This is a genomic window from Stenotrophomonas sp. SMYL89 (assembly GCF_036319985.1).
GTDB classification, from domain to species: domain Bacteria; phylum Pseudomonadota; class Gammaproteobacteria; order Xanthomonadales; family Xanthomonadaceae; genus Stenotrophomonas; species Stenotrophomonas maltophilia_Q.
This window is the reverse complement of record NZ_JAWIRW010000001.1, coordinates 112,369-227,711: the sequence shown is the minus strand read 5'-3', so window position 1 is coordinate 227,711 and position 115,343 is coordinate 112,369. Positions and strand designations below refer to the sequence as shown.

Below are 115,343 nucleotides of genomic sequence, written 5' to 3'. Positions count from 1 at the left end.
CATGTTTTCCAGGATCTTGGACAACGCCAGCAGCAGCGTGCCGGTGATCGCGGCCGGCCACAGCAGCGGCATCCAGAACAGCGGCGAGAACGCCGCCAGGAACAGCAGGCCACGGCCACCCACGCCGAACCAGCGCACGGCGGCGGCCACGCGGCGGATGTAACGGGTATCGGAGGCGCCAAGGCTGCCGATCACACGGTCGCGGATCGCGTCGAGCTCCTCGCCGAAGGCATGCATCTCGGCAGTACTCAAGGCACGGTCGGTAGCGCGGGTCATGGCAGGCGTCCTCAGAGATCCAGGGTCAGGTCGGTGGTCGGTGCGCTCACGCATATCCGCACCGGCTGTGCCGAGTCGGACTGCAGGTCGCCGGTGCGCAGGTGGCGGGTAGCGCCACTGACGCGATCACAGGTGCAGGTGTTGCAGATGCCCATGCGGCAACCGTGCCTGGGCTTGATGCCATGCGCTTCCAGGCTTTCCAGCAGCGAGCGGCCACGCGGCACGCTCAACTGGCGGCCACTGCGCGCAAGCGTCAGCGACACCTCGCCTTCGCTGCTGGCATCGCCCAGCGGCGCCGGCGGGGTGAAGGCTTCGGCCTGGAAGCCGGCGACCTGCTGCGCCAGCCGCGAACGTGCAGCGGCGACGAACCCATCCGGGCCGCAGGCCAGCACGTGGCGCTGCGCCAGCGGCGTGTCATCGCCCGCGACCTGCAGATCGTGGGTATCGATGCGCGCGGCCGGCACCTCGCCGTCGCGGGTGGTCAGCAGATGCACGCGCAGGTTCGGCTGCGCCGCGGCCAGCGCCTGCAGTTCATCACGGAACTGCAGATGGGCCGCGGTGCGCTCCCAGTAGAACACGTCCACCGGCGCCGCCAGCGGGCGCTGGCAGGCCTCACGCAGCAGGCTGCGCATCGGCGTGATGCCACTGCCGGCGGCCAGCAGCAGCACTGGGGCGGCGGCCGGCATATGGAACTCGCCGAAGGCGGCATCGAGGCGGAACAGTTCGCCCGGCCGCGCATGGTGGACCAGATGCTGGCTGACCCGGCCGCCGTCTACCGCCTTGACGGTGATGGCCAGCTCGCGCGGCCCCAACGCGGTGGGGCTGTAGCTGCGCTGCCACAGGCGTCCTTCCATCTCGACGCCCAGGGTGACGTGCTGGCCGGCGCGCATGCCGGCCCAGTGCCGGTTGGTGCGCAGGACCAGGGTCGCCGCGCCCTCGCCGGCCGGCTCGCGCCGGACCAGGCGGGCCATTGGCTCGCGCAGTGTCCACAGGGGATTGAGCTGGCCCGCCCAGAAATCGAACAGCGACGGCGAGACCCAGCGGTACGGAGAGAACAGGGACGGACGGACGACAGCGCTCATGGGCGCACTATACGGGCGCACATACACCTGTGTATACATGTGTATATTGAACCGGATTGGGTATGATTCAGCCTCGCCCCACCGGAACCCCCATGGCCGCCGCCACCGCCTTGTCGACGCCCGAAGATGCCAACAGCCCGGCCCGCCGTACGGTGAGCCGCGAGGATCTGCTTGCCGCCGCCCTGAAACTGATCGGGCCGCACCGCAGCCTGTCCACGCTCAGCCTGCGCGAAGTGGCACGTGAGGCCGGCATCGCGCCCAACAGCTTCTACCGGCAGTTCCGCGACATGGACGAACTGGCCGTGGCGCTGATCGATGCGGCCGGCCGCTCGCTGCGCACCATCATCGGCGAGGCCCGCCAGCGCGCCACCTCCACCGCCACCAGCGTGGTGCGCGTTTCCGTGGAGACCTTCATGGAGCAGCTGCGCGCCGACGACAAGCTGCTGCACGTGCTGCTGCGCGAAGGCGCGGTCGGCTCGGACGACTTCAAGCACGCCGTCGAACGCGAGCTGCACTATTTCGAAGAAGAACTGCAGCACGACCTGGTGCGCCTGGCCGCGCTGGATGGCGCGGTGCTGCACGCCCCGGAACTGGTGGCCAAGGCCATCACCCGGCTGGTGTTCGCGATGGGCGCCACCGCCATGGACCTGCCGCCGGAGAAGGATCCGGAACTGGTCGAACAGATCTCCACGATGATCCGCATGATCATCGTCGGCGCCCGAAGCCCCGCCGCCTTCCGCCGCGGCTGATCGAGGCCGGCGCCCGGGGTCGGATCCCTTTCCGCAGGAACGGGCTCTGACCCCCACCCTCTGCAGCGCCCCAGAACGACATGACCACCGGCAGGGTTGTCGCTGCTTTGTGTAATGTTATAACACCCCCATGATCTGACTCGACCGCCGCCCCACACGGAATGGCTACGGCTTCGTTATATAGCAATTGCTATGTTGATAAGCTACTGCTTTCATATGCGTCAGCCAGGTCGCCCTCGCCGCATTTCTTCCCCCAAGGACGACGCCCCCATGCCCGTTGCCAATCCCCTCTTCCGTCGGCTGCCCTTGGCCGCCGCCATCGCCCTGACCCTGCCTCTGCCCGCGCTGGCTGCTACACCCAAGCCGACCGAGCTGGACCGCGTGCAGGTCAAGGTCAGCACCGCCACCCGCAGCGAACGCCTGCTCTCCGATGTCCCGATCCGCACCGAAGTGCTGCGCAAGGAAGACATCGCGCTGCGCGCGGCCACCGACTTCTCGCGTGCCGCCGAGCTGATCAACGGCCTGCGCGTGGAGAGCAACTGCCAGAACTGCAACACCAGCGAAGTTCAGCTGCTGGGCCTGCCCGGCGCCTACAACCAGCTGCTGTTCGATGGCATTCCGCTGCTGTCCACGCTGGGCAGCGTCTATGGCCTGGAACAGATTCCGGCCGGCTTCGTCGACCGCATCGAAGTGGTCAAGGGCGGTGGCTCGGCGCTGTACGGCCCGGGCGCGGTCGCCGGTGTGATCAACCTGATTCCGCCGCTGCCTGCACGCAGCGGCGGCCATGTGCAGGCCGGTGTGGACGTGCTGAAGGGCACGCCGCAGAAGAATGCCGACGTGCGCCTGGACCTGGTGGCGAAGGACGCCGACGCCGGGCTTTCAGTGATTGCCCAGCGCAACTGGAACAACGGCATCGACTACAACGGCGACGGCTATACCGAGATCACCCGCAAGAACCTCAAGGTGGGCGGGCTGCAGGCCTGGTATGCACCCAGTCCCGGCGCGCGGCTGCGCCTGGACCTGCAGGTGACCGATGAAACCCGCCGCGGCGGCAACCGACTGGATCAACCGGAATACCTGGCCAACATCGCCGAGTCGCTGGATACGAAGTACCGGCACGGCAGCGTGTCATGGGACCAGCAAATCAATGCCGACGTTGATTTCCGCCTGGCCTACGCCTTCGCCGACATCGATCGCGACAGCTTCTACGGCGGCCTGGGTGACGTGGCCACCGATCCGTCCACGCCCGGCTATGACCCTTCGCAACTGGACCGCAACGTGGCCGGCAGCGCGGCCTCGCGTTCGTGGCGCCAGTACGGCCGCACGCACAACCCGCTGCACTACATCGACAGCCAGTTGAACTGGCGGTTGGGTGCGCACGCGCTGGCCTTCGGCGTGCAGTACAAGCACGAGGCGCTGCGCGACGACAATCGCACCGGTGACGGCCAGCGTCTTGCCGTGCTGGAGGATGCCACCTTCCACAACCTGGGCGCCTTCATCCAGGACGAGTGGAGCCTGCGCGACAACGTCGACGTGGTGCTGGGTGCACGCGTGGACAAGAGCTCGGAGTTGGACAACGCGGTGTTCTCGCCGCGCATCGCGCTGGCCTGGCAGGCCACGCCAAACCTGAAATGGCGGGCGGGCATTGCCACCGGCTTCCGTGCACCGGAGATCTTCGTCGAGGATGTGCACGTCGATACGCTCGGCGGCGAACAGGTGCGCGTGCGCAATACCGATGGTCTGAAGGAAGAGCGCGCGTTGACCACCCTGTTCGGCTTCGATTGGCGGTCGGACCCGGCCAATCCGGTGTGGAGCTGGGATGCCACTGCGTCCTATGCACGCATCCGCGATACCTTCGCGCTGGGCGAGATCCAGCGCGGCGATGACGGCCAGCTGAGCCAGCTGCGCTACAACGCCTCCGGCTCGAACGTGCTGGGCGCGGAAACCAACCTGGGCTGGCAACCCTCGCCGCAGTGGCGCCTGACCGCCGGTGCTTCGTGGTATCGCTCGCGCTTCCGCGAACCGCAACGCATCTTCGACGATACCGGCGATGGTGGCGACACCGTCATCGAAAGCCGCGATTACCTGAAGACCCCGCGCTGGACCGGCCTGGCCCAGCTCAGCTGGATGCCGGCCGAGCCGTGGGAGACCTTCGTCGCGCTGCGCCATACCGGCCCGATGTCGGTACTGAACAACCGGCTGGGCGAGCTGCACCGTACGCGTTCGTTCCTGGTCACTGATCTTGGTGCGCGCTGGCACCGCCATCTGGGCGCGCAGGCGCAGCAGGAAGTGTCGGTGGCCGCGGGCGTCAAGAACGTGTTCGATCAGCGCCAGAAGGATCTGGAGGTAGGCGCGCTGCGTGACAGCGACTATGTCTACGGGCCGCGTTTCGCGCGCTCGTGGTACGTCAACCTGCGTTATGCGTTCTGAGCCACTACGAGCGTTGTTGCTGGCCTGTGCCCTGCTGCTGGGCGCGCCGGCGATGTCTGCGGACCTGCACGCGCAGGTCTCGGCCTCGCTGATGCGGCCGGAACAGCGCTCGCTGCGGCCGATGCAGTGGACGCCGCCGCCGAAGCTGGTGGCGCTGTACTTCGGCGCCGACTGGTGTGCGCCGTGCCATGCCTTCGTACCCACACTGCGCAGCGTACGCGACGCGTTGCGCGAGGCCGGCGCCGATACCGAAGTGGTGTACGTCAGCCTGGATGAGAGCGAGAGCGCGCTGCGCCGCTACATGCACGCGCAGGACATGCCGTGGCCGGTGCTGGACCCGCGCCGCGCCGCGCGCATGCCGGCGCTGCAGGCCCTGGCTGGGCTGGCACCGCCGAATCTGGTGCTGATCGATGCCGACGGCAAGGTGCTGGCCAACGGCTGGCAGGGGCGGCGTTACGAAGGGTTGCAGCCGGTGTTGAAGGAATGGGCGAAACGGGCGTGCGCGCAGGTACAGGCCCGCTGCCCGCCTGACCTGTAGCGTCGAGCCATGCTCGACGCATTCCATCACCGTGCAAACGGCAGCCGAGCATGGCTCGGCTCTACAAAAACCGGGATCGCGCGAACGGCCGCCGGGCATGGCCCGGCGCTACCGTTACGGCGCCTCACCCTCGGCCTTGCGCACGAACGCCTCGAACAGCGCCAGCGTCTGCTCGCTCACATGGTGCTCGATACCCTCCGCATCACGCCGTGCCGTATCAGGGTCCACGCCCAGTGCCAGCAGGAAACGCTCCACGGTCTGGTGCCGCTGGCGGCTGGCATGCGCCAGCGCCTCGCCTTCCGGGGTCAGGAACACGCCGCGGTACGGCCGCTGCACCACCCAGCCATCACGAGCCAACCGCCGCAGCATCTTCGCCACGGTGGGCTGGGCCACGCCCAGGCGGGTGGCGATATCGACCTGGCGGGCCTCGCCACCGTCGGCCAGCAGGTCCGAGATCAGCTCGACATAGTCCTCCACCAGCTCCATCCGGTGCGCCTCGCGCACTTGGCGGAAGCTCTCGACCTGGCGCTCGGCCTCGATCAAGGGGGTGCTTTTCAGCGATGTCGAATCGTCGGTCTTGCCCACGCCTGCGCCTGTTCTTCCGGTCTACTCCGGGTTTGAAACTGAATTCTGGACCAGTAACGCGATAAAGACGATTGTTTCACATTGCTAATGACTATAGCAGGAGCTATATTCGGACCCATGAACACCCTGGCGCCCCGCGACCCTTCGGCCCCACCCCGGCCAGCCTGGGCGCGCTCAATGCCTCGGTGGCGGTACCCGACAAGGGGCACTGGTGGTTCCGCCTGCTGGCCTTCCTCGGCCCGGGCTACATGATTTCGGTCGGCTACATGGACCCGGGCAACTGGGCCACCGATCTGGCCGGCGGCTCGCGCTTCGGCTACCTGCTGCTGTCTGTCATCCTCATTTCCAACCTGATGGCGGTGATCCTGCAGGCGCTGTCGGCGCGGCTGGGCATCGCCACCGGCATGGACCTGGCGCAGGCCTGCCGCGCGCGTTACCCCAAGCCGGTGAACCTGGCACTGTGGGCGCTGTGCGAGGCGGCCATCATCGCCTGCGACCTGGCCGAGGTGATCGGCACTGCGATCGCGCTGAAGCTGCTGTTCGACCTGCCCCTGCTCTGGGGCGCAGTGATCACCGCGCTGGACACGCTTCTGGTACTGCTGTTGATGAACCGCGGCTTCCGCGCACTGGAAGCGTTCGTAATCGCGCTGCTGATGGTGATCTTCGGCTGCTTCATGGTGCAGATCGCATTGGCCGCACCACCGGTGATGGCGGTGCTGGGCGGGTTCATTCCGCGCGCCCAGGTGGTGACCGATCCGCACGCGCTGTACATCGCCATCGGCATCATCGGCGCCACGGTGATGCCGCATAACCTGTACCTGCATTCGTCCATCGTGCAGACCCGCGCCTACCCGCGCACCGATGAGGGCCGTCGCAGCGCGCTGCGCTGGGCGGTGACCGACAGCACCCTCGCGCTGACCCTGGCACTGTTCATCAACGCCAGCATCCTGATCCTGGCGGCGGCGGTGTTCCATGCCAATGGCCGCTTCGATGTGGAAGACATCGAGCAGGCGCACCAGCTGCTGGCGCCTATGCTGGGGGTGGGCGCGGCGGCGACGTTGTTCGCGGTGGCGCTGCTGGCGTCGGGCCTGAATTCAACGGTGACCGCTACGCTGGCCGGGCAGATCGTGATGGAAGGCTTCCTGCACCTGCGCCTGCCGCCGTGGCTGCGGCGGCTGATCACGCGGGCGCTGGCGATCATTCCGGTGGTGGTGGTGATCATGCTGTTCGGCGACCAGGGCGCGGTGAAGCTGCTGGTGCTGAGCCAGGTGGTGCTGTCGATGCAGCTGCCGTTTGCGATCATCCCGCTGGTGCGGATCGTGACCGACAAGGTGACGATGGGTGCGCTGGTGGCGCCGCGCTGGCTGGGTGCGATTGCCTGGGTGATCGCGCTGGTGATCGTGGTGCTGAACGTGAAGCTGCTGGTGGATACCTTCAGCGGCGGGTGACGCCAAATGGACGGCCCCTGCCCCGGTAGATCCACGCCATGCGTGGATGCGCTTGTAGAGTCGAGCCATGCTCGACTCATCGCGCACCGCGCGAACAGCAGCCGAGCATGGCTCGGCTCTACAGAGATCAGGATCCCGCGAAAGGCTGCCGGGCATGGCCCGGCGCTACCGATGCAACCACCCGGGCCTCACAGATACAACGCGATCGCGACCTCGATCTGCTGCGGCGACTGGAACCCGGCCAGTCGCGTGCGTTCGTCACCATCACGGAACAGCGATAGCGTCGGTGTCTGCCGCAGCCCCAGCTCACGGAAGAACGCCTCGCCGAGCACCTCCAGCTGCACGCGCAGCAGGGTGGTACCCTGGCCTGCACTGCTGGTGGCTACCCGGTGCAGGGACATTTCCAGCATCCGGCAGCCCGGGCACTGGTCCTTGTGGAAATCCACCAGCACCCGCGGGTGCTCGGCCAGCAGCTGCTGGAACTGCTCAGGCGTGGTGGCGTCGATGATCTGCATCGGTGTTGCTCCAGTAGTGGGCCAGGACCGCATCGGTCCAGGCACTGATGGCCTCGGCGTGGCGAACGCCATGCGGCATCTGTTCGATCTCCAGCGGCGGGTAGTCGCTGCGGAAATAGTGGATCAGCCGGTGCACGGCACCGCAGTAGTATTCCTGCCCCCACTGCGTTTCGCCGGTGCCGAACACCGCCAGCTGCCGTGGCCGCTCGCCGCGCTCGACAATACCGGCCACCCACGCCTTCATCTCCGCTGGCGTACGCCCGGCGTTGTCGGTCCAGCAGCCCAGCAGCACCAGGTCGGCCTCATCGGCCGCCAGCGGCGGTGCCTGGCGCAGGTCGTCGGCCTCCTGCCAGTGCACCGTATGGCCGGCAGCGCGGCAGCGTTTGGCAATCAGCCGGCCGAGTTCGCGGGTGTTGCCGCTCAACGAGGCAACCACCACCAGGATGCTCAGCGCGGCGCTGGGCTCAGAGGTCGTCGAACCCGTTGTCGACGTTGGTCTTCTTGTAGCTTGCATTGCGCATCTCGAAGAAGTCGGTCTTGGTCTCGGTGAAGTTGTCGGCGTAGGCCTTGATCCAGGGCATCACGTTGTCGGTGGTGTCGCTATACAGGCGCTCGATGCCCAGCATGCCGGCCATCTTGTTGGCCCGGTACTTCACGTAGCGCGTCATCTCCTCGACATCGATGCCGTCGATGCCGTCCAGTACTTCCGAGGACCACTGCGTCTCCAGTTCGATCGCATGCTCGAACGCCTGGTGCACGTACGCGGTCAGTTCATTGGTCTGCAGCTCCGGGTTCTCGCCGATGATGGCGCGGATCAGCTCGCTGATGAACTTGGTGTGGGCCAGCTCGTCACGGTTGATGAAGCTGATGATCTTGCCGGTGCCGGTCATGCGGTTCTGCCGCACCATGTTGTAGAAGTAGGCAAACCCGGAATAGAAGTTGATGCCCTCCAGGATCGACGACTGGATCAGCGACTTCAGCAGGGTCTCGGCGGTCTTTTCGCGCATGAAATCGTCATACGCCCCCATGATCGGCGCGTTGCGCTTGATGATGGTCGGGTGCGTGCGGGCGATCTCGAAGATGCGGTTCTGGTTCGGCAGGTCGGTGATCGAGGCCAGCACGTAGCTGTAGCTCTCGTTGTGGATCACCTCCTGCTGGCCGATGATCGCCGCGTTGGCATGCGCCGCCGGGTCGGTGATGTACTCGGCCACGTTGTAGATGAAGCGCGTCTGTGGCGAATCCAGCGTGGCCAGCAGGCCGATGATCGAGTCGTAAGCGTTCTTCTCGCGCCCGGACAGCTCGCCGTACTGGCGCGCATCCAGCTTCATGTCCACCTCGTCGGGAATCCAGAAGTTGGTCGACAACTCCTTGTAGGCCCGATAGAACGAGGGGTACGGAATGTCGTTCCAGTTCAGGATGCCGCTGGTGCGGCCATTGATGATGCCGGTGCTGCGGTTCGGGTGGCGCGGTTCGAGGATCTTGATGCGGTCGAGCGGGGTTGCCATGGTCGTTTGCCTTCGCATTACGTGCATTGCGGATGTAGAGCCGAGCCCATCCTCGGCTGCTCTTCGCGTCTGAGCCGAGCGTGGGCTCGGCTCTACAGGGCGGCCGCGATCAGCTGGCGCACCACTCGCATTCGCTGATGTCGATGTCGTTGGAGCGCACGTAGTAGGTGGTCTTCAGACCCTCACGCCATGCCGTCAGATGCAGCTCCAACAACGTGCTGGCGCGAATGGTGCTGGGCACGTACAGGTTGAAGCTGATCGACTGGTCGACATGGCGCTGGCGGCGCGCGTTCTGGCGCACGCTGGCGAACTGGTCGACCTTGTAGGCGCCCTTCTCGTAGTACGGCCAGGTTTCCAGCGACAGGCCCGGTGCGGCCACCGGCCGCCGGAAGTCCTTCTTTTCCTCGTAGTAGAACGCGCTGTAGATCGGGTCGATCGAAGCCGTGGAACCCGCAATCTGCGCGGTGCTCATGTTCGGCGCCACCGCCAGCAGCCAGCCATTGCGCAGGCCGTGTGTAGCCACCTCGCGGGCGAGGCCGTCCCAGGCGGCACCGCTATAGTCGCGGTCACGGAAATAGCGGCCGTTGTGCCAGTCGCTGCCGGCGAACATCGGGTAGCTGCCCTTTTCTTTGGCCAGCTGTGCGCTGGCCTGGATGGTCAGGAAGTTGATGCGCTCGTACAGGCGGTCGGCCAACGCCTCGGCGTCCGGCGATTCCCACTGGATCGCCTGCTGCGCCAGCAGGTGGTGCCAGCCGAACGTGCCCAGGCCGATGGCGCGGTACTTGCGGTTGGTGATCGTGGCCTGCGGCACCGGCAGCGCGTTGAGGTCGATCACGTTGTCGAGCATGCGCACCTGGATCGGGATCAGCCGCTCCAGCACATCGGAGGCCAGCAGGTCATCCGGCGCACTGATCGCACGACCGAGATTGATCGAGGACAGGTTGCAGACCACGAAGTCACCGGCACGCCGGGTGGTGACGATCTGATCGCCGCTGACGATCTCCTGGATCATCCGCGTCGGGCTCATGTTCTGCAGGATCTCGGTGCACAGGTTGCTGGAATAGATCATGCCCGCGTGCTTGTTCGGATTCCTGCGATTGACCTCGTCGCGGTAGAACAGGAACGGGTTGCCGGTCTCCAGCTGGCTGAGCATGATCCGCTTGAACAGGTCGATCGCCTTCACCGTGCGGCGGCTGATGCGCTCGTCGGCCACCAGTTCCGCATAGCGGTCACGGAAGCTGCCCGATCCGCGCTTCTCATCGTAGAAGTCCTGCAGGTACCAGCCCTTGGCGCTCTTCACTTCGTGCGGATCGAACAGGTACCAGTCGGCACGGCGCTCGACCGCCTCCATGAACAGGTCCGGCACGCACACCGAGGTGAACACATCGTGCGCACGCAGGCGCTGGTCGCCATTGTTCAGGCGCAGATCGAGGAAGGCTTCGATATCGCGGTGCCAGATATCCAGGTACACCGCCACCGCGCCCTTGCGCTGGCCGAGCTGGTCCACCGATACGGCGGTGTTGTTGAGCTGCTTGATCCACGGCACCACGCCCCCGGACGAATTGGGCACGCCACGGATCGGCGCACCGCTGCTGCGCACGTAGCCGAGGTACGCACCCACTCCGCCGCCATGCTTCGAAACACGGGCGATATCGGTATTGGAGTCATAGATGCCCTGCAGGCTGTCATCCACCGTGTCGATGAAGCAGCTGGACAGCTGGCCGCCCACCTTGCCGGCGTTGGCCAGGGTCGGCGTGGCCACCGTCATGTACAGGTTGGACAGCGCCCAGTACGCCTCGCCGACCAGCTGCATGCGGCGTACGCGGCCGCTCTCACCAGCCCCGCCCTCTTCCTGCATCAGGTACAGCGCAATGGTCAGCCAGCGCTCCTGCGGCAGTTCGTAGACCTCACGGCTGCGATCGCTGGCCAGGTAGCGCGTGGCCAGCAGGTACAGGCCGTTGTAGGCGAACAGGCGGTCGCGCTCCGGGTCGATCATCTCGCCGGCCTGCTGCAGTTCTTCCTTGGAATAGCAGCGCAGGATGTCGTTGCTGTAGATGCCGCGGTCAGCCAGGCTCTCCTGCAGGCCCACGTAGGAGCCGTACTTCAGGCTGACATCGTAGAAGCGGTTGCGGCTGGCGCGCTTGTACAGCCGCCGCAGGTAGATGCGCGCGGCAAACTGTTCCCACTCCGGCGCGACCAGGTCCACGCGCGACTCGGCCTCGCGGATCAGCAGGTCGACCAGGTCATCAGCACTGAGGCTGGGCTTGCGCTCGACCATCGCCTGCACCACGCGGCGGTAGTCGCTCACATCCAGCTGCGGGAACTCGGCGTGCACGGTATCGATGCTGCGTTGCAGGCGCTCGGCGTCGAACGGCAGGCGGCGGTTGCCGGCCTCCTTGGTGATCCAGGTCGGCACACGCTCGCCACCGGCGCGCAAGGCGTCGCCAGCGCCGGCCAGATCGGCCACGCGGAAGGTACTGTCGGTCATGGTGGTGGAACTCCAGGCTCGCACGCGCGTTGGCGGTCGATGCCGTGGCGGCCCTGCACGCGATACCGGCGCACGGGGCGGTCGGGGTGGGATGCCATAGCGCGGGAACACCAGGTCGTCGGCAATGGCCTGCGCCTGCGGCCGGTATCCGGGCCGTGGGGGCGATCTGGGTCCGCGCGATAGCGGCCGCGTCGACACGGCAAGCCTTCAGGGGCGGGCCGCGGGACGTTTGCTGCATGTCCGGCGGCGGCGGCTGACCGGGAGTGACGGCCACAACATAGTGGGGATATCCCGAGCCGTCAACACAATATGCGGTAATCAACACATGTCGCGACGATCAGTCGCAGGATGCCGTGTTGCAGCGGCGACGCCTTGTCGACATCCCCTGCGTCCCCAGTTCGGTACAACATCAACTTTCACCGGAACACCGCCCATGCGCGCCGCCCAGTACTCCTCCTTCGGCAACCCGGCCGACGTCCTCGCCATTGCCAATGCCGCCCTGCCCGAGCCCGGCCCCGGCGAGGTGCGTATCCGCACCGTGCTGGCCTCGATCCACAACCACGACCTGCTGACCGTGCGTGGCCTGTATGGCTACAAGCCGACGCTGCCGGCGATCGGTGGCAGTGAAGCACTGGGCGTGGTCGATGCACTCGGCGATGGCGTCGACGGCCTGCAGATCGGCCAGCGGGTTGCCGCCGCCTCGGTACACGGCACCTGGGCCGAGGCGTTCATTGCACCGGCACGCATGGTGATTCCGATGCCGGAGGCGATCCCCGACGAAATGGCCGCGCAGCTGATCGCGATGCCGCTGAGTGCGCTGATGCTGCTGGAATTCCTGCATGTCGAAGCGGGGCAATGGGTCGTGCAGAACACCGCCAACGGCGCGGTCGGCAAGTCGCTGGCGATGTTGGCAAAGGCGCGTGGCGTGCATGTGGCCAACCTGGTGCGCAACGCCGCCGCCGTGGTGCAGTTGCAGGCGCTCGGCATCGATCATGTATTCGACACCTCGGTAGAAGGCTGGAAGGATCGCGTTCGTGAAGCCACTGGCGAAACGCAGGCCGCAGCCGCGGTGGATTCCATCGGCGGCGACGCCAGCGGTGACCTGGTCGACCTGCTCGGGCACCACGGCACGCTGGTGTCGTTCGGTGTGATGAGCGGCGAACCCATGCGCATTCCCGCTGGCGGCCTGATCTACAAGGAAGCCACGGTGAAGGGCTTCTGGGGCAGCAAGGTCAGTCAGGCGATGGCGGTGGAGGACAAGCGCCGGCTGGTTGGCGAACTGCTGAAGCGTGCGGCGCAGGGTGAATTGACCCTGCCGGTGGAGCAGATCTTCGCGCTGGACGATATCGCCCAGGCAGCGAAGGCCGGTGCTGGGTCGGGACGCAATGGCAAGGTGCTGCTGCGGCCGTGATCGTCTGACATTGCGTTCTGTAGAGCCGAGCCATGCTCGGCTGCTTTCCGGCCAGTGTGTGGAGCCGAGCGTAGGCTCGGCTCTACAGGGGCGTGCGGACCAACGGTCCGCACCCACCGAGCTGGTTCGTTAAGAACCTGTGATGTATAACTGAATGCGCTTTCGTCATTGGAAGGTGCATGTACCTGCATGCGGTACTGACGGCTCCTCCCCCGTTCGGCGTTGTCGCTTCCATGTACCGCACCACCCTGAACCTGCTTGCCGGCGCCATCGCGCTGGGCCTTACCGCCGGCGCTGCCGGCGCCGCTGAAACCGCCGACACCGGCAAGGACAGCACCACCCTCGGCACCGTGCTGGTGACCGGCTCCAACATCAAGCGCAGCGATACCGCCGGGCCGAACCCGGTGCAGATCGTCAGCCGCGAACAGATCGAGCAGACCGGCCGCTCCACCCTTACCGACGTGCTGCGCAACCTGTCGGCCAATGCCGGCAACAGCTTCGACGAGCAGTACACCGGCAGCTTCGCCGCCGGCTCGGCCTCGATCGGCCTGCGTGGCCTGTCGCCGAAGAACACACTGGTGCTGGTCAACGGCTACCGCGTGTCCAACTTCGGCTTCGCGCTCAATACCCAGGATACCTTCGTCGACCTCAACGCGCTGCCGATCAGCGCGGTGGAACGCATCGAAGTGCTGAAGGACGGCGCCTCGGCGGTGTATGGCTCCGACGCCATCGCCGGTGTCATCAACATCATCCTGCGCAGGAACTTCCAGGGCGTGGAAGTGGGCGGCGGCTTCGGTACCGCCACCCAGGGCGGCCTGGACGAACGCAAGGCCAACCTGCTGGCCGGCTTCGGCGACCTGGAACAGCAGGGCTGGAACGTGCTGTTCGGGCTGGACCTGCTCAAGCGCGACCGCCTCGACGCCGATCAGCGCGCCTACACCCGCAGCGGCGATTTCCGAGACAAGCCCGGCGGCCGCCTGGCCGGCTGGTCCACCGCCGGTGGCAACTGGCTGTCCAACCCGCGCGCGCCGCAACCGTTCGGCAACTGCCCTGATGGCAGCCAGCTGCGCCCGTACAGCGACTTCGGCAGCACCCTGCCCGGCCAGGCCTGCGCCTTCAACGCGCAGCCGTTCAAGACCCTGCAGCCCGGCGCCGAGCGCCTGCAGGCGTCGTTGAGTGCGACCTACCGCTTCAATGACAGTGTCGAAGCGTTCGCCGACGTGCTGTACAGCCACAACAAGGCCGACCAGATCTTCAGTGCGCCGCTGACCGTTGGCCCTGGCCTGCGTGCCTACAACCCGGCTACCGGCACGCTCATCGACGTGCCGGCGGTGCTGCCGGTCGGCCATCCCAACAACCCGGGCAGCACGCCACTGCCGTTCGAGTACACCTTCTTCGACCTCGGCCCGCGCCTGAAGGACAACACGCAGGTGTTCTACCGTGCCCTGGCGGGCGTGCGCGGCAGCGGCGAACGCTGGGACTGGGAAGTGGCAGCGCTGACCTCGCAGAGTGCACAGCGCGAGTACGTCGACAACTTCGTCAATCGCTATGCGTTCGAGCAGATCCTGCGCGATGGCAGCTACAACTTCCTCAACCCGTCCAGCACGCCGGGCGCGCTGGATGCACTGCGCCTGCAGACCAAGCGTCCGGGCTGGTACAAGCTGCACGCGTTGAACGTGAAGGCCTCGACCTCGCTGTGGGAGATGCCCGCCGGTACGGTCGGCTTCGCCTGGGGCGCGGAGTTCCGCAAAGAATCATTGGATGCGCGCACCAGCGCCCAGGTGCTGTCGGGCACCGAACTGCGCCCGGCGATCAACGTGGTCAACGGCGAGCGCCAGGTCAGTGCTGCCTACGCCGAGCTGAGCGTGCCGCTGCACCGCACGCTGGAACTGCAGGTGGCCGGCCGTGGCGACCACTACGACGACTTCGGCAAGGCGTTCTCGCCGAAGGTGGCGCTGCGCTGGCAGCCGTTGGACAGCCTGCTGCTGCGTGGTTCGTTCTCGCGCGGGTTCCGCGCACCTTCGTTGCCGGAGATCGCGCCCGGCCAGACCGTCAGCTATGGCTCGGTGATCGATCCGCTGGATCCGCTGCAGCCCGGCGGCAGCCGTGGCGTAACCAACATCCGCACCGGCAACCCGGACCTGAAGGCCGAGCGCTCGCGCAACTTCAATGTGGGGGCGGTGTGGTCGCCGGATGGCGATACCAGCATCGGCCTGGACTGGTACCGCATCGAGCAGGACAACCTGGTCAAGCCTGACAGTGCGCAGTTCATCGTCGACAACCCGACGCTGTTCCCCGGTCGTGTACAACGTGATGCGCAGGGGCGCATCCAGTTCATCACCAACCAGTACGCCAACCAGGGGGAACTGACCACTTCGGGGCTGGACCTGGACGCCAACCACACCTTCCGCACCGAGGGCTGGGGCAACTTCACCGTGGCCGGCAGCTGGACCCACCTGCTCAGCTTCAAGCAGCCGCTGGTGGCCGGGCAGGCACCGTATGACGGCGCCGGCAATAACCGTCACGGTGCGCTACCCCGTACCCGCGGCACCACATCGCTGAACTGGGCGGTCGGTGACTGGAGCAGCACGCTGAGCCTGCAGTACGTGAGCGGCTACGACCAGCGCGTGGCGACCGCGACCAGCAATCCGGGCCTGCGCGACCGCGTCAAGCCCTATCACCAGCTGGACCTGTACGTGGCGTACGAAGGGATTCCCAACACCACGCTGTCGCTGTCGGTGCTGAACCTGACCGACAAGGACCCGCCGTTCGACCCGGCTGGCGGTTCCAACGGCTTCGACATCAGCCAGTACAACCTGCGCGGGCAGTTCGTCTCGCTGGGGGCGCGTTACCGGTTCTGATTGCCACCGTAGAGCCGAGCCATGCTCGGCTGCTCTTCGGCACCACGCAGCCGAGCATGGGCTCGGCTCTACAGGTCGGTGCGGACCAACGGTCCGCCCCCCCCCCCGGGCGGGGGTGCGGCTCCTCCTGGGGGGGGCGCCCCACGCCCCCCCCCCCACCGCATCACCGGCTCAGGTGCAGGAACTGCAGGTGCCGTTCGTACTGGCTGATGATGTCGTTGATGATCTGCTTGCGGCTGTAGCCCACCAGGTCGTAGTCCTGGCTGCCTTCGAACAGGTGCACCTCGGCGCGGTAGTAGCGCTGGTTGCGCAGCTGCTGTGCGGCGAACGACGGGGTCAGGTAACCGCTCAGGATCACCCGGTACAGGAAGTCCTGCTGCTCGCCATGGTTGACCGTCAACTCCATGTCGCCCGCCTCGAAGCGCGTGGCCACGTCCCAGCCCTGCCCGCGCAGCTGCTCGGCCACCGCCTCCATCGCCGGCTTCACCGTGTCATCCATGAAGCGGTAGACCTGGTCGCGCACCGGGAAGTGCATGGCCTGGCTCAGGCGCTGGCGCCAGCCCTGATGATGGCGATCGTCTCCGATCAACGGTGACGGCCGGTACTGCAGCGCGCGCTTACGGTGCGATTCGTCACTGAAGGCGCGGGTCAGCCCCCACATCATCAGCAGCAGCACCGCCGAGAACGGCAGCGACGCCAGCACCACCGCCGATTTGAGCGCATCGATGCTGCCAGCCAGCAGCAACCCGGCGGTCAGCACCGCGATCACCGTGCCCCAGAACACGCGCAGCCAACGCGGACCATCATCCTCCGGCGCACCGCCGTGCGAGGACAGCGTAGACAACACCACCGCCCCCGAGTCGGCCGAGGTCACGAAGAAGATGAAGCTGACCAGCACCGTCACCGCGATCACCGTACGGCTCCACGGGTAACCATCCAACAATGCATACAGCACCGTCGGTGGATCATCCACCGCCAGCTGCGCCAACTGCTGCTGACCGTGGTGCAGGACCTGGTCCAGCGCGCTGTTGCCGAAGATCGACAGCCAGGCAAGGGTGAAGCCCAGCGGAATCAGCAGCACGCCGAACACGAATTCGCGGATGGTGCGGCCACGCGAGATGCGCGCGATGAACAGGCCGACGAACGGCGCCCAGCCGATCCACCAGGCCCAGTAGAACACCGTCCAGCCACCCAGCCATTCGGGGCGGCCGCCGTAGGCATACACATCGAAACTCTTGCCGACCACGCTGCCCAGGTAGTCGCCCAGGTTCTGCATCAAGGTGCTGAACAGGTACTGCGTCGGCCCGGCGAACAGCATGAACAGCACCAGCGCGATCGCCAGCAGCATGTTGATGTTGGCCATCCAGCGCACGCCCTTCTCCACGCCGGAGACGGCCACGGCCACCGCCGCGCCCATCATCGCCACCACCAGGATGATCTGCACCAGGTTGGAATGCGGGATGTTGAACAGGTGCGCCAGCCCGGCATTGAGGTGCAGCACCCCGAAGCCCATGTCGGCGCCGATGCCGAACACGGTGGCGACGATGCCCAGCGCATCCACGGTGTAGCCGATCGGGCCGTTGATGCGCTTGCCGATCAGCGGGTACAGCGCCGAGCGCAGCGCCAGTGGCAGGTTGTGGCGATAGGCGAAATAGGCCATCGCCATCGCTGCCAGTGCGAACACGCCCCAGCCGTGCAGGCCCCAATGCAGGAACAACAGCTGCATGGCCTGCCGTGCACCGGCCTCGCCCGCAGCCGGATCGCCCTGCGGCGGCTGCAGGTAGTGGGTCAGCGGTTCGGAGACGCAGAAGAAGAACAGGGTGATGCTGATGCCGGCCGCGAACAGCATGCCGGCCCAGGAGAGGTAGCTGAACTCCGGCTCGTCATGGTCGGCGCCGAGTTTGATGCCACCATACTTGGACAGCGCCACACCGACCACGAACACCAGGTACAGGGTCATTGCCAGCAGGTAGTACCAGCCGACATTCAGTGCGGCCCAGTCCTGCGCCTTCAGCAGAAGGCGGCCCGCACCGAGTGGAAACAGGCTGACGAACAGCGCGAACGCCACGACAACGATCGCCGCGAAGGCGAACACAGGCCGAAGGGTGCGCACCGGGGATTGTTGCGGCTCCAGTACATCCATGGGGCGGCGTTCTCCGGTAGATCAGGGAATTAGCCGACCGATTCTGGCTGAACCGCAGTGGACAGAGCATGAAGTTGCGGCCTGCGGTCGCAGGCCCGTCCGCTCATTCCGTGGTATCACGCGCGCGCGGCCCGCGCACCCTTGGCTTGCGCAGGCCGCGCGCACCGCCTGCGGCGCGGCCACGCGCATCCTGTCCGATCACGACATTACATGCACCGCACACAGCTTGTTGCCACCCGGGTCACGCAGATAGGCCAGGAACACCTGCCGACCGGACATGTTGCGGATGCCGGGCGGATCTTCGATGGCGGTACCACCGTGAGCCACTCCAGCTTCCTGCCAGGCACGCACGGCCTCTGCACTGCCCAGACTGAAACCGATGGTGCCACCGTTGGCATGGCACGCTGGCTGCCCATCGATCGGCGCGGTTACACCGAACATCCGCCCATCCTTGAAGTACAGCAGCCGTCCCTTCTCGTCGAATACGCCCGCACGCGCGTCCATCGCAGCGAACAGGGCGTCGTAGAAGCGACGTGCGGCATCCATGTCGTTCGTTCCTACGGTGATGTGGCTGAACATGCGGGCACTCCATGTGGAAAACCGCAGTGTCGATGAGCACGGGCGACTTCGCAAATCGCTGCATCATCGCCGCCCCGCTCGCGACCGGGCATGCTGCTACTTGGCGGTGCTGAGGAGCAGTACCGCCGCCGTGACCAGGGCGATGCCAACCCAGCCGATCGGGCGCAGGCGGTTGCCGAACAGCAGGCGGCCGCAGGTGGCGGTACCGATCACGCCGATTGCACCCCACATCGCATAGGCGGTGGCCAGGTCCATGTAGCGCACCGCCTGGCCCAGCAGTGCGAAGGCGACCCAGACCATGACGATCGCGCCGACACCCCAGCGCCAGCGGCGGAAGCCTTCCGACCTGGCCACCATCATGTTGGCGGCGACGTCGATCAAGGCCGAACAGATCACGAAAAACAGGGCCAGGGTATTCATCAGTGCGCCTCCCCGAGGGTGACACAGACGATGCCGACCACCGCCAGCACCAGACCGGCCAGCTGCTGAAGCGACAGGCTCTCGCCGAACACGGTGAGGCCGACCACGGTCAGCAGAGTCAGGCCCAGGCCTTCCCACACCGCGTAGGCGACACCGACCGCGATGCGGCGCACCGACAGCGCCAGGAAGTAGTAGGACAGCGCCAGCGCGCCGGCCATGATCAGGTAGCCGGTCCAGCCACCGTCGCGGGCGGCATGGGCCATGAACGAGGTGCCGACCACTTCGGCAACGATCGCCACGGTCAGGCAGGCCCAGGCGACCAGCGCGCCACGGGCGGGAACAGTACGGGACATGTGAAACTCCTTGCGGGACGGGGACAGCGCCCCGCCCTCATTGGACCCACGCCATGCGTGGATGATCCGGAACACCCCGCAGACAGGGGCGACGGCGGCCAGTATCATCGCCTTTTACGGTCGATTCAAAATGGATTCCATCGACAGGAGCGATGGATCAATGCCCTACTCCCCTGAATCCCTGCAGGCGTTCGTCGAAGCGGCCGCACTGGGCTCGTTCTCGGCAGCCGCGCGCCGCCTGCGCAAGACCCAATCGACGGTCAGCACCGCCATCGCCCACCTGGAGGCCGACCTGGGCGTGAGCCTGTTTGATCGCAGCGGGCGCTACCCGCAGCTGACCGAGGCCGGGCGCCAGGTACTGGGCCACGCACAGGAGATCCTTGCCGCCGATGCGCGCCTGCAGCAGTTGAGCGTTCGCCTGGCCGCCCCGGTCGAAGCGCGGCTGACCGTGGTGTTCTCCGACGTCTACCAGCTCGATCCGGAGCAGCGCGTGTTGCAGCGCTTTGCCGAAGCGTTCCCCGAGATCGAACTGGAATGGCTGGATGCCGAAGGCGATGACGTGCTGGAACTGGTCGGCAGTGGTCGCGCCGCGCTGGGCCTGCTGCCACGCCAGGAAAGCTATCCGGACGGACTGGTGGCGCGACCGTTGGCGCACCACAGCGAACTGTCGGTGTATGTGGCGCGCGGCCATCTGCTGGCCGACGCCGGCCGGCGCGCGGCTTCCCAGCTGGCACGGCACCGGCAGGTGCGGTTGAGCGCGGAGGTCGACCACACCCGCGCGGCCACGGGCCTGGCATGGACCGCCACCGACTACCTGATGGTGATGGAGATGGCCGAGGACGGCATCGGCTGGGCCGAGCTGCCACGCGCGCTGGTACGGCGCTACGACCGCGGGCAGCTGGTGGAACTGACCCTGCCCGGCTGGCCACGGCGCATCCACAGCGATCTGTTGTGGCGTCGCGATACGCCGCCGGGGCCAGCCGCCCTGTGGTGGGCCGACGCGCTTGGATGAGGTAGTGCCGGGGGGGGGGGGGGGCCGCCCGGGGGGGGGCGGGGGGGGGCGGCGGGCCGGCGCGCCCGCGCCCACTGCGGGGGGGGTGGTGGCGGGCCGGGCGCGGCCCCCCCCCCCGCGGGGGGGGGGGGGGGGGCCCCCCCCCCCCCCCGCCACTACCGATCAACGATGGGCGAGCGCGTAATCCAGCGCCGAGCACACCGCTGCCACCTGGGCGTCGTTGCACTGCTGCGGGGTGGCGCGCGGGCTGTCCGGGTAGACCTCGGTGGTGGTGGTGTACTTCGCACCGGTGATGCCAGCGCACAGGCCCAGCTTCACCAGCGGGTATTCGATCACGCCGTGGGCCACCACCGGCGAACCGATGATCTCGCCCTTGTCGTCGGCCGGGGCGATATGGGTCACCTTTTCCACCGCGGCGATCACCGCCTGCTGGAACGCCGCCTGCGGGTTCTCGCTGTCATCCACCAGATAGAAGCCATCGGGAATCAGGCCCGGCTCGAACGGCTTGCCGTCACGTGCGGCCAGCGCCGGGCGGAACTCGCTCTCGTCGCTGTCGGTGGTTTCGTGCAGGTCGATATGCAGCACGAACTGGCCTTTGTAAGGCGCGATCAGCTCGATGACAGCGGTCGATTCGCGGGCCGGGCCATCGGCGCGGAAATTGCGGTTCGGATCGATCGCATCGAAGTTCCAGCGGTTGATGCGCTCGAAGCCCCACGGGTTCACGCACGGCGCCACCAGCAGGTTGGCCTTGCCTGCATAGTCGGTGCCATGCTTCTCAAGGAACTCCAGCGCGCCCATCACGCCGCTGGTTTCATACCCATGCACGCCACCTGTAACCAGCGCGGCCGGCAACGCCGGGTTCCAGTCGCGGCTGCGCAGGGCGAACAGGGTGTAGGTCTCGCCAGCGTAGTCGAGCTGGCCATAGGCCACCTTCTCGAAGCGGGAGGCCAGCGCCTCGATGCGCGGCAGCACCTCCTCGTCGTAGCGGCGCAGGCGCTGCTGGCGGCCACGCCACGCCTCCCGTTCCGCCGCTCCCCACGGCTGGCCAGGGATTCCGACGGGGTAGAAGGCGGCTTGGGACATGGCGGATCTCAGCGAGTCAGGAAGCAATCGCCCACTCTACCACCGGGGGAACAGCGTGAACCGGCGGCGCATTCCAATAGCGAATGGAATCAGCAATAATTCTCATTTACGACCTTCCACAGCCTGCACCGATGCCCATCCTCGCCCTGCAACCGGTTCCCCTGCCCCTGGCCGCCGCCCTCGCCCTGTGCCTGCTCCCGACCACCCGTGCCTCCGCCCAGGACAGCGCCACCACGCTGGACAGCATCCAGGTCTCCGGCAACTGGCTGGGCACCGGCCTGCATGACAGCGTCAAGAGCTTCGCCGGCGCACGCACCGTAGTCGACCGCCAGCGCATCGAGGCCAGCGGCGCGGCGAGCATCGGTGATGCGATGCGACGCATCCCCGGCGTGCAGGTCACCGACAACGCCGGCACCGCCGGCAGCTCGGTGTCGCTGAACATCGGCGTGCGTGGCCTCACCGGCCGCTACTCGCCGCGCTCGACCGTACTGCTGGACGGCGTGCCGCTTGCGGTAGCGCCGTATGGCCAACCGCAGCTGTCGTTCGCACCGACCAGCCTGTCCAACATCGAGTCGATCGACGTGGTGCGTGGCGGCGGCGCGGTGCGCTACGGGCCGCAGAACGTGGGCGGCATCATCAACTTCAGCACCCGCGCCATTCCCACCGGGACCGGCCTGCACGGCGAAGCCGGGGTGCGTTACACCGCCTACGACCACGGCGGCGGTGACAGCACCCAGTACAACGCCTTCCTCGGCGGCACCGGCGACAACGGGCTGGGCGCCGCCCTGCTCTACTCCGGCCAGGATGGCCGCGGCTGGCGCCAGGGCAGCGATGACCGCTTCAACGATCTCGCGCTGAAGTTCGCCTATGCCATCGACGGACAGCAGGAGCTGCGAGCCAAGCTGTCCTACTACGACGTTCGCTCACTGACGCCGGGCGGCCTGACCCGCGCGCAGTACGAGACCGACCCGTTCCAGAACACCCGGCCGACCGATTTCTGGAAGGGCCATCGCACCGGCATCGACCTGGGCTACACCAACACGCTGTCGGCCAACAGCGAGTTCGAGGTGCTGGCCTATTACAACGAGAGCACCCGTGCCAGCTCGCTGATCAATGCCGCCAATACCCAGTTGACCGTGCAGCCGCGCGACTACCGCGTGCTTGGCATCGAGCCGCGCTATACCCAGCGCCTGCACTGGGGCAGCACGGTGCACGACATCACCGCTGGCTACCGCTTCCTGCGCGAGCGCGGCAACGACCGCAGCTACACCGTCGCCCGCCGCACCGGCGCGGCCAGTGCCAACACCCGCTTCGACAACGCCACCGACGCCCACGCGTTCTACATCGACGACCGCATTGCGATCGGCCAGTGGCGGATCACCCCGGGCGTGCGCATGGAATGGATCGACATGGACCGCCGCCAGGCCGGTGGCACGGCGATCTTCAGCAGCCGCAACGACAAGGCCCTGCCCTCGCTCAACATCGCCTACCTGCTGACCCCGCAGCTGACCGTGTTCGGCAACTACACCACCTCGTTCGGGCCGGTGCAGAACATCCAGCTGAACTCGCAGACCGCCAGCAATCCGCTGAACCCGGAGGTGGCAAAGACCACCGAACTGGGCGCACGCTGGCAGGACGGTGCACTTCGCGCGGAAGTGACCGTGTTCAAGATGCGCTTCGACAACCAGATCCTGCAGGTGCCGGGGATCACCCCGCCCACCTTCCAGAACATTGGTGCCACCGACCACAAGGGCGTGGAGAGCGCACTGGAGTACCACTTCGCCGAGGACAGCGCGCTGGCCGGTCTGGAGCTGTACGCCAACTACACCTGGACCAAGGCGATCCAGCAGTCGGGCGACAACCGTGGCCTGGACGTGCCGTTCTACTCGCGCGACACCGACAGCGTGGGCGCCCGCTACGCGCTGGCCGGCTGGACCTTCAATGTCTCCAGCACCCACCAGAGCGGCCAGTTCTCCGATGCCGCCAACACCTGGGAAGAAACCGCTGATGCGCGCGTGGGCCGCGTGCCGGGCGTGCGCCTGTGGAACGCGCAGGTGGCCTGGCAGGTGCCGGGCCTGGGTGACAGCGAGATCGCACTGGGCGTGAACAACCTGGCCGACAAGCGCTGGTACACCCGCAACGTCGATGGCAACGCCGGCCGCATGGTGGCCGCGCCGCGCACCTTCTACGTGCAGGGCCGCTACCGCTTCTGAGCCGGTAGCCGCCCGATGCGGTGACGGTGGCGCTCACGGTGGCGGCGTATCATGCCGCCACCATGTCTTCGCCTGTTTCGCCATCGCGCCTGCATCTGGCCTTCCAGGGCCTGCGCCTGCGGCTGCGCGGTAGCGACCTGTGGTTCATCGCGCTGGCGCTGCTGGTCGGCCTGATCGCCGGCTACCTGACCCTGCTGCAGTCCGGCATTGCACGTTGGTTGCAAGGCTCCCTGTACGGGCTGGATGAAGGGATGCGCCTGAGCTCCCTGCCCGCGCTGACCTGGACAGCGCTGCTGGTGCTGCCGCTGGGTGGCCTGCTGGTCGGCCTGGTCAGCCTGGCGGCGACGCGGCTGAAACGGCCCCTGCTCGACGCGGTCGAAGCCAATGCCCTGCACGGTGGCCGCATGTCGATGCGCGACAACCTGATCGTGCTGACCCAGACCCTGCTGTCCAACGGCTGCGGCGCGTCGGTCGGCCTGGAGGCTTCGTATACGCAGATGGGCGCAGGCAGCGGCTCTCAGTTGGGCCGGGTGATGCGCCTGCGCCGGAACGACGTGCGCATCCTGGTCGGTGCCGGTGCCGCCGGCGCCATCGCCGCTGCGTTTGGTGCGCCGCTGGCCGGTGCGTTCTATGCGTTCGAGATCGTCATCGGCGCCTACACCCCGGCCGCGTTGGCGCCGGTGGCGGTGGCCGCACTGGCCGGCGCGTTCGTGGCCGACCAGGCCGGGATCGAGGCCTATCTGCTGCCCGCTGCCTCGACCATCGACGTGCGCGCCGCCGACTACGCCATCTACGGCCTGCTCGGCTGCTGCTGCGCGATGGTCGGCATTGCCATCATGCGCCTGATCGCTTCGATCGAAGGCACGGTCAAGCGCAGCCCGCTGCCCGCGTGGGGCCGGCCGGTGGTCGGCGGCCTGCTGCTGATTCCATTGGCACTGGCCAGCCCGCAGGTGCTGTCGTCCGGCCACGGCGCGCTGCACCTGGACCTGACCACGCATCTCCCGCTGATCTGGATCGGCGGCCTGCTGACCCTGAAGTGCCTGGCCTCTGGCATCTCGCTGGGCTTCGGCTTCCGTGGCGGCCTGTTCTTCGCTTCGCTGTTCATGGGCACCCTGGTCGGCGCGTTGTTCGCCGGCCTGCTGGGCATGGCCACCGGCGTGCCGGTGATCGATGCCACCTCCGCCGCGCTGGCCGGCATGGCCGCACTGGCCGCCGCCGTCGTTGGTGCGCCAATGACCATGGCCATGCTGGTGCTGGAAGGTACTCACGACTTCCTGCTGACCAGCGTGGTGATGAGCGCCGTGCTGGTGTCCAGCACACTGGTGCGGCAATGGTTCGGCTACTCGTTCTCGACCTGGCGCATGCACCTGCGCGGCGAGACCATCAAGAGCGCCCGCGACGTCGGCTGGGTGCAGAACCTCAATGCCGGGCGCCTGATGCGCAAGGGCGTGGCCACCGCCCCGGCCGATCTCGATGTGGCCTCCTTCCGCCAACGCTTTCCACTGGGCTCGGGCACCCGGGTGATCCTGATCGACAGCGAGGGCCACTATGCCGGCATCGTGCAGATTCCACGGGTCTACGGCGATGGCGTGAAGCCGGAAGCCCTGATCGGCGAACTGGCCGAGAACCGTGACGTCTCGCTGGCACCGTCCTCCGACGTGGTCAGCGTGATGCAGCGCTTCGACCAGACCCAGGCCGACGAGCTGGCGGTGGTCGGCGCCGACGGCCAGGTGCTGGGCGTCGTCTCCGAAGCCTTCGTGCGCAAGCGCTACGCCGAAGAACTGGACAAGCGCCAGCGCGAGCTGATGGGCGAGCGGGTGGAGGACACCGACTGACCCCGCAAAGAAGGGGACGGAGGGGATCAAGTCGTTTCTGGCACTTTCGAAATCCAGGCATGGCGTGGATCTACTGTCACCTCGACCGGGTAGACTCCGGCCATGCGCTTCATTGAAACCTTCCAGGCCGGTCCCTTCGCCGACACCGTGGTCAGCCTGCTGGCCGCCTTCGTCCTGGGCACGTTGATCGGTGCCGAGCGCCAATACCGGCAGCGCACCGCCGGCCTGCGCACCAACGTACTGGTGGCCGTAGGCGCGGCCGCCTTCGTCGACCTGGGCATGCGCATCGCCGGCAGCGCCGAAGCCGTGCGGGTGATCTCCTACGTGGTCTCCGGCGTCGGCTTCCTCGGCGCTGGCGTGATCATGAAGGAAGGCATGAACGTGCGCGGCCTCAACACCGCCGCCACCCTGTGGTGCTCGGCGGCGGTGGGCAGCTGCACCGGTGCGGACATGCTGGCCGAAGGCGTGCTGCTGACCGTACTGATCATCGCCGGCAATACCCTGCTGCGGCCGCTGGTAAACGCGATCAACCGCATTCCGATCAACGAGGCCGCCACCGAAGCCACCTATGAAGTGCGACTGAGCGTGGATGCCGAAGCCGTGCCGCGGGTGCGCGAACGGCTGGTCGACGCGCTGGAAGCGGCACAGTACCCGGTAGGCGACGTGCAGGTGGTCGAGCATGCCGACGCGCCCTCCGATGTGATCGCCGTGCTGGTCAGTACCGCTGTGAGTGCCGACGAGCTGGATGTGGTGCTGGCGCGGATGGAGCACGTACCGGGCGTGCTGCATGCCACGTGGGAAGTCAGCACCCGCGATTGATTCATACACGCATGGCGTGGATCTGCCGAAGCCGTGGTGCAGTAGATCCACGCCATGCGTGGATGCCCTCCTCTCACCCACCCATTCGCTGCTGCGCGCGCAACAGTTTCCGGAACGAACCGCACTTCCGGGCATCCTCTGCCTGCGGGCATGCCGCAGCCCGCTGCAGATGCCGCCGTACCCGCTGCAGCTGCGTGATCTGCCGTTGCAGCACCTCGGCCTGCGCCAGCAGCGCCTCGCGATCCAGGGTGATACAGCCCTGCCGTGGCAATGACAGCCCGATCTGCTGCAACGACAGCCCAGCGGCCTGGCCCAGCCCTATCAGTGCCAGCCGTTCCAGCACCTGCTCGTCATACTGCCGTCGCAGGCCACGGCGCCCCAGCGCCTGCAACAGCCCCAGCTGCTCGTAGTAGCGCAGGGTCGAGGCCGGCACCCCGCTGCGCTTCACCACCTCGCCGATATCCAGTTCACGCATGGGCTTGACCTCAAGTCGTCTTCAAGCAGCAACCTATGGGCCACTTCCGGACAAGGCAAGGCCATGGCCAGCACATCCCCCGTTGATCAGAACACCCTCTGGAATGGCCCCAGCGGCCAGATCTGGGTCGCCCAGCAGGCCATCCTCGATGGCCTGTTCCAGCCGATGGCCGACCTGCTGGTCGCCGAGTTGCCAGAAACCGTCACGCAACTGCTCGACATCGGATGCGGCACGGGCGCGAGCCTGCTTGCCGCCGGCGCGGCACGTCCGGCCGCCCACTGCACCGGCGTGGACATCTCCGCACCGATGCTGGCAATGGCGCGCAAGCGCGCGGAAACGGCGGGGCTGGACGCTGACTTCATCGTCGCAGACGCGCAACAGCACCCTCTGCCCTCTGGGCACTTCGACTGGATCCAGTCGCGGTTGGGGGTGATGTTCTTCGAGGATACCGGGGCCGCGTTCGCCAACCAGCATCGTGCAGCCAGGCCGAATTCGGGCCTGCGCTTCATCGCCTGGCGCAGCGCAGAGGAAAACCCGTTCATGACGACCGCCGAGCGGGCCATCGGTGATGAGCTGGATCTGCCACCGCGGAGACCTGGCGCACCCGGGCAGTTCGCCTTCGCCGACGATGAACGCATCCACCACCTGCTGCAGGCCGCCGGCTGGAAGGACGTCGAAGTGACTGCGGTGGCCCTGCCCTGCTCCCTCGCCCGCAATGAACTGCCGACCTATGTGGGGCAGCTCGGTGCACTGGGTCTTGCCCTGCGAGACCTGCCCGGAGAACGCGCCGCTGCACTCCGCGACAAGGCGCTGGCAGCATTCACGCCATTCATCGAGGGCGATCGGGTCCGCGTGGACGCTGCCTGCTGGTTGATCCGCGCACGCGCATGACACAGAAAAGGGGACGGAGGGGATTAAGTCGTCAATGCCCCAGCCGTGCCGGAAACGACTTAATCCCCTCCGTCCCCTTTTTCTTCTACAGCGCCTCGCCGGCGTCGGCCAGGCGCGATTCGATCAGCGCATACCACTGCTGCAACACGTCGATAAGCATGTCCAGCTCGGCGTCGGTGCGCTGTGCGCGCCCGCTGCGCAGGCATGCCTGGGCCTCTTGCAACTGCGCCAGGAACCCGGCCACGGTATCGGCCTGCAGGATCAGCCCTGGCAGGCGCCGCCCGGGAATGCGCACCACGGCATGGTTGCCGAGCTGGCCATACACACTCAGTGTGGCTTCCGTCTTCATGGAAAGAGGCAGGAATTGGGCATTCATCGCGTGCACCATGGAGAAAACCTGAGCCGCCGGCAGGCGTGGTCGACGGGGGAGACGTAACCACGTCCTGCCGGCGGTCAGGGGGGACTCGGTATACCGGGACACTCCCCGGCGCGGGACTGTCAGCGCGGCTGGGCCATCCCGGCGATCTGCACGCGCCGGTTCGGGGCCAGGCACGCGATCAGCTCGCGACGGTTGCGTTGCTCGCACTGCACGATCGGCTCGGCCGCACCCCGCCCTTCGGCACTGATCGCGGTGGCGGGCACCCCGCCCTGCACCAGGGCATTCCGTACGGCCTCGGCGCGGCGCTGCGACAGCGTCTGGTTGTAACTGGCGCTGCCGATGCGATCGGTGTACCCGGTCACCCGGATCGACTGCACCTGCGCGGCCTCGCGCACCTGCGCCAACACCACCTGCACCGCCTGCTGGCCTTCTGCGCTGAGCACGGCGCTGTCAAACCCGAACAGCGCATCGGCAGACAGTCGTAGCGGCTGTTCCGGTAACGGTGCCGGCGGCGGCGGTGCTGGCGGCCGCGGCGGCTCGAGCACGGCCGCGCACGATTCCGGCTTCCAGTAGCCGCCCTGGGCGATGCCCTTGCTGTCGAATCGCACCTGGAACTGGCAGGTGAAGTATTCGGCACCCTGCGCCGTCCGGAAGTTGAACAGGTAGTTCCACTCGCGCACGCCCCACATGCCTTCGTTGAAATGCGGCGTGCCCAACAAGGTGTAGAGCTGGCGCTTGCTCATGCCCGGCGCGAAGCGGCGCAGGTCGGCGACATCGGGATAGATGCCCTCCTTCAGCGAGGCCTTGGAGGCGTCCGGGAAGTGGACGGCGGTGGCTTCGGCCGGACCGTCGGCGGCCGGCGCATGGCTGCGGCACGCGGCCAGCAGCCCCATTCCCAGGATCAGGCCCAGCGTAGCGGCCAGCTGGCCGGTGCGGGCGATGCGATGCTGTTTCATGTCGTTCCCCCTGTAGACGTTTCCGCGATGCCGGGCCGCACCTGCGACCCGGCGGCGGGGATCACCACTGGATGCCGGCACCGACGGCCACGCCGGCCTCGCCACGGCTGTTGGTGGAGCCGCTGAACTTGTAGATCCAGCGACCACCTTCGGAGACTCCGGAGATACCGATCGCCACGCCCGACTCACCGTTGTAGCTGCCGGCTGCGACCGAGGCCATGCTGCGGCCCGCTTCGCTGGGCTGCGGCAGGGCTGCGGTGGCCATCGCCGAAGCGATACCGGCCGAGGCGCGGTTGTCGGTCTTGCGCAGGTCGCGCTCGAAGCCACCCATGCGCTCGTCGGTGTAGGCCTTCGACCAATCCAGGGTCTGTGCCATGCCCGACTTCAACTGGTCCACGTTGACCGCGTCGGTGCCGGCGGTGCCGGCGGCGACATTGCGCACCGTGGTCGGGCCACTGGTGGTGCTGCCAAGGGTCACGCTGTTGAAGTTGGTGGCACCGTTGGTGGTGGTGTCATAGCGGAGGGTGCCCTGCTGCGACGCCTGCAGCTGCCGTACATTGACCGCATCGGTCGCTTGCGTGCCATCGGCCACGTTGACCACCTGGCGTTCCGCACCGCTGGCACCCACCGACACCGTATTGGCACGGTTCGCCACCGAGCCCGCACCCAGCGCCACCGAGTTGTCGGCCTGTGCCTGCGAGCCATTGCCCAGCGCGGTCGAGTTGGCACCCGCCGCGGCGGAACCCGCGCCACCGGCGGCCGAGTTGGCACCACTGGCCGACGGATCGGCCAGGTTGTTGGTGTTGTTGGCGCGGAAGCTGCCGGCCACATTGGTGATGTTCTGGATCTTCTGGTCGGTGTAGGACTTGGACTGGTCGATGGCGTAGTTCACGCCGTTCTTCAGCTGCCCGACATTGGTCGCATCGTGGTCGTCGGAGCCATCAGCAACATGGGTGATCTTGCGCTCGCTGCCGGTGCTGCCCACCGACACCTCACCTGCCGAGTTGCTGGCACCGGTCTGCCCATAGGCGCCGGTGTAGCCTGCCTGCGCACCGACGCTGGCCACCGAACCGGCACCCAGCGCCACGCTGTTGCCCGCGCTGGCACTGGCGCCATTGCCGACCGCCACGCTGTTGGCACCTGCGGCACTCGCCTGCGGGCCGACCGCCACCGCCTCCGCGCCGGCCGCCGTTGCAGCCGCTGCCGTCGAGTTCACCGCCAGGTAGGCACTGCCACCGCCACCATTGGTGATGCGCTGGTTGAGGACCTTCAGCGAGCCATCCACGGCGGTGAATGCGGCGGTGACGTTGTTGTAATCACCGCTGGTGAAGGTGCCATCGGTGGCGATGCTGGAGATGCTGAACTTCGGTGCGGTCCACACGTTGGTGGTGCCGTTGTAGGCGGTGGTGCCACCGAAGTAGTTGGCGATGGTGCTGTTCGTGCTGAACAGCTGGTCGCCGGTGATGGCATCACTGCTGCCGGCCAGGATGCTGCCCGCGGCCACGTTGGTCACCTTCACCGCACCGGTGCCGGTGCCCTTCAGCGAGACACTGTTGATCACGTTGCCACTGCCATCGACGTCGTACTTTACCGCCAGCTTGTCGATCTCGCCGGTCTGGTCGGCGACGTTGGCCAGCGAATTGCTGACCGCGTCGAAGGCGGTGCCGACGTCGTTGTAGTTGCCCTTGGTGATCGTGCCGTTGGCGGCCACGTTGTTGATCGAGTAGGTCGGTGCGGTCAGCACGCCGCTGGCGTTGACCGCTGCACCACCACCGAGGTGGGTGGCCACGGCCTGGTTGGCGGCGAACAGCTGTGCACCGTTGATGGCTTCACTGCTGGTGGCACTGACCTGGCCCGGGCCGAGGTTGCGCAGCGTGGTCGCGGTGCCGGTCTGGCCCAGCGTGGCGCTGGCGTAGTTGACGCTGCCGTCGCCGTTGAGGTCGTAGCGCAGGGCGCCCTGCTCGGAAGCCTGCAACTGGCCCACGTTGACCGCATCGGTCGCCGCTGTACCGGCGGCCATGTTGGTGACCTGGCGCTCGGCACCGGCCGCGCCGATGGAGACACTGTTGGCACGATCGGCCAGGCTGCCGGCACCGACCGCGATGCTGTTGGCGGCGGTGGCGCGGGCATTGGTGCCGACTGCAATCGAGTCGGTGCCACTGGCCAGGGCCTCGATACCGGTCGAGTTCACCCGCAGGTACTTGGTGCCACCGTTACGGATGTCGGTGATCTGCGTGTTGAGGTTGACCAGCGAGCCATCGACAGCGGCGAAGGCATCGGTGGCGTTCTCATACAGGCCCTTGGCGATGGCACCACCGGTGGAGATGCTGCTGATCTCGAACAGCGGTGCGGTGAAGACACCACTGGCCGGGTCGAACGCCGCGCGGCCACCGAAGAAGCTGGCGATGGCTGCATTGGTACCAGCCAGCTGGCCACCGTTGACCGCCTCCAGGCTGCCTGCGGTGATCGCGCCGCCGGCCAGGTTGCCGATGGTGGTGGTGCCGGTACCGGCGCCGAGGGTGACCCGGCGGTAGTTCGGATTGCCACCGGCATCCAGGTCGTAGGTCACCGCGGCATCGGCCACGCCGTTGATCAGGCTGATCGCACCCTTCAACTGGGCCACGTTGACCGCATCGGTGTTGACACTGCCGGCAGCCACGTTGGTGATCTGGCGCTCGCCGCCACCGGCGGTGCCCACTGACACTTCACCGGCCGAGACCTGCGGCGCAGTGAGGCCATACGCGGTGTAGCTGGCCTGCGCGCCGCGCAGTGCGGCCGAACGGTAGCCCAGTGCCACCGAGTTGGCCTGGTTGGAGGTGGCCTCAGCACCCAGCAGGGTCTGGCCGTTGGCGGTACCCACGGCACTGTCACCCACGATCACCGAATGGCCCATGCGTGCAGCGTAGTCGGCGGTCGGCACACCGGTCGGGTTGCTCGGGTCGTTGACCCCATCACCCGGGAAGGCAACGTTGGCATCAACCTTCGGCAGCTCGTGACGTGCGTTGGCACCGATCACCACTTCCTTCGAACCGTTGGCGAACGCACCGTCGCCCATCAGCACCTGGTAGTCCTGCGCGGCGTTGACCGCCCAGCACGAGATGTCGGCCAGGGCGACGTCCAGGCACTTGGCGGCCCAGGCAGGCGAATCCTTCGGCAGCAGCAGGCCCAGCAGGCCGCCCGGATTGCCGTTGTTGATGTTGTAGATGTAGCTGTCGGAGGTCACGCCACCGATCAGGGTCAGGTGCGAGCTGCCACCGGTAACGGCACCACCCAGCCCGTTGAGGGTGCTGCCGACCGGCGACAGGTTCACTACCGGCAGGCCCAGCACGTTGACCGTCGAGTAGGTCTGCATCACGTTGGCATTGCTGAGCTTGAGGTTGCCGTTGCTCAGGTAGCCGTTGCCGCCGAACAGGCTGGTGGTGGTCGGCCCGATCAGCTGGCCGACATTGCCGACCAGGCCACCGGTGCCGATGATCAGGCCCGCATTCGGATCCGCCGCGGCAGGGGCCTTCGGGCTGGTGGGGGGAATCGCGGAGGGCTTGGTCAGGCCCAGGCCGCTCAGCGTGCCACCGACCAGGCCACCGACCGCGCTGCCCAGATTGCCAAGGGTGCCATTGAGGTTGCCGTTGAGCAGGTTGCCCACGGCGCTGCCGACGTTGCCGAGCGTATTGCCCAGCAGGCCCCCCAGGCCCGTGCCGGAACCGGTGGCGCCATTAAGCAGGCCGCCGACGGAACCGACCGTGTTGTTGAGCGTGCCGCCCACTGCGCCGCCCACACTGCCGACGGTGCCATTGAGAGCTCCGCCAACAGCGCCTCCGACCGCGCCGACAGTGCCTGCCGCACCATTCAATGCGCCACCTACGGCGCCCACAGTGTTGTTGAGCGTGCCGCCTACGCTGCCGACAGTGCCGTTGAGGGCTCCACCCACCGCACCGCCGACGGTGCCTACGGCGCCATTCAGTGCGCCACCCACGGCGCCTACAGTGTTGTTGAGCGTGCCGCCTACGGCACCACCCACACTGCCGACGGTGCCGTTGAGGGCTCCGCCCACCGCGCTGCCAACCGTGCCCACAGCGCCATTCAGTGCGCCACCCACGGCGCCCACCGTGTTGTTGAGCGTGCCGCCCACGGCGCCACCCACGCTGCCGACGGTGCCATTGAGCGCTCCGCCAACTGCACCACCGACGGTGCCGACGGCGCCGTTCAGTGCGCCGCCGACGGCGCCTACGGTGTTATTGAGCGTGCCACCCACCGCACCGCCCACACTGCCGACGGTGCCATTGAGCGCTCCGCCAACTGCACCACCGACGCTACCGACCGTGCCGACGGCGCCATTCAGTGCGCCACCCACGGCGCCTACCGTGTTGTTGAGCGTGCCGCCTACGGCGCCGCCCACACTGCCGACGGTGCCGTTGAGGGCTCCCCCCACCGCACCGCCGACGGTGCCTACGGCGCCATTCAGTGCGCCACCCACGGCGCCTACAGTGTTGTTGAGCGTGCCGCCTACGGCACCACCCACACTGCCGACGGTGCCGTTCAGGGCTCCGCCCACCGCGCTGCCGACCGTGCCCACAGCTCCATTCAGTGCGCCACCCACGGCGCCCACAGTGTTGTTGAGCGTGCCGCCCACGGCGCCGCCCACACTGCCAACGGTGCCGTTGAGGGCTCCGCCGACCGCGCCACCGACCGTACCGACCGTGCCGTTGAGCGCGCCACCGACGGCGTTGCCCGCGGCGCCGACCACGCCGCCCACCAGCCCCCCGACACCCAATGCGCTGTTCTGCGCCGCAACCATTGCCTGGCCCGCCAGCTTCAGATTGCGATCGGCAACCACTTCCTGGCCATCCGGCGCCTGCACGCGCACCTTGCCGGCTGCACCGGCATCGAATGCGGCAGTGATCGCCCGATCGTGGGTTTCTCCCGGCAGTTCCTCCTTGGCGGGCAGCGTGATCGCCGCCGTCGCCTTCGCCTGGCCCTGGGCGTCGATCTGATGGCCCGCCACTTTCAGCTTCGAATCCAGCGCGCCATCTACAGAAGCCTTCAGGCCCCGCAGTGCACCAGCCGGCGCGCCGCTGATGCCGGCGGCCGCTTTTGCACCGGTATCGATGGATGCCACCTGCGCACCGCCGAGGCCGATGTTGGCTTTCGCGTGGACATCCGCAGCAAGCCCCGGGACGGCGACCTGCTTCGGCGCCGTGTTCGCGGCCAGCTTCACCTGCACGGTGGCCGGCAGCACGTCACGCACCACCGGCAGCGCCGCGGTGCTCAACTGCAGGCCGACGCGCGCATCCGCGCTGATTGCCGGGCTGCTCTGGGCCTGGCTTGCGGCAGCCGCAAGGGCCACCTCGGCATCGACCTTGACCGGCATGGGCTGGGTGTACTTGGCTGCAAGTGCCTGCAGATCACGCAGCGACTGATTGGATTCGGAGGCCCCTGCGTGGCCACTGGCCAGTGCACACAGCAGGGCCAGGGCGAGCGTGGTGGGCATCAGCAGGAAGGCGCGCGGATCCCGCGCGGCACTGCCACCGCTGTCGCCGGTGGCCAGTTCGGAGGCCACGACCAGAGCATTGAGCTGGCGGTTCCATACACGCCGGTAGATGCGATTCATGAGCACTTCCCCCGTAGGCGAACAACTGGAATGTCAGTGGACTTGCCGTTTGGCAGGTGATTGACATTTCAGCGCTCGCGGCGGCGGCTGCGCACTTCATTCCGGCACGGCAATCGCGCATTCCGGCAAATCCACGGCCGGAATCGGCAGCGGGTTATGCAGAAGCGGCAACGATATCGGCAAGCGCATGGGCAATTCCGGCAGAAACCACCCCGAAACCCTTGCGGCGCTTGATTCAGGCCGGCTGGCCGATCTGCGCGGGAGCGCGCATCAGCGTATCGCGCGGCAGTTCGCCGAAGACCTTGCGGTAATTGTCGGCAAAGCGGGAGAGATCCCAGAGGCCGCAGCTGAGGGCGATCGCCTTCACCGAACGGCGGCTGGAATCGGCCATCGACAGGCTGCGACAGGCAGCACAGAGGCGCAGCATGGACAGATAGCGGTTGGGCGAGGTTCCGAACAGATCCTCGAAGGCATAGCGCAGGCCGCGTTCGCTGACACCCGCCGCGTCGCATATCTCGTTCATGTAGATATTGCGGCGCAGGTTGAGCCGCATGAAGTTCTCCGCCCGCTGCGCGATCAGATAATGCGTGCGCCGCGCGCGGCTGCAACCAGGGCGATCGGCGGCGCCTGCACCGAGCAGGGCCTGCACGTGCTCGTGCAGCAATCGTTCGGTTTCTTCCGGCTGCAGGCCAGCACCCTGGCCGAGCTGAAGATGCAGCTGCTGATAATGATGGGCAAGTGGTGCCGAATCGTTCGCCAGATTGAACAGTGAAAGCGCCTGGCCCGCGGGCGGCGTGCTGCGCAGGCTCAGTTCGGTCAACTTGCGTTGCACCCGTGCGACCGGCACCAGCATCAGGGTCATGTGCGTACCTGGGCTCAGCGTGAACTCGCTGATGCCTTCGGGCATCACCGTCAGCGCCATCCCCGGTGTAAGCGGCACCCCGTGGCACCAACTCAGTGTTTCATCGGTCGCGTGCAGATACCCCAGCATCGCCCAGTCAGGTGGCAGCATGAAGCGGCCACGGCAATGGAAGCCGCAACTGATGCTGCAGAACAGGGCTTCCTCATGCACGCGCGAAACAAAGGCCGCCCGCGGCCCGTTGCCATCGAGCAGCAGCAGTTCGACATCGCATACACGAAGCACGCCGCTCAGCGTCGCCAGATCAATCGATCGCAGGCCGCTGTCGTCGCTGTCTTCTACCCCACCATCGACCATGACAGTGTCGTCCCCCCGTTGATCCGCAACACGCTGCGGCCCCCACTGCCTGACAGGGCCACACCATTCCTCCAGGAACCTTCGCCATTGCCGGGATCGCTGCGGCCGGTGCCGCACGACCAACCCGATTGAAAGCAGCAACCTGGAACCGAGTATGCCCGATAATCATCGAAGGTAAACCCGAACCCTGCATTGAAGAAAATAGATACACAGATGAAGAAAATGTGGTCGCCAGTGGCACGATTTTCGCATGCGCCATTTGCGACATCACATTATCTGCACGTCGATGAATCGTTTTGCCAGCGAACGGATATACGTCACAGAAACAGCCTGAAAGTCTAAGGGTCGGCGCGTTTCTGCCGAATTTGCATATAGGTTCCAGTTGCAGCCAACCGCCATTCAGGCAAAGTCGATGACACGGTGATCCGGTCGCTTCAAAACGACCACACCTGGGGGAGCGCATGGCCACGACCGTATCGCGGAACAGTTCGACCACCGGCGCAGCGCCGCGTGGTCGCGACGTTGCGGCCGGCATTTTCCCCGGGGCCGATTACCCAGAATGAGCACGGCGGGGCATTCCCGCCATGCCACCCCGCCAGGATGTGCGGGGCCCACGGACGATCCCGGCGGAGCCGGGCCACCGCCCAACAGGTGTCCTGCATCTGCAGACAACAAGTAGAGGGAGACAAGGCCATGAACGCATCCATCCGCAAGTTCCTGAAGGAAGAAGATGGCGTCACCGCGCTCGAGTACGGGCTGCTGGCCGCCGTCATCGCCGGCATCCTGATCGCGGTCGGCAACAAGGAGATCAAGGGGTTCTTCGAGACGCTGTTCAAGAACCTCTCCGACCTTGCCACCAAGGCCTCCGGGTCGGCACCTGCGACCGGCGGCTGAGCCTGCGTGCATCGCACGTCCCTGCAGCGGTGCTGGGATGTGCCCGGTGGCAACTGCAGACTGTCCAATGACGGACGACGGAGTGTGCGATGACGTTGCTGGGACTATTGGCCATCGGCGTGTGCCTGCGGATCGCGATCAGCGACCTGTATGCCCGCCGGGTGCCCAATGCCTGGCTGTTGTCTGCATCCGCCATTGCCATCGCATTGATCATCGCGGGACAGTTCAGCGCGCCGCGCCAGCCGTGGCTTGACCACGCAGCGGGCGCGGCGCTCGGCCTGGTGGCCCTGCTGCCGTTCTATGCCATCCGCTGGATGGGCGCCGGCGACGTCAAGTTCTTCGCGGTACTGGGCCTGATGCTGGGCTGGAAGGCCCTGCTGCCGATCTGGGTGGTGGCAAGTCTCGCGGCCGGCCTGCACGCGGCAGTGATCATTATTGGCCGCCGTTTGGGCGTGATGCTACCCACGGGCCTTCAGATGCAGGTCAACCGCGCCAGCAGCCAATGGCAATCGCACCCCGCCCTGCGCGACATGCAGGCCGCCCGCCAGGGACGACAGGGCATTCCCTATGCAGCCTACCTGGCCATCGCCGGCATCGGCTGGGTTCTGGCAAGCGTCTATGGAGGTGTGGCATGAGCATCCACAATCCACGGCTTCAACGCGGCGTGGCCAGCATCGAATTTGCCCTGATGCTGATGCTGGGCCTACTGCCACTGCTGCTGTTCACATTCTCCGGCGTGATGATCATGGCCGCGCAACAGACGTTGGCGACGGCCTCGGCCGAGGGCGCTCGCGCTTCATTGCGCTATGGCAGCGCCAATGAACGGCGTACTGCAGCCTGCCTCGCAGCCCGCAGTTCGATGCAGTGGCTGTTGAAATTCTCTGGACAGGGTGTCGACTGCAGCAATGGCGGCAGCAACGCCATCGTGGTCTCCGCGCAGGCCCCCTGCGCCGGCCTGGCCACTGCCCAGTGCATGACGGTGACGGTCAGCTATGACTACGCCAGCCATCCCTTCCTGCCGGGCACCGCCACGCTTTACAAGTGGGTGATGCAGGCTCCCATCCGTAGTGTCGCGGTCGCCCAGCTCGACCTCGGCAGCGGCAACTGACGATCGGTACAGGAGACGGTTCCATGCTCAAGTTGACCCGCATCGCTGCCGTCGCCCTGATCGGGCTGGCCGTGCTGCTGGCAGTGATCGCCCTGATGATCGGGCGCAAACCGGCCGCGCCAGCGACGGCCGCGCCCGTCGCGCACAGCGAAGCCCAGGCGATCACCGTGGTCGAAGCCGTGGCCCGGCTGCCTGCCGGTGAACCGATCACCGCCAACGGCCTGCGCCTGGCGCAGCGAACCACGGCAGTAGCCGGTGCAGCCACCAGCATCTCTGCCGTAGTCGGCAAGGTACCAGTGCAGGACATTGCCGAGGGCACCGCCATCAGCAGCAACGCCCTGGCACAGGGATTCTCGCTGCAGCTGCGCCCGGGCGAACGCGCACTGGCCGTTCCGGTGGATGAACTGGTCGGCGCCGGAAACCGCATCCTGCCGGGTGATTTCGTCGATGTCTTCCTCAACCTGCGCGATGCCCAGCCCAACGCCAGCGGTCCGGCAGAGGCCGCGCAGACCCGCCTGCTGCTGTCACGGCTGCGCGTGCTCAGCTACGGCCAACAGGACATCGCTCCGGTCACCGGCGATGCCGTCGCCGGCAACGAAGGCGATACCCGCAACGACCCCCGCGCCGCGGACATCACCGGCAATGGCAGCAGCCATGGCTCGGGCAACGAGGCCACCCAGCCGGCACGCAGCGCGGTGCTGGCAGTGCCGGTGGCCGATGCCAACCGGCTGCTGCTGGGTGCGCAGCAGGGAAAGCTGTTCCTGGCCCTGCGCAACCCGGCTGATACGGGGCAACCCGACCTTGCACTGTTTCCACAGGCGCGTGGCGTGATCGATCCTTTGCGTGGACTCGATGCCGAACAGCAGCTCGCGCTGCAGCGGCCGGAGAACCATGCCTTCGCCGGCATCGATGGTGACGCCCTGGCCGGCCGCGGCAACACGCCGGCCCGCAGCACCCCGGGGATCCCGGCGCGTGCGCCGCCGACTCGGCGCAGCGCACCGCGTGCGTCGGGCATCGAGATCATCCGTGGCGACAGCTCCGCCCCCCGTGGTTCCCTTTGACCTGCATCGAGCGCATCCATGACCGAACGCCTCCGCCCACGCCCCTCCCCTCGCCAGCGCTGGCTGGCCCTGCTGCTGGTGCTGCTGGCTCCGGCGACAAGCGTGGCCGCCGACGATCTCGTGCTGCAGGCGCGTGAGCAGCGCCCATGGACCCTCCCGGCCGACCTGGAACGGGTGGCCATCGCCGATCCGGGCGTCGCCGACATCGTGATGCTGCGTGGGCAGCGCCAGGCGCTGCTGGTCGGGAAGGCGCCGGGTACGACCACCCTCCTGCTGTGGCACCGCAAGCAGGCCGAGCCGCAACGCCTGCAGGTGCGCGTACAGAGTGCCGTGCAGGGCGCGGCAGACGCGGGCTCGAATGGGCTGGTGTTCACCCAGCAGGACAACCAGGGCCTGCTGCAGGGAAGCACCGACAGCGTGCTCTCGCACATGCAGGAACAGAAGACCGCCGCCATGGCGCTGGGCAAGGACGGGCTGCTTGCCGACGCCTCGACGGTCAGCAGCGGCGGCGTGGTCCAGGTCGAGGTCAAGGTGGTCGAATTCAACAAGACCGCGTTGAAGCAGATCGGCATCAGCTTCCAGAACCGCAATGGCAACTTCGCCTACGGCTTCGCCCGCCCGGGCGGCCAGCTGCCGGGCAATACCGGCATCCTGCCCGGCATGAAGGAAGGCAACTCCGGCAATGAGTCCGAGTCGCCCATTTCCTCGGCGTTCCGGCTGGTGTTCGGCTCGACCAAGGGCCTGTGGAACGCCGATGTCGACCTGCTGCAGAGCAACGGCATGGCGCGCGTGCTGGCCGAACCTACCCTGGTTGCATTGTCCGGCCAGAGCGCCAGCTTCCTGGCAGGCGGCGAACTGCCGATCCTGGAACCGCAGGGCCTGGGCACCACCACCATCACCTACAAGCCGTTCGGCATCGGCCTGACCGTGACCCCGACGGTGCTGGCCCCCAACCGCATCGCGCTGAAGGTCGCACCGGAAGCCAGTGATCTGGACTACAGCAACGCCATTGCCCTCAACGGCGTGCAGATTCCATCGATCACCACGCGCCGTGCCGACACCACGGTCGAACTGGGTGACGGCGAGAGCTTCGTGATCGGTGGCCTGGTCAGCTCCAATGTCGTCTCCAACGTCGGCAAGATTCCCTTGCTTGGCGACCTGCCGATCATCGGTTCGTTCTTCCGCAACTTCGACTACAAGCGACAGGACAAGGAGCTGGTGATCATCGTCACGCCGCGGCTGGTGCAGCCGCTGGCGCGCAATACCGAGCTGCCGTTGCCTGGCGAACGCGAAGCCAGGCCGAACCTTCCCGAGTGGGGGGCGTGGCTGCTTGGCCCGATCAGCCAGGATCCGGTACCTGGCTTCTCACGCTGATTCCCATGATGCCTGCGATACCACGCCCATGCCCTACGCCACCGCCCAGCCGCTGCATCCGCAAGGACCGCCGATGAATCTGGTCCTGTACGGAATGGATCGCGAACTGCTGCCCCGGCTGGCGGCGAAACTGCCGCCGACCACCACCCTGCACTGGCAGGACAGCAGCATGCCGACCTCCGCACAGGACCTGCAGCGCGGGCCACAGAGCCTGGTGCTGCTCGACTTCCGCCCGGAACACGCCGCGGCCTCCAGCCTGCTGGCGCAACAGCTGCAGCAGACCCAACCCGACCTGCCCCTGGTCGCCGTCGGCGCCACCAGCGCCGCCCAGGTCGAAGGCGTGGTGATCGCGCTGCGTGCCGGCCTGCGCGATGTGCTGGACCTGGACAGCGACAACATCGGCATCGAGGCTGCATTGCGTCGTGCCCTGTCGCCACGTCCAGCCGCCACCGCCCAGCACGCGCACAAGGCGCGCCTGATCGTCCTGCTGGGCGTGCGTGCCGGGGTCGGCACCAGCACCCTTGCCGCGCATCTTTCGGTACTGGCCCAGCAGACCCGCGCATTGGCCCAGGGCGAGGCCCTGCAGCAGGACGGCCTGTTGATGGAACTGGCGCAGCCGTCCGGCGACCTGGCGCTGTACCTCAACCTGGACAGCCGCTTCCACTACGAAGATGCACTGCGCAACGCCAGCCGCATCGACGCCACCCTGGCCCGGACGGCGATGGCCCGCCATGACACCGGCCTGGTGCTGCTCGACCGCGCCAGCGGCAGTGATGCCGTGCCGCCGTCGGACCCGGGCGCACTGCTGCAGCGCCTGCGCAGCGTGTTCGCCAGCGTGCTGTGCGATGCCGGTGGCTGCCCGCTGCGGCAGATGCCGCCCCTGCTGCTGGACCAGGCCGACGAGATCTGGCTGGTCACGGACGCTTCGATCGCCACGCTGGTTTCGCTCGACCAGGCCTTGAAGCACCTGGCCGGCCAGCGCGAACGGGAGAAGCGGCTGCAACTGGTGATCAACCGCCACGACGACAGCAGCGGCATGAGCCCCGAGCAGATCGCGCGCCGATTCGAAGTGCCACTGCTGGCCACGCTGCCCGAGCGCCCGCGCGTGCGCCTGGCGGCCAGCCAGGGGCATCTGCTGCTGCAGGACGCACCGCGCGACCCCTACCTGCGTGCCCTCGCCCCGCTCGTCTCGCGCCTGGATCCGGCTGCCTGCCCGGTCCAGGCCCATGGCCTGCGGGAAAGACTCTCCCTTGCCCTGGGTGGATCGCAATGGAAGACAAGGTAACCCCGTTCCCGCATGCCGCCACCCGCCCGGTGCTGCCCGACAGCGCCCCGGGCCACCTGCCGTTCGCGCAGACCGAGCAGTACCAGAAGGTGCTGTCGGCCGCCCACGAACACCTGCTCAACAGCATCGAAGACGAGCGCATCGACATCGATTCCTGGGCGCCTGACACCATCGCCCGCTGGGTGCAGGTGCAGACGGTGGGCTTCATCCAGGAATGGCGCATCCCGATCAACGAGGAGGAGATGCAGGTGGTCGCAGAAGGACTGGTCAAGGAGCTGACCGGCTTCGGCCCGCTTGACGACCTGCTGCATGACCCGACGATCGAAGACATCCTGATCAACGGATTCAAGGATGTGCACGTCTCGCAGGGAGGGCAGCTCAAGCGCGCCACCCAGCGCTTCACCGACGACACCCACCTGCTGCGCATCCTGCGCCGCATCCTCGCGCCGCTGGGCCGCCGCCTGGATGACTCCAATCCGATGGTCGACGCACGCTTGCCCAACGGCGGCCGCCTCAACGCGATCATCTCGCCGCTGGCGGTGGATGGGCCGATGGTCTCCATCCGCAAGTTCCGCAAGGACCCGTTCACCCCCGACGAGCTGCTGGCCAAGGGCACCTTCGATGCGCCGATGCAGGCGCTTCTGAAGGCGATGGTGCTGGGCCGCTGCAACATCCTGGTGTCCGGCGGCACCAGCTCGGGCAAAACGTCGCTGCTGAACGCCCTGGCCAGCTACGTACCGCCCAACGAGCGCGTGATCACGGTCGAAGACACAGCCGAGCTGTCACTCAACCATCCGCACGTGGTCCGCCTGGAAAGCCGCATCGGTGGTGCCGAAGGCCATGGCGCGGTGAGCATCCGCGACCTGGTCCGCAACAGCCTGCGCATGCGCCCGGACCGCATCGTGGTCGGTGAGGTGCGTGGTGCCGAAGTGCTGGAGATGCTGCAGGCCATGAACACCGGCCACGACGGATCGATGGCAACCATCCACGCCAACTCACCCCGTGACTGCCTGTACCGCATCGAGATGCTGGCCGGTTTCGCCGGGTTCCAGGGCAGCGAGGACAGCCTGCGCCGGCAGATCGCCAGCGCCATCGACTTCATCGTGCAGATATCGCGGTTGGGCAGCGGCCGGCGCGTGCTGGTCTCGATCACGGAAATCACCGGTGTCAGCGACAACCTGATCACGACCCAGGAGATGTTCCGTCACGAACTGCAGATCGACGGCAATGGCAAGGAAACCGACCGCTGGATCGGACTGGGCTTCCATCCGCACTCGCACAAGCTGGAACCGTTCCGCCAGCAGTTGCGCGAATCGTTGTACGGAGACTTCTGAGCATGGGCACGGGCCTGCTGCTGGGTGTACTGAGCATCATCTCGGTGCTGCTGGCGCTTGCGGTGTGGCTGTGGGGCACCGCCAGCAACCGCGAACAGCGCCAGGCCTCGCTGCAGCACGCCGAGCAGCAGCTGGCTCGCGGAGGTGCCAGTGGCGGAGCACCGGCCGGGGCATCGGTGGCCGCCGCCAACGACCCGGCGCGACCTGCAAGTGCCGGGCGCCGGGTGCTGCCGCTGGATGGCCTGCTGCAACGTGCGGGCCTGCAGACGGGCTGGAAGCTGCCCCTCATGCTGCTGGTGCCGGGGCTGGTGCTCTCGGTCGTGGCGATGCTGAGGCTCGGCACGGCGTGGATGTTCCCCCTGACCCTGCTGCTGTACCTGTTGGGCTGCTGGCTGTGGGTCATGCGCCGCACCACGAAACTGCGTGCACAGCTGCTGCACCAGCTGCCCGACTTCCTCGACAACCTGGTGCGGTTGACCGCACTCGGCAACAGCCTGCAGGCGGCGTTCCAGGTGGCGTCGATGCAGACCAGCGCGCCGCTGCGCGGACTGCTGGACACCACCGTGCGCTACGCACGCAGCGGCATGGACCTGGACCGTGCCTTGAGCCTGGCGGCGCAACCCTACCGGATGGACGTGCTCAAGGTACTGTCCGTGGTGATCGGCGTCAGCGTGCGCATCGGCGGGCGCTCCGATCAGATCCTGCAGCGCATGGGCGATTTCATGCGCGACCTGGAGCAGGCCCAGCAGGAGCTGGCCGCGACCACGTCGGAAACGCGCATGTCGGCCTGGGTGCTCGGCCTGCTGCCACCGGCCAGCGCGGTGCTGATGGCGATTTCCAGCCCTGAGTTCTTCCAGCCGGTGCTGCACGATCCGCTGGGTCACAAGATCCTGCTGATCGCGCTCGGGCTGGAGCTGTTTGGCGCCTTCCTGCTCTATCGCCTGGCCAAGTCGCTATGACCACCGGAATCCACCACGGAGGTGCCCGATGAGCGCAAGCACCTGGTTTGCCCTGTCCCTGCTGGTGCTGGCCGCCGGTGTTGCCCTGCTGGGCATCGCCGGATGGATACGCAGCCACCGCGAACAGCGCACCTCGGCCACCTTGAAGACCGCGCTGCAACCGCGGGATGAAGCACGCGACCCGGAGGCCGCGCGCCGTGATTCGCTGGGTTGGCTGGAACGCTTCGGGCGCGCGCTCAGTGGCGGCCGCCTGGAATCCGCGCTGCTGGCCAATGAAGACCGGCTGCTGCTGGACCTGGCAGGCTGGAACACACGACGTGGCACCGCCATCTATCTTGGCGTGCGACTGCTGCTGGGCGTACTGGTGCTGGCGCTGGCCCTGGCGTTCAGCAGTGCCCAGGGGCTGGCCAGGATGATGGTCGTGATCGGTGCGCTCGCGGCAGGCCTGCTGCTGCCGAAGTTCATCCTCTCTTCGTGGGTGAAGCGCCGCCGGCGCGCGGTCGACAACGAGCTGCCCCTGCTGATCGACCTGCTGCGCCTGCTGCAAGGCGTGGGCTTCAGCATGGACCAGAGCCTGCAGACGCTGGGCGACAAGCTGCGCGATGCGTTGCCGGTGCTCGGCGGCGAGCTGCAGGAGGCCAACGTCGCCTACACCCATGGCCGTACCCGCGCGCAGTCCCTGCGTCGCCTGAGTGAGGTCTATGCGGATGACGACCTGACCAGCCTGATGCAGTTGATCCTGCAGGTGCACGCACATGGCGGCGCGGTGCAGGAACCGCTGCGGCAGTTCAGCATCCGGTTGCGGGAACAGCGCCGCAACACCCTGAAGGAAAAGGTCGGCAAGCTCTCGGTGAAGATGACCGTGGTGATGATGCTGACCCTGCTGCCAGCGCTGATGCTGGTTCTTGCCGGACCGGCGCTGGTCGCGCTGGCCACCACCATGTCCAAGATGGGATCGCCCTGATGCCTGCCCTGCGCACCTCCTGCCTGTTGCTTGCCCTCGCCGCCGTCGCCAGTGGTTGTGCGTCGACCACGCCGAAGTACCTGCGCGCCCCCAGCCTGGCTGCGCCCGAACCGGCACCGCAGGACAGCCGCAATGCCTACCTGGAACTGATCGGGCGCATGCAGCAGCAGGGTGCCTGGTATGCCTCGCTGGCCCACGTCGATGCCTTCCGCCAGCGCTACGGCGATCCGCCGGCGCTGCGCCTGCTGCAGGCCGACGCCCTGCGCGAGACCGGCCAGGCCGACGCTGCCATCGCCCTGTACCGGGAACTTTCCAGCAGTCCGCAGGCCGCAGCGGCCGCGCACGGGTTGGGCCTGATCGCTGCCCGCCGTGACGACGACAGCGGCAGTGAAGAGGCGCTGGCCCGGGCGACGCAGCTGCAGCCCTTGAACACCGACTACCTGGGCGATCTTGGCTACGCGCGCCTGCGTGCGGGCCGCTTCGAGCAGGCGCGCGAGCCACTTGCCAAGGCACTGGAACTGTCGCCGGGCAATGCCAAGGCCACCGCCAATCTTGCCTTGTGGGCCGTACTGCGCGGGGATGCCGCCACCGCCGAGCGCCTGGTCCAGCAGGCCAACCTCAACCAGGACACCCAGCACAGCATCCAGCAGCAGGCCGCGCAGATCCGCACGCGGCTGCAGCAGCGCCAGGCCGCCGCAGAACGGGTTGTGCCGGCGCCCCCGCCCAGCCGCGTCATCGCCGGTACCACTACCCGTGCGCCGCAAAGCACCACTCGCCTGGCCGCCGAACCACGTCGCGACATCCGTGATGCGCGCGACCCACAACGCCTGCCGCCCTCGATGCTGGAACGTTTCAGCACCTCCGATCAGCCGAACGGGAACACTCCATGAGCGCGATGCCCCTGACCCGACGCCTGTTGCCTGCACTGGCCTGCCTGCTGATGGCCGGCGGCGCGCAGGCGCAGCAGCAACCCCTGACCGGGCAGATGCTCGGCGGCAGCGCACCAGTGGCAGCGGCCCCGCAGCCGCTGCAGTCCGAGGCATTGGCCACGGTGGACCTTGCAGCCCCTGCTCCGTCGGCATCACCGGCCGCCGCCCCGGCGATCATTGCCACCGACCACGTCGCATCCGCGCCCCGCCCTGCACGCACGCAGATCGGCGATACCGCGCGCGACCTGTTCCGCCTGCAGGCATCAGGGCAGCAGGCGGGGCAACGCCTGCCGATCCTCGGCGACCAGGCCACGCTGAGCTACGCCCGCTACTTGAAGAGCTTCGAACACGAGATCCCGGACTTCTTCGAAACCGATGTCGCCAAGTCCAAGGGAACATCCTCATCCGGACGCTGAGACAGGCCATGAAACGCCCACGCCAGTTCAGTTTCAGCCGCCCGCGCGGCGGCATGTCGATCACCATGATGCTGGTCATGCTGGCATTGCTGGCGATGTTGGGCCTGATCGAGATCGGCTATCTGTTCTGGGCCAAGCGCGACGCGCAGAAGGTCGCAGACCTCGCCGCACTGGCCGGTGCACAGCGGCTGGAGCTGTGCACGCCTGACAACAGCGACAACAGCGCAGCGCGGCAGAGCGCGGTCACCCAGAACAGGTTTGCAGGCACCCTGCAGATCCGCTGCGGCAACTGGAGCGCCGCACGCAGCACGTCGAACCGCTTCGTCACCACCGTCGATGCCAGCAACCCACGCAATGCCGTGCAGGTGGTCGCGCAGCGCAGCGTGGTGCCGTTCTTCGGCCAGAACACCCGCCTGCCCACCGTCAGCGTGGAGGCGGTGGCCCGACGTTCCGAACCGACCGCGGTGTTCGCGGTCGGTTCGCAGCTGCTTCGCACCAATGGCGACTCGGTACTGCTTTCGACCCTGCGCCTGGTCGGCCTGGATGTCACCAATGCCACCGTGCTCTCCTATGACGGCCTGGCCCAGGCCAACATCACCCCGTCGGGCCTGCTGAAGGCGTTGAACATCCCGGTCAGCGCCAACCTCAGCGTGGCCGACTTCAACCGGTTGCTGTCGGTCAACAAGATCTCGCTGGCACAGCTGGTCGATGCCACCGCCACCGTGGTCGGCCGCGATACCACCGTGGGCGTACAGCTGCGCGCGCTGTCCGATCTGGTTGCCACCCAGCTGGACATCAACAAGCTCAACATCGTGCTGGGCAGCCAGTCCGGCGGCGGTGGCCTGTTCGCCGAAGTCGTCTCGCCGGATGGCACCGTCGGCAGCGCGCTGGAAACGAAGGTCAACGTACTCAACCTGATCAGCACCGCCATCTCCATCGCCAATGACGGCAACGGGGTGGCGGTCAAGGGATTGGACCTGCTGGGCATCAACATCCAGGCCGGCGTGGTCGAGCCGCCCTCGATCGCCATCGGTGGTGTTGGTACCCGCGCGTACAACGCGCAGGTGCGGCTGATGGCGGACGTGGACAGCAACAACCTGTTCGCGGTGGGCCCGCTGCTGAACCTGCTCGGCACGCGACTGCACCTGCCACTGCATGTCGATGTGGCCAATGCGATGGGCACGCTGACTGGCATCCAATGCGGCGCCAGCCCGCAGAAGGCCACCATCCAGGTCGATTCGTCGGTGCTGCGCGCCTGTGTCGGCAATGTCGATCCGGCGCAGCGCTTTTCCAGGAGCAATGTCTGCGACGCCACCCTGAAGAACGAGCAGCTGCTGAAACTGCTCGGGCAACCCCTGATCAATGACAAGATCACCCTGCCCGCCCTGACCAGCTCGCAGAGCCTGACCCTGGCTGCGGGCGAAACCGCCTCGACCCGGATCAATCCACTGGCAGTGGGCAACGCGGTGTCAGACCTGGTCAATGAACTGCTGCGCGTGCTGTCTGGCATGCTCAGCTCGCCCAAGCAGGGCATGAGCGCCAACGACACCGCCAAGGCACTGGCCGACCGCTATCTGCAGGCCACCTTCCCGCCCAACACCCGCTATGAGGTGGACAAGTTGATTCCACTGCTGCGCGATGGCGACGCAAGCCGGCAACTGGCCCCGCTCAACAGCTGGACCGTGCCCGGAGGCCTGCCCTACGCCTGCGGCCTGCTGAACCTGGCCACCTGCCACAAGGACGGTCCGGTCTGGGACGCGTTCAAGGTGACCGTCACCGGCCAGGGACTGGGCGTGCTCGATGGGCTGCTCGGATCGCTGGTGGGCGGCCTGCTGATCAACCGCTGCGACAGCCTGCTCGGCAACCTGATCGACTACAACGGCTGCGTACGCAACAACCTGGCCTCGTACATCCAGACCGCGCCGGCCGGCTTCCTCGATGGCGCCGGGGGAACCGGCGTCACCAATCCGGATGGCAGCGTGAGCTGCAGTGGCCTGCTGTGCACGCTGCTCAAGCCGATCCTGGCCGCCCTGCGGCCGGTGCTCAACAGCGTCGGCACGCTGCTGACCAACCTGCTGGCGAGCGTGCTGGGCCTGGAACTGGGCCGCACCGACGTCAACGTGCAGTCGATCCAGTGCAGCGCGGCGCAGCTGGTCTACTGACCCGTGACGGGCGCCCTTGGCGGCGCCCGCGCCCATGCTAGACTCCCGGCGGGGAACCACCTTCATCTCAACCCACACTCATCCGTGGATGGTCTAGACATGCGAGAAACTTCAGGGGGCGCGGTTTTCGCCCGGCACGCGCGCGGCGCGGCACTGCTGGCCGTGGCCATGATGCTGGTGGCACCGGCGGCGATGGCTGCCCGTGGCGACCGTGAGGCAGCCGCCGAGCCGGCCGCACGCAGCGCGCCGGTGGTGCGCAACACCGTTGACGAGCTCAAGCAGCTGATGGATTCGCGCCAGCTGACCGAGCTGCGCACGACCTACAACGGCAACTACGGCGCCAGCCTGCTGTTCAACGCCAACACTCTGACCTACTACGTCGCCCTGTTCCAGGAGAAGAACTTCTGGCGGGTGATCAAGACCGATGCCGTCGACAACGCCGAGCGGGTCTACCGTACCTTTGCCCAGCAGTCCGAACAGCTGGCCCAGGTCTACATCGATACCACCCGCCTGGAAGCCGGCAAGCGCTACACCGAGCGCCTGGTGGCCTACAACGAGGAACGCCTGCGCACCCTGCAGCAGGAAATGGAACAACAGCAGGCGCAGTCGGCCCAGGTCAGCGCCGCCCTGCAGCAGGCACAGCAGCAGGCGGTCAGCCTCAGCACCGACGTGCAGAGCACCAACAGCCAGCTGGATGCCCTGCAACGCCGCATCCAGATCCTGCAGGCCGAACAGGGCAACCCGGAGCTGAGCCTGCCCAAGCCGGAAAGCGTGCCTTCGCCGGCACCGGCTGCCGCCAGCGACGGCCGCTGAGGCCCCGCCTTCCGCATCCACGCACAACGGCGCCCCAGGGCGCCGTTGTCGTTTTTGGCCTTTCGCGAACCACGCTCAGCGGCAGGCGTCGTACACCGCGTCGTCCAGCTGACGGCGTTGCAGGAAGTGCAGTTGCTTGTTCCTGGCCAACACGTTCCCGCGGTGCTGGCGTGCGCGTTCACAGGCCCTGGGGTCTGTACTGATGGGTATCAGCACGGCATGCGCCCGCCCCGAGCGCACGGTACGCGGTGGCGCCAGCACCGCGCTGCCCGCCCTGGCCGCCTTTGTCACCGGTCCGCGCGACAGCGATTGCTCCTCCGGCACCTCCCAGCGCCATTCCGCACGCCCCTGGCAGGGTGTCTGCTGATAGACCGGATGCGGACCGTCAACGCATTTGTAGACGTTGGTCTGCGCATGAACCGCCGTGGCCAGCAGCAAGCACAACAGCGGGCTGCACCGCACTCTGGACATCGCTCGCTCCTGGACAGGACGGCCATCATCGTCAGCGCGAAAGCGGCCGGGTTCCAGAGCGATACGCGTCACACCCCGGTCAATCCAGCACAGCCGTGCAAGCCCTCCGCCAGGACGTGCGTTGTACTGCCGGTGGTACCGGCATATTGGCCGGCGCCACCCCTCCCTTCCGCCAAGGAAACCGCAATGAGCAACTTCGTCACCGTCGCCGACGGCGCGCGCATCTTCTACAAGGACTGGGGCACCGGCCAGCCGATCGTGTTCGCCCACGGCTGGCCGCTGTCCTCCGATGCCTGGGACCCGCAGATGCTGTTCATGGGCCAGAACGGCTACCGCGTGATCGCCCATGATCGCCGCAGCCACGGCCGTTCCAGCCAGACCTGGGATGGCAACAACATGGACACCTACGCCGACGATCTGGCGGCGGTGATCGAGGCGCTGGACCTGAAGGATGCGATCCTGGTCGGCCACTCCACCGGTGGTGGCGAAGTGGCCCACTACATCGGTCGCCACGGCAGCAAGCGCGTGGCCAAGGTGGTGCTGGTCGGCGCCGTACCGCCGCTGATGCTCAAGACGGCCGGCAATCCGGCGGGCACCCCGCTGGAAGTTTTCGACGGCATCCGCAAGGGCACCGGCGGCGACCGCTCGCAGTTCTTCAAGGACCTGACCACGCCGTTCTTCGGTGCCAACCGCGATGGCAACAGCGTCACCCAAGGCATGCGTGATTCGTTCTGGCTGCAGGGCATGCTCGGCGGCGTCAAGGGTCAGTACGACTGCGTGCACGAGTTCTCGGAAGTGGATTACACCGAGGACCTGAAGAAGATCGATGTGCCGGCACTGGTCGTGCACGGTGATGACGACCAGATCGTGCCGTTCGATGCCTCGGCCAAACTGTCCTCGCAGATCATCAAGGACGCCGAGTTGAAGGTGTACCCCGGTGCGCCGCACGGCCTGACCGTTACCCACGCCGACCAGTTCAACGCCGACCTGCTGGCGTTCGCACGCAGCTGATGTGCCGCGGCGGCGCCCCAACGGCGCCGCCGCTCCTTCGGTAGTGCCGGCCGCTGGTCGGCAACCCGATCAATCCATCGCAATCTGCACAGCCGGCCAGCGGCCGACTCTACCAAGGGCAGTTCAGATATCGCTGTGGTGGTGCGGGACCCCAGTCCTGGGCAGCGGATCGTGACCGCCCACGAAGTGACGCACCACCGGTGCGCGTTCACCGCGATGCAGCCCACGCAGCACTTCCTGGATCGCCTTGTCGTCGGCGGTGATGCGTTCGTGCTGGCGCAGGTGCTCCAGCCACGACGGGGTCACGAAATACTCCAGGTGGATGCCCGGACTGGCCACATCCTCGACCACGCCCCAGACCACCGCGCCATCGCGGCGGCGGATCGTTCCCAGCGCGCGCATCTGCGCCTGGAACGCGGCACGATCTGCATCGTCGATGCGGTACTCGATGGTGACCAGCACCGGACCTCGATCGTTTGACACCGGCACCGACAGTTCCGGTGCCGGCCAGTGCCCGGCTGGACGCAGGTTCAGGTCTTCGGTACCGGCGATGCGCACGCGCCACACCAACAATCCGCCGATCACCGCGCCTGCGGCAGCCACCAGCAGCGCCAGCTCCGGCGAGGTGCGCTGAGCCAGCGCGCCCCAGCTCAGGCCACCGGCCGCCATGCCGGCGGAGAACACCATGATGTACAGCGCCAATGCACGCGCGCGTACCCACGCGGGTACCGCGGTCTGGGCGGCAATCTGCAGCGACGACAGCACGGTGATCCAGGCAAAACCGTTGATCAGCATCACCAATGGCAGCACGTACCAGCTGCGGGTCAGCGCCAGCCCGACCAGGCTCAGCGCAAGTGAGAGCGTGGCCAGCAGCACCAGCAGGTCACGATCCATCTGCGCGCGCAGCTTCGGCAGCAGCAAGGCACCGCCCACTGCACCCATGCCGATGCAGCCCAGCAGCATGCCGTACTGCCCCGCCCCACCCTGCATCTGCCCGCGTACCACCACCGGCAGCAGTGCATTCATCGCAGCAGCAAAGAAGAAGAACCCGACCGACTTGATCAGCACCGCCTGCAACCGCCCAGCGCGGCTGGCATAGCGCAGGCCCGCCTTGAGGCCGGCGCCGAAACCTTCCGGCGGCAGGCTGGACTGCTTCGGATCACGCTTCCAGCCCCACACCACGAACAGCATCGCAGCGAAGGTGATCGCGTTGAATCCGAACGCCCACACCGCACCTAGCTGGGCGACGATCACGCCACCGATGGCCGGGCCGATCGAGCGCGCGATGTTGATGCCGATCGAGTTCAATGCCACCGCCGAGGCAAGCATCGGCTGCGGCACCAGTTCGGACACGATCGCCGCCTGCGCCGGCATCGCCATCGCCGCACCGCAGCCCATGCAGAAGGTCAGCAGCACCAGCAGTTGCGGAGTCAGCATGTCCATCGCCGTCAGCGCGGCCATCACTGCCGCCACCAGCAGCATCCAGCCCTGGGTCGCCAACAGGTACCTGCGGCGATCGACGATGTCCGCCAGCGTTCCGGCCGCCAGCGCCAACAGCACGATCGGCACGGTGGTGGCCGACTGCACCAGCGCCACCATCAACGGCGAGCCGGTACGTTCGGCCATCACCCAGGCGGCGGCCACGTCATTGACCCAGGTGCCGATGTTGCTGGCCAGGATGGCCAGCCAGATCGAACGGAACATCCGGATCTTCAGCGGGGACCAGGCACCTGCGGCCTGTGCGGGGGGGTGCGAAGCGGTTGCGTTCACCATTGCCATGCTCCAACGATCGAGGCGAACAGCGTGTCCTGGCCACCGGCCTGCGTCAGTGCAGGTCCGGCGTCGACCCAGGCCAGCTGCAGCTGCCATTGCCAGTGTTCGCTGGCCTGCCAGCGGGTTTCGGATTTGTACTGGGTGCCGATTCGGCGCCCACCACCGGCACTGCCCGGCAATGCCACCAGTGGTGCCGGCGTGGTGTAGACCGCATCTGCGCGACGATGCTTCCAGGCCATCTGTACGCCCAGCTCCGTCGTCACCGCGTCGTGCAGGCGCAGTGCCAGCGTAGGCTGCACGTCCATCAGGTTGGCGGGCGCCAACAGGCTGGCTTCGCTGAAGTAGGCCGATTTCGGGAACAACGCGTTGAAGGTACCCAATCGTCCATCGTGCAGGTTGCCATCGCCGCTGGCGATGTCGGCCTTCAGCCCCAGGCGCGGTTGCAGCGGCACATCGCTCCAGCGCCAGCCGGTATCGGTCGCCAGCGTCCAGGCGCGGATGTCGAGATTGCCGGCAGCGGTACGCAGTTCACCGCCCTGCACCACCAGCTCGCTGTTCCAGTCCAGCGAACCGGCCTGCCCGAACCAGCGCATGCCGAGTGTCTGCCGCCGCTCGTTGCCGGAGCCAGCGGCAAACCGCGCACCGTCGCGACGGTAATCCAGCAGGTACAGGTCCCATTGCCCAGGCCAGCGGCCGCGCGCTGTGGTGGCATACGCCCCCCACAGATGCGCCCCGGACTCACCGCGATCATCGAACGCCCCCGGCCGGTTCTCCACCGGTCGCAGGGCCATCAGGTCAAGCGTGCCGAACTGCCCCTTCCATCCTGCCCGTGCGCCATCGAAGGCCAACCGGATGTTCGGGCCATCGCGAACCGACAACAACCGTGAGCTTCCATAGCCGGCTTCCTGCCGCCCCAGCTGCATGTGGAAACCTCCACGTTGCCAACGCCAGTACGCCTGCTGCACGTCCAGCGCACTGCGGTCGGTGCGGCCAGGGCCACCGGCCCTGCCATTTTCGCCGTGGACACCCAGCTGCACTTTCACCTGCCAGTCATCGCGGGCATAGGTGGCCGACGCCAACGCACGCAGCAGGCCATAGCCATCCTCGCTGCCGCCGATGCCGAACCGGGTCGGGTCGTAGTACAGACCGCGCACGCGCAGCGACGCGTCCCATTGCAGCTGGCCGTCGCCTGCTTCGGTGCAACGGCCACCTTCGCAGGCCAGCGCCAGTGTCGGCACAACCAGCAGCGCCAGGCTCAGAACGCGAAGCACGAGCATCCCATCGCGCCCCAGAACGCGGTCAGATCGTCGGTGGGTGCCGCGTGCTGCGCGGCATGCCCGTGCGCGCCGTGGGTGCTGCAGGCCACGCCGTGATGGTGGCGATGTGCAGCTGCCAAGCCGGTGGCGGCGCCCCCGACATGGTAGCCACCGAACCTGTTGACCGGCGACCAGCTGGGCATCGCCGGCGGCAGCTGCGGCGCCAGGCCTGCGTAGTCGCCGTCGGCATGCACGATGCGGCCACCAACCACGGTCAGCAGGCTGGTGATGTCGGCGATCTGCGCGTCGTCGACGCGGAAGAAGTCGGCCGAGAGCAGGATGAAGTCGGCCAGCTGGCCGGCTTTCAGGGTGCCCTTCACCGCCTCGTCGCCGGAGAACCAGGCACTGCCCTGGGTCCACAGGCGCAGCGCCTGCTCGCGTTCAAGCAGGTTTTCCTCGCCATACAGGGCCAGGCCACCGATGGTGCGCCCGGTCACCAGCCAGGACAGCGCCACCCATGGGTTGTAGCTGGCCACGCGGGTGGCATCGGTGCCCGCACCCACCGGCACGCCCTCGGCCAACATCCGCTTCACCGGCGGCGTGTGCCGCGCGGCCTGCACACCGTAGCGCTCGACGAAGGCTTCGCCCTGGTAGGCCATGCGGTGCTGCACGGCAATGCCGCCACCCAGCGCACGGATGCGTTCGATGTTGCGCGGGGTGATGGTCTCGGCGTGGTCGATGAACCAGTGCAGGCCATCGAACGGCACCTCACGGTTGACCTGTTCGTAGACATCGAGGATGCGGGTGATGCTCTCGTCGTAGGTGGCGTGGATGCGGAACGGCCAGCGCTTCTCCACAAGCAGCTTCACCACGTCATGCAGTTCGGGCTCAAGCTCCGGCGGCAGTTCCGGGCGGGGCTCGTTGAACAGTTCGAAGTCGGCGGCCGAGAACACCAGCATCTCGCCGGCACCGTTGTGGCGCAGCAGGTCATCGCCCTGGCGCGGCTGCAGGATCTCGCTCCAGCCGCGGAAGTCATCCACTTCCTTGCCCTTGTTCTGGGTGAACAGGTTGTAGGCAATGCGCACCGTCAGCTGGTCATCGCGGTGAAGCTGCTCGATGACTTGGTAGTCCTCGGGATAGTTCTGGAAACCGCCGCCGGCGTCGATCACCGAGGTGATGCCGAGACGGTTCAGTTCACGCATGAAGTGGCGCGTTGAGTTGGCCTGGTACTCGATCGGCAGGCGCGGGCCCTTGGCCAGCGTCGCGTACAGGATCAGCGCATTGGGTTTGGCCAGCAGCAGCCCGGTCGGGTTGCCCAGCGAATCACGCACGATCTGCCCGCCCGGCGGATCGGGAGTGTCCTTGTTGTAACCACAGGCGCGCAGCGCGGCGCGGTTGAGCAGCGCGCGGTCGTACAGGTGCAGCAGGAACACCGGCGTATCCGGTGCGATGTCGTTGAGCTCCTGCAGGGTCGGCAGGCGCTTCTCGTTGAATTGCGTGGCAGTGAAGCCACCGACCACGCGCACCCACTGCGGCGCGGGCGTGCGGTCGACCTGGGCCTTCAGCATGTCCAGCGCGTCACCCAGCGAGCGCAGGCCGTCCCAGCGCAGTTCCAGGTTGTAGTTCAGGCCACCGCGGATCAGGTGGGTGTGGCTGTCGTTGAGGCCGGGCAGCAGGCGCCGGCCCTGGGCGTCGATCAAGGTCGCTTCATTGCCCCAGTCGCGCATGATCTCCGCGTCGCTGCCGACGGCGACGATGCGCCCTTCCTGTACGGCCAGCGCCTGCGCGTGCGGCTGCTGACGATCAAGCGTGGTGATGCGGGCATTGCGGATGACCAGCGTGCTCATGCGACGCTCCTTGGAAGTGGAATCGAGTGCGGCACCGGCGCGGCCGGCCAGGCCCAGCGCCACGGCGGCGCCGCTGGCCAACACCACGTTGCGGCGGCCGTGGTCGAGTGGATCGTGACTCATGCGAGATCTCCCGGAAGATGTTGGCCGTCCAGCGCCCAGGCGCCAGGCCCGGCCAGGGCGAGGGCCAGCAGTACTGCCGTCCACATCAACGGGTACTCCGTGCCGCCGCGCATCCAGAACCAGCCCTTGGGCAGGGCCAGCAGTACGGTGAAGCCGATGAAGGCCGCTGCCGCCAGCGCGGCAATGCGGGTCTGCCAGCCAAGCAGCACGGCCAGGCCGGACGCCACCTGTGTCAACGCCAGCAGCAGCGGCAACGGCGCTGCCGATGGCAACCCGAAGCCGCGCAGTTCGGTGCCGAAACCGGACAACCCCGGACCACCGAACCAGCCGAACAGCTTGCCCAGTGCGTGCGGCAGCAGGAAGCCTCCTGCCGCCACGCGCAGCATCAGCAGGGCCAGGTCGAGGCCATGGCCGGCCAGCATGCTCAGTGCCCGCCTTCCTGCGCGCCGAACATGCGCTTGGCGTACTGGATGCCGATGCCGTAGCCACCCGCATGATCGCGCGCGATGCCGGTGGTCAGATCGTAGGTTTCACCGCGTGCCCAGTCGCGCTGCAGCTCCAGCAGGTACTGCACGCTGGTCATCGGCACCGCACCGGCCTGCACCATGCGGGTGATCGCGCGCTCGTGCGCTTCCTCGCTGACGTCGCCGCAGGCATCGGTGATCACATGGACCTCGAAGCCCTGCGCCAGTGCCGACAGGGCCGGGCCCACGATGCAGACACTGGTCCACAGCCCGGCCATCACCAGCCGACGCTTGCCGATGCGGTTGATCTCGTCGATCACCGGCTGGTCTTCCCAGGTGTTCATCGAGGTGCGGTCGAACACACGCTGGCCCGGGAAGATCGCAGGCAGTTCCGGGAACATCGGGCCGGAGAACGAGGCTTCGGCCACCGTGGTCAACAGCACCGGCACGTTGAAGCCCTTGGCGCCCTTGCCGATCAGCGCCACGTTGTTGCGCAGCGCGGAGATGTCGATGGTATGGGTGGCAAAGGCCATCTGCGACTGGAAGTCGATCAGTACCAGCGCATGGTCGGTCGGTGACAGCAGGGAAGGAGCGGGCGTGGCGGTTGCAAGGTTCATGCGTGGACTCCGTTGGAATCAAGGTCTGGGGGAAGCAGGAGGGCGGCATCACCGGCCAGGTACTGGCCGGGACTGCAGCCCGTCTCTGCGCGGAAGCTGCGGACGAAATGACTCTGGTCAAAGAAGCCCAGCTGCTGCGCCAGGCAGGACATCGGCAGATGCTGGGCCGACAACAGCTGGCGCGCACGTTCGATACGGCGGCGGCGTACATAGCGCAGCGGGCTGGCGCCGGTACCGCTGCGGAACAGGCGCACCAGATGGAAGCGACTGACGCAGGCGGCGGCCGCCAGTTCGGTGACCCGCAGCGGCTGTGACAGGTGTTCATCGACATAGCGCAGAGCGCGCTGCAACGCGGCGGCCTGCTGCGGTGCCAGCGACGCGGCGGGGGGGGCAGGTGGAAGGACGGTGGCCATCGAGGACGCCGTGAGGGGGTGGCCCATGGTGCGGCGCGTGCGCGCGATGCCCTACCCCCGTCGGTCGAGGCCAGCACCTACCCGAATGGGGGAGGCCGACGGCCGAGCAGACGGCGCCCGAACAACCGCGCATCCACTGAATAGGCGCCAGGACCAAGCATCAACAGCGCTAACGGCAGCACCACCTGTGGCCACGGAGCCTGCTGCACGAGCATGCCCACGGCCGCTATCGGCACCGCCAGTGGCGTCAATACACCCAGCATGAGCATCGGCACTGCCAGCAGGCACAGCGCCGACCACCCACCCGCATGCGTGCCGGGCATGCACAGTGCCGCAGACAGGCACAACCGCAGCCACAGCAGACCGACGCCCGGGCCACGATCGGGAAACATCACGAACAGGCGCTGCATGGCCGGGCTCCGGGGAACATGTCGGCGTGATAGCCGACCGGGGCGCCGGGCGCCTACCCCGTTCGGGTCACCCGGGACTGCCCCGCACCTGCCAGAATGCGCGCCATGCGAGGCTGCCCCTTCCCGTTCCTGCGTCGCCTGCCGACGCTGCTGACGTGCCTGCTGCTGTTGACCGCCCTGCCCGCTCTTGCCGTGCAGCGCCCGCCAGTGAGCGGCGGGCTGCCCGATTACGAGCACACCGCCTGGCGCGTCGGCCAGGGCGCTCCAGGCGACATCTGGGACATCAGCCAGGACCGCGACGGCCTGCTGTGGCTGGCCACGGGCTCGGGCCTGTACCGCTTCGATGGCCGTCGTTTCGAACGGCAGGCGGCGCCCGTCGACAACCAGTTCCCGTCCACCAACATGGTCACGCTGGCACAGGGCCGCGATGGCGCCCTGTGGATCGGCTACTTCCAGGCCGGCATCAGCCGGTTCGCGCAGGGGCGGCTGCACAGCTACGGCCACGAGCAAGGGGTGCCGGTCGGCGTGGTCCCGCACTTCAGCCAGGATCGCGAGGGCCAGCTGTGGGCGGCGATCAATGGCGGACTGCGCCGCTTTGACGGACAACGCTGGCAGCCACTGCCGGCCGCTGCCGGCCTGCCCGAGCGCCGAGTGCAGTGGGTGCTGCACGACAGCCGGGGCAGGTTCTGGGTACTGGCCGACCTGAAGATCTGGATGCGTGCGCCCGGTCAGCCCGCGTTCGAAGACACCGGCATCGCCGTCTCGCAGATGGCAACGCTTGCTGAAAGCCCGCAGGGTGAAGTGTGGCTGGCCGACCGGGTGCGCGGCACCTCCCCCCTGGCCAACGCGCAGGGCCTGTTGGCGGCTGGCGAACGTGAAGCGCGGCGTCTTCCGGAACTGGTTGCTGCGCGCCTGCAGTTCACTGCCGATGGCGCGCTGTGGGCCACGATGAGCCCGCACGGCGGCGTCGCCCGCATCACCTTCGACGGCACCCGGGCCGTGCGCATGGAGCGCTTCGATTCACCGCACGGACTGACCGCCACCTCGGCGGTGCCGATCATCGTCGATCGCGAAGGCAATCTCTGGGTTGGCACCAATCTCGGCCTCAACCGCTTCCGCGCACGCAGCGTGCACACCCTGGCGGTTGGCCCGAGTGATCCCTACCGCTCGCTGGTGCGGGCCAGCGATGGCCGCGTGTATGGCTACGGCGAAGACCTCAAGCCGTACGACCTGGGACGTACCCTGCTGGATGGCAGCGCCATGCAACTGCAGTCCGCCGCACGCCAGGCAGCCACGCCAATCTGGCAGTTCGACTGGGTCAATCTTGCGCGCACGGTCGCCGGCCGTACCTCGTTGATCCCGCTGCCGGCGCCGTTCACCGGGCAACCGCTGCATGCGCTGCTGTTCCCCGACGACGCGCAGGCCTGGGTGTGCACCGGCGAACGCGGGGTGCTGCACTACCAGCTCGGCCAGTGGCAGCGCGAGATCCGCCTGCCCGAGCAGGCCTGCTCGTCGCTGGCGCTGGATGCCCAAGGCCAGCTGCTGCTTGGCTATGCCGACGGCCGCCTGCGCCGGATGAGTGCGAACCGCATCGAGAACTTCGATGCCAGCCAGGGCCTGTCGGTGGGGCCGATCACGGCGATGCTGCATCACCAGGACCTGCTGCTGGTCGCCGGCGAAGCCGGGCTGGCCGCTCGCATCGGCGAGGGACGTTTCACCGCGGTACGCACCGATATGGCTGGGGTGCTCGAAGGCATCACCGGCATGGTCGCCGATGCGCACGGGCACCTGTGGCTGAATGGAAGCCGTGGCCTGGTAAGGCTGGAAAGCAACCTGCTGCGCCGCGCACTGCGCTCGGGATCGCAGGTTGCGCCGCGCCTGTTCGATGCCGTGGACGGCATGCCGGGTATCGCCCTGCAGAGCGGGCCGATCTCCACGGCTGTCCTGGCCGACGATGGCCTGTTGTGGCTGGCCACCAACCAGGGCCTGGCCTGGCTGGACACCCACCGTTCGCACATCAATGCGATGGCCCCCAGCGTGCGCATCGGTGACGTGCTGTACGGCAGCGAGCAGCAGCCCCTGCGGGACGGTCTGCGCCTGCCGGCCGGCACCAGCCAGCTGCAGATTGATTATGTGGCCCTGTCCCTGGCCCGCCCGGAGCGCAACCGCTACCGCTACCGCCTGTCCGGCGTCGATGATGGCTGGCAGGACGCCGGCAGCAGCACGCGCGCGTACTACACCAACCTGGCGCCGGGCAGTTACCGCTTCGAAGTGGAAGCGGCAAATGAAGACGGCATCTGGAGTACGGCGCCGGCCAGCCGCAGCTTCCGTATCGCGCCCACCTTCATGCAGACCGTGTGGTTCAAGCTGCTGTGCGCAGCCGCGATACTCGCGCTGCTGGTGATGGCGGTACGCATCCGCAGCGGGCAGCTGGCCGCGCTGTTCCGCGCGCGCCTGCAGGAACGCAACGGCGAGCGCGAACGCATCGCGCGCGACCTGCACGACACCCTGCTGCAGGGAAGCCAGGGCCTGATCCTGCGCCTGCACGCGATCAGCCAGTCACCCCAGACCCCGGAGCCGGTACGCGGCCAGCTGGAGTCAGCGATGCAACTGGCCGAACGCAATCTGGCCGAGGGTCGCGAGCGGGTCAATGCGCTGCGCGAGGGGCCGTTCGCGGGTCGCGACCTCGCTTCGGCACTGGCCGATGTGCATGCCGAGTACGCCGGGCACGGTACCAATCCGTTGCGCCTGACCGTGGAAGGTGCGCTGCCGCCGCTGCAGAGCGATGCCGCCGAGGAAGTGTTCCTGATCGGACGCGAGGCGATCCGCAATGCGCTGCGCCATGCCAATGCCAGCGCGATCGAAGTGGAGCTGTCCTACGGCACGCGCTGCTTCCTGCTGCACGTGCGGGATGACGGTGTCGGCATCACCGATGAAGACGCTGGGCACGGCCATTGGGGACTGCAGGGGATGCGCGAGCGTGCACAGCGGCTCGGTGCCGAGCTGCAGCTGTGGACCCGCCCCGGACTGGGTACGGAAGTAGCGCTGGCGGTTCCCGCGCGGCGCCTGTATCACCGCCGCCCCTCACGTTGGCGCTGGCCCTGGAGTAAAGCAAACCATGACTGAGAACCCTGCCCCGATCGGCGTGCTGGTGGTCGACGACCACCCGTTGCTGCGTGACGGCCTGGCGGCGCTGCTGGGCGCCCATTCCGACCTGCGCCTGCTCGGCGAGGCCGCCGATGGCGAGGAAGCCATCGCACGCTACCAGCAGCTGCAGCCGGACGTGGTGCTGATGGACCTGCAGATGCCACGCCTGGATGGCGTCGAAGCAATCGTGCGGATCCGCGCGATGGACCCGCGTGCGCGCATCATCGTGCTGACCACCTACCGCGGCGATGTGCGCGCGGTGCGGGCGCTGCAGGCCGGCGCCAGCGCCTACCTGCTTAAGGACATGCTGCGCCACGAGCTGGTCGACACCATTCGCATGGTCGCCGGCGGCCGGCGCGCACCGATTCCCCCGGCGGTGGCCGCCAGCATCGCCGCGCACGTGGTGGAAGACCGCTTGTCGCCCCGCGAGACCGAGGTGCTGCGTCACGTAGCCGGTGGCCTGTCGAACAAGCGCATCGGCGAGCGCATGCAGATTTCCGAGCAGACGGTGAAGGCGCACATGAAGAGCCTGATGGACAAGCTCGGCGTCGGTGACCGCACGCATGCGGTCACCCAGGCACTGCGGCGCGGCATCATCAGCCTGGACGACAGCGGGCACGATTAGGGGGGGCGGCAGGGCTTGCAGCCCTGCACCTGCGGTAGTGCCGGCCGCTGGCCGGCAACCTCAACAACAACAGCAAGAGCATGGATTCCGTGGGATGGCGGGGCGGTGTCGGACTGCGGGGACGCCGTGAACCCGTCCATGGGGGCTTGGCCGCGGCATCCATGCCGCGGACACCCCGCACTCCGACACCGCCCCACCTCTGACAGATTCCTGCGGCTGTCGGTAGGTGTCGACCTTGGTCGACACTTCTGTCGCATATCGAAATCAATCAGGGGTCAGATCCGTTTTTCCTTGGGAAACGGATCTGACCCCCAAGAGCCGTTCCAAAAGACCCCAGGAACCGGTGGATGGCGGGGGGGGGGCAGGAACCTGTCGAAGGCGGGGTGGGTCCGGTTGCGGGGGCGTGAGCGCCATGGATGGCGCGACCGAGCCTCCATGGACGGATTCACGGCGTCCCCCGCAACCGGACCCATCCCGCCTACCTACAGGAACCCCGCCGTTGCTGGTGCCGTTGCTGTTGCTGTTGCTGTTGCTGTTGCCTCCAGCAGGTGCAGGGCTGCAAGCCCTGCCGAACGCCCCCCCTTACTTCAAACGCAGCAGCAGGCTGCCGCCCGCACACACCACCGCCAGCCAGGCCACGCCGTGCCATCCCCACTGCGCCAGCGCCAGGCTGCCCAGCGCGCCACCTGCCGCCATACCGATGAACATGCCAGTGAACAGCAGCGCATTGAGGCGACTGCGTGCCGGCGGCACCAGGCCGTAGACCAGCGTCTGGTGCGCCACCAGCGCCGACTGGAACCCGAAGTCGAACAGCAGCGCGCTCACCACCAGCAGCGGCAGCAGCGCGACGGCCGGCAGCCAGGTCTCGGCCAGCAGCAGGCCGAAACCCAGCAGCGCCACCGCGATCGCCAGCCGCGCCACCGCGTGGCACCCCAATCGATCGGCGAAGCGGCCGGCGAACGGTGCGGCCAGCGCACCGGCCGCACCGGCGATGCCGAATGCACCCGCTGCGGCACTACCCAGCCCCAACCGTGCATGCAGCATCAGCGCCAGGGTCGACCAGAACGCGCTGAAGCCCACCGCCAGCAACGACTGGCTGGCCACCGCACGGCGCAGCTGCGGCTGCTCGCGCCACAACGCCAGCAACGAACCCAACAATGCCGGATAGCGCAGCGTGCTGGTCGGTGCAAAACGCGGCAGCGCACGCGCCATCACCGCGCCCATCGCCGCCACCGACAACGCAGCCAGCACGAACTGGGTACGCCAGCCCCACGCCTCGGCCACCACGCCACTGACCACCCGTGACAGCAGGATGCCAAGCAACAGGCCGGTCATCACCCGGCCGACGATCTGCCCGCGCTGCGCATCCGGCGCCAGCACCGCAGCGGCCGGCACGATGTCCTGCGCCAGCGTGGCCATCAGCCCCACCAGCAGGCTGGCCATCAGCAGGCCCGGCAGGTGCCCGGCCATCGCTGCCGCGCCGAGTGCCAGCGCCAGCAGCGCGGATTTCAACAGGATCAGGGTACGGCGGTCGAAACGGTCACCCAACGGTGCCAGCAGCAGGATGCCCAGCGCATACCCCAGCTGGGTCAGGGTCGGCACCAGGCCGGCCGCGCGCTCCCCCGCGCCGAGATCCTGGGCGATCAGGCCCAGCATCGGTTGGCTGTAGTAGAGCGAGGCCACAGAGAAGCCGGCACCGGCCGCCATCGCCAGCACCAATGGGGTGGAAGGCGCGGTCGCGGGTGCGGCGACGGACAGCGAGGGGGTAGACATGGGGAAGTCCGGTGGAGGAAGTGGGCGTATCGTGCCCATATTCACCCAACGTCTGTAGTAGGCTGATTCGCATACCCTTCATACGCCCTGCGCATGACAGACCTCGCCACCGGCGCCGATCGCCTGGACTTGCTGCGTACCTTCCTGCGCATCGTCGATGCCGGCAGCCTGTCGGCCGCAGCCGAGCAGCTGGGAACCACCCAGCCCACCGTCAGCCGCCGCCTGCAGGCACTGGAGCGGCAGCTGGGCCTGCGCCTGCTGCAGCGCTCCACCCATGGCCTGCAACTGACCGAGGACGGGCTGCGCTGCCAGCGTCATGCGCAGCGCGTGGTCGACGAATGGGAGTCGCTGCAGGCCGAACTCCAGGGCGAACCAGAAACGCTGCGCGGACGCCTGCGGGTGATGGTGCCGCACGCCTTTGGCCAGGCGCAGCTGCTGCCGACCATGCTCGCATTCCTCGCCGAGCACCCGCAGCTGAGCCTGGAGTGGATCCTTGAAGATCGTCGCCCGGATTTCATCGCAGAAGGCATCGACTGCGCGGTGCGGGTGGGCCCTGTCGACGAGCCGCGCATGGTGGCACTGCCACTGGCCGAGGTGCCGCGCATCGTCGTAGCGGCGCCGTCGCTGGTGCAGGACACTGCGGTGAGTACGCCGGAACAGGCGCAGTCCCTACCGTGGATCTCGCTGGTCACCTACTACCGCGAACGCCTGCTGCTGCACGACGCGCAGGGGCGTGCGCACACCCTTTCGATCAGCCCACGCCTGCTCAGCGACAACCTGTTCGTGGTGCAGCAGGCTGCACGCGCCGGGCTGGGCGCGGCGGTGGTCTCGGCCTGGCTGGTTGCCGAGGACCTGGCACAAGGGCGCCTGGTGCAGTTGCTGCCGGACTGGCAGGCGCCGGCACTGCCGGTACACGTCGTGTTTCCTGCCGCGCGCCAGCAGCCGCCACGGCTGCGCGCCTTCATCGAAGCGATGAAGGCCGCACTTCCGCAGTTGCACGGCATGCGGCCGGCAACGCATTAGCGCCCGCTCACAACGCCTCGGCCAGGAACGCCAGCACGGCCGGGCCCACTTCACGGTCGGCGCGCGCATGGCCTTCGGCGGTGCCCCCGACTTCAAGGAACGGACCCACGTCATGGCGATGGGAGCTCGGCTGAAGAATCGGCGTGATCAGATGCCCCGCATCGGGGTAGTAGAGGAACCGGTCGCGATCACCTCGCCCTGCTTCGGCCAACCGACGCTGGGCAACGGCCATCATCACGCCGGAGTCGCCCAGGCGGTCATCGCCGCCTCCCACCCACAATGTCCGTGCAGCGATCGTTTCGATCGGCAGCATCGCCGCCTGCAATGCAGGCGCCCACTGCGGCCCCGGCCGTCCCCAGTCCACATCCTCCCGATACGGCAGCCACGCCAGCGGTTTGCCCTGCCAACTCAGGGGTGAGCGATCCACGGCCCTGAAATCGGCCGGGGCAACGTCGCGCGCAATGCCACGGAACGGAGCCGGGCTGCCAACCCAGGACACCGCCGCGCGCAGCGTGGGCAGATGGACGGCGGTGGCCATGGTTGCGATCCCGCCCCAGGAACCGCCCAGCAGACCGACCCGCTGCGGATCCACGCCAGGCTGCCGCTGAAGCCAGTGCACCGCATCACGAACGGTCTCCAGCGGCACGTCAATCAGATCCTTGGGCACACCGGGCCCGCGATACCACGCAATCGACACGGCGATGTAGCCGTTGCTGGCCAACCAGGCGGCGTACTGGTCGCCGCCCTCGAAGCCGCCTTCCGCGCCACCCAGCGTCACCAGCGCCGGCCCTCGTGTCCGGGCGGGCCTGTCCGCTGGCAGGTACAGACGCGCCTCGCGCCCGCCGATATCGACCCGTTGCACCCGCACCCCAGGCAGCATCAGGTGACGTTGCAGGGTCTGCCGTGCAACGACCGAACCGGCCCGCTCAACCTCCAGTTCGAACGTCTGCGGCAGGAAGCCCATGCCATCGGCCGCGCGTCGCCAATTCAGCGGCATTGCACTGGCGCGCCTCTGCTGCGGCTGCATCGACCAGATCAGTCCGCCCGCATCGATGCCCCGGTAGCTGCCCTGCTCCGATCCGCTGCCGGTGGTATCGACCTGGCCACGCAGATCGGCACGCAGCACGGCCTCTGACTGCCAGCGCTGGCCCCGGCTGTCCTGCATCGACAGGCGCAGGCGCACCGTCTCGGCGACGGCAAGGCCCTCGACCTTGATCACCGGAATACGATCGGCACGCCCGTGCTGGTCATCAACCTCAACGCGGACATCGGCCATCGCCGGAATCGCCAGCGCACACAGCAACCATCCCCACCCCGCTCGTTTCCGCATGTCCTGCCCTCGTCCGCAAAAGGGAGAGGGTGCCCGGAGGGAGCGGCATGTACCGCAGGAACCGGCGTCGATGGTGCCAACCGTGCCGCGGCTGGCCTCAACGGTGTTTCAGCCGCGCGTCCAGAGCGGACGCCAAGGCGGTGCGATAGCTGCGACTGACCGGCACCTGCGCGCCCCCGGCCAGCTCAAGCAGCGCATCCCCGTTGTGACGCTCGACCACGCCCTGCACGCGCAACGGATTGACCAGCACCGAGCGATGCACGCGCAGCAGGCCGCCCGGCGCCAGGCGCTCGGCCAACCGCGCGATCGTCTCGCGCAGCAGATGCAGGCGCTGCCCGACGTGGACACACGCATAGTGCCCGGCCATGTCGATGTAGTCGATCTGCGCCAACGGTACGTACTGTGTTCCACCCACCGCCGGCACGGCCAGAACCTGCGTATTGGCCTGCCCATCGTCGAGCAGCCCGGCCAGGCGACGCACCCGCGTGATCGCTTCCTGTAGTCGTGGCAGCGCGACCGGCTTGAGCAGATAGTCGGCCACCCCCAGCTCGAAAGCCTGCAGCGCATGCTGTGGCAGTGCGGTCACGAAGATGGTGTGCGCAGCCAGTGCAGGCTGCTGCGCCGGCAGTTCCCAGCCGCGGCCATCGGGCAGTACCAGATCCAGCAGCAACAGATCGAAGCGCCGCCCCTGCAGGTGCTTGCGTGCCTGGTCCAGGCTGGCCGCTTCAGCATCGACCCTGACCGGCGGAATGTGCGCCAGCAGCTCACGCAGGCGGTGACGCGCCAATGCCACGTCATCCACCAGCAGCACGCTCAACGGGCGCATCATGCCATCGGTTCCGGCAGGAACAGGCAGACTCTGTAGCCGCTGCCGCTGTGGCCGGCCTGCACATGGCCGCCGATCATCGCCAACCGGCGCTGCAGTGTGGCCAGGCCACTGCCGAGGCCTTCGTTGCGCGCAGGACGCAGGCAGGGATTGAACACGGCCACCTCCAACCCGCTACCCTGCACCTCCGCTTTCAGCTCGATCTGCAGACGAGGATCCCCCGCCTGCCAGCCACTATGCAGCACGGCGTTCTCGATCAGCGGCTGCAGCAGCAGCCCCGGCACCGGCCAGTGCAGGGCCTCGGCGCTGGCCTGCAGGTGCAGATGCAACGCCTCGTCATGCAACAGCGACTGCAGGGACACGTAATCCTGTACAGCGCCCAGCTCATCCGCCAGCGGACGTTGCGCCGGGCATTGCAGGGTGTCGCGCAGCAACGAGGACAACTGCACCAGGGCCGCGTCCGCCGCCAGTGGACGCAGCAGCGCCAGGCCACCGATGGCATTGAGTGCGTTGAACAGGAAATGGTGCTGGAGGTGTTGTCGCAGTGCGACCTCGCGGGCAAGTCGCAGGGCCTGCGATTGCGCGTTCAGCCGCTGCAACCACGCCAGGCCGTGACCGGTACCGGCCACTGCGATGAAGGTGGGAAAGGCGAACAACGTGGTAACGCCGATTGCTCGGGCCACGTGGCGCGACGACGGCAGCGGCTGCGCCTGCCACAGCTGCAGCAGCAGATGGCCCAGCCCCCAGCCCAGCGCAGTCAATGCCGGTGTCAGCAGCAGGCCCAGCAACAACCAGCCGATCAGGGGGCGCCGTCCCGGCAAGGGCCAGCGCCGGCAGGCCGCCCACAGCGCTGGCGTCGCCAGCATCCAGGGCAGCTCGGCACCGACGATGAACAACGCCGCTGGAACCAGACCACCCGGTTGCTGGCTCAGGTGCACCGCCGGCACCGCGGTGGCGATCAGCAGCGCCCACAATCCCAGCATGACCACGCGTGGGCGCGGCAACGACAACGGTGCTTCGGGGGCAGGCAACACACAGGCGGGGGCAGCGGACATGCACGGCGTCGAACGGGAACCGGCCACCATGCTAGGCGCCCATGCCCGATCCTTCCCGTGCCGGAAGCAAGGGCGTCGGTCGGGGTCGGATCCCTTTCCGAAGGAAAGGAATCCGACCCCGGGGGCATCAGTTGGCCTTGGCAGCCTCGGCATTCCACGCGGCCACCTTGGCCTTGGTATCAGCCAGCATCCTGTCCAGCGCGGCGCGGTCATACACGTTGCCGCGCAGGATCACGCTGTCGATCTTCTCGGTGGCGGCGATGTCCTGCAGCGGGTTGGCGGTCAGCAGTACCAGGTCGGCAGCCTTGCCCTGCGCGACACCACCATAGCGGTCCATCTGGCCGAACCAGGCCGGTCCGGAACGGGTCGCCGCCGACAATGCCTGCGGCGCGCTCAGCCCTTCCTTCACGAACAGCTGCAGTTCCTGGTGCAGGGCGATGCCCGGGAAGTTGAACGAGTTGAGGAAGCCCGCATCGGTGCCGGCAATGATCGTCACGCCCGCCTCCTGCAGCAACGGCAGCACGGCCGCTACCTGGTGGTACTGCGCGTGGCGCGCTTCGATCTGTGCCGGCGTCGCCTTCGCTGCACGGTCCACGCGCCACTGGTAGGTCGCGCGCAGGCCCGGACCGATGTAGGCCAGGTACGGATCGTTGGCATGGTCGTCCTGGTCAAGGAAATCCAGGATGCGGCCACCGTTGAGGGTCGGGGTCACGAACACGCCGCGCTTGGCGAAATCACGGTAGGCGTGCATCGCGGTGTCACGGTCGAAGCTGGCGTCGAGGCGGCGGTTGGCTTCGGCGCGGTCGATGCGGCCGGCGCCGAAGTCGGCGGCGATCTGCGCCTCGTCCCTGCTGCCGGCCTTGAACGCGTAGTCCAGGTGCTCGATCGAAGCCAGGCCGGCATCGACCGCCTGCTCCACCGTCAACGCCATCGGAATATGGCCCGACGCCTTGAAGCCCGCCTTGCGCGCCGCACTGGCCGAGTACAGGAACAGTTCCGGCTTCAGCGTGCTGTCGGTGATCTTCACGAAGTCGACCTTGTCGTGCTGCAGGCGAGTGATGGCCTTGTCGACATCGGCCTCACTGCCCACCTCGATGGTGCCCTTCCAGACCGGCTTGATGCCTTCGATCTTCGCGCCCGAACTGAGCAGGCGCGGGCCGAACAGCGTGCCCTTGGCGATCTCGCCACGCCACTGCAGCACCTGCCCGGGCAGGTCGCCTGAGCAGTCACGCACGGTGGTGATGCCGTGCGCGATGTACAGCGGCAGCAGCGCCTTGTTCTCCTCGATCAGCGCCGGGCCACCACCGAAGTGCACATGCATGTCCCACAGGCCGGGGATCAGGTACTTGCCCTTGGCGTCGATCTGGCGGGCGGCGCTCCACTGGCTGCGCAGCTGCGCGTCCGGGCCGACGGCGACGATGTCCTCGCCACGGATCACCACACTCTGCCCGGCCACGGTGCTGGCGTGCTCGACATCGACCACGGTGGCGTTGCGGATCAACAGGTCGGCGCGCTCGGCGGCAGAAGCCGACAGCGGTGCCACCGCAAGAAGGATGGCGAGGGACAACGGACGGGAACGGAACATGGACAGCATCCTGGTGGGCACGACCAGCGTGCGGGGTGGAAGGGGCTCTGTATCAGCGCGTTGCGCCGTGCTGGCGCAGCAGCGTTTCAATGTCGGTATAGCCGCGCTGACGGGCATGGGCCAGCGGTGTAACGCCATCACCGTCGGCCAGCTCCGGGTCGGCACCGGCCTCCAGCAGCAGCTGCACGATCTGTGCATGGCGCGCACCGCCGTCGCCGAGCAGGATCGCTTCCAGCAGCGCGGTCCAGTGCAGGCGGTTGACATGGTCCACCGCCACGCCGGCCCGCAGCAGCGTGCGCACGGTGGCGACATGGCCGCGCTCGGCGGCGGGAATCAGCGCGGTTCCGCCATAGCGGTTGGTGCTGCGAAGATCGGCACCATGCGCCAGGGTCATCGCCAGGATCTCGTCAAGGCCACGCGCGCCGGCGTACAGGTAGGCGCTGTCCTGCAGCGCATCCTTGGCGTTGACGTCGGCACCGGCCTCGATCAACTCGCGCGCGGCATCCACGTGGTTGCCATGGGTCGCCAGTAACAACGCGGAGCGGCCCTGGCCGTCACGCGCCTCCAGATCGGCCCCCTGCTCGATCGCCTCGCGTACGGCATCGGCGTCGCCACGGCTGGCGGCATCGCGCAGTCGGATCCCCCCATCAGCCTTGGGGGTCGCAGTGCAGGCAGGGGTGACCATGGCCAGAAGGCATAGCAGCAGCATGCGCGCCATAGGTGCGGGCCAGCGAAGGGAACGACGGAAGCGCATGGCAGTGTCTCCTCATGTCCGTCGCCACGGAACGCAGCGTGACGGTAGCAACAGCCGGGCATTGCCGGCCCCCGTCCTGCATGGTAGAAGTCGGCCTCGGTATCCAGAAGTGAAATGTTCAAATGCAAGACAGTTCCAAATCGAATAGAACTCTGTTCGAGCTGGACCTGCTTCGGGCGCTGGTGATGGTCGCCGACTGCGGCAGCTTCACCACGGCGGCCACGCGCCTGCATTCGACCCAGTCCACGGTCAGCCAGAAGGTACGCCGGCTGGAGGAACTGGCCGGGCATCGCCTGCTTGAGCGCGGCCACCGCGACGTGCACCCCACTGACGCCGGCCACACCCTGCTCGGCTACGCGCGGCGCATGCTGGATCTGAACGACGAAATGGCCCAAGCCCTGGCCGGCGCAACGGTGGAAACCGCCGTGCGCATCGGCGTGCCGGAGGACTTCGTCAACCCGCAGACCACCCGCATGCTGGCCGCTTTCAGCCGCCGCCACCCGCAGGTGAAGCTGGAGATCAGCAGCGGGCTGAGCCGTGACCTGGCGCACGGCTTCGACCACGGCGAGCTGGACCTGGTGCTGGTCAAGCAGCGCCGCAACAGCCGCCAGGCGGTGCATTGCCGGCGCGAGCCGATGCACTGGATCGACAGCCTGCGCAGCAGCTGCCTGCAGCAGGAGCCGCTGCCGCTGGTCACCTTCCCGCCGCGAGGGCTGTACCGCGACGAGATGATCCACGCCGTGGAGGCCTTGGGCCTGCGTTGGCGCATTGCCTTCACCAGTTCGTCGCTGAGTGGCATCCAGGGCGCGGTGGCCGATGGCATCGGCATCAGCCTGCTGCCGCGTCGCGCAGTCACCCGCGAGCACCGCATCATCGATGGCGAGCGCGACCTGCCGGTGATCGACAACTACGAGATCGGCCTGCTGCATCGTGCCGATGCCGATGATGCGGTGCGGGCACTGGCCAGCGAGCTGTGGCGGCAGGTACAGCACGAACCGGATTGACCACCGCACCTGAGGTGTTGCCGGCCGCGGGCCGGCAACCTCGACAGCCGCATTGCCTGGCGTGGGGTCAGATCCGTTTTCCGTAGGAAAACGGATCTGACCCCATGTGCGTGGATCTCGCGCATTGATCATCGATATCTGATCAATCCTGCCGCACGGCAGGCATCATCGCCTCGTACAGTGCCCGTTGTTTCCGTGCTCCACGGCGCCTCGCCATGTCCGACCAACCCTCGACCCGCTTCGATCCCCTACCCGCGGCCCTGCAGACGCATCTGCAGCACCAGCGCTCGCTGATCGCCGCGCGCGTGGCTGTGGGCTTCCCGACGTTGCCGGTGCAGTGGCCGCTGGCGGCCACAACCCTGCAGCGCGTGGTCGATGCCGAGCTGATCGATCGTGACGACTGCGATGGCTGGGAAGCCCTGGGCGTCGCGTTCGGTGACACTCTGGCGCAACGCGTGCCTGGCCTGGCCTGGATGCAGGTCACCGATGCCTGGGGCATCGATGCAGTGCTGCGCTATGCCGACAGCAGCCTGCAGATCGGCGCCAGCACGCTGCTGCTCAAGCGCGTCGAACAGGGCGAGGTCATCGACATCGCACATCTGCTGGCATGGCTGGAAGAATTCGTCGCTACCCGCGCCGACGATTACGCCTGAATGCCGCCGGGCATGGCTCGGCGCTACAAGGGGGTTGGCGCGGCGTGGATCTACAGCCAGCGACCATCAACCACCACGCGGCGCTCCACCGGCACCGCAGCCACCGCGGCCGGGCCGTGGTCGGCGCGCACCGCCACGAACGTGGCCGGCAGGCCTTCGGCAATACCGTAGCGCGGCAGACCGATCACCTGTGCGGCATGGGTGGTGACCATGTCCAGCGCCAGCATCAGGTCGTCATCGGTGTAGAAGCCCGAGCGATAGCCGAGCAGCATCGCCCGCTGCAGCAGGTCGCCATTGCCATAGGGCCACCAGCAGTCGCGGATGTTGTCGTTGCCGGCGAACACGCGCACACCAGCATCATGCAGCGCGCGCAGCGGTGGGAATGGATGATCGCCGGGTGCATTGCTCATGATTGCCACGCCGGCCGTGGCCAGCGCTTCGCCCACCTGCAGCGCGCGCGCCAGAGGCACCTCGCCCAACGAATAGGCATGGCTGACAGCAACGCGCCCCCGTAGACCGGCAGCCCGGGTGCGCGCGGCAATGCGCAGCAACTGGGCCAGACCGGTCTCGCCCGGCTCATGCAGATGGATGTCCAATTGCACACCATAGCGCTCGGCCAGGCCGAACAGCACTGCCAACTGGCCTTCGGCATCGCCATCGAGGGTGGTCGGATCAATTCCGCCCAGCACTTCCACGCCCGCCGCAATCGCCTGCTCCAGCACAGCGGCGGTGCCCGCACAGGACATCACGCCTGCCTGCGGGAACGCCACCAGCTGGATGCGCATGATGTCGGCGCAGCGCAGTGCTGCCTCGCGCACCGCTTCAAGGTGGCGCAGTCCGGTGCCGCCATCGATATCGACATGGCAGCGCATCGCCACCGTGCCGAAGCCGCTGCACTGGCGGATCAAGGCCTCGGCGCGATCCACCATCGGTGCTGCGCCGGCCACCGCCGCCTTTTCCACCGCCAACCGTTCACGCAGGCTGTTCACAGGCTGGTGTGGGTGCCACTGGTCACCGACGAAGCTCTTGTCCAGGTGGATATGGCCGTCCACCAGGCCGGGCAGGACCGCGAGACCCTCCAGGTCGATGCAATCCGCCCCATCAGCAGGCCTGTCATCTGCATTGAGGCCGCTGATGCGGCCATCACGGATATGGAAATGCAGTGGCATACCGTTGCGGTCCACACCGCCATGGACGAACTGGAGGGTCATCGGGAACTCCCGGAAAGCCAAGAATGGCGCCATCGTGCGCCTCGGCACAGCCATCGGCCAACGAAATATCTGGATGGCACACATTCACCAGAACGATGATTGCCCTGCGACAACCGGTCGCAGCCACGCCGTGCACACGCCTGAACGGGTACCATGGGCGCCTGTTTCCGCTGTGATGCCGCATGGGCCCGTCCGACCGCCACGATCGTCTCCGCCGCTGGCAGGCCGCGTCCCTGCTTGCCGCCGCCCCGATCGCCAGCCTGTCCGCCACCGATGCCGCGGCTGCCGCGCCGCTGCAGTCACCGCCCGGCCAGCAGCGCATCGCCCCTGCTGCACTGGTCGAGCGCCTGCACCAGCGCGTGCTGTCCGGGCAGAGCGCCACCGCCACTTTGGAACACTGGTGCGCCGAACACGGCCTGGCCGAACAGGCGCGGGTGCGCGCGGTGCGTGTGCACGGCCAGGACAAGCCGGCCCCGGCCGACGTACTGCAGGCACTGGGTGCGGCACCCGGCGCCGAGCTGCGCTACCGCCGCGTACAGCTGGTCTGTGGCAGCCGCGTCCTCTCCGAGGCCGACAACTGGTACCTGCCGGAGCATCTCAGCCCTGCCATGAACCAGGTGCTGGACAGCACCGACGAACCGTTCGGCCGCGTGGTCGGCCCGCTCGGTTTCCAGCGCCAGACCCTGGCCGACCAGACGTTCTGGCCGCCGCGGGGCGAAGGCGACCACGGCGTGATCCTGGAGGTGCGCGCCCTGCTGCGCGACCGCCAACAGCAGCCTTTCAGCTACGTCATCGAGTCATACCTGCAGCAGGCGCTGCCCTGACGCTGGCACGCGACGGGGCGCGACCGGATCACCGGCTCGAGATCGCGTTGGCTGACGGATCCACCGAGAATACGAAGCGCCCACCACGCTGGTCCCTCCCCCATGTCATCGGTGCCGTCGCGAGGCTGTAGACCGGGGCTGCCTTGTCCATGCCGATCGCCTCGGACCAGGCATTGAAATCGTCATCGGTACGGCTTCGGATCTCGCCGACACACAGGCTGTAGCCACAGGCAAAAGACACCAGCGTGCCGTCGCTGCCGATGAGCCGGGTCGCGGCCGTCCTGTAGAGCCGGGTCAGGTCCTGCACTTCCGGTTGGCCCGCCGCATCCCGTTCGAGCTGGCTGATCGCCTGCGCGAAGGCGTTGTCCGAGCCCAGGATCACGTCGCTCTTTTCCGCTGACAGTGCACCTTAGGTCGCAGCATCATCCACGCTGGCCGCCTGCTTGCTGCTGCAACCGGCAATGGCCAGCACGGCAATCACGCTCCACACCCTGACATCCATGCGCATCCTCCTCCGGGTAGCGCCACAGCATGCCATGCGCGCAGCGGCAGCACCGGTGCGGTGCACAAAGAAAAGCCCGGCATTGCCGGGCCTTTCATTCGCCTGCCGGTTCAACGGAACCGGTAGTCCAGCTGCACCCAGTACTGGCGGCCGTACGGGTCGTAATTGCCGACCGGATAGAACGGCCACCCGCCTCCATTCTTGTCCGCCGGCGGGCGGCTGTCACGCAGGTTGTTGACGATCACCCCCACCGACAGGTTCTCGCCGAACTGGCGGAAGACACTGGCGTTGTAGGTCATGTACGGCGCGATGCGGCCACTGCCATCGGTCTTCGGCAGTGAGCCGAAACGATTGCCATACAGGGTGGTGGTCCAGTCGCCCTGGTTCCAGGTGATGCTGCCGTTGGCCTTGCTGCGCCACTGGTAGTCATCCAGCGAATTGCGGATGTCGCGCTCGGGGTCGTCGGAGAACTGACGGTATTTATGCTCCAGCACCACGGTGTAGGCCAGGCGCGTGGTGAAGTGGCCATAGCGACCGGCATCGAAACGCCAGTTGCCCTTCAGGTCCAGACCGCGCACCGACTCGGAGGCGGCGTTGATCGGGTTGATCAGCACGCGGGTCACCTGGTCCGGCTGCACCGTGGCATTGGACGGATTACGGATCACCCGCGACAGCGCGTCCTGGCACAGCGGTGAGCCGATGTCACGCGCCTCGCCACCCAGCGTTTTTCCCAACCGGCAATCGGCCTCGTCACGCAGGATGCGGCTGGTATCGAGGCTGGTCACCTCGTTGTCGATGCGGATGTCGTAGTAGTCGGCGCTGAAATCCAGGCCAGCCAGCGGCGACCAGACCACGCCGAAGCCATACGACTTGGCCGATTCCGGCTGCAGCTGCGGGTTGGCACGGTTGCTGTAGTCGATCGACAGGCCGTTGTAGTCACAGTTGTCGTACGACTGGCCTGCGGTGCGGCAGCGCCAGTAATCGGTCATGCCCGGGTTGTAGCCGCGGGTTTCGGTGGCGAATACGTAGTTCATGTCCGGCGCACGGAAGCTGGTCGCCGCCGTACCACGGATCAACAGGCTCTCGATCGGGCGGAACTCGACGCCGAAGCTCCAGGTTGCCTTGCCGATGTGCTCGCCGCCGGCACGGTACTGGTCATAGCGACCGGCCAGGGTGGTGGTCAGCGACTGCAGCAACGGCAGCTGCAGCTCCACGCCGGCGGCATAGCGGTCGCGCTCGCCCCCGGCACCGATGCCGGCGCTGGTGTTCCAGAACTCGCCGGTGCCCAGGCGCGGGTCCGGGCGGTTGCGGTAACCCTGGCTGCCGGCCTCGACCACCGCAGCCAGCGCGGCGTCGCCACCGGGCAGTGCGAACAACCGGCCGTTGACGCTGGCGCTGAAGGTCTGCAGCCACGCCGCGTTGCGGCTCTCCTGGTAGCCGGACAGGTCCTGGTACTCGTTCGGGCTCAGCGGCTGGAACAGGCGCGCCGGGTCCGGCGCATAGACCTCCACGCCATTGCGCACGCCCAGCTTCGAGCCCAGCAGGTATTCATTGATGCCGGCCAGCAGCACCGGGCGACGGGTGCGGTTTTCGTAGCGTGAGCGGCTGTAGACCGCTTCATAATCCCAGCCACTGTCACCGATCTGGCCGCGCGCGCCGACGTTGAACGACCAGGAATTTTCCAGGAAACGGTTGGCATTGCGCGGCAGGCCACCGATTTCCTCGGGTGCAAAGCGGCGGTACCAGCTTTCCAGGTTGCCGGTGGTCTGGTTGTAGAAGTAGTTGCGGGCCGAGGTCCAGGTGGGCGCACGGGTGTTGTTGGTGATGCGTGCGCTGCCCACGGCCAGATCGGCGAACAGGTCGGTGGTCTCGTTGACGTGGAAGGTCAGCAGGCCGTAGCCGTTGAGGTTGCGCTTCTCGGTCTGCACCGTCCAGTAGCTGGCGGTGGCCTCGTTGCTGCCGCAGTACCAGCCCTGACGCGGGTTGAAGGCGCGGAACACGCTGCCGCCATAGATGTCCGACGCCGCGTCGCAGCCACTCACGCCAGGATCGATGTTGCGGCCGGTGGCAGCATTGCGGCGATAGGCGATCGCGGTCGCCTGCGGCGCTTTGCCGGCCGGATCATCGTCCAGTGAATCCATGAAGTCGCGCTGGCGCGCGTGGATCGCCTTGCGCACGTCGAACTCGAAGCCGAACAGCGCATCCCAACGCTCGCCGGAACTGCCACCGACCACCTGCGCGCGCTGGTTGTCACCCCCGCCCTGCTGGGTGCCGCCGGCGCGCACATTCACGTCCACGCCTTCAAAGCGGTCCTTGAGGATGATGTTGACCACGCCGGCGATGGCATCGGAGCCATACACCGCCGACGCACCCGCGGCGAGCACCTCGATGCGCTCGATCAGGGCGCTGGGAATGTTGGCCAGGTTGACCACGTTCACCGAGCCCTCGTAGGCCAGCGGGTAGTCGGCCTGGCGGCGGCCGTTGACCAGCACCAGCGTGCGGTTCGGACCCAGCCCCCGCAGATTGATGGTGTTGGCCGCCGGAGTGAAGGTGTTGCCGAAGTCCTCGCCCTGCACGTTGCCGGTGTTTTCGGTCAGGGCGCTCAGCGCGTCGAACGCATTGCGGTAGCCCTGCGCGTCGATCTGCTCGCGGCTGATCACCGTCACCGGAGATGGCCCCTCGACGCTGGCGCGCGGAATGCGCGAGCCGGTGACCTTCACTTCCTGCAACGACGTGGGTGCGCTTTCCTGCGCGAAGGCCGGCAACGAGAGCAGCATCAGGGACGACAGCGCGAGCACCAGCGGACGCGGGCGCAGCGCCTTGTGAGAGGCAGACATGGGCTTCCTGGGGGAGTTGGGCGGGTGGTACGGGGTCGGAGGCCTGTGCGGCACATAACGATCCCGTAACGAAAGTGTCCTGAATGGGTGGTTTCAACGGAAATGACCAGCCCTGATGGACTTATGCCTGAACCGAATCAGGCTCCGCCCGCTGATCGTCGCGTTTTTGCAATCTTTTGAATGGTCTCGCAAACCAGGCATTGCCATCGTTCCGGGGATGATGACCCCGTATCCCACATCCGTGCTCCCCGCCCTGCGCCCTGTGTCGCGCCGCCATCTGCTGCAGCTGCAGGTGGCTCCGGTCACCCTTCGCCCGTTCCAGCGCACCGACCTGCCGAGCTGGCGCCTGTTCGACGACCGCCGCCGCCGCGGCCGGCATCTTCAACCCGGCATCGACGAAGAAGCCCGCTTCCTGGCGCACATGCACCGCTCGCGCCTTGAGCAGGACAACGACCAGCTGATGCTGGGCGTCTTCGACGACGAACACGGCACCGTGCTGGACCAGTTGCACGTCCGCCTGCATTCACTGCATTCACGCTGCGCCGAGCTGCTGTCACTGCAGCATTGGCATCCCCACACCGATGCGACCCTGCGGGCCCTGTGCCCGTTCCTGTTCGAGGATGTCGGCCTGCACCGCCTGTTCGTGATGTTGCCGCCCGACTGCGGCGCCCCGTTTGCCCACGCGCTTCGCGCCCGTGGCTTTGAACAGGAAGGCGTGCTGCGCGACCAGCACCTGGGTCCGGAGGGCTGGCAGGACCGCCAGCTATTGGCGCTGACTGCGCCGATCTGGCGCAGCCACCAGCTTGCAGCGGGTTAGCGCACCCGCTCCAGCGCGTCGCCAGCACCGGTCAGGACTGTACAGGCGTGATCCTGCAGCTCTTCGCCACTGGCCTCGTTGCCGCTACCCGCGTCGACGCGGGTGGCGAGCAGGATGAAGCCCGGTCCAGCCTGCACGTTGTCCCGGCCAGCCACCACCAGGCTCCATTGGCCGACGTCATCCACGCCGCTCAGGTCGTAGGCGAGCAGGTTGAGCGGATTGGCGGTCAACTCCGTGCCCGGCAGCAGCCGGGCCTGGTACTGATGGCCGCGCAGCAGCACCGGCAGTGGCGCCCACCGGGCGCCCAGGGCACCGGCATGTGCATCCAGGGCCTGCAGCACATCGGCGCGCAGGCAGTCGACGTGGATGTGCAGCTGGTGCTGCGAGCGGCCGTGGGGGGAATTCAGTGCCAGGCTGGCAACGCTGCGTGGCAGTGGTTGGCCCAGAGCCCGCTCGGTATGGCTGCGGGCCTGCCAGGCTGCGGCAAAGTAATTCGGCGCTCCGCGCTGGTACAGGGCGAGGTTCTCGATGCCGCTGACCTTGTCCAGCGGCATCAGCAGGAACTGGTAGTCACCGTGCGCGTCCTTGACCAGCACATCGCGGCGATCCGCCGCAGCGTCCACCTGCAGACAGTCACCCCGCGGGCCTTCGGCGCCACGGCAATCACGTTCAATCAATCGCCACAGCGCATCGGAATGGGCCGGTGGCGGTGGGGGGGCACTGGCACAGGCGGACAACAGCAGCAGGGACGGCAGCAGGAAGGGGCGCAGGGACACGGCAACGGCTCACGGAACAGGCACGGCAGACGGCGCCGCGCCGCATTCTAGCCAGTGGAGTGCTGCAATCAGTAAGTGCCGAACGGCACTTCAACCACGATCGGGGCCGCGCCCTCGCCTGCCTGCAGGGTGTAGCGGTCCAGCGCACCATCGTCGTCGGCGTGCGGTTGGCGCTGGAAATGCAGCGGATAGCGGCTGTCGCCCAGGCGCACCGCGCTGCCATCGGCGTCCAGTGCTGCTCCCTCGGGGATCAGCAGCCCACCCAGGTCGCTGTAGGCGCCCGGTACATCGGCGAAGCTGTAGTCGGCCAGCTCGTCCACCCGCTGCATCGCGTAGACGTGCGGAACATAGGGGCGTGCAGGGCTGCGGCCATTGCTCAGGTCGGTCACCCAGGCCTGCGGCAGGTGGTACTGCTCATGCAGCGCCGCCACGCCCAGCGAGGGACTGGCCACCTGCAGGCAGCACACCGTGCGCTTGCCTTCACGATCGAGAATGGCAAAGCGATCACCCCGGCTCGCCGCCTGCGGCAGCATGCCGAAGGCCAGGTTGCGCTGGGCCGGTACGAAGCCGGCCTCGGTCTGCAGGTTGCGCCAGGCACCGAACACCGGGGGTTCGGCCGACGCAGGTTCCGGTTCGGCAGCGGCGACGGCAAACGCCATGCTCAGCATGGACAGCGCCAGTGCCATCATCGTCCTGCCCTTGTCGCGGAAACTGCCTGCCGTCATACCGTGTCCAGCACCTGCACCGGAATGGCCCGGCTCGCCCGCTGGCGTGCTGCCAGTCATCCCTCCCACTATGCAATGGCCACGCTCTGCCGGCAATGACCGTGATGCTGACGCCTTTCGCACGCTGGGTGCTATCGTTCCCGCCATCTCCCCTGCGCAGGAGCGCTCGCATGTCCACCTTCCGTCTGTTCCTGTTGCTGCCCGCCTCGGCCCTGCTGCTTTCGGCCTGCGTCAGCACGCCCGGCCCGCAGGTCAAGGGCAGCGGCCAGTGCGATGCCAGCCAGTTGGGCTGGGCGATCGGCCAGCCGGCCAACGAACCCAACATCCGCCGCCTGTCCGCCGAAAGCGGTGCCGGCCTGGTCAACCCGATCGGCCCCAGCACCATCACCACCAAGGACATCCGCCAGGACCGCCTGCGCGTGTTCGTGGACAAGGACAACGTCATCACCGCTACCCGCTGCGAATAAGCGCCGCCTCGGTTTTTGTAGAGCCGAGCCCACGCTCGGCTGCGCTTCCGTGACAGCCGAGCGTAGGCTCGGCTCTACAGAAAACGCGAGTCGAGCATGACTCGACTCTACAATCCAGGGTTGAGGGCTCAGGGCTCGGTATAACCGGCGCAGTCCGGAAGTGCCTGGTCCGGGTGGAACATGCCCTCGCGGAAACGGAACAGCCGCGTATAGGTGCACGCCGGATCCTGCTCGGTGCGCAGGTCCTTCTTCTTCAGCGGCCCCTTGGCCAGCGAATCCTCGAAGCGCGAAACACCGGCCGGAAACCGGGTCGCCACCGTCTGGTAGCGCAGCACCGGCATCCCCTGCCCTGCAACGTCCAGCGCCAGCTTTGCCGAAAAGCCGTACTCGTCGTGGCAGGCACCTGCGCGCTGCTTGCTGTCCTGTTCGCTGAAGCAGGCACGGATCATCGCGTTGCCCAGCCATGGCAGGGTCAGCACATCATCGTCCACCTGGATATCGTCCTGCAGATGGCGCACGCGTGCCAGCTGCAGCGTGGACGCGTCGGCACCTCCACCGGAATACATGGTGCTGAACGTGACGATGCCGCCCACCAGCACGTTCTGGCGGGCGCGCTGCTGCGGATCGGTCACCGGCTCATCGCTGCCGACGCCCGGGGCCAGGCGCACGATCCAGGGCCAGAGCTTCAGCTCGCTTTCCTGCGGCACGTCAATGCTGACGTGATAGCTGTGGGGCTTGCCTTGGCCCTGCACCTTTTCAAGCACTTCAAGCAGGGTGGGCCGATCACCCTCCTCGGCTGCGGGCTGCACGCGCACGCACCAGTTGCCGTCCCGCGTGCAGTCATAAAGCCCCGACGGTCCGGTCTCATTCGCGATCAGCACCTGCCCCAGCGGCTCCATCACATTGCCGGCGGCATCGCGCTGCTGCGGCAGGATCGCGCCCTGGGCCAGCACCAGCAGCGGGGTTGCCAGCAATGCAGTGCACAGGGTGGCGCGGGCGGCAGCGGTGGGCATGGACGGCTCCTGCGTATGGGCTTCCGATGGTAACCGTTGACCAGGCGGCGTCGAGCCTGCTCGACTGCTTCTCACCACAAATACCAGCCGAGCGCCGGCTCGGCTCTACATCATCCGCAGTCGCAGCCCCCCCACCCCTTGGCCTTCGAGGTCTGGCCGATGCCCGGGTTGAACGTATTGCTCGGATCAAGCTGCCTGTAGAAGCCCGCCAGCGCCGGCTTGGCCGGGTACAGGTGACCGACATTGTGCTCGGCCGGGTACTCGGCACCACGCTGGTCCAGCAATGCCCACATTGCGTGCTCGATCGCCATCGGGTCTTCCCCCTTGCGGGCGATGTAGTCCTGGTGGAACACGTGGCACAGGAAGTGGCCGTAGTACAACTTGTGCAGCAGGCGGCCGTCGATCTCCGGCGGCAGCTGTTCGAACCAGTCGGCGTCGTCACGTCGCAGCGCGATGTCCAGCGCGACGATGTCCTGCACCTGGTCACGATGCACTTCACGGTAGCGCACTGCGGCACCGGCCACGGCAAAGCGATGCAGGAACGCCTTGCGTCCCTCCTCCGCCGTGCAGTGGAAATAGCCGCCTTCGTGGCCAGCGAAGAAATCGCGCAGCCAGGCTTCGGTCTGCGCTGCGTCCTGCGCGGACACCTTCAACAGCAGGTGATGCTCATAGCGCTGGCGGAACTCACCCATGCGCCTGGGCAGGTGCGAAGGCAGCAGGCCCGTCAGCACCTGCATCACCCGATCGGTCACGCCGCGCAGGCCCAACCGCTCGAACCAGCCATCGACGCGGCTCTTCAGGGCGAACGCGGCCGGCACGCGCGCGGTGCCGAGGCGGTCGATCAGCAGGAAGCTGTCCTTGCCGTAGCGTTCACCGATGTCATAGGCATCGCGGTGGATGTACTCACCGGCAATCGGCAGGCGCTCGAAGCCGGTCAGCAGCTGGCGACGGATCGCGGTGAGGCTGTCAGTGCGGTTGCTGCCGATGTAGAAGACCTCGGCAGCTTCCTTCTCGAAGGTGTCCAGGCGCACCGCGAACACCGCCAGTTTGCCGGCCGAACCGGCCGCTTCGTAATGACGGCTGGGGTCAGCATTGAAGCGCGCCGGGGTCTCGGCGTCGACCCTGCGCACCTCCTCCGCGTAGCGCGGATCGGAGGCCGCACGGCCGTCGCCGTCACCCACGTCCGTCGCCGTGTAGTCGCCGGCCTGCAGGCGCTGCAGGATCTGCTCGGGCGTATCACCCAGCGCGATGTCCAGATGATTGACCAGCTGCAACCGGCCCTGCGCGTCGACCTGCGCGTACAGTGCCAGCTCGGTATAGGCCGGGCCACGGCGCACCAGCGCGCCGCCGGAGTTGTTGCAGATGCCGCCGAGTACCGACGCACCGATGCAGGACGAGCCGATCACCGAATGCGGCTCACGGCCGAGCGGTGCCAGTGTCTGCTCCAGCCGGTCCAGCGTCGCGCCGGGCAGGCACAGCACCTGGCGCCCTTCGTTCAACAGCTGGATGCCGGTCAGGCGCAGCGTGCTGACCAGCACGATCGGGCGACCGTAGTCGTTGCCATCCGGGGTCGAACCGCCGGTCAGGCCGGTGTTGGCCGCCTGCAGGATGATCGCCGCCCCACCCTGCACCGCCGCCTGCAGCACGCGCCACAGCTCCAGCAGCGTGCCCGGGCGCACCACCGCCAGCACCGGGCCATCGCCGAAGCGGTAGCCGCGACGGAAGCGGCGCGTGGCCTTGTCGTCGGTCAGTACATGGCGGCTGCCGACCGCGTCGCGCAACTGCGCGAGCACCGCGTCGTGGCCACTCACGGCAGGCTGACCAGTGAATCGCGGCCGATATCGGCGATGCGGCGCGCGCCGGTCAGCGTCATCGCCACCCGCATTTCCTTGGCAATCAGGTCCAGCAGGTTGGCCACGCCGGCCTCGCCCTGTGCCGCAAGCGCATAGACGAACGCGCGGCCCAGCAGCACGGTGTCGGCACCCAGCGCCAGCATGCGCACCACGTCCAACCCGGTACGGATGCCCGAATCGGCGAGGATCTTCAGATCGCCCTGCACCGCGTCGGCAATGGCCGGCAGTGCGCGTGCGGTGGACAGCACGCCGTCGAGCTGACGGCCACCATGGTTGGAGACCACGATGCCATCGGCACCGAACTTGACCGCATCGCGTGCGTCGTCCGGGTCGAGGATGCCCTTGATCACCATCGGGCCCTTCCAGAACTCGCGGATCCATTCCAGGTCCTTCCATGAAATGGACGGATCGAAGTTGCTGCCCAGCCAGCCGATGTAGTCCTCCAGCCCGGTCGGGTTGCCACGGTAGGTGGAAATGTTGCCCAGATCATGCGGGCGCCCGAACAGGCCCACGTCCCACGCCCAGTGCGGGTGGGTGATGGCCTGGCCGATGCGGCGCAGCGAGGCGTTCGGGCCACTCATGCCGGAGTGCGCGTCACGATAGCGCGCGCCCGGCACCGGCATGTCCACGGTGAACACCAGGGTGGTCACGCCGGCGGCCTGCGCCCGCTCCAGCGCATTGCGCATGAAGCCTCGGTCGCGCAACACATACAGTTGGAACCACATCGGCCGCTGGATGGCGGGGGCCACTTCCTCGATCGGGCAGACCGACACCGTGGACAGGGTGAACGGGATGCCCCGGCTGTCGGCCGCGCGCGCCGCCTGCACTTCACCGCGCCGCGCGTACATGCCGGTCAGGCCGACCGGCGCCAGCGCCACCGGCATCGCCAGTTTTTCGCCGAACAGCTCGGTTTCCAGGCTCAGGTCGGACATGTTGCGCAGGATGCGCTGGCGCAGCGCGATGTCGGACAGGTCGGAAACGTTGCGCTTCAGCGTGTGCTCGGCATACGCGCCGCCATCGATGTAGTGGAACAGGAACGGCGGCAGCCGGCGTTGCGCTGCGGCACGGTAATCGGTGGAGGCGGAGATGATCATTGGGTCAACCGTGTGGGGAAGGTAGACGCGAGGCCCGCGCACGCCGGGCTTCGTTGTCATCGAGGGTGCGCAGCGTGGTGTGCACGAACTCGAGGTGGGCATGCGCGGCGGCGCGCGCGCGTTCCGGGTCGCCGGCCAGCACCGCATCCATCATCTCGCGGTGCTGGTCGGACAGCGGCGAGAAGGTCCTCGCCGAGGTGTAGAGCTTCTCGCGGCTCTGCGAGATGTTGGTCTGCAGCAGCTCGAACAAGCCTCGCATCACCTGCAGCAGCACCAGGTTGTGCGAGGCCTCGGCGATGGACAGGTGGAAGGCCGCGTCGGCCTCGGCCTCGCCGGTGGGGTCGTCCTTGCCGTGCGCATCCATCATGGTCTGGAACGCCTGCGCGATGCGCGCGCGGTCCTCGTCGGTGGCGCGCAATGCAGCATGCCAGGCGGTGGCGCCTTCCAGTGCGTGGCGGATCTCAAGCACGTCGAAGCGGTATTCCGGGTCGCCCTGGAACAGCGGCAGGTACGGCGCCAGCGGTTCGTCCAGCGCCTGCCGCGCACGTGCCGCCGGCTCGGCCACGTAGGTGCCACCGCCGACCCGTGCGCTCAGCAGGCCCTGGCTGGCCAGCTGCGCGATGGCCTCGCGCAACGCCGTTCGCGAGACCCCCAGCTGCACCGCCAGGGTGCGCTCGGCCGGCAGCCGGTCACCGGGCTGCAGCCGTTGTTCCTGCACCAGGCCGCGCAGCTGTGCGGCCACCTTGTCGGAAATGCGTTGCATGCTCATGGCGCCATTGTGGCCCGAAGCACGCGGCAGAGGGATGGCCGGCGTGGCATGGCTCAGGGAATCATCCAGGTCAGCCAGTAGGCCTGGGCCAGGGTGATCAGGCCGACCATCGTGGTGAAGACCAGGCTGTGCTTCACCGTGAAGCGGAACAGGTCCGATTCCTTGCCGGCCAGGCCGACCGCCGCACAGGCAATGGCAATCGACTGCGGCGAGATCATCTTGCCGGTGACACCGCCGGTGGTGTTGGCCGCTACCAGCAGCACGTCGGACACGCCGATCTGCTGCGCTGTGGTGGCCTGCAGTGCCGAGAACAACGCATTGGACGAGGTGTCCGAACCGGTCAGGAACACGCCCAGCCAGCCCAGGAACGGCGAGAAGAACGGGAACGCATCGCCGGTGTGCGCCAGCGCGAGGGCGAGCGTGGCCGACAGGCCCGAATAGTTGGCGATGAAGGCGAACGCGAGCACCATGCCGATCGAGTAGATCGGCATGCGCAGCTCACGCACGGTCTCGCCGAAGGTCTGCAGCGCCGAACGGGCCGGCATGCGCAGCGCGATGATCGCGATCACCGCCGCGAGGATGATCGAGGTCCCGGTGGCCGAGAACCAGTCGAATTTATAGACCGCCTCATAGCTGAGCGGCGCGTCCACGATCGGCGGCATCTTCTGCACCAGCTGGTCCAGCCCCGGCACCGGAATCTTCAGCACCCAGCCTTCCAGCGGGCCGCCCGCCGCGAACAGCGACTTGAACGGCTTGATGCTCCACAGGGTGACCATCGCAGTGAGGATCAGGAACGGCGACCACGCCTTGGCGATCTGGCCAACGCTGTAGCGCGGCGCTTCCAGTGCCTGGGCGGCCGCTTCGGCGCTGGTTTCAGTGTCGAAGCGGAAGATCCGCACCGGCTTCCAGCGGCGCAGGAACAGGGTCAGGCACACCAGCGACGCCAGCGACGCGGTGATGTCCGGCAGTTCCGGGCCGATGAAATTGGAGGTCAGGTACTGGGCGATGGCGAACGAGCCACCCGCAACCAGCACCGCCGGCCAGGTTTCCTTGATGCCGCGCCAGCCATCCATGATCGCCATGATCCAGAACAGCACGATGATGGTGAGGAAGGGCAACTGGCGGCCCGCCATCTGGCCAATCTCGAACGCATCCAGCCCCGTGACCTGCCCTGCCACGATGATCGGAATGCCCATGGCACCAAAGGCCACGGGCGCGGTGTTGACGATCAGGCACAGGCCAGCCGCATACAGCGGCTTGAAGCCCAGCCCAACCAGCAGCGCCGCGGTGATCGCCACCGGTGCGCCGAAACCGGCCGCACCTTCCAGGAAGGCACCGAAGGCGAAGCCGACCATCAGCATCTGCAGGCGCTGATCTTCGGTGACCGACAGGATCGAGGCGCGGATGATGTCGAACTGCCCGGTCTTGACCGAGACCTTGTACAGGAACACCGCGCCGATGATGATCCAGGCGATCGGCCACAGCCCATAGACGAAGCCGAAGCCAGCCGCACCCAGCGCCTGGGTCAGCGGCATGCGGTAGAACAGCAGCGCAACGCCAAGTGCGATGGCCACGGTGATGGTGCCGGCCAGCCAGCCCTTCATGCGCAGCACGGCCAGGGCAACGAAGAAGAACGCGATCGGCAGCAGCGCGATCAGGCTCGACAACCACAGGTTGCCGGCGGGGTCGTACAGGTGTTGCCAGGGCTGCATGAAAGCTCTCGACTGGGGGCGGGATGTGCTCCACCGCAGGCGGTGGGTCGCCGTGCCTGTCGATCATTGGTCTTACCAATATCGATCTTGATCAGGCCACGTAGAGCGGATTTAACCGCCACACTGACGAAGCGCCTATTAGACCATAGGGCTAGATCACATATTGGTCTTACCATTATGACTACCCGTGGTAGTGCCGGCCGCTGGCTGGCAACCTCGTCCGCCCCCTCCCCTATGAGATCTTCTTCTCCAACCGCCGCATCACCGCCAGCACGAGCACACACAGCACGCTCACTCCAATGGCGATCACGTACTTGCTGATCCCCACCGCAATCCCGATGGCCGCCGCCATGATCAACGAGCTGGCAGTGGTCAATCCGCTGACCTGGTCTTCGCGCGAGCCGCGCAGGATGGTGCCGGCGGCAACGAAGCCGACACAGGCCACCACCGCTTCGATCAGACGGACCGGGTCGACCTGCAACAGGTCGCGATAGCGCTCCTGCTGGAAATGTTCGGCGACCGAGTCGCCGAGGCCGACGATCAGCGCAGCGGCCCCGGCGATCAGCATGTGCGTGCGCAGGCCGGCGGCGTGCTTGCCCATTTCGCGCTCGACACCGAGCACGCCGCCGAACAGCATCGCTGCGGCTACGCGCAGCAGGATCGAGACATCCTGGGTGAGTTCCATGGGCAGGCTCCGGGAGTTTCCCGGAGCGTCGCGTGGCGATCGTGGGACGGGGGTGAAGGCGATGGCACGCCTTCTTCACCCCACGCTGTCATCCACGCATGGCGTGGATCTACTGACCGCATTCGCTCACTGCGCCAGGTAGCCACCATCGATGGCGTAGTAGGTACCGGTCGCGAACGAGGCATCGTCGCTGGCCAGCCAGGCCACCAGTGCCGCCACTTCCTCGGCCGTGCCCAGGCGTTTCAGGGCGTGGCGCCCTTCCAGCGTCGTGCGCACCTTCGGGTCCATCTTCTCCAGCAGCGGCGTGCTGATGAAGCCCGGGCCGACCGCGTTGACACGAATACCGTCGGCAGCATGTTCCCACGCGGCTGTCTGGGTCAGCCCGACCACGCCGTGCTTGGCCGCCGCGTAAGCGGTGGAACCGGCATACCCCACCTGGCCCAGGATCGAGGCCATGTTGATGATGCTGCCGCCGGTTCCAGCGGATCGCATTGCCCGGATCTGCGCACGCTGGCACAGGAACACGCTGGTGAGGTTGACGTCGATGACCCGCTGCCAGCCATCGATCGGATAGTCACCGCTGCTGGCGGCCGGCCCGCCGATACCGGCGTTGTTGACCGCCACATGCAGGCCGTCGAGTTCGTTGATCGTGCGCTGCACCGCCGCCTCCACCGCGGCATCGTCGGTGACGTCCAGCGCGATGCCAATCGCCTGCGCACCGGCATCGCGCAACTGCGCCACGGTCGCATCCACCGCATCCTGCTTCAGGTCCCAGACCGAGATCCGCGCGCCGGACGCCGCCAGGGTCTGCGCCACGGCCAGACCAATGCCGGACACACCGCCGGTCACGATCGCGGTCTTGCCGGTGAGTTGGTAGTCAATCATCTGCGTTCTCCATCAGTGGGGATATCGAAGTGGCCTGCAGCAGCCAACCGCCCCACCCTACGCGCGTGCCTGTGATGGCCTGGCTGACACCGCGTCTACGGGCGATCGTTCCAGCCATGAAACCTCAACTCAAGTTGATGTATGGAATTACGTACGGATATGCATGCAAAACGCCTGCGTATGCTCGGCGGCATTTTCACTTTGGCCGTAATCGTCAATCGTTTTGACCCTATTGGAATCAAAAGCGCGCGAATCGAGGCGACAATGGGAAACGTTTCCAGTTTCTTCGACACACTCCATTCAACCTGGCGTTTCCCCAGCCATCCAGAGTGCCCACGCCACTGCTTCCCAGCATGCCTGCGCGGGTAACGACCGGATCTGCATCTGCGTTGCAGAGCGCGTGGGCGAGGTAATGCCAGCGTCCACCTCCAAAGTACGTGCCGAGCGATGTCCCGATACTTCACTTTTGCCGATTACCGCCGCTTTGGCCACCGTCATGGCTTCGATTACCGCGCTGACCCGGAACACCTGCGCGACGACCAGTGGGCCGGCCATGGCGAGGTCAACGAGCAATTCCTGCGCGGCGGCATGAGCCTGATCGCCTCCGACGTCCATAATCGCTTTCCTTATGTAGCGACCGCCCAGCAGAGCCCCGGCCTGGCCATCCGCGTGATGCTGCAGGGCCAGGTCGATGTGCGCATTCCGCGACGCGGTGGTTTCACCCTGCGCGCCGGCACGGCGATGACCGCGCACCACCGCGAGCAGGTCGAGATGACCGGTGCGCATCCCGGCGAAACGCGCATGCGCGGCGTCAGCGTCATGGTGCCCGGCCAGATCGATCCGGATCTGTTCCATCTGCCGCAGCTGGAGACCGCGCTCAACAGCCACCTGGAATGCCGCCACTGGGCCATTCCGCATACCCTGCTGCCGGTACTCGGCCAGTTGTTCGACAGCCCATGGGAAGATGGCATCGACGCCTTGTGGCGCGAGGGCGTTGCACTGCAGCTGCTGGCCGTTGGCCTGAAGGCCGAGGATCTGCAGACCGACCATGTACGAACGCTGCGGGCCGGCCAGCGCGAGCGCCTGGAGCGCGTGCGTGCCTACCTGCATGACGACCCCAGCCACGCCCACAGCCTGGTCGAGCTGGCGCAGCTGGCGTGCATGAGCCCAAGTTCGCTGCGCCGTCATTTCGCCCAGCAGTACGGAAGCTCTGTGTTCGACTACCTGCACGAACAGCGCATGCGCCATGCCGAGCAGGGCCTGCGCGAGGACGGCTGGACGGTCGAGCAGGCCGCTGCCGCCAGTGGTTACCGCCACCCCAGCAACTTCGCCGCTGCATTCCGCAAGCGCTTCGGCCTGGTCCCCAGCCGCTGGCGCACGGGCCCCTCGAAGGTGGGGTGAAGACCAGTGCCTTGGTAGGTGTCGACCTTGGTCGACACGCTCTCGCGCCATTGCAGTTGCCGGCCAGCGGCCGGCACTACCGCAGCCGCCGGGCATCGCACACCCGGCGGATCTCACCAACCTCAATACACCGGCAGATCGATGTAGCTGGCCTGCGCCGCACTGTGCCAGACCCGCTGCGTGGCCTTCTGGTAATCGCCCGGCTTGGCCAGGTAGATGTTCGGCACGTAGGTCTGCGGGTTCCGGTCATACAGCGGGAACAGGCTGGACTGCACCTGCACCATCACCCGGTGCCCCTTCTGGAAGGTGTGGTTGGCGTTGGGCAGGTCGAAGCGGTACGGCAGCACCTGGTTGGCCGCCAGCGGCTTCGGATCACTGAAGCTCTCACGATAGCGGCCGCGGAAGATCGCCAGTGACACCGGCAGCTCATAGCCGCCCATCTCCGGCGCCGAGGCCTCCTGGTCCGGATACACATCGATCAGCTTCACCACCCAGTCGCTGTCGGTGCCGCTGGTCGAGGCCTGCAGGTGCACTACCGGCGCGCCGCCGATGCGCAGTGGCGCGGTCAACGGTTCGGTCATGAAAGTCAGCACGTCCGGGCGACCATCGACGAAGCGCTGGTCCTTGACCAGCCAGGTGGTCCACATGTCGCGGTCACCGAAGCGGACCGGACGCGGCACGAACGGCACCGGCTTGGCCGGGTCGGACACGTACTCCTCGAAGTCGCCCTCGCCCGCCGCCGGCGCCTGGAACGCCAGCTTGCCGCCGGCACGCAGGTACAGCGGCTTGCTGCTGGCAGCACAGCCCTTGTCGCAGCTGCGCGGCCAACCCTTCAGGCGATCCCAGTGATTTTCGCCGGTGTTGTAGATCAGCACCGGCGGCGTGTCGGCCTTCGGCGCACCGTCCACCAGGTACTGGTCGAAGAACGGCTTGAGCACATCGCGACGGAACTGCAATGCGGTATCGCCATCGAACTTCAGCGCGCCCAGCTCACTGCCACTGTAGTTCACCTGGCTGTGTCGCCACGGGCCCATCACCAGGTAGTTGCGGTTGTTGCCGCTGTCGCGCCCTTCCATCGCCTGGTAGGCGTGGTTGGCACCCCACATGTCCTCCTGGTCCCACAGGCCCTGCAGCCACATGGTCGGCACCTTCAACGGTGTTTTCGCCATTACCGCGTCCAGCGCCTGGCCCTGCCAGAAGCCGTCATAGGCCGGGTGCTCGACCAGCTTCTTCCACCAGGTCAGCTGGTCCACGCCGGTGAAACGCGCGTAGTCGCCAGCCGAACCGATGCGCAGGAAGGTGCTGTAGTCATCGTAACCGAGGCTGGGCAGTGGCGTACCCTTGCCACGCTTCTCGGTCTGCATCGCGAAATAGTTGAAGTTGACCTGGCGGAATGCACCGTAGTTGAGCCAGTCGTCACCCATCCAGCCATCGACCATCGGGCTCTGCGGTGCGGCCACCTTCAGCGCAGGGTGTGGGTCGGTCAGCGCCATTACCACGGTGAAGCCCTCGTAGGACGAGCCGAGCATGCCGACCTTGCCATTGCTCTCCGGCACGTTCTTCACCAGCCAATCTATGGTGTCCCAGGCGTCGGTGGAGTGGTCGACCTGGGTGTTGTTCAACGGCCCGCGCAACGGCCGAGTCATCACGTAATCGCCTTCGGAGCCGTACTTGCCACGGATGTCCTGGAACACGCGGATGTAACCGCCGTCGACGAACACCTCGTCGCCCTGCGGCAGCAGGTCGCGCATGCGCGGCGAATCACTGCGGCTGGCGCGGCCAGCGGCATCGTAGGGGGTGCGGGTCAGCAGGATCGGGGCATTGCGGGCGCCCTTGGGCACCACGATCACCGTATACAGCCTGGTGCCATCACGCATCGGCACCATCACCACGCGCTTGTCGTAGTCACGACCGACATCAGGGGCAACGAAGGGCTTGCCGCTGATGTCCGGGGTCATCGGCGGGGTATCGGCGGCCAGCACGGTGCTGGACAGGCAAAGGGCAATGGCTACAGCGACGGCACGCACACGCATGGACAACCCCTCCCGGCAGGAAAGCCTCAAGCCTACTCCTGCCTTGAGCCATGAGGTGTGGGCGGACTTTGCATTCTGCGGCGGATGCAGGCAGGACTGATGGCACATGTGCGGCCGGGTAGGCGTGCGCAGACCCGACGCTGTAGAGCCGAGCCCACGCTCGGCTGCTTTTCGGGCAGGTTGCGGTGGCCCCAGCCGAGCCTGGGCTCGGCTCTACAACATCAGGCCGCCGGCACTTCGTGCAGGGCCAGCCAGCGCCAGCACCCGGCTTCCTGCCGCAGCACCGCCAGCGACTCCCGCCAAGCAGGCGTGCCGCCATCGATCGAATGGCCTTCGCGATAACGCAGCACCGCCAACGGTGACGGCGCTTCCACGGCCTGCACGGCCTCGATGCTGATCTGCAACCCGGCGCGCGCGCCATGGCCTCCCACGAACAGCGCCTGCACGGCATCGCGATCCAGCCGCCGCCCTGCGATGCCGACCATGCTGAAGTCTGCGCAGAAATGGGCCATCAGACCATCCAGCGCATCGGTGCTGACGTCGGCACGGAACCAGCCCTGCAGTTTGTCGTGCAGGTGGTGGATTTCATGTTCTGCGGTGGTATCCATCAGGCATTCTCGGGTTGCGGAAAGGAAAGCTGTTGCGGCCGGCGCAACAGCGCCAGGGGCAGCAGGGTAAGTACGGCGGCCAGACCCAGCGCCACGCCGGTGGCATGGGCCGGCAGCCATTGCATGGCCAGTGCCAGCAGCAGCGCGATGGCCGCAGTACCGAGGCAGAAACTGAGCTGGCGGTTGAGGTTCCAGAGGGCACTGGCATCGCCCAGCGCCTCCCCCTCCACGCCATGGAAGGCCAGCGTCTGCGCGGTACTGCTGCACAGGCTGCCGCCAGCGCCCATCAGCGCGAACAACAGCGCGGCCGATGCGAAGGCGGGCTGAGGCAGCAGCGCCATCAATAGCAGCCCACTGGCCTGCAGCAGCATGCCCACGCGCAGTACCGTGGCCGGGCCGAACCGGGCCAGCAGGCGCTTGCTGGCCGTGATCGCGATGGCCGAGGCCAGCGCCCACGGCAGCATCAATGCGCCGATGCGCGCGGCGCTGTAACCGGCCTGGTGCAGCTGCAGCGTGCTGACCAGCTGACTGCCGATGAACACGCCGGGCACTGCCAGATACACCAGCATTGCCAGCCGCAGCCTGCGATGGGACAGCAGCGACCAGCGCAGCAACGGGTGCGCCTGCCGTCGTGCATGCCGCAGGTGGAATGCCGCCAGCAGCAATGCGATCAGCAGCAATGCGGCACCGGCGGCCCGATGGTCGGGTTCGCCCAGCCAGGTCAGCGCCAGCAGCAGCGCGCCCAGCGCCAGCATCGCGGTAGACAGCGCATAGGCCTGCAGGCGCGGCGCACTGCGCGCGCCATCGGCCGGCATCCACGCCAGCACCAGTCCAATCGCCAGCACGGCCAGCGGCAGGCTGGCCCAGAGCACACCGCGCCAGGACAACCACTGCACCAGCAGCCCACCGAGCGCGGGCGCCAGTGCTGGTACCAGCAGCGCAACCAGCAGGATGCGGCGGGTCAGCGCGCCACGCTGGCCCGGCGTGCACTGTCGATAGGCGGCTGCCTGCGCCACGGGAATCAGCAGGCCACCGGCCAGGCCCTGCAGCAGGCGCCAGCCGAGCAGCCAGCCGATTCCTGGCGCTGCGCCAGCCAGCACAGCGGCGACCGCGAACAACAGCAACGCCACCAGCAGCAGGCGACGCTCGCCACAGCGCGCGGCCAGCCACGGCGCCAGCGGAATCACTACGCTCAGGCCCAGCATGTACGCCGTGCCGACCCAGGCCAGGGTGCTGACGTCGGCGTGCAGCTCCGCTGCCAATGCCGGATAGGCCACCGTGGCGATGAACATGTTGCCCAGATCCAGGGCGAATACCAGCAGGAAGATCGCCTCATGGCGCAGGCGGGGGGACGGCATCGGCGGCGCTCCAACAGGGAAGCGGCCAGCATGCCGTGCGGGCCTTGTTGGAAAAACACGACAGCAACTGCAACACTGTCAAATCCACTTTGACAATGAATTGCCATGGTCAGCCTCGATCGCTTCGATATCTTCCGCGCCGTGGTCGAGGCCGGCAGCCTCACCGCAGCAGCCGATCGGCTCGGCCTCAGCCGCGCGGTGGTCAGCTTCAACCTGAAGCGGCTGGAGCAGGAGCTGGGCGTGACCCTACTGCTGCGCAGCACCCGCCACCTGGCCCTGACCGAGGCCGGCGAACAGTTCCTGCAGCACTGCGTGCAGGCGTTGGACGCCGCACAGGCAGCGATCGATGCCGCGCGCCGCGACCAGCATCAGCTGCAGGGCGTGCTGCGCCTGACCACCACGCCGGAGTACGCCCAGCTACGCTTGATTCCTGCGTTGGAGGCCTTCCGTGCGCGGCACCCGGCCCTGCAGCTGCACCTGTCGACCTCACCGGCACCGGCCGACCTGATTCCCGAACGCTTCGACCTGGCCATCCGCCTCGGCCGCCTGCCGGATTCAGGGCTGCATGCCAGCGAGCTGGAACGCCATCCACTGTGCGCGGTGGCGGCTCCGTCCCTGCTCGTACGCCTGCCCTCTGCCGATGCTGCCGATGACCCCGTGCAGCTGGGCACCCTGCCCCGCCTGGGCTACCCGCGCCTGGCCGATGTGCCGGTGGTAGCGCCGGATGGCAGCGACGCCTTGTTTGCCACCAACCCGGGCAATGCGGTAGTGCGCGTAGATGGTGCCAGCAGCCTGCGCGCTTTCGCCGTGGCCGGCGCCGGGGTCACCGTGCTGCCACGTTGGCTGATCGAGGACGATCTGGCCCAGGACCGGCTGCGCCCGGTACTGCGCCAGCACCGCTTCCCGCAGCAGAGCGTGTACGCGGTCTACCCGCACAGCACGCAGCCCTCGCCGAAGGTGCGTCAGCTGATCGATTTCCTGCGCGGGTGGTTCACCGGCACGCCCGGGTGATGACGGCGTCCGCCGGGCGCGGCCTTCTGTAGAGCCGAGCCCACGCTCGGCTCCGCTCTACAACAGCCGAGCATGGGCTCGGCTCTACAGTAGATATCCGGTAGCGCCGGGCCGTGCCCGGCGAGCGCAGCGGCAATCTGCAAACAAACACGGCCCCTTCCGGGGCCGTGTCTTCAGGCATCAGCGCAGCACCTGCTCCACCAGCTGCACGTCCACGCTCTGCAGCGGCTCGGCCGCATTGCGCGACAGCTGCACCTGGTAGGTGCCGCCGTCGATCTTCCACTGGCGCGCCTGTGCATCGTAGTGGGCCAGGGTCTTCGGCTCGGCTTCGATGCGGATGCGGCGCTGTTCTCCCGGCTGCAGGTTCACCTTGTCGTAGCCGATCAGGCGGATCGGCGTGGTGCTGCCGGCCGGCAGCTTCAGGTACAGCTGGGCCACGTCGGCGCCGGCGCGCTTGCCGGTATTGCGGATGTCGACGCTGGCGACCAGGCGCGAACCCTCCACGCTCACCTTCAGGTTTTCATAGGCGAACGAGGTGTAGGACAGGCCGTGACCGAACGCGAAGGTCGGGGTCAGGCCCTTGGCCGCCATCCACTTGTAGCCGACGTTGGCGCCTTCGATATCGAAATCGAACACATCACCGAACGGCTTGGCCGGCTTGAAGCCGAGGCCGTCGATGTGCGGGCGCGGCAGCTGCGATTCGTCCACCACCCAGGTCACCGGCAGGCGGCCGGACGGGTTGGCCTGGCCGGTCAGCAGCGCGGCGATGCCTTCACCGCCGCGGATGCCCGGGTACCAGGCCTGCAGCATCGCCGGCACCTGCGCCAGCCAAGGCGTGCGCACCGGGCCGTTGGTTTCCAGCACCAGCACGGTCTTCGGGTTGGCCTTGGCCACTGCCGAGATCAGGGCATCCTGGTTGTCCGGCAGCTGCATGTCCGGCAGGTCCACCGATTCGGCGGCCCACTGGGTGGCGAACACGATGGCCACGTCGGCCTGCGCGGCTGCCTTGGCCGCAGCGGCGGCATTGCTGCCGTCCACGTACTCGATGGTCGCGTCCGGGCGCGCCGCACGCAGCGATTCCAGCGGCGAGGACGGGTGGAAGATCACCGGGCCCGGCCAGGTGGTCGGCAGCACGCCCGGCACCGCATTGGTGCCCTTGGCGGTCACGCCCACCATCGACGAACCACCGCCACCGATCACGCCCTTGTCGGCATGGCCGCCGATGATGACGATGCGCTTCACGCTGTCGGCAAGCGGCAGCAGGTTGCCCTCATTGCGCAGCAGCACGCTGCCTTCTTCCACTGTACGCTGGGCGACGGCGAAACCGGCCTCGGCATCGACCTTCTGGTGCTGCGGCGGATTGTCGAAGTTGCCATGCAGGAACATCGTGCGCAGGATGCGCGCCACCATGTCATTCAGGCGCGCCTGCGGCACCACGCCACCGTGCACGGCCAGGCGCAGCGGTTCATCGAAGAACACGGCCGCATCGAACACTTCACCGGCCGACTGCTGGTCCAGGCCGGCCAGCGCGGCCTTCGAACCACTGTGCACGCCGCCCCAGTCGGACATCACGAAACCGGGGAACTTCCATTCCTGCTTCAGCACCTGGTTCATCAGGTAGCCGTTCTCGCAGCCGTAGGTGCCGTTGATCTTGTTGTACGAGCACATCGCCACGCCCGGGCGGCCAGCCTCCAGCGCGATCTCGAAGGCCAGCAGGTCCGACTCGTGCATGGCCTGTTCGCCGATGCGCACGTCGTGGAAGTTGCGACGGGTCTCCATGTCGTTCAGCGCGAAGTGCTTCATCGAGGAGATCACGTGCTGGCTCTGCACGCCCTGGATCAGCGCGCCAACCATCGAGCCGGCCAGCAGCGGGTCTTCACCGGCGTATTCGAAATTGCGCCCGTTGCGCGGGTCGCGCTGCAGGTTGACGCTGCCTGACAGCAGGATGTTGAAGCGCTGCTGCCATGCCTCGCGGCCCATCGTGGCGCCACCGGCGAAGGCCACATCGCGGTTCCAGCTGGAGGCGGTGGACGGGCCGGACGGCATGGCGGTGGCAAAGTCACCCGGACGGATACCACCGGGATTGGTCACGCCGACGCCGGCATCGGCCGATTGCTGCGACGGAATGCCCAGCCGCGCCACGCCCGGCACGAAACCGGCCGAACCGACCGCGCCTTCCGGCAGCGGGCCACCGTCCTTGCCCAGCCCGAAATAGCTGTGCAGCATCTGGAACTTCTCGTCCTCGGTCATCGCCTTCAGCAGCAGCGCAGCGCGCGCATCGGCGTTGAGGGTGGTGTCCATCCACGGCCTGTCGCCATGTTTGTCGGCGGCATAGGCCAGGGTCAGCAGGGTGGCGCGCAGGGTACTGCCTTCCACCTTGAACGGCGCACTGCTGGCGGCCTGGAAGCCATCGCTGAAATAGCTGGCATCGGCTTCCAACGCCACACGCGCCGGATCGAAGCCTGCGGCCTTGGCCGATTCACCGGCCACCGCGCCGAGCAGCACCGCCGGTGCACCCAGCCGCGAACGGGTGACCAGCGCCGGCAGCTGCGCCGCACCTGCACCGGCATCGGTATAGACCGCCACGGTGTGGCGGCCGTCGTCCAGGCGCAGGTAGTTCAGGCCCGGCTGGTCGGGGCCGGATTCAGCGGCGATCGGCAGTCGGGTCAGCACGGCCTGGCCGCGCTGGGTCTGGCCATCGTCCTTGCCGGCAGCAATGAAGCGGTACTCGTAGCCCAGGCCATCGGCCAGCACCTGCAGCGGATCGACCTGGCCGATGCCGCGCTGCACCTGGCGCACGCTCACCGCGTCCACCTGCAGGGTCTTCAGCTGGGCGGCCAGGGCCGGCATCGCCTCGTCCGTCGGGGCCTGTTCCAGGGTCAGCACAGTGAACGCGGCGGGGTCGGCCCAGGCCGGGGCGGCCAGTGCGGCAGACAGGGCCAGGGACAGTGCAAGCGGCTTTGTAAACGTTTTCATCGGCAGGCGTAATTCCGTTGCCAAGGCAATCGGTCCAGGGAAAGTGCCGCCGAAGGGTGCAGCGTTCATGCCGCGCAGGGGTTGCCAGGCAACGTCCCGCAGGCCTATGGACGGGCCGGTCTGCGCGCGGGACCCTCCTCCCGGCGTGACAACCTGCCTGCCCAGGCCGCGCAGGGCGGCCCAATCCTGTGAAGATTGTGCGAGGGCGTTCACACCTGTCAACAGGACCTAAGTCACAGGGGCAACCCGGCCAGCGGTTATCAGGCCATCACCGGCGGTCATCAGCGCGCCGCGCGAGGCTGCCGATAATGAGGGTCCCTGGCCACGAACCGAGCCCATGACCGTCCATCGCGACTTCGACCATCTCTGGCGCGACCGCTGTGACACCTCCAGCCAGCGCGCGCCGCGCGTGTTGATCCGGGTGTTCGTGGCCCCGGGGGAGCTGGAGCGCAGCGTGGCCTTCTACGAGCAGTTGCAGGGCGTGGTGGCCGATGCGGGGTTCCCGTTTCCGGAGGCCGGGCTGCGCCTGGCGATGGTCGGTGCGTTCCTGCTGATCGAAGGCAGCGAGGCGGCGCTGGCACCGTTCACTTCGACCACGGGGACACTGCTGGTCGATGACGTCCGGCCCTATCACGACAAACTGGTCGCGGCTGGCGCCGAGATCATCTTCCCGTTGCAGGTGGTACCCACCGGGGCGGCGTTCAACGCGGTGCATCCCGATGGCACGGTGGTCGAGTACGTGCATCACCGGCCGGATCCGCAGGGGCGGTGAGGGTTCGGCCGGGCGGCGCCCGGCACCCGCAGAGGCGACAGCCAAAGCCAAAGCAACAGCCGGGCTCCTGTGGGTAGGCGGGATGGGCCCGCCTTCGACAATTCCCCGCACGGCCTGCTGTAGAGCCGAGCCCATGCTCGGCTGCTCTTCGTCCAACTCTCGGAATATTCGATTTCGATGGAGATTCATCCACGCATGGCGTGGATCTACAATCCCTCCATGTCCTCCCCTGCCCTGCCCTGGAATGGCACGTTGCTGCTGGATGCTCACGTGGCCGTGCTGCAGGGCCATGCCGGTGACAGCGATGTACATGCGCACTACGCCCACCAGCTGCTGTTGAGCGAGGATGTTCCCTGGCGGGTCGAAATCGACGGTGTGCGCCAGCAGGGCCAGCGGCTGTGGCTGCCTTCGTTCCAGCCGCACGCGATCCTGTCGGCGCCGGAGGCGGGCTGCACGGTGTTCCTTGAGCCGGCGCATGCCGACCTCGAACAGATCCAGCAGCACCTGCACGCGCTGCCCGACACTGCGATGGAACTGCAGGACTGGCTGCCGCGATTGAGCCGCGCGCAGCCATTGGACCGGCGGGTGCAGGCAGCGCTGGCCCGTATCACCCAGCACCTGCCCGGCCCGGTGCCGGCCGCCGACATCGCCGAGGCGGCGCATCTGTCGACCAGCCAGCTGCACCGGCGTTTCCAGTCTGACCTGGCGGTGACCCTGCGCGGCTGGGTGCTGTGGCAACGCTTGCGTGCCGCGCTCGCGCACCACCTGCAGGGGCACAGCCTGACCGACAGTGCACATGCCGCCGGCTTCGCCGACCTGGCCCATCTCTCGCGCAGCCTGCGCCGCATGTTCGGCATCGGTGCCGCACAGCTGCAGGGCCTGCAGCTTCACGCGGCCTGACACGTTCGATCATTCGCGCCTGCGCAGGCCTTCGGGCAGCTCCGGCACCTCGCCATGTGGCAGTTCTCGGAACGGCGCCAGCAGCTGCCCGGGGTAATCGCGCGGATAGTCCGGCTGGCTGCCGATGCCGAGGTCGTGCTGACGCAGCCGATAGCCCGGCGCATCGAAGGCGGTCCCCAGCAGGTGATCCCAGGCGGTCAGGAACAGGCCGAAGTTGACGTCGCCCGCGGTGCCGTAACGCATGTGGTGGAAGCGGTGCAGCGGCGCCCAGGCCATCACCCGGCCCAGCACGCCGGGGCGCATGTCCACGTTGGAGTGCTGCAGCAGCAGCTGGATGGCAATGGCGAACGCCAGCACCGCAGCCACCGGCATCGGCAGGCCCACCAGCAGCAGCGGCAGCACGCCGCCCACCGCTTCGGCCGCCTGGTGCAGCGGGTGTTTCATCAGGCCGTTGAAGCCATACATGCGGGTGACGCTGTGATGCACCGCATGCAGCCGCCACAACCAGCCAATGCGATGGCTGGCGTAGTGCACCAAGGTGATGCCGAGATCAGCGCAGACGATGGTCAGCAGCACCTGCAGCGCGAATGGCCACTGCACCGGCCACAACTGCCACGGAATGATCGCCGCAAGCAACGGCACCGCGGCGATCGACAGCAGGTTCAGGCCTTCGTTGACCAGCGCATGCAGGGTGTCACGCAGGCTGTCGCCGTGGTCGTGGTTGAACGCGGGGTCGTACGGCCAGGCACGCTCGGCGGCGAACGAGACCGCGATGGCGACCGCCAGCAAGGCCAGCAACCACAGCGGGTCACCGTGGCAGTGGCCGACCCAGACGACGGCAGCGGCAATGAAACCCAGCAGGAACAACGGGGCATACAGGCGGAGCATCCAGTGCTTCATGGGCAACCCGGAAAGTGAGGGGCCTGCATGCTGGCGCCGCGTATGGGGTGCTGGCTTGAACAAACGGCGCAACCCGCGCGCACCGGGTAGACGCCGACCTTGGTCGGCGCCGCGTTTCCCACATCACGCATGGCGCGGCTCTACAATGGCGCCCTCATCGCGCCCGGGGCCGGCATGGATTCCTTCAACCTGATGCGTGCCTTCCGCCGCATCGTCGAACGCGGCGGGCTGGCCCGCGCCGCCGAAGACCTGGGCATGTCGCCTGCCGGGCTGAGCAAACAGCTGCGCACGCTGGAAACCCACCTGGGCGTGGTGCTGCTGCAGCGGACCACGCGGCGCATGAGCCTGACCGAGACCGGCCACGCCTATTACCGCGAATGCTGCCGCCTGCTCGACGAATTGGACGCATTGGAACGCGGCATCGCCGAGCAGCGTGGCGAGGTGGCCGGACGCCTGCGCGTCAATGCGCCGCAGTCGTTCGCGCTGAGCACGCTGTCGCCGCTGCTGCCACGCTTCCTGCAGCAGCATCCGCAGCTGTCGCTGGACCTGGTGATGGAAGACCGCCTGCTCGACGCGGTCGGTGAGGGTTTCGATGTATCGCTGCGGCTGCGTGCCGAGCTGGATGATTCACGGCTGGTGGCACGCCGCCTGGCCTCGCTGCAGCAGGTGCTGTGCGCGGCGCCGTCCTACCTGCAGCAGCACCCTGCACCACAGGCAGTGGACGATCTGCAGGTCCACAGCGTGCTGGCCTACAGCCTGTCCGACTCACCCGGCAGCTGGCCGCTGCTCGGCCCGGATGGCCAGGTGACGATCACCCTGCCAGCGCGCGTGACCGTCAACAACAGCCTGCTGCTGCGCGACCTGCTGGTGGCCGGCATGGGCATCGGCGCGCTGCCCTCGTTCCTGGCGGCACCGGCGCTGGCCCGTGGCGAACTGCAGCAGGTGCTGCCCGACCACCGCTATCCGCCGCGCTTCGTGCATGCGGTCTATCCCACCTCGCGCCACCTGCAGCCCAAGGTGCGTGCCTTCATCGATTTCCTGCACGCCGAGCTGCCCGGCTGCGCCGGCCTGGATTCGTAACCGCCAGCGAAAACTGAGCTGCCCGCGGCGCGCTGTTTCAGCCACGCCACGCTGCCTACTCTGCCGCCTCCCCTCTCACCGATGGCAGGCAGATGTCTTCCGTTCCGTCCCCCACCACCGCCGTGCCGGTGGTCGATTTCTTCCACGACGTGGTCTGCGGCTGGTGCTTCGTGTTGGCCCCGCGCCTGCAGCAGGTCTCGGCCGAACTCGGCATCCAGGTGCGCCACCGCAGCTTCGTGCTGCAGGACTCGCGCGCGCAGATGGTGGAGGTGTTCGGCTCGATGGAGCGCGCCAAGGCGATCATCCTGCGCCACTGGACCGACTGCGCCGCGCATGAAGACACCGCGCGCATCGATATCGAAGGCATGCGCGCACAGGATTTCGAATATCCCTCCGGCTGGCTCGGCGCACTGGCCTGCCAGGCCGCCGGATTGATGGGCGGCAACAACGCCCATGGCGCGATGTTCGATGCCGTGCAGTGGGCGCACCTGCACCAGCACCGCAACATCGGTGATGCCGAAGTACTGCTGGATATCGCCGAATCGCTGGGCCACCCACGTGGCGCGTTCGCTGACCACATGCATAGCGACGCAGTGTGCCAGCGTGTGCAGGACGATCGTGCCGAAGCCGCTGCCCTTGGCATCCGTTCCATACCCACCGTGATCGGCGGCAACGGCCTGCGCCTGCAGACCCTGCCGCTGCCACACCTGCGCCAGGCCCTGGCGCCCCTGGTCGCGGCCTGAGCCGCACCCTCCCCCACCCTGCAAGGAGACTTCCCATGACCCCACGCATCCTGGCCACCGCGCTGGCCCTGCTGCTGGCCGGCGCCGCCGCGTCCACCACCGTGTCCGCGCACGAACGCGTTCCCTCCGGCCAGCAGGTCGGCACCAGCCCCTGGGGGCCGAAGGACGAGATCGGCCGCCTCAACCTGATCACCGAGGCCTCGCGCGCGGCGATCCTGTCGCGGGTCAGCGGCGGCAAGGCCTATGACCTGGCCACCGAGTACTACGTCGGCATGCCCAGCTGGCAGGATGCCGGCGACCCGCACTACCAGTTCTGGATGACCCACACCCCGCGCGGCACGGTGATGGACGACCCGATGGGCGTGGGCGAGACCATGAACCTCACCCGCAGCTACACCGGCACCGCGTTCTCGATGTACAGCCACACCGGTACCCACATCGATGCGCTGAACCATTTCGGCATCCACGGGAAGATCTGGAACGGCTTCGAGGCCGACAAGCATCTTGGCGACCGTGGCTGGAATGTCACCGGCATCGAGAAATTCCCGCCGCTGATCGCGCGGGGCGTGCTGATCGACGTGGCCGCCGCCAAGGGCGTGGACATGCTGCCGGACAGCTACCGCGTCACCCGCCAGGACCTGAAGGATGCGCTGGCACGCCAGAAGGTGAAACTGCAGCAGGGCGACGTGGTGCTGATCCGCACCGGCCGCATGCGCCTGTTCGAACAGCCCAAGGCGTACATGGCCAACCCGCCGGGCATGGGCCTGGACGCGGCGCGCTTCCTGGTCGAGGACAGCGGCGCGATGATCGTCGGTGCCGACAACCTCAGCTTCGAGACCTTCCCCTCGGAGGTGTCCGACGACTACGTGCCGCTGCACACCTACCTGCTGGCCCAGCAGGGCGCGCCGATCATCGAGCTGGTGGCGCTGGACGAACTGGCCCGCGACAAGGTCTACGAGTTCGCCTTCATCGGCGGCCCGCTGAAGATCCGCGGCGGCGATGCCGCACCGCTGCGACCGGTGGCATTGCCAGTGCGCCCGTAACCGGGAACTGTGGGTGCCGACCTTGGTCGGCACTCCTTTTTACCCTTCAGCAACCTGAAACCGGACCCTCCGATTTCATTAGTAATTTTACTCACAAGGCGAGTAGCATGTCTGGTCTCAGCCCCTGATACCGGCCCGTCGATACTCGCGCCATGCCCGCCGTCTCCGCCCGTTCCTGCCGTTTCCAGCCCGCCCGGCGCCTCCCCTGGAGGGCCGGCTGATGGGTGCCGTCGTCGCCCTCGACCGGCTGCTTGACGGCCGCCAGCTGTGGCGCGGCCCGGCCCGCCAGGGGCCGGCCAGCGACCACCTGGCCAGCGGCCACCCGGCACTGGACGCGCGCCTGCCCGGCGGCGGCTGGCCGGCCAGCGGGCTGTGCGAGGTACTGCAGGGCGCGCCCGGGGTGGGCGAGCTGGCCCTGGTCTGGCCCGCACTGGCGAAGCTGAGCCAGCGCGACCGCCCGATCGTGCTGGTCGCCCCGCCCTATCGCCCGCATGCCCCGGCCTGGGCGGCAGCCGGGCTGGACCTGGCCCAGCTGCAGATCATCCACGCCGCACCGAAACAAGCGCTCTGGGCCGCCGAGCAGTGCCTGCGCTCTGCCGCCTGCGCGGCGGTGCTGTGCTGGCCACACCAGGCCGACGACCGCGCCCTGCGCCGCCTGCAGGTGGCCGCCGACAGCGGCCAGTGCCTGGGCTTCGTGTTCCGCGAGGCGCAGGCGGCGCGCAACCCCTCTCCGGCCAGCCTGCGCCTGCAGCTCGACCACGGCCAGGTGCGGGTGCTGAAGTGCCGAGGCGGTCTGCCGCCGGCGCAGCCGTTGCCGCTGGCCATCGTCCACTGAGGTCGCGCCATGCACTGGGCCTGCCTGTTGTTGCCGCAGCTGGCGCTGGACAGCGTGCTGCGCCTGCAGCCGGACCCGCAGCGGCCACTGGTGCTGCTGCAGGGGCCGGCACAGCGTCGCGTGCTGCGTGCGGTCAGCCCGGCCGCCCGCGCAGCGGGGCTGCGCCCGGGCATGCTGCTGTCGGCCGCGCAGGTGCTGGTGCAGGACCTGCATCTGCACGATTACGACCCCAACGCCGAACAGCACACCCGACAGCTGCTGGCCAGCTGGGCCTACGCTTACAGCTCGCAGGTCAGCCTCGATTTCCCGCATGCGCTGGTGCTGGAGATCGGCGCCAGCCGCGCCCTGTTCGGCGACTGGCTGACGATCCAGCAGCGGCTTCGCAACGAACTGCACGAACTTGGCTTCCGTCACCGTCTGGTGGCCGCACCTACCCCACATGCCGCGCGCGTGCTGGCCAACGTCCACGATGGCCTCGGCATCGATGCGCAGCAGCTGCCGGCGGCGCTGGCACAACTGCCGTTGCCGCGCTGCGGCCTGCCCAGCGAAGCGGTGACCGTACTGGGCCGCTCCGGACTGCGCACGCTGGGTGCGGTGCTCGAACTGCCGCGCGACAGCCTGGCCCGGCGCTTCGCCCCCGAGGTACTGCAGCAGCTGGATGCATTGCGTGGGCTGCCCACCGCGCCACTGCGCTACTACCAGCCACCGGACCGGTTCGATGCGCGCATCGAATTCGAATACGAGATCGAATCCAGCCAGGCCCTGTTGTTCCCGCTGCGTCGCCTGCTGCTGGACCTGGCCGCCTTCCTGTGCTCGCGCGATGGCGGCGTGCAACGCTTCGACCTGCATTTCGAGCATGACCTGCTGCCGGCCAGCGTGCTGACCATCGGCCTGCTGGCACCCGAACGCGATCCCACACTGCTGTTCGAGATCGCGCGCAATCGCATGGAGGCCTTCGCCCTGCCCGCTGGCAGCCGCGCACTGCGCCTGCAGGCCGAGCAGCTGCCGCCGTTCGTGCCCGCCGCACGCGACCTGTTCGATACCCGGCCGGCGCAGGCCATGCCCTGGAGCCAGCTGCGTGAGCGCCTGCGCGCACGGCTGGGCGATGACGCCGTGCAGCCGCTGGCGGTACAGGCCGACCATCGCCCTGAACGCGCCAGTGGTATCCAGCCCCCGACCAAACCGCCCGCTTACTGGCCACTGCGCCCAGGCTGGCTGCTGGACACCCCGCAACCACTGCGTGATCCGCGCCTGCGCATCATCGCCGGGCCGGAGCGGATCGAATCGGGCTGGTGGGACCAGGCCGACGCGCGCCGCGATTACTACGTGGTGGAAACCGCACACGGCCAGCGCGGCTGGGCGTTCCGCACACGCAATGACCCGCATGCGCCGTGGATGCTGCACGGCTGGTTCGGCTGAGCCGCCATGCACAGCGAACTGCCCGGCTACGCCGAACTGCACTGCCTGTCAGCCTTCAGTTTCCAGCGTGGTGCTTCGATCGCCGAAGAGCTGTTCGCGCGCGCCGCCGGCCAGGGCTACCGCGCGTTGGCGATCACCGACGAATGCTCGCTGGCCGGCATCGTGCGTGCCTGGCAGGCGGCGAAGGCGCATGGCGTGGCGCTGATCGTCGGTGCCGAATTCCAGGTCGAGGACGGACCCAAGCTGGCCCTGCTGTGCACCGACCAGGCCGCCTATGCCGGGCTGTGCCAGTTGATCACTACCTGCCGGCGGCGCGCGGCCAAGGGCGAGTACCGTTGCCTGCGCGAGGACCTGCTCGGCCTGCCCGACGGCCTGCTGTGCCTGTGGCTGGACCGGCAACCGGCCGCCACCGATCTGGAACTGCTGCGCGCCGGCTTCAATGATCGACTGTGGCTGGCGGTGGAACTGCACCACGAACACGACGACGCACGCCGCCTGCAGCAGCTGCAGGCCTTCGGCGAACGCCATCACCTGCCGCTGGTCGCCAGTGGCGATGTGCACATGCACGTGCGACGCCGCCGCGCCCTGCAGGACACGCTGACCGCGATCCGCCATCGCTGCAGCGTGGCCGAAGCCGGCTGGCGCCTGTTTCCCAACGGCGAGCGCCACCTGCGCCCGCGCAGCGCACTGGCCCAGTTGTACCCGCCCGAACTGCTGGCCGAGACCCTGCGCATCGCAGAACGCTGCCACTTCACCCTGGAGCAGCTGCAGTACACCTACCCGCGCGAACTGGTGCCGGAGGGGCATGACCCGGACAGCTGGCTGCGCGAGCTGGTCGAAGAAAAGATTCCCTGGCGTTGGCCAGAAGGCATCAAGGACGCACAGCGCAAGCAGATCGAACATGAGCTGGCGTTGATCCGGGAGAAAAACTACGCCTCCTACTTCCTTACCGTGCATGACATCGTGCGCTTCGCCCGCAGCCAGGACATCCTCTGCCAAGGGCGTGGCTCGGCGGCCAACTCGGCGGTGTGCTTCGTGCTGGGCGTGACCGAGATCGATCCTGCGCGCAGCAACCTGCTGTTCGAACGCTTCATCTCCGCCGAGCGCGACGAGCCGCCGGATATCGACATCGACTTCGAGCACGAGCGCCGCGAAGAGGTGCTGCAGTACGTGTTCAAGCGCTATGGCCGCGAACGTGCTGCGCTGACCGCAGTGGCGATCAGTTACCGTGGCCGCAGCGCGATCCGCGACGTCGCCCGCGCACTCGGCCTGCCGATGGACCAGGTCAACGAACTGGGGGCGGCGATGGACCATTGGGGCGGTCATGTACCGCTGCCGGAGACCCTGCGCGAGCGCGGCTTCGATCCGGACACACCGCTGATGCGGCGACTGCTGGCACTGACTGCCGAACTGATCGACTTCCCGCGCCACCTGTCGCAGCACCCGGGTGGTTTCGTGATCTCCGAACATCCGCTGTCGACGCTGGTACCGGTGGAGAACGCGGCGATGGCCGATCGCACCGTCATCCAGTGGGACAAGGACGACCTGGATGCCACCGGCCTGATGAAGGTCGACTGCCTGGCACTGGGCATGCTCACCGCCATCCGCAAGTGCCTGGCGATGCTCAAGCAGCACGGCCTGCACGAAGGACGCATGGATGCGATCCCCGATGAAGACGGTCCGACCTACGACATGATCTGCGCCGCCGACACCATCGGCGTATTCCAGATCGAGTCGCGCGCGCAGATGGCCATGTTGCCACGCCTGCAGCCACGCGAGTTCTATGACCTGGTGATCGAAGTGGCGATCGTGCGTCCCGGCCCGATCCAGGGTGACATGGTGCACCCCTATCTGGAGCGGCGAAGGATCCTGCGCGAGCAAGGCCCGGATGCGCTGAACGATCCGGATAATCCGCTCTATCCATCACGGCTGGAACGCGTGTTCGCACGCACGTTGGGCGTGCCGCTGTTCCAGGAACAGGTAATGCAGCTGGCGGTGGTGGCTGCCGATTACACACCAGGCCAGGCCGATGCGCTGCGCCGCTCGATGGCGGCCTGGAAACGCCGTGGCGGGCTGGAACCGCATCGCGAGAAGCTGCTGTCCGGCATGCTGAAGAACGGCTTCAGCCGCGAGTATGGCGAGCACCTGTTCGAGCAGATCAAGGGCTTCGGCGATTACGGTTTCCCGGAAAGCCACGCCGCCAGCTTCGCCCTGCTCACCTATGCCAGCTGTTGGCTGAAGTGCCACCACCCGGCCGCGTTCACCGCCAGCCTGATCAACAGCCAGCCGTTGGGGTTCTACAGCCCCGATCAACTGCTGCAGGACGCACGCCGCCATGGCATCCGCGTGCTGCCGGTGGACGTGCGCCACAGCGACTGGGACTGCACCCTGGATTTCAGCAAGGGCGCGGCGTCGATCCGGCTCGGCCTGCGCCTGATCGACGGCTGCAACGAAGCGGCCGTGCAGGCCATCATGCGCGAGCGCGCGCGGCGGCCGTTCGAGGACGTCGGCGACCTGTGCCAGCGCACCGCCCTGGACCGCCGCCACCAGGGCCTGCTGGCCGATGCCGGTGCGCTGCGTGGGCTCAGCGGCCATCGCCATCGCGCACGCTGGGATATCTCCGGCGTGGAGAACCGGTTGCCCTTGTTCGACCAGGCGCGTGCCACCGCCGAGGCCCGCGTGCCGTTGCCGCTGCCCAGCGCATGGGACGACATGCAGGCCGATTACCGCAGCACCGGCACCACCCTCGGCCGCCATCCGATCTCGTTCCTGCGCACGCAGCTGCGCAGCCGTGGCTGCCTGGATGCCGCACAACTGGCGGGGCACGGCCATGGCCGCCGCGTGCGCATCGCCGGCCTGGTACGCATGCGCCAGCGCCCGCAGACCGCCAGTGGCGTTACCTTCCTGACCCTCGAGGACGAGACCGGCATGGTCAATGCGGTGGTCTGGCGCCACCTGGCCGACCGCCAGCACCGGGTGCTGGTCGACACCCAGCTGATGCAGATCGATGGCCGCCTGGAACGCGTTGATGGCGTGCAGCATGTCATCGTGCAGCGCATGCATTGCCTGGATGAGCTGCTGCAGGGACTGCGCAGCCACAGCCGCGATTTCCACTGACGATACACATCGTCACACAACGAACTGGCCTTTTCCCGCTGGCATCCGCTATCGTCGGCACATCCAAGGAAGGACGACCCGATGCCCCGTGCGCTGCTGCTGACCACCCTGGTGGTCTCGACCCTTGCCCTGCTCGTTTCCGGCTGGACCGCCTGGAGCCTGCATCGCAGCCAATCGCCAGAGCGGATCATCGAAGCGCGCGGCCTCGTCATCCGCGACGCAGGCGGCCAGCCGCGGGTGATCCTTGGTGCGCCGGTGCCGGACCCCCTCAGCAAGGGCCGCACCCAAGGCCCGCGTGCCACCGCGCTGTCCGGCCTGATCCTGCTTGGGCCCGACGGTTCCGAGCGCGGCGGTTATGGCACCAGCGACCGCGGCGGCGAAGCCCTGCTCACTCTGGACGATGCCACCGGCACCACCGAAGTCTTCAAGGTCGTCGCCAACCCGGACCGTGGCGCCAGCCTGATGGTCAAGCACCAGAACAACACCGGCGCCATGCTCACGTCCTGGCAGGGCAAGCCGGAGCTGATGTTCGTCGATGACAGTGGCCAGTCCTACTACGTGCGCCCGGGCGCGAACGCCGCGCCCTGACCTGCTTGTGTAGAGTCGAGCCATGCTCGACTGCTTCTATCAACAGCAGCCGAGCATGGCTCGGCTCTACAAAGGCGAAGCAACGTCGGGCATGGCTCGACGCTACACCCCACACACCGCCGCCAGATCATCGGCCAGCTGCCGCAGCTGCGCCGCCCCCAGCGCCGCGCAGGTGAGGCGCAGGCCATGCCCCGGTGCTGCCACCGCGAACACTTCGCCCGCGCGCACATGCCATCCGCGCGAAGCCAGCGCCAGCACCTGCGGATGGCTGTCAGCCTGCAGCGGCAGCCACAGGTTCAATCCTTCCATCGGCTGTGGCGTCGGCACGCCACGCGCCCGCAGCAGTTCCTGCAGCGACTGCAACCGCTGCTGGTAACACTTCCCCGCCGAGACGATCTTCGCCCGTTGCGACGCCGACGCCAGTACCGACGTCGCCGCATCCTGCAGCAGGTGACTGACCCAGCCAATACCGGACGCCAACCGCAACCGCAGCCGCATCGCAGTCTCTTCATCGCAGGCCAGCCAGGCCAGCCGCAGGTCCGGGCCCAGCGGCTTGGACAGCGAGCGCAGCAGCGCCCAGCGCCGGCCATCCAGCGGCAGCACCGAGTGATAGGCCTGCTGCGAGAGCAGTGCGTAGTGATCGTCGATCAACACCGCCACCTGCGGATAGGCGGCCAGCAGCTGGCGCAATGCGCGTGCCCGCTTCGCATCCAGGCTGGCACCGGTCGGATTGTGCGCCCGTGGGGTCAACAGCACCGCACGTGCGCCGCTCTCCAGTGCCTGCCGCAGCGATTCGACCTGCATGCCGTGTTCATCCACCGCCACCGGCAACGGCGCGTGGCCCACAGCATTGAGCACATTGAGGCTGCCGAGGAAGCATGGATCTTCCACCGCGATGCGATCGCCCGGCAGCAGCCACGCCGCCAGCAGGCGTTCGATGCCATCGACCGCGCCATGGGTCAGCTCCAGCGCATAGCCCTCGGGGCAGTCCACATCCAGCGAGGCCCGCGCCAGCGCCTGCAACCGCGGATCGACCGTGCCCACGCCATACAGCCGTGGCGCGGCCGGCGCCAGGCGCAGACTGGGCAACAGGCGCGGATCCGGATTGCCACCGGCCAGGTCACGCAGGGCCAGCCCGGGCACACTGCCCTCGCGCGCCAGCGTCGGCGGCAGGCCACGCACCACCGTGCCGCGCCGGCCTGCGGTGCTGGCCAGGCCCGCCGCATCCAATCGCTTGTAGGCGGCGGCCACGGTATTGCGATTGACCCCCAGCTGATCGGCCAGATCGCGCACCGGCGGCAGCACGCTGCCGGCTGGCAGACGGCCCTTGCCGATGCCATCGCGGATGCTGTCGAAGATCGACTCGGCGCTATGCCCGGTGATTTTCATTTTGTCCTATGCCAAAATAATTCTTGTCCTGTGCCAGTGTATCCCACCCTGGCCGCCCTGCATTGGAGGTGCCCGCATGCCCCTTGCCGCCGCCGACTGGCCCGTCGCCCAGTCTGTTGAACAGATCGCCGCCAACCTGGTCACGGTGCGACAACGCATCGCCGATGCCTGTGCCCGCGTAGGCCGGGATCCGGCCAGCGTGCGCCTGCTGCCAGTCAGCAAGACCGTCGATGACGCCCGCATCCGCATGGCGGTGGCCGCCGGCTGCCACGAACTGGGCGAGAACAAGGTGCAGGAGGCACAGCGCAAGGCCGAGACAATGGCCGACCTGGGCGTGCACTGGTCGGTGATCGGCCATCTGCAGACCAACAAGGCACGCTACGTGGCGCGCTTTGCCAGCGAGTTCCAGGCGCTGGACAGCCTGCGCGTAGCCGAGGCGCTGCAGCAGCGCCTGCAGCTGGAAGACCGCACGCTGGATGTGTTCGTGCAGGTCAACACCTCCGCCGAACCCAGCAAGTACGGCCTGGAACCCGATGCCGTCGGGGCCTTCGTGCAGCAGCTGCCAGTCTTCGACAGGCTACGCGTGCGTGGCCTGATGACCCTGGCCATCTTCACTCCCGAAGTCGAACGTGTGCGCGCGTGCTTCGTGCGCCTGCGTGAACTGCGCGACCAGCTGCAGCATACCGCCCCACCCGGCATCGACCTGTCGCAGCTGTCGATGGGCATGTCCGGGGACTTCGAAGTGGCCATCGAGGAAGGCGCCACCGTAGTCCGCGTCGGCCAGGCCATCTTCGGCGCCCGCGCCACTCCGGACAGCTTCTACTGGCCGAACAACGGAGCCCCGGCATGAAGAACGCGGTTGTCCTGCAACACGTTGCCTTTGAAGACCTCGGCACCCTGCAGCCACTGCTGTTGGCGCAGGGCTGGCAACTGCAGGTGCTGCAGGCTGGTGTAGATGCACTCGATCCGGCCGAAGCGGCTGACCTGCTGGTGGTGCTGGGGGGGCCGATCAGCGTCAACGATGTTGATCTTTACCCGTTCCTCAACGACAGCATCGCGCTGTTGAAGGCGCGGTTGCAGCAGCAGCGGCCCACGCTGGGCATCTGCCTCGGCGCGCAGCTGATGGCGCGAGCGCTGGGTGCCAGCGTTGCCCCCAGTGGCGGCAAGGAGATCGGTTTCGCGCCCCTGCTGCTCACCGATGAGGGCCAGCGCTCGCCGCTGCAGGCACTGCAGGGCATTCCGGTACTGCACTGGCACGGCGAGGCGTTCGAGCTTCCAGCCGATGCACGCCGCCTGGCCAGCACGCCGGCCTGCCGCCACCAGGCCTTTGCTATCGGTCAGCACGCGTTGGCCCTGCAATGCCATCCGGAACTGGATGCCCGCCAGTTCGAGCGTTGGCTGATCGGCCACACGCTGGAGCTGGCCCAGGCCGGCATCGACCCCAACGACCTGCGCGCGCAGGCACGCCGCTATGGCGCACCACTGGCCGCAGCCGCTACCGCGATGTTCGACCACTGGCTGCAGGACCTGCAGGAGATACCGCGATGAACTACCGGTTGCAGATCCACCGCAACGGCGCCTACTGGGGCCACTTCGACTGCAGCGGACCTGATGCCCTGCAGCGCATGGACAGCATCGCCGCGCAGCTGCCTGCCCACCAGGGCTTCCAGTTGAAGCGGCAGAAGGGGGTCGGCGAAGAGCGCATCCTGTCCAGCAATGCCGACGGACTGCGTGTGCTGGCCGCGCAGATCCAGTACCGCGATCTCTGACGATCGTCACGGTAGTGCTGGCCGCATGCCAATTTTCCAGCCTGCTGACCTTGCCACGCGGCAACCACCACCCGTCGACGCACATCGCACATGGATGCAAATGATTCTCTTTTGCTGTAAGGTGCAGCCGCTGCCCTTGCCGCCGCGGGCTGTTCCCTTTCCCAGTTGTCGCCCGCCCCGTGTCCACGCCTGTCGAACCGACGGATGTCGCGCATCTGTGCGCGGCCCATTACCGGCCGCTGCACGCCCATGTCCGCCGTAAACTCCCGCAACGCAGCGACGCCGATGACGTCGTCCAGGAAACCTGGCTGCGTGTCGTCAAAGTCGCCGCCAGCGGTCTGCTGAGCAATGGCCGTGCATACCTGTATCGCGTTGCCCACAACCTGATCGTCGACCACTATCGGCAACGCCAGCGTCGTCGCGAAGAGGCGCTGGAGGATGCCCAGCTGCATGCCATCGCCGATCCTGCGCCCCTGCCGGAACAGCGCCTGCTTGATGCCGAACAGCTGCGCCATCTCGATGCCATCATCGCCGCGTTGCCGCCGCGCGCGCGGCAGGTGTTCCTGCTGGCCCGCGTGGAACAGATGGCGTTGGCCGAGATCGGCCGCCAGCTCGGCATCAGCCGGCAGACCGCGCATGGCCATCTGCTGCGCGCCCTGGTCGCCCTGCAGCAGGTACCCGGCGCATGAGCCAGGAGGCCATTGCGCGCGAAGCTGCCCGCTGGTGGCTGGATGGGCACGACGGCGACCGCGACGAGAACGCGTTCGAGCAATGGTGCCGGGCCGATCCAAGCCATGCCGCGCAGTACCTGCACCTGCAGCAGCTGTGGCAGGCCGGTGCGACGATGCCCAGCCTGCAGCGGCAACAACAACGACGGCAGCGCCGCCGCCTGGGTGAAGCCGGCCTTGCGGTGCTGCTGCTGTGTGCGCTCGGCCTGTACAGCCGCCATGCCTCACCGCCTGCTGCGCAGGTATTGCGCACCGCGTCCGGCGAGATCCGTGACGAAACCCTGGCGGATGGTTCGCATGTACTGCTGTCGCCGGGCAGCGAAGTGCATGTCCGCATCGACGCACAGCGTCGCCAGCTGCAGCTGGAGCGCGGCCAGGCCTGGTTCCAGGTCAGCGTCGACGCTGCGCGACCGTTTCAGGTACACACACCGCACGGTACCGTCACCGCGCTGGGCACCGCGTTTGATCTGGCCGTGCAGCGTGACGACAGCGTGGTCACGGTCACCGAGCATCGCGTGCGCGTGGACGGCGGCAGCGGCAACCTGCAGGCCACCGAAGGGCAGCAGCTGCGCTTCGACGGAAAGACGGCGGCCCTGCCGCATGCCGCCGATGCAGGTGCGATGGCCTGGCGCGAGCGACGGCTGCATTGGGTGTCCGCTCCGCTTGCCGAGGTGACCCAGGGCCTGGATCGCTGGCATGGCGGGCGCACCTGGATTGTCGGCGCCCGCCTGCGCCAGCAGCCGGTCACTCTGCTCGGCAGTGCTGATGATGCGGCCGGCAACCGCGACCAGCTGGCCGCGCAGCTGCATGTGCGCGTGCTGCGGATCGGCGCAGGAATGCAGGTGTGGCTGCCGCCGCGACGGGAACAACGCGGTGCACCCTGACATCGGCCCTCGTTCCGCGTCTACCCAGGATGACGACGCTCTGCGTCAACCCCTGGAGCCCCCGATGCTGTGCCCCCGCCCCCTTGTCCTTGCCCTGTCGCTGGCCTGCGCCGGCACCGTCCCACTGCTGCCGACCAGTGCCCATGCACAGGCCGCCACGCGCAGCTATGACCTGCCCGCCCAGCCACTGCCTGCCGCACTGGATGCCTACAGCCGGCTGACCGGTATCGATCTGGTCGTCGGCGCGGCGCTTCCCGCCGGTCATGCCGCGCCCGCGCTGCGCGGCGACTTCGACGATGCGCAGGCCCTGTCGCACCTGCTGGCCGGCAGCGGCCTGCGTCCGCGCTTCATCCATGCACGCCGCGCCACCCTGGAGCCGGCGCCGGCCGAACGCCGCGACGGCAGCCGCCGCACCGGCCCGCTGCGTGTGCAGGGCGACACCGCGCACGGCAATGCACCGGGCAGCGGAGCCAGCCAGTACGTGCCGGCCACCCACGATGGCTTCGCACCCACTGTCGGTAGCGAGCGCTTGGCGATGGCCGAACGCCAGGACGGCAACAGCCTGCTGCGCTCGATGCCCGGTACCCACAGCTTCCATTCGCGCAGCCAACCGGGCCTGCAGGTCAACATCCGCGGCATGACCGGTGCCGGCCGGGTCAACACCATGATCGACGGTGTCACCCAGACCTTCCGCAACAATGCCGGCCATGGCTCGGGTGGCCCCTTCGCCTACGTCGATCCGTTCCTGCTGGCCGGTGTGGACGTGCAGCGCGGTGCGGTCGCTGGCGGTGACGGCGCTGGTACGCTGGCCGGCAGTGCCAACTTCCGCACGCTCGATATCGACGATCTGCTCGGCGAGGGTCGCGACTGGGGCCTGCGCGCGGGCTACCGGCATGGCAACAACGGCTATGGCAGCGGCCGCACCTTCGCCGGCGCCTGGCGCCACAGCGAGGACGGCGGTGATCGCCAGTTCGGCCTGCTGGCCGCTGCCAGCAGCAGCCACAGCAGCGAATACGCCACCGCCCGTGGGCAGAAGAACGCTGCCGACCCGGGCAGCCAGCAGCCCAGCAGCTGGCTGCTGAAAGCCCGCCTGCAGCCCAGCGACCAGCATCGGCTGGACCTGAGCCACATGCGCTACGAAAACGACTTCTACCACAATTACCCGTGGCAGATTTCCGCGCGCAACCAGCGCGCCAGCTACCACTACACGCCCTATACGCCGTGGATCGACCTGCGTGCCACCTTCGCCAGCAACAAGACCCGGCTGTTCTACCCGCCGGTGGAGGATTCGAGCTACATCGGCCGCCGCACCCACAGCAGCCTGAGCAGCTGGACCGTCGACAACACCAGCCGCTTTGATATCGGCGCCCTGCAGGCGCGGTGGAACACCGGCATCAAGCATCAGTCGGACATCTACGTGGCCGACACCCCTATCCTGCGCGGTGCCAACCCACAGGGCCGCAGCAAGCTCGACAGCGTGTTCAGCACCCTGGAACTGCAATACGACATCTACGCGCTGACCGCTGGCCTGCGCCAGGATCGATACGGCATCCGCGGCCATATCCCGGTGTGTTCCGACGTGCCGGGCCAATGCACGGAGATCCATGGCGGCGACATCGACGTGCGCCGCAGCGAGCGCGCGCTCAGCCCCAGCCTGGCACTCTCACTGCAGGCCACCGACTGGCTGCAGCTGTTCGCTGAAGTCTCGCGCACCTCGCGACCGCCGCGTGTGCAGGAGATGTTCTTCGAGAAGATCCCGTTGGAGGGCATGAGTGATGCCGACGGCGTAGGTGCCAATCCGTTCCTGCGCCGCGAGCGCTCACGCAACCTGCAGTTCGGTGCCAACCTCAGCACCGATTCGCTGCTGGTCGACGGTGACCTGGCGCAGCTGCGCATCACCCGTTTCGACAACCGCATCCGCGACTACATCAAGCCGCAGTACCTGCTGATCGTGCATCCGCCGGAACTGGAGCCGTTCGTGGTGCCGATCGACAGCGATCCGCAGCTCAATGCCTGGACCGATGTGCTGGATGCAGACGACTTCACCACCACCACGCGCTGGATGAACCACCCGGGCGTTGTACGCATGCGCGGCATCGAGCTGGAAGCGCACTACGCCAGTGAGCACTACCACGCCACGCTCAGCTGGACCCGCTCGCGCACCAGCGCACCGGCCATCGAGTTCGTCAACCTGGAAGACATCACCGCCCTGCCCGACCGCTACTGGACGCTGGACGTGGGCGGCCGCTGGTGGCAGCAGCGCGTGCAGGCCGGCCTGCGCGCCGAATAC

Annotated in this window: 98 protein-coding genes and 1 pseudogene (2 of these 99 only partly in view); 50 read left to right on the top strand and 49 right to left on the bottom strand. The window is 67.5% G+C overall.

The features are described 5' to 3' along the window. Together V3B41_RS01075 and V3B41_RS01070 are read right to left on the bottom strand one after the other, a co-directional pair. On the bottom strand, positions 1–276 hold the 5' end (the start) of the coding sequence (locus tag V3B41_RS01075; RefSeq protein WP_049428436.1) for an acyl-CoA desaturase. Its footprint begins 873 nt before the window's first position; the window shows 276 of its 1,149 coding nt (coding positions 1–276); its start codon is at positions 274–276; the stop codon falls past the left edge of the window. Positions 277–287: 11 nt separating this feature from the next. Next, positions 288–1,358 (bottom strand): ferredoxin reductase, encoded by a 1,071-nt coding sequence (locus V3B41_RS01070; protein ID WP_049428434.1) that lies wholly within the window; start codon positions 1,356–1,358, stop codon positions 288–290. Positions 1,359–1,450: 92 nt separating this feature from the next. On the opposite strand from V3B41_RS01070, the gene fabR reads away from it, so the two are divergent. The 3 genes from fabR to V3B41_RS01055 all read left to right on the top strand — a co-directional run bounded on the left by fabR (position 1,451) and on the right by V3B41_RS01055 (position 5,075). Beyond that, positions 1,451–2,107, top strand: a complete 657-nt coding sequence (gene fabR / locus V3B41_RS01065) for an HTH-type transcriptional repressor FabR (protein WP_049428432.1) — start codon at positions 1,451–1,453, stop codon at positions 2,105–2,107. A gap of 270 nt (positions 2,108–2,377) precedes the next feature. Beyond that, the gene (locus tag V3B41_RS01060; protein WP_197620634.1) at positions 2,378–4,537 is read left to right on the top strand and encodes a TonB-dependent receptor; all 2,160 of its coding nucleotides are present in this window, start codon (positions 2,378–2,380) and stop codon (positions 4,535–4,537) included. Beyond that, positions 4,527–5,075, top strand: coding sequence for a thioredoxin-like domain-containing protein (locus V3B41_RS01055; protein WP_329859675.1), 549 nt, complete (start codon positions 4,527–4,529; stop codon positions 5,073–5,075). Before V3B41_RS01060 ends, V3B41_RS01055 begins: the two co-directional genes overlap by 11 nt. 114 nt (positions 5,076–5,189) lie before the next feature. Here the strand turns inward: V3B41_RS01055 and mntR are convergent, their stop codons facing one another. Continuing rightward, positions 5,190–5,660, bottom strand: coding sequence for a manganese-binding transcriptional regulator MntR (gene mntR, locus V3B41_RS01050; protein WP_006372477.1), 471 nt, complete (start codon positions 5,658–5,660; stop codon positions 5,190–5,192). Positions 5,661–5,777: 117 nt separating this feature from the next. Here mntR and V3B41_RS01045 point away from each other — a divergent pair. Next, positions 5,778–7,108: pseudogene (locus V3B41_RS01045) on the top strand (Nramp family divalent metal transporter). Positions 7,109–7,296: 188 nt separating this feature from the next. Here V3B41_RS01045 and V3B41_RS01040 read toward each other — a convergent pair. The 4 genes from V3B41_RS01040 to V3B41_RS01025 form a co-directional block, all read right to left on the bottom strand. Further along, positions 7,297–7,623, bottom strand: coding sequence for a thioredoxin family protein (locus tag V3B41_RS01040; RefSeq protein WP_049428425.1), 327 nt, complete (start codon positions 7,621–7,623; stop codon positions 7,297–7,299). Then, positions 7,595–8,062, bottom strand: coding sequence for a flavodoxin (locus tag V3B41_RS01035; RefSeq protein WP_080354987.1), 468 nt, complete (start codon positions 8,060–8,062; stop codon positions 7,595–7,597). Before V3B41_RS01035 ends, V3B41_RS01040 begins: the two co-directional genes overlap by 29 nt. Before the next feature lie 25 nt (positions 8,063–8,087). Then, complete coding sequence (locus V3B41_RS01030) at positions 8,088–9,128, bottom strand: ribonucleotide-diphosphate reductase subunit beta (protein ID WP_049428423.1); 1,041 nt, start codon at positions 9,126–9,128, stop codon at positions 8,088–8,090. A gap of 109 nt (positions 9,129–9,237) precedes the next feature. Further along, the gene (locus V3B41_RS01025) at positions 9,238–11,616 is read right to left on the bottom strand and encodes a ribonucleoside-diphosphate reductase subunit alpha (RefSeq protein ID WP_197620636.1); all 2,379 of its coding nucleotides are present in this window, start codon (positions 11,614–11,616) and stop codon (positions 9,238–9,240) included. A 433-nt stretch (positions 11,617–12,049) separates the two neighbouring features. Here V3B41_RS01025 and V3B41_RS01020 point away from each other — a divergent pair, with 433 nt between their 5' ends. Further along, positions 12,050–13,027, top strand: coding sequence for a zinc-binding dehydrogenase (locus tag V3B41_RS01020; protein WP_197620638.1), 978 nt, complete (start codon positions 12,050–12,052; stop codon positions 13,025–13,027). A gap of 179 nt (positions 13,028–13,206) precedes the next feature. After that, positions 13,207–15,888, top strand: coding sequence for a TonB-dependent receptor (locus V3B41_RS01015; RefSeq protein ID WP_329859670.1), 2,682 nt, complete (start codon positions 13,207–13,209; stop codon positions 15,886–15,888). 163 nt (positions 15,889–16,051) lie between these two features. On the opposite strand, the gene betT is transcribed toward V3B41_RS01015, so the two are convergent. From betT to V3B41_RS00995, 4 genes are all read right to left on the bottom strand, one after another. Then, positions 16,052–18,031 (bottom strand): choline BCCT transporter BetT, encoded by a 1,980-nt coding sequence (gene betT / locus V3B41_RS01010; protein ID WP_329859667.1) that lies wholly within the window; start codon positions 18,029–18,031, stop codon positions 16,052–16,054. Positions 18,032–18,229: 198 nt separating this feature from the next. Then, on the bottom strand, positions 18,230–18,610 hold the full coding sequence (locus V3B41_RS01005; protein WP_049428416.1) for a VOC family protein: 381 nt from the start codon (positions 18,608–18,610) through the stop codon (positions 18,230–18,232). Positions 18,611–18,706: 96 nt separating this feature from the next. Further along, positions 18,707–19,030 carry an SMR family transporter gene (locus V3B41_RS01000; RefSeq protein WP_049428414.1) on the bottom strand — a complete coding sequence of 108 codons (324 nt, stop codon included), beginning with the start codon at positions 19,028–19,030 and terminating at the stop codon, positions 18,707–18,709. Beyond that, positions 19,030–19,383 (bottom strand): SMR family transporter, encoded by a 354-nt coding sequence (locus V3B41_RS00995; protein WP_019659945.1) that lies wholly within the window; start codon positions 19,381–19,383, stop codon positions 19,030–19,032. Before V3B41_RS00995 ends, V3B41_RS01000 begins: the two co-directional genes overlap by 1 nt. Positions 19,384–19,543: 160 nt before the next feature. On the opposite strand from V3B41_RS00995, the gene V3B41_RS00990 reads away from it, so the two are divergent. Then, positions 19,544–20,395, top strand: coding sequence for a LysR family transcriptional regulator (locus V3B41_RS00990; protein ID WP_100443826.1), 852 nt, complete (start codon positions 19,544–19,546; stop codon positions 20,393–20,395). 162 nt (positions 20,396–20,557) lie between these two features. Here V3B41_RS00990 and V3B41_RS00985 read toward each other — a convergent pair whose 3' ends face one another. Then, positions 20,558–21,478, bottom strand: coding sequence for a M14 family metallocarboxypeptidase (locus V3B41_RS00985; RefSeq protein ID WP_049427612.1), 921 nt, complete (start codon positions 21,476–21,478; stop codon positions 20,558–20,560). Between the two features lie 131 nt (positions 21,479–21,609). Between V3B41_RS00985 and V3B41_RS00980 the strand changes: the two genes are divergently transcribed. The 3 genes from V3B41_RS00980 (at position 21,610) to V3B41_RS00970 (ending at position 26,345) form a co-directional block, all read left to right on the top strand. Next, positions 21,610–23,691, top strand: coding sequence for a TonB-dependent siderophore receptor (locus tag V3B41_RS00980; protein ID WP_329859662.1), 2,082 nt, complete (start codon positions 21,610–21,612; stop codon positions 23,689–23,691). 62 nt (positions 23,692–23,753) lie between these two features. After that, positions 23,754–25,526, top strand: a complete 1,773-nt coding sequence (locus tag V3B41_RS00975; RefSeq protein WP_049427174.1) for a chloride channel protein — start codon at positions 23,754–23,756, stop codon at positions 25,524–25,526. Between the two features lie 102 nt (positions 25,527–25,628). Beyond that, the gene (locus V3B41_RS00970) at positions 25,629–26,345 is read left to right on the top strand and encodes an MgtC/SapB family protein (protein WP_049427162.1); all 717 of its coding nucleotides are present in this window, start codon (positions 25,629–25,631) and stop codon (positions 26,343–26,345) included. A 73-nt stretch (positions 26,346–26,418) separates the two neighbouring features. On the opposite strand, the gene V3B41_RS00965 is transcribed toward V3B41_RS00970, so the two are convergent. Beyond that, on the bottom strand, positions 26,419–26,820 hold the full coding sequence (locus tag V3B41_RS00965; RefSeq protein ID WP_049427164.1) for a MerR family transcriptional regulator: 402 nt from the start codon (positions 26,818–26,820) through the stop codon (positions 26,419–26,421). Between the two features lie 63 nt (positions 26,821–26,883). On the opposite strand from V3B41_RS00965, the gene V3B41_RS00960 reads away from it, so the two are divergent. Then, on the top strand, positions 26,884–27,711 hold the full coding sequence (locus V3B41_RS00960) for a class I SAM-dependent methyltransferase (RefSeq protein WP_049427167.1): 828 nt from the start codon (positions 26,884–26,886) through the stop codon (positions 27,709–27,711). Positions 27,712–27,796: 85 nt separating this feature from the next. Here V3B41_RS00960 and V3B41_RS00955 read toward each other — a convergent pair whose 3' ends face one another. The 4 genes from V3B41_RS00955 to V3B41_RS00940 form a co-directional block, all read right to left on the bottom strand. Further along, complete coding sequence (locus V3B41_RS00955) at positions 27,797–28,087, bottom strand: hypothetical protein (RefSeq protein WP_014037513.1); 291 nt, start codon at positions 28,085–28,087, stop codon at positions 27,797–27,799. Between the two features lie 122 nt (positions 28,088–28,209). Further along, positions 28,210–29,046, bottom strand: a complete 837-nt coding sequence (locus tag V3B41_RS00950; protein WP_049427169.1) for an OmpA family protein — start codon at positions 29,044–29,046, stop codon at positions 28,210–28,212. Positions 29,047–29,107: 61 nt separating this feature from the next. After that, a complete protein-coding gene (locus V3B41_RS00945) occupies positions 29,108–34,654 on the bottom strand; it encodes an ESPR-type extended signal peptide-containing protein (protein WP_100443823.1) in 5,547 nt (1,848 codons plus the stop codon). 235 nt (positions 34,655–34,889) lie between these two features. Next, on the bottom strand, positions 34,890–35,870 hold the full coding sequence (locus V3B41_RS00940) for a helix-turn-helix domain-containing protein (RefSeq protein ID WP_049426693.1): 981 nt from the start codon (positions 35,868–35,870) through the stop codon (positions 34,890–34,892). 693 nt (positions 35,871–36,563) lie between these two features. Here V3B41_RS00940 and V3B41_RS00935 point away from each other — a divergent pair. The 13 genes from V3B41_RS00935 (at position 36,564) to V3B41_RS00875 (ending at position 49,169) form a co-directional block, all read left to right on the top strand. Beyond that, a complete protein-coding gene (locus tag V3B41_RS00935) occupies positions 36,564–36,764 on the top strand; it encodes a Flp family type IVb pilin (protein WP_049426692.1) in 201 nt (66 codons plus the stop codon). An 89-nt stretch (positions 36,765–36,853) separates the two neighbouring features. After that, positions 36,854–37,399: a prepilin peptidase gene (locus V3B41_RS00930; RefSeq protein ID WP_049426691.1), complete on the top strand. Its 546-nt coding sequence runs from the start codon at positions 36,854–36,856 to the stop codon at positions 37,397–37,399. Further along, entirely contained in the window at positions 37,396–37,872 is a 477-nt protein-coding gene (locus V3B41_RS00925) for a TadE/TadG family type IV pilus assembly protein (protein WP_049426690.1), read from the top strand. Before V3B41_RS00930 ends, V3B41_RS00925 begins: the two co-directional genes overlap by 4 nt. Positions 37,873–37,895: 23 nt before the next feature. After that, positions 37,896–38,933, top strand: a complete 1,038-nt coding sequence (cpaB, locus tag V3B41_RS00920; RefSeq protein WP_049426689.1) for a Flp pilus assembly protein CpaB — start codon at positions 37,896–37,898, stop codon at positions 38,931–38,933. An 18-nt stretch (positions 38,934–38,951) separates the two neighbouring features. Next, a complete protein-coding gene (locus tag V3B41_RS00915; RefSeq protein ID WP_049426688.1) occupies positions 38,952–40,307 on the top strand; it encodes a type II and III secretion system protein family protein in 1,356 nt (451 codons plus the stop codon). A gap of 28 nt (positions 40,308–40,335) precedes the next feature. Beyond that, positions 40,336–41,592: a fimbrial protein gene (locus tag V3B41_RS00910; RefSeq protein WP_049426687.1), complete on the top strand. Its 1,257-nt coding sequence runs from the start codon at positions 40,336–40,338 to the stop codon at positions 41,590–41,592. After that, positions 41,577–42,926, top strand: coding sequence for a CpaF family protein (locus V3B41_RS00905; RefSeq protein ID WP_049426686.1), 1,350 nt, complete (start codon positions 41,577–41,579; stop codon positions 42,924–42,926). Before V3B41_RS00910 ends, V3B41_RS00905 begins: the two co-directional genes overlap by 16 nt. A 2-nt stretch (positions 42,927–42,928) precedes the next feature. Further along, positions 42,929–43,885: a type II secretion system F family protein gene (locus V3B41_RS00900; protein WP_049426685.1), complete on the top strand. Its 957-nt coding sequence runs from the start codon at positions 42,929–42,931 to the stop codon at positions 43,883–43,885. A gap of 28 nt (positions 43,886–43,913) precedes the next feature. Continuing rightward, entirely contained in the window at positions 43,914–44,849 is a 936-nt protein-coding gene (locus tag V3B41_RS00895; RefSeq protein ID WP_049426684.1) for a type II secretion system F family protein, read from the top strand. Next, positions 44,849–45,739, top strand: coding sequence for a Flp pilus assembly protein TadD (locus tag V3B41_RS00890; RefSeq protein WP_049426683.1), 891 nt, complete (start codon positions 44,849–44,851; stop codon positions 45,737–45,739). Before V3B41_RS00895 ends, V3B41_RS00890 begins: the two co-directional genes overlap by 1 nt. Next, a complete protein-coding gene (locus V3B41_RS00885; RefSeq protein ID WP_049426682.1) occupies positions 45,736–46,194 on the top strand; it encodes a DUF3613 domain-containing protein in 459 nt (152 codons plus the stop codon). The genes V3B41_RS00890 and V3B41_RS00885 overlap by 4 nt, the downstream gene beginning before the upstream one ends. A gap of 8 nt (positions 46,195–46,202) precedes the next feature. Then, on the top strand, positions 46,203–48,356 hold the full coding sequence (locus V3B41_RS00880; RefSeq protein WP_100443822.1) for a TadG family pilus assembly protein: 2,154 nt from the start codon (positions 46,203–46,205) through the stop codon (positions 48,354–48,356). 99 nt (positions 48,357–48,455) lie between these two features. Further along, positions 48,456–49,169, top strand: coding sequence for a DUF2968 domain-containing protein (locus tag V3B41_RS00875; RefSeq protein WP_012480553.1), 714 nt, complete (start codon positions 48,456–48,458; stop codon positions 49,167–49,169). Positions 49,170–49,244: 75 nt separating this feature from the next. On the opposite strand, the gene V3B41_RS00870 is transcribed toward V3B41_RS00875, so the two are convergent. After that, positions 49,245–49,640, bottom strand: a complete 396-nt coding sequence (locus tag V3B41_RS00870; RefSeq protein ID WP_049427777.1) for a DUF4124 domain-containing protein — start codon at positions 49,638–49,640, stop codon at positions 49,245–49,247. A 186-nt stretch (positions 49,641–49,826) separates the two neighbouring features. Here V3B41_RS00870 and V3B41_RS00865 point away from each other — a divergent pair, with 186 nt between their 5' ends. After that, entirely contained in the window at positions 49,827–50,651 is an 825-nt protein-coding gene (locus V3B41_RS00865) for an alpha/beta hydrolase (RefSeq protein WP_049427779.1), read from the top strand. Positions 50,652–50,774: 123 nt separating this feature from the next. On the opposite strand, the gene V3B41_RS00860 is transcribed toward V3B41_RS00865, so the two are convergent. The 7 genes from V3B41_RS00860 to V3B41_RS00830 form a co-directional block, all read right to left on the bottom strand. Then, positions 50,775–52,424, bottom strand: a complete 1,650-nt coding sequence (locus tag V3B41_RS00860) for an MFS transporter (protein WP_049427780.1) — start codon at positions 52,422–52,424, stop codon at positions 50,775–50,777. Beyond that, positions 52,418–53,701, bottom strand: a complete 1,284-nt coding sequence (locus V3B41_RS00855; protein ID WP_049427782.1) for an alginate export family protein — start codon at positions 53,699–53,701, stop codon at positions 52,418–52,420. The genes V3B41_RS00860 and V3B41_RS00855 overlap by 7 nt, the downstream gene beginning before the upstream one ends. Continuing rightward, on the bottom strand, positions 53,680–55,527 hold the full coding sequence (locus V3B41_RS00850) for an amidohydrolase (RefSeq protein WP_180849041.1): 1,848 nt from the start codon (positions 55,525–55,527) through the stop codon (positions 53,680–53,682). The genes V3B41_RS00855 and V3B41_RS00850 overlap by 22 nt, the downstream gene beginning before the upstream one ends. A gap of 119 nt (positions 55,528–55,646) precedes the next feature. Next, entirely contained in the window at positions 55,647–56,072 is a 426-nt protein-coding gene (locus V3B41_RS00845) for a DoxX family protein (protein WP_049427785.1), read from the bottom strand. 2 nt (positions 56,073–56,074) lie between these two features. Beyond that, positions 56,075–56,731, bottom strand: coding sequence for a hydrolase (locus V3B41_RS00840; protein WP_049427787.1), 657 nt, complete (start codon positions 56,729–56,731; stop codon positions 56,075–56,077). After that, positions 56,728–57,171, bottom strand: a complete 444-nt coding sequence (locus V3B41_RS00835) for an AraC family transcriptional regulator (protein ID WP_053091927.1) — start codon at positions 57,169–57,171, stop codon at positions 56,728–56,730. The genes V3B41_RS00840 and V3B41_RS00835 overlap by 4 nt, the downstream gene beginning before the upstream one ends. A gap of 50 nt (positions 57,172–57,221) precedes the next feature. Continuing rightward, positions 57,222–57,554: a hypothetical protein gene (locus tag V3B41_RS00830; protein ID WP_049427791.1), complete on the bottom strand. Its 333-nt coding sequence runs from the start codon at positions 57,552–57,554 to the stop codon at positions 57,222–57,224. A gap of 96 nt (positions 57,555–57,650) precedes the next feature. On the opposite strand from V3B41_RS00830, the gene V3B41_RS00825 reads away from it, so the two are divergent. Further along, on the top strand, positions 57,651–60,680 hold the full coding sequence (locus tag V3B41_RS00825; RefSeq protein ID WP_049427793.1) for a sensor histidine kinase: 3,030 nt from the start codon (positions 57,651–57,653) through the stop codon (positions 60,678–60,680). Next, on the top strand, positions 60,673–61,326 hold the full coding sequence (locus V3B41_RS00820) for a response regulator transcription factor (RefSeq protein ID WP_049427795.1): 654 nt from the start codon (positions 60,673–60,675) through the stop codon (positions 61,324–61,326). The genes V3B41_RS00825 and V3B41_RS00820 overlap by 8 nt, the downstream gene beginning before the upstream one ends. A 582-nt stretch (positions 61,327–61,908) precedes the next feature. Here V3B41_RS00820 and V3B41_RS00815 read toward each other — a convergent pair. Next, positions 61,909–63,099 (bottom strand): MFS transporter, encoded by a 1,191-nt coding sequence (locus tag V3B41_RS00815; RefSeq protein ID WP_049429015.1) that lies wholly within the window; start codon positions 63,097–63,099, stop codon positions 61,909–61,911. Between the two features lie 93 nt (positions 63,100–63,192). On the opposite strand from V3B41_RS00815, the gene V3B41_RS00810 reads away from it, so the two are divergent. Then, entirely contained in the window at positions 63,193–64,122 is a 930-nt protein-coding gene (locus V3B41_RS00810; protein ID WP_049429016.1) for a LysR family transcriptional regulator, read from the top strand. A gap of 7 nt (positions 64,123–64,129) precedes the next feature. Here the strand turns inward: V3B41_RS00810 and V3B41_RS00805 are convergent, their stop codons facing one another. The 5 genes from V3B41_RS00805 to V3B41_RS00785 all read right to left on the bottom strand — a co-directional run bounded on the left by V3B41_RS00805 (position 64,130) and on the right by V3B41_RS00785 (position 69,672). After that, positions 64,130–65,452 (bottom strand): acyl-CoA thioesterase/bile acid-CoA:amino acid N-acyltransferase family protein, encoded by a 1,323-nt coding sequence (locus V3B41_RS00805; RefSeq protein WP_049429017.1) that lies wholly within the window; start codon positions 65,450–65,452, stop codon positions 64,130–64,132. A 97-nt stretch (positions 65,453–65,549) separates the two neighbouring features. Beyond that, positions 65,550–66,281 carry a LytTR family DNA-binding domain-containing protein gene (locus tag V3B41_RS00800; RefSeq protein ID WP_049429018.1) on the bottom strand — a complete coding sequence of 244 codons (732 nt, stop codon included), beginning with the start codon at positions 66,279–66,281 and terminating at the stop codon, positions 65,550–65,552. Continuing rightward, positions 66,278–67,333 (bottom strand): histidine kinase, encoded by a 1,056-nt coding sequence (locus tag V3B41_RS00795; RefSeq protein ID WP_238378693.1) that lies wholly within the window; start codon positions 67,331–67,333, stop codon positions 66,278–66,280. The genes V3B41_RS00800 and V3B41_RS00795 overlap by 4 nt, the downstream gene beginning before the upstream one ends. Positions 67,334–67,460: 127 nt before the next feature. Further along, on the bottom strand, positions 67,461–68,918 hold the full coding sequence (locus tag V3B41_RS00790; RefSeq protein WP_049429020.1) for an amidohydrolase family protein: 1,458 nt from the start codon (positions 68,916–68,918) through the stop codon (positions 67,461–67,463). A gap of 52 nt (positions 68,919–68,970) precedes the next feature. Continuing rightward, the gene (locus V3B41_RS00785) at positions 68,971–69,672 is read right to left on the bottom strand and encodes an ankyrin repeat domain-containing protein (protein WP_049429021.1); all 702 of its coding nucleotides are present in this window, start codon (positions 69,670–69,672) and stop codon (positions 68,971–68,973) included. A 122-nt stretch (positions 69,673–69,794) separates the two neighbouring features. Here V3B41_RS00785 and V3B41_RS00780 point away from each other — a divergent pair, with 122 nt between their 5' ends. Then, the gene (locus V3B41_RS00780; RefSeq protein WP_049429022.1) at positions 69,795–70,676 is read left to right on the top strand and encodes a LysR substrate-binding domain-containing protein; all 882 of its coding nucleotides are present in this window, start codon (positions 69,795–69,797) and stop codon (positions 70,674–70,676) included. A 215-nt stretch (positions 70,677–70,891) separates the two neighbouring features. Then, a complete protein-coding gene (locus V3B41_RS00775; RefSeq protein ID WP_049429023.1) occupies positions 70,892–71,329 on the top strand; it encodes a DUF3806 domain-containing protein in 438 nt (145 codons plus the stop codon). A gap of 50 nt (positions 71,330–71,379) precedes the next feature. On the opposite strand, the gene V3B41_RS00770 is transcribed toward V3B41_RS00775, so the two are convergent. Continuing rightward, entirely contained in the window at positions 71,380–72,540 is a 1,161-nt protein-coding gene (locus tag V3B41_RS00770; RefSeq protein ID WP_197632220.1) for an amidohydrolase family protein, read from the bottom strand. Between the two features lie 182 nt (positions 72,541–72,722). On the opposite strand from V3B41_RS00770, the gene V3B41_RS00765 reads away from it, so the two are divergent. After that, complete coding sequence (locus V3B41_RS00765) at positions 72,723–73,364, top strand: hypothetical protein (RefSeq protein WP_049429025.1); 642 nt, start codon at positions 72,723–72,725, stop codon at positions 73,362–73,364. 28 nt (positions 73,365–73,392) lie between these two features. Here the strand turns inward: V3B41_RS00765 and V3B41_RS00760 are convergent, their stop codons facing one another. Together V3B41_RS00760 and V3B41_RS00755 are read right to left on the bottom strand one after the other, a co-directional pair. Next, the gene (locus V3B41_RS00760) at positions 73,393–73,746 is read right to left on the bottom strand and encodes a hypothetical protein (protein ID WP_285310246.1); all 354 of its coding nucleotides are present in this window, start codon (positions 73,744–73,746) and stop codon (positions 73,393–73,395) included. A gap of 230 nt (positions 73,747–73,976) precedes the next feature. Further along, positions 73,977–76,703: a TonB-dependent receptor gene (locus tag V3B41_RS00755; RefSeq protein WP_329859638.1), complete on the bottom strand. Its 2,727-nt coding sequence runs from the start codon at positions 76,701–76,703 to the stop codon at positions 73,977–73,979. A gap of 217 nt (positions 76,704–76,920) precedes the next feature. Here V3B41_RS00755 and V3B41_RS00750 point away from each other — a divergent pair, with 217 nt between their 5' ends. Next, positions 76,921–77,520, top strand: a complete 600-nt coding sequence (locus V3B41_RS00750; protein WP_049429027.1) for a GNAT family protein — start codon at positions 76,921–76,923, stop codon at positions 77,518–77,520. On the opposite strand, the gene V3B41_RS00745 is transcribed toward V3B41_RS00750, so the two are convergent. Both V3B41_RS00745 and V3B41_RS00740 read right to left on the bottom strand, forming a co-directional pair. Continuing rightward, on the bottom strand, positions 77,517–78,296 hold the full coding sequence (locus V3B41_RS00745; protein WP_049429028.1) for a CDP-diacylglycerol diphosphatase: 780 nt from the start codon (positions 78,294–78,296) through the stop codon (positions 77,517–77,519). The genes V3B41_RS00750 and V3B41_RS00745 overlap by 4 nt on opposite strands. 68 nt (positions 78,297–78,364) lie before the next feature. Further along, positions 78,365–79,021 (bottom strand): decarboxylase, encoded by a 657-nt coding sequence (locus V3B41_RS00740; protein ID WP_197632217.1) that lies wholly within the window; start codon positions 79,019–79,021, stop codon positions 78,365–78,367. A 170-nt stretch (positions 79,022–79,191) separates the two neighbouring features. On the opposite strand from V3B41_RS00740, the gene V3B41_RS00735 reads away from it, so the two are divergent. Beyond that, the gene (locus V3B41_RS00735; RefSeq protein WP_049429030.1) at positions 79,192–79,488 is read left to right on the top strand and encodes a hypothetical protein; all 297 of its coding nucleotides are present in this window, start codon (positions 79,192–79,194) and stop codon (positions 79,486–79,488) included. Between the two features lie 128 nt (positions 79,489–79,616). Here the strand turns inward: V3B41_RS00735 and V3B41_RS00730 are convergent, their stop codons facing one another. The 7 genes from V3B41_RS00730 to V3B41_RS00700 all read right to left on the bottom strand — a co-directional run bounded on the left by V3B41_RS00730 (position 79,617) and on the right by V3B41_RS00700 (position 87,499). Beyond that, positions 79,617–80,501 (bottom strand): hypothetical protein, encoded by an 885-nt coding sequence (locus tag V3B41_RS00730; protein WP_100443821.1) that lies wholly within the window; start codon positions 80,499–80,501, stop codon positions 79,617–79,619. A 110-nt stretch (positions 80,502–80,611) separates the two neighbouring features. Further along, on the bottom strand, positions 80,612–82,312 hold the full coding sequence (gene dld, locus V3B41_RS00725; RefSeq protein WP_049429031.1) for a D-lactate dehydrogenase: 1,701 nt from the start codon (positions 82,310–82,312) through the stop codon (positions 80,612–80,614). Continuing rightward, positions 82,309–83,448: an FMN-dependent L-lactate dehydrogenase LldD gene (gene lldD / locus V3B41_RS00720; protein WP_010485059.1), complete on the bottom strand. Its 1,140-nt coding sequence runs from the start codon at positions 83,446–83,448 to the stop codon at positions 82,309–82,311. The genes dld and lldD overlap by 4 nt, the downstream gene beginning before the upstream one ends. Positions 83,449–83,452: 4 nt before the next feature. After that, positions 83,453–84,217 (bottom strand): transcriptional regulator LldR, encoded by a 765-nt coding sequence (gene lldR / locus V3B41_RS00715; protein WP_329859632.1) that lies wholly within the window; start codon positions 84,215–84,217, stop codon positions 83,453–83,455. Between the two features lie 53 nt (positions 84,218–84,270). Beyond that, positions 84,271–85,929 carry an L-lactate permease gene (lldP, locus tag V3B41_RS00710; protein WP_049429033.1) on the bottom strand — a complete coding sequence of 553 codons (1,659 nt, stop codon included), beginning with the start codon at positions 85,927–85,929 and terminating at the stop codon, positions 84,271–84,273. 232 nt (positions 85,930–86,161) lie between these two features. Further along, entirely contained in the window at positions 86,162–86,614 is a 453-nt protein-coding gene (locus V3B41_RS00705) for an MgtC/SapB family protein (protein ID WP_049429034.1), read from the bottom strand. A gap of 126 nt (positions 86,615–86,740) precedes the next feature. Next, positions 86,741–87,499, bottom strand: coding sequence for an SDR family NAD(P)-dependent oxidoreductase (locus V3B41_RS00700; protein WP_049429035.1), 759 nt, complete (start codon positions 87,497–87,499; stop codon positions 86,741–86,743). Between the two features lie 447 nt (positions 87,500–87,946). Between V3B41_RS00700 and V3B41_RS00695 the strand changes: the two genes are divergently transcribed. Next, positions 87,947–88,900: an AraC family transcriptional regulator gene (locus V3B41_RS00695; protein ID WP_049429036.1), complete on the top strand. Its 954-nt coding sequence runs from the start codon at positions 87,947–87,949 to the stop codon at positions 88,898–88,900. Positions 88,901–89,022: 122 nt separating this feature from the next. On the opposite strand, the gene V3B41_RS00690 is transcribed toward V3B41_RS00695, so the two are convergent. From V3B41_RS00690 to V3B41_RS00680, 3 genes are all read right to left on the bottom strand, one after another. Then, complete coding sequence (locus tag V3B41_RS00690; protein WP_049429037.1) at positions 89,023–90,933, bottom strand: CocE/NonD family hydrolase; 1,911 nt, start codon at positions 90,931–90,933, stop codon at positions 89,023–89,025. 221 nt (positions 90,934–91,154) lie between these two features. Further along, positions 91,155–91,541, bottom strand: a complete 387-nt coding sequence (locus tag V3B41_RS00685) for a DUF4440 domain-containing protein (protein WP_049429038.1) — start codon at positions 91,539–91,541, stop codon at positions 91,155–91,157. Beyond that, a complete protein-coding gene (locus tag V3B41_RS00680; RefSeq protein WP_049429039.1) occupies positions 91,541–92,899 on the bottom strand; it encodes an MFS transporter in 1,359 nt (452 codons plus the stop codon). The genes V3B41_RS00685 and V3B41_RS00680 overlap by 1 nt, the downstream gene beginning before the upstream one ends. Before the next feature lie 105 nt (positions 92,900–93,004). Here V3B41_RS00680 and V3B41_RS00675 point away from each other — a divergent pair, with 105 nt between their 5' ends. Next, positions 93,005–93,910, top strand: coding sequence for a LysR family transcriptional regulator (locus V3B41_RS00675; protein WP_049429040.1), 906 nt, complete (start codon positions 93,005–93,007; stop codon positions 93,908–93,910). Positions 93,911–94,090: 180 nt separating this feature from the next. Here V3B41_RS00675 and V3B41_RS00670 read toward each other — a convergent pair whose 3' ends face one another. Then, positions 94,091–96,886: a glycoside hydrolase family 3 C-terminal domain-containing protein gene (locus tag V3B41_RS00670; protein WP_080355000.1), complete on the bottom strand. Its 2,796-nt coding sequence runs from the start codon at positions 96,884–96,886 to the stop codon at positions 94,091–94,093. 337 nt (positions 96,887–97,223) lie between these two features. On the opposite strand from V3B41_RS00670, the gene V3B41_RS00665 reads away from it, so the two are divergent. Both V3B41_RS00665 and V3B41_RS00660 read left to right on the top strand, forming a co-directional pair. Continuing rightward, positions 97,224–97,658 carry a glyoxalase/bleomycin resistance/dioxygenase family protein gene (locus tag V3B41_RS00665; RefSeq protein ID WP_049429041.1) on the top strand — a complete coding sequence of 145 codons (435 nt, stop codon included), beginning with the start codon at positions 97,224–97,226 and terminating at the stop codon, positions 97,656–97,658. 195 nt (positions 97,659–97,853) lie between these two features. Next, the gene (locus V3B41_RS00660) at positions 97,854–98,558 is read left to right on the top strand and encodes an AraC family transcriptional regulator (protein WP_100443820.1); all 705 of its coding nucleotides are present in this window, start codon (positions 97,854–97,856) and stop codon (positions 98,556–98,558) included. 9 nt (positions 98,559–98,567) lie between these two features. Here V3B41_RS00660 and V3B41_RS00655 read toward each other — a convergent pair whose 3' ends face one another. Further along, entirely contained in the window at positions 98,568–99,446 is an 879-nt protein-coding gene (locus tag V3B41_RS00655) for a sterol desaturase family protein (protein ID WP_238378689.1), read from the bottom strand. A gap of 141 nt (positions 99,447–99,587) precedes the next feature. Here V3B41_RS00655 and V3B41_RS00650 point away from each other — a divergent pair, with 141 nt between their 5' ends. The 7 genes from V3B41_RS00650 (at position 99,588) to V3B41_RS00620 (ending at position 108,283) form a co-directional block, all read left to right on the top strand. Further along, on the top strand, positions 99,588–100,538 hold the full coding sequence (locus tag V3B41_RS00650; protein WP_180849033.1) for a LysR family transcriptional regulator: 951 nt from the start codon (positions 99,588–99,590) through the stop codon (positions 100,536–100,538). Between the two features lie 92 nt (positions 100,539–100,630). Further along, entirely contained in the window at positions 100,631–101,281 is a 651-nt protein-coding gene (locus V3B41_RS00645; RefSeq protein ID WP_049429043.1) for a DsbA family protein, read from the top strand. 35 nt (positions 101,282–101,316) lie between these two features. Continuing rightward, complete coding sequence (locus tag V3B41_RS00640; protein ID WP_049429044.1) at positions 101,317–102,324, top strand: cyclase family protein; 1,008 nt, start codon at positions 101,317–101,319, stop codon at positions 102,322–102,324. Positions 102,325–102,544: 220 nt separating this feature from the next. Next, on the top strand, positions 102,545–103,159 hold the full coding sequence (imuA, locus tag V3B41_RS00635; RefSeq protein WP_049429045.1) for a translesion DNA synthesis-associated protein ImuA: 615 nt from the start codon (positions 102,545–102,547) through the stop codon (positions 103,157–103,159). Between the two features lie 9 nt (positions 103,160–103,168). Continuing rightward, on the top strand, positions 103,169–104,578 hold the full coding sequence (locus V3B41_RS00630; RefSeq protein WP_049429046.1) for a DNA polymerase Y family protein: 1,410 nt from the start codon (positions 103,169–103,171) through the stop codon (positions 104,576–104,578). 6 nt (positions 104,579–104,584) lie between these two features. Further along, a complete protein-coding gene (locus V3B41_RS00625) occupies positions 104,585–107,695 on the top strand; it encodes an error-prone DNA polymerase (RefSeq protein ID WP_100443819.1) in 3,111 nt (1,036 codons plus the stop codon). A gap of 81 nt (positions 107,696–107,776) precedes the next feature. Continuing rightward, positions 107,777–108,283, top strand: coding sequence for a hypothetical protein (locus tag V3B41_RS00620; protein WP_049427137.1), 507 nt, complete (start codon positions 107,777–107,779; stop codon positions 108,281–108,283). Positions 108,284–108,385: 102 nt separating this feature from the next. On the opposite strand, the gene ptsJ is transcribed toward V3B41_RS00620, so the two are convergent. Then, positions 108,386–109,672 carry a transcriptional regulator PtsJ gene (gene ptsJ, locus V3B41_RS00615; protein WP_329859621.1) on the bottom strand — a complete coding sequence of 429 codons (1,287 nt, stop codon included), beginning with the start codon at positions 109,670–109,672 and terminating at the stop codon, positions 108,386–108,388. A gap of 76 nt (positions 109,673–109,748) precedes the next feature. Between ptsJ and V3B41_RS00610 the strand changes: the two genes are divergently transcribed. The 6 genes from V3B41_RS00610 to V3B41_RS00585 form a co-directional block, all read left to right on the top strand. Continuing rightward, entirely contained in the window at positions 109,749–110,522 is a 774-nt protein-coding gene (locus V3B41_RS00610) for a YggS family pyridoxal phosphate-dependent enzyme (RefSeq protein ID WP_329859619.1), read from the top strand. Then, on the top strand, positions 110,519–111,220 hold the full coding sequence (locus tag V3B41_RS00605) for a glutamine amidotransferase (protein WP_049427143.1): 702 nt from the start codon (positions 110,519–110,521) through the stop codon (positions 111,218–111,220). Before V3B41_RS00610 ends, V3B41_RS00605 begins: the two co-directional genes overlap by 4 nt. Beyond that, on the top strand, positions 111,217–111,441 hold the full coding sequence (locus tag V3B41_RS00600; protein WP_049427144.1) for a hypothetical protein: 225 nt from the start codon (positions 111,217–111,219) through the stop codon (positions 111,439–111,441). Before V3B41_RS00605 ends, V3B41_RS00600 begins: the two co-directional genes overlap by 4 nt. A gap of 179 nt (positions 111,442–111,620) precedes the next feature. Beyond that, entirely contained in the window at positions 111,621–112,130 is a 510-nt protein-coding gene (locus V3B41_RS00595) for an RNA polymerase sigma factor (RefSeq protein ID WP_049427146.1), read from the top strand. Beyond that, complete coding sequence (locus tag V3B41_RS00590) at positions 112,127–113,053, top strand: FecR domain-containing protein (RefSeq protein ID WP_100443818.1); 927 nt, start codon at positions 112,127–112,129, stop codon at positions 113,051–113,053. Before V3B41_RS00595 ends, V3B41_RS00590 begins: the two co-directional genes overlap by 4 nt. A gap of 64 nt (positions 113,054–113,117) precedes the next feature. Continuing rightward, positions 113,118–115,343 carry the 5' portion of a TonB-dependent receptor gene (locus tag V3B41_RS00585; RefSeq protein ID WP_100443817.1) on the top strand. It continues 246 nt past the right edge of the window, so the window shows 2,226 of its 2,472 coding nt (coding positions 1–2,226); it begins with the start codon at positions 113,118–113,120; its stop codon lies off the right edge, out of view.

Coding starts and splice junctions, on each gene's coding strand:
- V3B41_RS00700 (WP_049429035.1), bottom strand. CDS start 87,499: ATGATTGACTACCAACTCACCGGCAAGACCGCGATCGTGACCGGCGGT.
- V3B41_RS00945 (WP_100443823.1), bottom strand. CDS start 34,654: ATGAATCGCATCTACCGGCGTGTATGGAACCGCCAGCTCAATGCTCTG.
- V3B41_RS00790 (WP_049429020.1), bottom strand. CDS start 68,918: ATGTTCCGTTCCCGTCCGTTGTCCCTCGCCATCCTTCTTGCGGTGGCA.
- V3B41_RS00780 (WP_049429022.1), top strand. CDS start 69,795: ATGCAAGACAGTTCCAAATCGAATAGAACTCTGTTCGAGCTGGACCTG.
- V3B41_RS00705 (WP_049429034.1), bottom strand. CDS start 86,614: ATGGAACTCACCCAGGATGTCTCGATCCTGCTGCGCGTAGCCGCAGCG.
- V3B41_RS00810 (WP_049429016.1), top strand. CDS start 63,193: ATGACAGACCTCGCCACCGGCGCCGATCGCCTGGACTTGCTGCGTACC.
- V3B41_RS01015 (WP_329859670.1), top strand. CDS start 13,207: ATGTACCTGCATGCGGTACTGACGGCTCCTCCCCCGTTCGGCGTTGTC.
- V3B41_RS00915 (WP_049426688.1), top strand. CDS start 38,952: ATGACCGAACGCCTCCGCCCACGCCCCTCCCCTCGCCAGCGCTGGCTG.
- V3B41_RS00620 (WP_049427137.1), top strand. CDS start 107,777: ATGCCCCGTGCGCTGCTGCTGACCACCCTGGTGGTCTCGACCCTTGCC.
- V3B41_RS01055 (WP_329859675.1), top strand. CDS start 4,527: ATGCGTTCTGAGCCACTACGAGCGTTGTTGCTGGCCTGTGCCCTGCTG.
- V3B41_RS01000 (WP_049428414.1), bottom strand. CDS start 19,030: ATGAATACCCTGGCCCTGTTTTTCGTGATCTGTTCGGCCTTGATCGAC.
- V3B41_RS00995 (WP_019659945.1), bottom strand. CDS start 19,383: ATGTCCCGTACTGTTCCCGCCCGTGGCGCGCTGGTCGCCTGGGCCTGC.
- V3B41_RS00955 (WP_014037513.1), bottom strand. CDS start 28,087: ATGAATGCCCAATTCCTGCCTCTTTCCATGAAGACGGAAGCCACACTG.
- imuA (WP_049429045.1), top strand. CDS start 102,545: ATGGGTGCCGTCGTCGCCCTCGACCGGCTGCTTGACGGCCGCCAGCTG.
- V3B41_RS00860 (WP_049427780.1), bottom strand. CDS start 52,424: ATGGTGAACGCAACCGCTTCGCACCCCCCCGCACAGGCCGCAGGTGCC.
- V3B41_RS00985 (WP_049427612.1), bottom strand. CDS start 21,478: ATGTCCCAAGCCGCCTTCTACCCCGTCGGAATCCCTGGCCAGCCGTGG.
- V3B41_RS00935 (WP_049426692.1), top strand. CDS start 36,564: ATGAACGCATCCATCCGCAAGTTCCTGAAGGAAGAAGATGGCGTCACC.
- V3B41_RS01060 (WP_197620634.1), top strand. CDS start 2,378: ATGCCCGTTGCCAATCCCCTCTTCCGTCGGCTGCCCTTGGCCGCCGCC.
- V3B41_RS00735 (WP_049429030.1), top strand. CDS start 79,192: ATGTCCACCTTCCGTCTGTTCCTGTTGCTGCCCGCCTCGGCCCTGCTG.
- V3B41_RS00820 (WP_049427795.1), top strand. CDS start 60,673: ATGACTGAGAACCCTGCCCCGATCGGCGTGCTGGTGGTCGACGACCAC.
- V3B41_RS01025 (WP_197620636.1), bottom strand. CDS start 11,616: ATGACCGACAGTACCTTCCGCGTGGCCGATCTGGCCGGCGCTGGCGAC.
- V3B41_RS00895 (WP_049426684.1), top strand. CDS start 43,914: ATGAGCGCAAGCACCTGGTTTGCCCTGTCCCTGCTGGTGCTGGCCGCC.
- V3B41_RS00930 (WP_049426691.1), top strand. CDS start 36,854: ATGACGTTGCTGGGACTATTGGCCATCGGCGTGTGCCTGCGGATCGCG.
- V3B41_RS00640 (WP_049429044.1), top strand. CDS start 101,317: ATGACCCCACGCATCCTGGCCACCGCGCTGGCCCTGCTGCTGGCCGGC.
- V3B41_RS00675 (WP_049429040.1), top strand. CDS start 93,005: ATGGTCAGCCTCGATCGCTTCGATATCTTCCGCGCCGTGGTCGAGGCC.
- V3B41_RS00610 (WP_329859619.1), top strand. CDS start 109,749: ATGCCCCTTGCCGCCGCCGACTGGCCCGTCGCCCAGTCTGTTGAACAG.
- V3B41_RS00885 (WP_049426682.1), top strand. CDS start 45,736: ATGAGCGCGATGCCCCTGACCCGACGCCTGTTGCCTGCACTGGCCTGC.
- V3B41_RS00825 (WP_049427793.1), top strand. CDS start 57,651: ATGCGCGCCATGCGAGGCTGCCCCTTCCCGTTCCTGCGTCGCCTGCCG.
- V3B41_RS00990 (WP_100443826.1), top strand. CDS start 19,544: ATGCCCTACTCCCCTGAATCCCTGCAGGCGTTCGTCGAAGCGGCCGCA.
- V3B41_RS00950 (WP_049427169.1), bottom strand. CDS start 29,046: ATGAAACAGCATCGCATCGCCCGCACCGGCCAGCTGGCCGCTACGCTG.
- V3B41_RS00695 (WP_049429036.1), top strand. CDS start 87,947: ATGTCCCGATACTTCACTTTTGCCGATTACCGCCGCTTTGGCCACCGT.
- V3B41_RS00655 (WP_238378689.1), bottom strand. CDS start 99,446: ATGCTCCGCCTGTATGCCCCGTTGTTCCTGCTGGGTTTCATTGCCGCT.
- V3B41_RS00815 (WP_049429015.1), bottom strand. CDS start 63,099: ATGTCTACCCCCTCGCTGTCCGTCGCCGCACCCGCGACCGCGCCTTCC.
- fabR (WP_049428432.1), top strand. CDS start 1,451: ATGGCCGCCGCCACCGCCTTGTCGACGCCCGAAGATGCCAACAGCCCG.
- V3B41_RS00740 (WP_197632217.1), bottom strand. CDS start 79,021: ATGACGGCAGGCAGTTTCCGCGACAAGGGCAGGACGATGATGGCACTG.
- V3B41_RS00645 (WP_049429043.1), top strand. CDS start 100,631: ATGTCTTCCGTTCCGTCCCCCACCACCGCCGTGCCGGTGGTCGATTTC.
- V3B41_RS01020 (WP_197620638.1), top strand. CDS start 12,050: ATGCGCGCCGCCCAGTACTCCTCCTTCGGCAACCCGGCCGACGTCCTC.
- V3B41_RS00795 (WP_238378693.1), bottom strand. CDS start 67,333: ATGTCCGCTGCCCCCGCCTGTGTGTTGCCTGCCCCCGAAGCACCGTTG.
- V3B41_RS00940 (WP_049426693.1), bottom strand. CDS start 35,870: ATGGTCGATGGTGGGGTAGAAGACAGCGACGACAGCGGCCTGCGATCG.
- V3B41_RS00765 (WP_049429025.1), top strand. CDS start 72,723: ATGGGCCCGTCCGACCGCCACGATCGTCTCCGCCGCTGGCAGGCCGCG.
- V3B41_RS00630 (WP_049429046.1), top strand. CDS start 103,169: ATGCACTGGGCCTGCCTGTTGTTGCCGCAGCTGGCGCTGGACAGCGTG.
- V3B41_RS00650 (WP_180849033.1), top strand. CDS start 99,588: ATGGCGCGGCTCTACAATGGCGCCCTCATCGCGCCCGGGGCCGGCATG.
- V3B41_RS00975 (WP_049427174.1), top strand. CDS start 23,754: ATGTCTTCGCCTGTTTCGCCATCGCGCCTGCATCTGGCCTTCCAGGGC.
- V3B41_RS00855 (WP_049427782.1), bottom strand. CDS start 53,701: ATGCTCGTGCTTCGCGTTCTGAGCCTGGCGCTGCTGGTTGTGCCGACA.
- V3B41_RS00590 (WP_100443818.1), top strand. CDS start 112,127: ATGAGCCAGGAGGCCATTGCGCGCGAAGCTGCCCGCTGGTGGCTGGAT.
- V3B41_RS00770 (WP_197632220.1), bottom strand. CDS start 72,540: ATGACCCTCCAGTTCGTCCATGGCGGTGTGGACCGCAACGGTATGCCA.
- V3B41_RS00830 (WP_049427791.1), bottom strand. CDS start 57,554: ATGCAGCGCCTGTTCGTGATGTTTCCCGATCGTGGCCCGGGCGTCGGT.
- V3B41_RS00840 (WP_049427787.1), bottom strand. CDS start 56,731: ATGAACCTTGCAACCGCCACGCCCGCTCCTTCCCTGCTGTCACCGACC.
- V3B41_RS00960 (WP_049427167.1), top strand. CDS start 26,884: ATGGCCAGCACATCCCCCGTTGATCAGAACACCCTCTGGAATGGCCCC.
- V3B41_RS00680 (WP_049429039.1), bottom strand. CDS start 92,899: ATGCCGTCCCCCCGCCTGCGCCATGAGGCGATCTTCCTGCTGGTATTC.
- V3B41_RS00905 (WP_049426686.1), top strand. CDS start 41,577: ATGGAAGACAAGGTAACCCCGTTCCCGCATGCCGCCACCCGCCCGGTG.
- V3B41_RS00750 (WP_049429027.1), top strand. CDS start 76,921: ATGATGACCCCGTATCCCACATCCGTGCTCCCCGCCCTGCGCCCTGTG.
- V3B41_RS00875 (WP_012480553.1), top strand. CDS start 48,456: ATGCGAGAAACTTCAGGGGGCGCGGTTTTCGCCCGGCACGCGCGCGGC.
- V3B41_RS00600 (WP_049427144.1), top strand. CDS start 111,217: ATGAACTACCGGTTGCAGATCCACCGCAACGGCGCCTACTGGGGCCAC.
- V3B41_RS00880 (WP_100443822.1), top strand. CDS start 46,203: ATGAAACGCCCACGCCAGTTCAGTTTCAGCCGCCCGCGCGGCGGCATG.
- V3B41_RS01030 (WP_049428423.1), bottom strand. CDS start 9,128: ATGGCAACCCCGCTCGACCGCATCAAGATCCTCGAACCGCGCCACCCG.
- V3B41_RS00670 (WP_080355000.1), bottom strand. CDS start 96,886: ATGAAAACGTTTACAAAGCCGCTTGCACTGTCCCTGGCCCTGTCTGCC.
- V3B41_RS00845 (WP_049427785.1), bottom strand. CDS start 56,072: ATGCTGGCCGGCCATGGCCTCGACCTGGCCCTGCTGATGCTGCGCGTG.
- V3B41_RS00970 (WP_049427162.1), top strand. CDS start 25,629: ATGCGCTTCATTGAAACCTTCCAGGCCGGTCCCTTCGCCGACACCGTG.
- cpaB (WP_049426689.1), top strand. CDS start 37,896: ATGCTCAAGTTGACCCGCATCGCTGCCGTCGCCCTGATCGGGCTGGCC.
- V3B41_RS00800 (WP_049429018.1), bottom strand. CDS start 66,281: ATGATGCGCCCGTTGAGCGTGCTGCTGGTGGATGACGTGGCATTGGCG.
- V3B41_RS00685 (WP_049429038.1), bottom strand. CDS start 91,541: ATGGATACCACCGCAGAACATGAAATCCACCACCTGCACGACAAACTG.
- V3B41_RS01070 (WP_049428434.1), bottom strand. CDS start 1,358: ATGAGCGCTGTCGTCCGTCCGTCCCTGTTCTCTCCGTACCGCTGGGTC.
- V3B41_RS00775 (WP_049429023.1), top strand. CDS start 70,892: ATGTCCGACCAACCCTCGACCCGCTTCGATCCCCTACCCGCGGCCCTG.
- V3B41_RS00835 (WP_053091927.1), bottom strand. CDS start 57,171: ATGGGCCACCCCCTCACGGCGTCCTCGATGGCCACCGTCCTTCCACCT.
- V3B41_RS00660 (WP_100443820.1), top strand. CDS start 97,854: ATGGCGTGGATCTACAATCCCTCCATGTCCTCCCCTGCCCTGCCCTGG.
- V3B41_RS00865 (WP_049427779.1), top strand. CDS start 49,827: ATGAGCAACTTCGTCACCGTCGCCGACGGCGCGCGCATCTTCTACAAG.
- V3B41_RS01040 (WP_049428425.1), bottom strand. CDS start 7,623: ATGCAGATCATCGACGCCACCACGCCTGAGCAGTTCCAGCAGCTGCTG.
- lldP (WP_049429033.1), bottom strand. CDS start 85,929: ATGCAGCCCTGGCAACACCTGTACGACCCCGCCGGCAACCTGTGGTTG.
- V3B41_RS00755 (WP_329859638.1), bottom strand. CDS start 76,703: ATGTCTGCCTCTCACAAGGCGCTGCGCCCGCGTCCGCTGGTGCTCGCG.
- lldD (WP_010485059.1), bottom strand. CDS start 83,448: ATGATCATCTCCGCCTCCACCGATTACCGTGCCGCAGCGCAACGCCGG.
- V3B41_RS00925 (WP_049426690.1), top strand. CDS start 37,396: ATGAGCATCCACAATCCACGGCTTCAACGCGGCGTGGCCAGCATCGAA.
- V3B41_RS00730 (WP_100443821.1), bottom strand. CDS start 80,501: ATGCCCACCGCTGCCGCCCGCGCCACCCTGTGCACTGCATTGCTGGCA.
- V3B41_RS01005 (WP_049428416.1), bottom strand. CDS start 18,610: ATGTTCAGCCACATCACCGTAGGAACGAACGACATGGATGCCGCACGT.
- ptsJ (WP_329859621.1), bottom strand. CDS start 109,672: ATGAAAATCACCGGGCATAGCGCCGAGTCGATCTTCGACAGCATCCGC.
- V3B41_RS00665 (WP_049429041.1), top strand. CDS start 97,224: ATGACCGTCCATCGCGACTTCGACCATCTCTGGCGCGACCGCTGTGAC.
- V3B41_RS00900 (WP_049426685.1), top strand. CDS start 42,929: ATGGGCACGGGCCTGCTGCTGGGTGTACTGAGCATCATCTCGGTGCTG.
- V3B41_RS00910 (WP_049426687.1), top strand. CDS start 40,336: ATGCCCTACGCCACCGCCCAGCCGCTGCATCCGCAAGGACCGCCGATG.
- V3B41_RS00965 (WP_049427164.1), bottom strand. CDS start 26,820: ATGCGTGAACTGGATATCGGCGAGGTGGTGAAGCGCAGCGGGGTGCCG.
- V3B41_RS00625 (WP_100443819.1), top strand. CDS start 104,585: ATGCACAGCGAACTGCCCGGCTACGCCGAACTGCACTGCCTGTCAGCC.
- V3B41_RS00890 (WP_049426683.1), top strand. CDS start 44,849: ATGCCTGCCCTGCGCACCTCCTGCCTGTTGCTTGCCCTCGCCGCCGTC.
- lldR (WP_329859632.1), bottom strand. CDS start 84,217: ATGAGCATGCAACGCATTTCCGACAAGGTGGCCGCACAGCTGCGCGGC.
- V3B41_RS00980 (WP_329859662.1), top strand. CDS start 21,610: ATGCCCATCCTCGCCCTGCAACCGGTTCCCCTGCCCCTGGCCGCCGCC.
- V3B41_RS00870 (WP_049427777.1), bottom strand. CDS start 49,640: ATGTCCAGAGTGCGGTGCAGCCCGCTGTTGTGCTTGCTGCTGGCCACG.
- V3B41_RS00805 (WP_049429017.1), bottom strand. CDS start 65,452: ATGCGGAAACGAGCGGGGTGGGGATGGTTGCTGTGTGCGCTGGCGATT.
- V3B41_RS00850 (WP_180849041.1), bottom strand. CDS start 55,527: ATGAGCACGCTGGTCATCCGCAATGCCCGCATCACCACGCTTGATCGT.
- V3B41_RS00605 (WP_049427143.1), top strand. CDS start 110,519: ATGAAGAACGCGGTTGTCCTGCAACACGTTGCCTTTGAAGACCTCGGC.
- V3B41_RS00690 (WP_049429037.1), bottom strand. CDS start 90,933: ATGCGTGTGCGTGCCGTCGCTGTAGCCATTGCCCTTTGCCTGTCCAGC.
- V3B41_RS00785 (WP_049429021.1), bottom strand. CDS start 69,672: ATGCGCTTCCGTCGTTCCCTTCGCTGGCCCGCACCTATGGCGCGCATG.
- betT (WP_329859667.1), bottom strand. CDS start 18,031: ATGGATGTACTGGAGCCGCAACAATCCCCGGTGCGCACCCTTCGGCCT.